The 101,316-nt window shown below is 68.5% G+C and carries 98 protein-coding genes and 1 pseudogene (1 of these 99 only partly in view); 36 read left to right on the top strand and 63 right to left on the bottom strand.

The features are described 5' to 3' along the window. Positions 1–121: 121 nt before the first annotated feature. Positions 122–952 (bottom strand): annotated as a pseudogene (locus ACLARN_RS14495) (DUF222 domain-containing protein); the annotation flags it as partial. Between the two features lie 308 nt (positions 953–1,260). Here ACLARN_RS14495 and ACLARN_RS14490 point away from each other — a divergent pair. Beyond that, on the top strand, positions 1,261–2,292 hold the full coding sequence (locus ACLARN_RS14490) for a fatty acid desaturase family protein (protein ID WP_409491885.1): 1,032 nt from the start codon (positions 1,261–1,263) through the stop codon (positions 2,290–2,292). Here the strand turns inward: ACLARN_RS14490 and hsaB are convergent. From hsaB to ACLARN_RS14465, 5 genes are read right to left on the bottom strand one after another with little or no spacing between them, the layout of a single operon-like run. Beyond that, on the bottom strand, positions 2,258–2,803 hold the full coding sequence (gene hsaB / locus ACLARN_RS14485; RefSeq protein WP_409491884.1) for a 3-hydroxy-9,10-secoandrosta-1,3,5(10)-triene-9,17-dione monooxygenase reductase subunit: 546 nt from the start codon (positions 2,801–2,803) through the stop codon (positions 2,258–2,260). The two genes, ACLARN_RS14490 and hsaB, sit on opposite strands and share 35 nt — an antisense overlap. A gap of 5 nt (positions 2,804–2,808) precedes the next feature. Further along, a complete protein-coding gene (gene hsaC / locus ACLARN_RS14480) occupies positions 2,809–3,723 on the bottom strand; it encodes an iron-dependent extradiol dioxygenase HsaC (protein WP_409491883.1) in 915 nt (304 codons plus the stop codon). After that, the gene (gene hsaD, locus ACLARN_RS14475) at positions 3,723–4,586 is read right to left on the bottom strand and encodes a 4,5:9,10-diseco-3-hydroxy-5,9,17-trioxoandrosta-1(10),2-diene-4-oate hydrolase (RefSeq protein ID WP_409491882.1); all 864 of its coding nucleotides are present in this window, start codon (positions 4,584–4,586) and stop codon (positions 3,723–3,725) included. Before hsaD ends, hsaC begins: the two co-directional genes overlap by 1 nt. Then, on the bottom strand, positions 4,586–5,761 hold the full coding sequence (gene hsaA, locus ACLARN_RS14470) for a 3-hydroxy-9,10-secoandrosta-1,3,5(10)-triene-9,17-dione monooxygenase oxygenase subunit (RefSeq protein ID WP_409491881.1): 1,176 nt from the start codon (positions 5,759–5,761) through the stop codon (positions 4,586–4,588). The genes hsaD and hsaA overlap by 1 nt, the downstream gene beginning before the upstream one ends. Positions 5,762–5,804: 43 nt before the next feature. Continuing rightward, positions 5,805–7,403: an FAD-binding protein gene (locus tag ACLARN_RS14465; RefSeq protein WP_409491880.1), complete on the bottom strand. Its 1,599-nt coding sequence runs from the start codon at positions 7,401–7,403 to the stop codon at positions 5,805–5,807. Between the two features lie 100 nt (positions 7,404–7,503). Here ACLARN_RS14465 and kstD point away from each other — a divergent pair, with 100 nt between their 5' ends. The 7 genes from kstD to ACLARN_RS14430 all read left to right on the top strand — a co-directional run bounded on the left by kstD (position 7,504) and on the right by ACLARN_RS14430 (position 14,005). Continuing rightward, the gene (kstD, locus tag ACLARN_RS14460) at positions 7,504–9,174 is read left to right on the top strand and encodes a 3-oxosteroid 1-dehydrogenase (RefSeq protein ID WP_409491879.1); all 1,671 of its coding nucleotides are present in this window, start codon (positions 7,504–7,506) and stop codon (positions 9,172–9,174) included. Next, positions 9,171–10,310: a Rieske 2Fe-2S domain-containing protein gene (locus tag ACLARN_RS14455; RefSeq protein WP_409491878.1), complete on the top strand. Its 1,140-nt coding sequence runs from the start codon at positions 9,171–9,173 to the stop codon at positions 10,308–10,310. Before kstD ends, ACLARN_RS14455 begins: the two co-directional genes overlap by 4 nt. Next, positions 10,307–10,567, top strand: coding sequence for a hypothetical protein (locus tag ACLARN_RS14450; protein WP_409491877.1), 261 nt, complete (start codon positions 10,307–10,309; stop codon positions 10,565–10,567). The genes ACLARN_RS14455 and ACLARN_RS14450 overlap by 4 nt, the downstream gene beginning before the upstream one ends. Continuing rightward, positions 10,564–11,589, top strand: coding sequence for a 2Fe-2S iron-sulfur cluster-binding protein (locus ACLARN_RS14445; RefSeq protein ID WP_409491876.1), 1,026 nt, complete (start codon positions 10,564–10,566; stop codon positions 11,587–11,589). The genes ACLARN_RS14450 and ACLARN_RS14445 overlap by 4 nt, the downstream gene beginning before the upstream one ends. A 9-nt stretch (positions 11,590–11,598) precedes the next feature. Next, on the top strand, positions 11,599–12,462 hold the full coding sequence (locus tag ACLARN_RS14440) for a MaoC/PaaZ C-terminal domain-containing protein (protein WP_409491875.1): 864 nt from the start codon (positions 11,599–11,601) through the stop codon (positions 12,460–12,462). A gap of 52 nt (positions 12,463–12,514) precedes the next feature. Next, complete coding sequence (locus ACLARN_RS14435; protein WP_409491897.1) at positions 12,515–13,264, top strand: class I SAM-dependent methyltransferase; 750 nt, start codon at positions 12,515–12,517, stop codon at positions 13,262–13,264. Between the two features lie 285 nt (positions 13,265–13,549). Further along, positions 13,550–14,005, top strand: coding sequence for a riboflavin kinase (locus ACLARN_RS14430; RefSeq protein WP_409491896.1), 456 nt, complete (start codon positions 13,550–13,552; stop codon positions 14,003–14,005). 62 nt (positions 14,006–14,067) lie between these two features. On the opposite strand, the gene ACLARN_RS14425 is transcribed toward ACLARN_RS14430, so the two are convergent. The 7 genes from ACLARN_RS14425 to ACLARN_RS14395 all read right to left on the bottom strand — a co-directional run bounded on the left by ACLARN_RS14425 (position 14,068) and on the right by ACLARN_RS14395 (position 20,900). Continuing rightward, positions 14,068–14,637 (bottom strand): DUF5134 domain-containing protein, encoded by a 570-nt coding sequence (locus ACLARN_RS14425; protein WP_409491874.1) that lies wholly within the window; start codon positions 14,635–14,637, stop codon positions 14,068–14,070. A 73-nt stretch (positions 14,638–14,710) separates the two neighbouring features. Then, positions 14,711–15,880: a lipid-transfer protein gene (locus ACLARN_RS14420; RefSeq protein WP_409491873.1), complete on the bottom strand. Its 1,170-nt coding sequence runs from the start codon at positions 15,878–15,880 to the stop codon at positions 14,711–14,713. Next, positions 15,880–16,275: a MaoC family dehydratase gene (locus ACLARN_RS14415; protein ID WP_409491872.1), complete on the bottom strand. Its 396-nt coding sequence runs from the start codon at positions 16,273–16,275 to the stop codon at positions 15,880–15,882. The genes ACLARN_RS14420 and ACLARN_RS14415 overlap by 1 nt, the downstream gene beginning before the upstream one ends. After that, positions 16,272–17,186: a bifunctional MaoC family dehydratase N-terminal/OB-fold nucleic acid binding domain-containing protein gene (locus ACLARN_RS14410; protein ID WP_409491871.1), complete on the bottom strand. Its 915-nt coding sequence runs from the start codon at positions 17,184–17,186 to the stop codon at positions 16,272–16,274. The genes ACLARN_RS14415 and ACLARN_RS14410 overlap by 4 nt, the downstream gene beginning before the upstream one ends. Then, a complete protein-coding gene (locus ACLARN_RS14405; RefSeq protein WP_409491870.1) occupies positions 17,183–18,355 on the bottom strand; it encodes an acyl-CoA dehydrogenase family protein in 1,173 nt (390 codons plus the stop codon). The genes ACLARN_RS14410 and ACLARN_RS14405 overlap by 4 nt, the downstream gene beginning before the upstream one ends. Before the next feature lie 4 nt (positions 18,356–18,359). Then, positions 18,360–19,424, bottom strand: a complete 1,065-nt coding sequence (locus tag ACLARN_RS14400) for an acyl-CoA dehydrogenase family protein (protein WP_409491869.1) — start codon at positions 19,422–19,424, stop codon at positions 18,360–18,362. An 84-nt stretch (positions 19,425–19,508) separates the two neighbouring features. Continuing rightward, positions 19,509–20,900: a WS/DGAT/MGAT family O-acyltransferase gene (locus ACLARN_RS14395; RefSeq protein WP_409491868.1), complete on the bottom strand. Its 1,392-nt coding sequence runs from the start codon at positions 20,898–20,900 to the stop codon at positions 19,509–19,511. Positions 20,901–20,966: 66 nt separating this feature from the next. Between ACLARN_RS14395 and ACLARN_RS14390 the strand changes: the two genes are divergently transcribed. Further along, positions 20,967–22,214, top strand: a complete 1,248-nt coding sequence (locus tag ACLARN_RS14390; protein ID WP_409491867.1) for an alpha/beta hydrolase — start codon at positions 20,967–20,969, stop codon at positions 22,212–22,214. On the opposite strand, the gene ACLARN_RS14385 is transcribed toward ACLARN_RS14390, so the two are convergent. From ACLARN_RS14385 to ACLARN_RS14375, 3 genes are all read right to left on the bottom strand, one after another. Then, positions 22,202–23,386: an SWIM zinc finger family protein gene (locus ACLARN_RS14385; RefSeq protein WP_409491866.1), complete on the bottom strand. Its 1,185-nt coding sequence runs from the start codon at positions 23,384–23,386 to the stop codon at positions 22,202–22,204. The genes ACLARN_RS14390 and ACLARN_RS14385 overlap by 13 nt on opposite strands. Continuing rightward, positions 23,386–26,151 (bottom strand): DEAD/DEAH box helicase, encoded by a 2,766-nt coding sequence (locus ACLARN_RS14380; protein WP_409491865.1) that lies wholly within the window; start codon positions 26,149–26,151, stop codon positions 23,386–23,388. Before ACLARN_RS14380 ends, ACLARN_RS14385 begins: the two co-directional genes overlap by 1 nt. A gap of 116 nt (positions 26,152–26,267) precedes the next feature. After that, complete coding sequence (locus ACLARN_RS14375; protein ID WP_409491864.1) at positions 26,268–28,343, bottom strand: acyl-CoA dehydrogenase family protein; 2,076 nt, start codon at positions 28,341–28,343, stop codon at positions 26,268–26,270. A 169-nt stretch (positions 28,344–28,512) separates the two neighbouring features. Between ACLARN_RS14375 and kstR the strand changes: the two genes are divergently transcribed. Beyond that, entirely contained in the window at positions 28,513–29,160 is a 648-nt protein-coding gene (gene kstR / locus ACLARN_RS14370; protein WP_409491895.1) for a cholesterol catabolism transcriptional regulator KstR, read from the top strand. A 79-nt stretch (positions 29,161–29,239) separates the two neighbouring features. On the opposite strand, the gene ACLARN_RS14365 is transcribed toward kstR, so the two are convergent. Genes ACLARN_RS14365 through icmF form a run of 3 tightly spaced genes read right to left on the bottom strand, consistent with a single transcriptional unit; the run spans position 29,240 to position 34,377 of the window. Next, positions 29,240–30,229 (bottom strand): TIGR03557 family F420-dependent LLM class oxidoreductase, encoded by a 990-nt coding sequence (locus ACLARN_RS14365; protein WP_409491863.1) that lies wholly within the window; start codon positions 30,227–30,229, stop codon positions 29,240–29,242. Next, positions 30,226–31,071 (bottom strand): LLM class F420-dependent oxidoreductase, encoded by an 846-nt coding sequence (locus ACLARN_RS14360; RefSeq protein WP_409491862.1) that lies wholly within the window; start codon positions 31,069–31,071, stop codon positions 30,226–30,228. Before ACLARN_RS14360 ends, ACLARN_RS14365 begins: the two co-directional genes overlap by 4 nt. 42 nt (positions 31,072–31,113) lie before the next feature. Continuing rightward, on the bottom strand, positions 31,114–34,377 hold the full coding sequence (gene icmF / locus ACLARN_RS14355; RefSeq protein WP_409491861.1) for a fused isobutyryl-CoA mutase/GTPase IcmF: 3,264 nt from the start codon (positions 34,375–34,377) through the stop codon (positions 31,114–31,116). Positions 34,378–34,512: 135 nt separating this feature from the next. Here icmF and ACLARN_RS14350 point away from each other — a divergent pair, with 135 nt between their 5' ends. From ACLARN_RS14350 to ACLARN_RS14340, 3 genes are all read left to right on the top strand, one after another. After that, positions 34,513–34,851 carry an ArsR/SmtB family transcription factor gene (locus ACLARN_RS14350; RefSeq protein ID WP_409491860.1) on the top strand — a complete coding sequence of 113 codons (339 nt, stop codon included), beginning with the start codon at positions 34,513–34,515 and terminating at the stop codon, positions 34,849–34,851. Beyond that, on the top strand, positions 34,844–35,497 hold the full coding sequence (locus tag ACLARN_RS14345) for a DUF899 domain-containing protein (RefSeq protein ID WP_409491859.1): 654 nt from the start codon (positions 34,844–34,846) through the stop codon (positions 35,495–35,497). The genes ACLARN_RS14350 and ACLARN_RS14345 overlap by 8 nt, the downstream gene beginning before the upstream one ends. Before the next feature lie 134 nt (positions 35,498–35,631). Continuing rightward, complete coding sequence (locus ACLARN_RS14340; protein ID WP_409491858.1) at positions 35,632–36,189, top strand: dihydrofolate reductase family protein; 558 nt, start codon at positions 35,632–35,634, stop codon at positions 36,187–36,189. A 37-nt stretch (positions 36,190–36,226) separates the two neighbouring features. Here ACLARN_RS14340 and ACLARN_RS14335 read toward each other — a convergent pair whose 3' ends face one another. From ACLARN_RS14335 to ACLARN_RS14320, 4 genes are read right to left on the bottom strand one after another with little or no spacing between them, the layout of a single operon-like run. Further along, positions 36,227–36,790 (bottom strand): GTP-binding protein, encoded by a 564-nt coding sequence (locus ACLARN_RS14335; RefSeq protein WP_020637517.1) that lies wholly within the window; start codon positions 36,788–36,790, stop codon positions 36,227–36,229. Between the two features lie 28 nt (positions 36,791–36,818). Further along, positions 36,819–37,565, bottom strand: a complete 747-nt coding sequence (locus tag ACLARN_RS14330) for a DUF742 domain-containing protein (RefSeq protein WP_409491857.1) — start codon at positions 37,563–37,565, stop codon at positions 36,819–36,821. Between the two features lie 7 nt (positions 37,566–37,572). Continuing rightward, a complete protein-coding gene (locus ACLARN_RS14325; protein WP_005166055.1) occupies positions 37,573–38,025 on the bottom strand; it encodes a roadblock/LC7 domain-containing protein in 453 nt (150 codons plus the stop codon). Continuing rightward, the gene (locus ACLARN_RS14320) at positions 38,022–41,429 is read right to left on the bottom strand and encodes a nitrate- and nitrite sensing domain-containing protein (protein ID WP_409491856.1); all 3,408 of its coding nucleotides are present in this window, start codon (positions 41,427–41,429) and stop codon (positions 38,022–38,024) included. Before ACLARN_RS14320 ends, ACLARN_RS14325 begins: the two co-directional genes overlap by 4 nt. Before the next feature lie 983 nt (positions 41,430–42,412). Here ACLARN_RS14320 and ACLARN_RS14315 point away from each other — a divergent pair. Together ACLARN_RS14315 and ACLARN_RS14310 are read left to right on the top strand one after the other, a co-directional pair. Further along, a complete protein-coding gene (locus ACLARN_RS14315; RefSeq protein ID WP_409491855.1) occupies positions 42,413–42,835 on the top strand; it encodes a DUF485 domain-containing protein in 423 nt (140 codons plus the stop codon). Then, positions 42,832–44,406 carry a cation acetate symporter gene (locus tag ACLARN_RS14310; RefSeq protein WP_409491854.1) on the top strand — a complete coding sequence of 525 codons (1,575 nt, stop codon included), beginning with the start codon at positions 42,832–42,834 and terminating at the stop codon, positions 44,404–44,406. Before ACLARN_RS14315 ends, ACLARN_RS14310 begins: the two co-directional genes overlap by 4 nt. Positions 44,407–44,869: 463 nt before the next feature. Here ACLARN_RS14310 and ACLARN_RS14305 read toward each other — a convergent pair whose 3' ends face one another. Next, entirely contained in the window at positions 44,870–45,439 is a 570-nt protein-coding gene (locus tag ACLARN_RS14305) for a TetR/AcrR family transcriptional regulator (RefSeq protein WP_409491853.1), read from the bottom strand. Positions 45,440–45,576: 137 nt separating this feature from the next. Between ACLARN_RS14305 and ACLARN_RS14300 the strand changes: the two genes are divergently transcribed. After that, entirely contained in the window at positions 45,577–46,998 is a 1,422-nt protein-coding gene (locus ACLARN_RS14300) for an MFS transporter (RefSeq protein WP_409491852.1), read from the top strand. Here the strand turns inward: ACLARN_RS14300 and ACLARN_RS14295 are convergent. The 5 genes from ACLARN_RS14295 to ACLARN_RS14275 form a co-directional block, all read right to left on the bottom strand. Beyond that, entirely contained in the window at positions 46,995–47,348 is a 354-nt protein-coding gene (locus ACLARN_RS14295; protein WP_409491851.1) for a DUF3817 domain-containing protein, read from the bottom strand. The two genes, ACLARN_RS14300 and ACLARN_RS14295, sit on opposite strands and share 4 nt — an antisense overlap. A gap of 23 nt (positions 47,349–47,371) precedes the next feature. Continuing rightward, positions 47,372–47,749, bottom strand: a complete 378-nt coding sequence (locus ACLARN_RS14290; RefSeq protein WP_409491850.1) for a hypothetical protein — start codon at positions 47,747–47,749, stop codon at positions 47,372–47,374. 172 nt (positions 47,750–47,921) lie between these two features. Next, positions 47,922–48,806: a lytic transglycosylase domain-containing protein gene (locus ACLARN_RS14285; RefSeq protein ID WP_409491849.1), complete on the bottom strand. Its 885-nt coding sequence runs from the start codon at positions 48,804–48,806 to the stop codon at positions 47,922–47,924. A 131-nt stretch (positions 48,807–48,937) separates the two neighbouring features. Then, positions 48,938–49,420 (bottom strand): transcriptional regulator, encoded by a 483-nt coding sequence (locus tag ACLARN_RS14280; RefSeq protein ID WP_076154607.1) that lies wholly within the window; start codon positions 49,418–49,420, stop codon positions 48,938–48,940. A gap of 351 nt (positions 49,421–49,771) precedes the next feature. Further along, positions 49,772–49,927, bottom strand: coding sequence for a hypothetical protein (locus tag ACLARN_RS14275; protein WP_162182762.1), 156 nt, complete (start codon positions 49,925–49,927; stop codon positions 49,772–49,774). Positions 49,928–50,060: 133 nt separating this feature from the next. Here ACLARN_RS14275 and ACLARN_RS14270 point away from each other — a divergent pair, with 133 nt between their 5' ends. Both ACLARN_RS14270 and ACLARN_RS14265 read left to right on the top strand, forming a co-directional pair. Beyond that, positions 50,061–50,837, top strand: a complete 777-nt coding sequence (locus tag ACLARN_RS14270) for a crotonase/enoyl-CoA hydratase family protein (RefSeq protein WP_409491848.1) — start codon at positions 50,061–50,063, stop codon at positions 50,835–50,837. A 64-nt stretch (positions 50,838–50,901) separates the two neighbouring features. After that, positions 50,902–51,438, top strand: coding sequence for a GNAT family N-acetyltransferase (locus ACLARN_RS14265; protein WP_409491847.1), 537 nt, complete (start codon positions 50,902–50,904; stop codon positions 51,436–51,438). Here the strand turns inward: ACLARN_RS14265 and ACLARN_RS14260 are convergent. Continuing rightward, positions 51,435–52,577, bottom strand: a complete 1,143-nt coding sequence (locus ACLARN_RS14260; protein ID WP_409491846.1) for a CaiB/BaiF CoA transferase family protein — start codon at positions 52,575–52,577, stop codon at positions 51,435–51,437. The two genes, ACLARN_RS14265 and ACLARN_RS14260, sit on opposite strands and share 4 nt — an antisense overlap. Before the next feature lie 32 nt (positions 52,578–52,609). Next, positions 52,610–53,761 (bottom strand): acyl-CoA dehydrogenase family protein, encoded by a 1,152-nt coding sequence (locus ACLARN_RS14255; RefSeq protein ID WP_409491845.1) that lies wholly within the window; start codon positions 53,759–53,761, stop codon positions 52,610–52,612. A gap of 100 nt (positions 53,762–53,861) precedes the next feature. Between ACLARN_RS14255 and ACLARN_RS14250 the strand changes: the two genes are divergently transcribed. From ACLARN_RS14250 to ACLARN_RS14215, 8 genes are all read left to right on the top strand, one after another. Continuing rightward, on the top strand, positions 53,862–54,476 hold the full coding sequence (locus tag ACLARN_RS14250; protein WP_409491844.1) for a TetR/AcrR family transcriptional regulator: 615 nt from the start codon (positions 53,862–53,864) through the stop codon (positions 54,474–54,476). Positions 54,477–54,603: 127 nt separating this feature from the next. Next, the gene (locus tag ACLARN_RS14245; RefSeq protein WP_409491843.1) at positions 54,604–54,960 is read left to right on the top strand and encodes a YbaB/EbfC family nucleoid-associated protein; all 357 of its coding nucleotides are present in this window, start codon (positions 54,604–54,606) and stop codon (positions 54,958–54,960) included. Further along, positions 54,957–55,223 carry a hypothetical protein gene (locus ACLARN_RS14240; protein WP_409491842.1) on the top strand — a complete coding sequence of 89 codons (267 nt, stop codon included), beginning with the start codon at positions 54,957–54,959 and terminating at the stop codon, positions 55,221–55,223. Before ACLARN_RS14245 ends, ACLARN_RS14240 begins: the two co-directional genes overlap by 4 nt. Next, on the top strand, positions 55,220–55,603 hold the full coding sequence (locus tag ACLARN_RS14235) for a hypothetical protein (RefSeq protein ID WP_409491841.1): 384 nt from the start codon (positions 55,220–55,222) through the stop codon (positions 55,601–55,603). The genes ACLARN_RS14240 and ACLARN_RS14235 overlap by 4 nt, the downstream gene beginning before the upstream one ends. Next, entirely contained in the window at positions 55,600–56,310 is a 711-nt protein-coding gene (locus ACLARN_RS14230) for a hypothetical protein (protein ID WP_409491840.1), read from the top strand. Before ACLARN_RS14235 ends, ACLARN_RS14230 begins: the two co-directional genes overlap by 4 nt. Beyond that, positions 56,307–56,882 carry a DUF3558 family protein gene (locus ACLARN_RS14225; RefSeq protein ID WP_409491839.1) on the top strand — a complete coding sequence of 192 codons (576 nt, stop codon included), beginning with the start codon at positions 56,307–56,309 and terminating at the stop codon, positions 56,880–56,882. The genes ACLARN_RS14230 and ACLARN_RS14225 overlap by 4 nt, the downstream gene beginning before the upstream one ends. A 103-nt stretch (positions 56,883–56,985) precedes the next feature. Then, a complete protein-coding gene (locus ACLARN_RS14220; RefSeq protein WP_409491838.1) occupies positions 56,986–57,798 on the top strand; it encodes a hypothetical protein in 813 nt (270 codons plus the stop codon). 118 nt (positions 57,799–57,916) lie between these two features. Next, entirely contained in the window at positions 57,917–59,539 is a 1,623-nt protein-coding gene (locus ACLARN_RS14215; RefSeq protein WP_409491837.1) for a succinic semialdehyde dehydrogenase, read from the top strand. A gap of 72 nt (positions 59,540–59,611) precedes the next feature. Here the strand turns inward: ACLARN_RS14215 and ACLARN_RS14210 are convergent, their stop codons facing one another. The 8 genes from ACLARN_RS14210 to ACLARN_RS14175 form a co-directional block, all read right to left on the bottom strand. Continuing rightward, complete coding sequence (locus tag ACLARN_RS14210; RefSeq protein WP_409491836.1) at positions 59,612–62,635, bottom strand: helix-turn-helix transcriptional regulator; 3,024 nt, start codon at positions 62,633–62,635, stop codon at positions 59,612–59,614. Positions 62,636–62,698: 63 nt separating this feature from the next. Continuing rightward, positions 62,699–62,911, bottom strand: a complete 213-nt coding sequence (locus ACLARN_RS14205) for a hypothetical protein (protein ID WP_409491835.1) — start codon at positions 62,909–62,911, stop codon at positions 62,699–62,701. A gap of 164 nt (positions 62,912–63,075) precedes the next feature. After that, positions 63,076–63,285, bottom strand: a complete 210-nt coding sequence (locus ACLARN_RS14200; protein ID WP_409491834.1) for a DUF397 domain-containing protein — start codon at positions 63,283–63,285, stop codon at positions 63,076–63,078. A gap of 19 nt (positions 63,286–63,304) precedes the next feature. Continuing rightward, positions 63,305–64,213, bottom strand: coding sequence for a helix-turn-helix domain-containing protein (locus tag ACLARN_RS14195; protein ID WP_409491833.1), 909 nt, complete (start codon positions 64,211–64,213; stop codon positions 63,305–63,307). Between the two features lie 461 nt (positions 64,214–64,674). Beyond that, positions 64,675–65,574: an acyl-CoA thioesterase gene (locus ACLARN_RS14190; RefSeq protein WP_409491832.1), complete on the bottom strand. Its 900-nt coding sequence runs from the start codon at positions 65,572–65,574 to the stop codon at positions 64,675–64,677. 372 nt (positions 65,575–65,946) lie between these two features. Further along, positions 65,947–67,371 (bottom strand): pyruvate kinase, encoded by a 1,425-nt coding sequence (pyk, locus tag ACLARN_RS14185; protein WP_409491831.1) that lies wholly within the window; start codon positions 67,369–67,371, stop codon positions 65,947–65,949. A 110-nt stretch (positions 67,372–67,481) separates the two neighbouring features. After that, a complete protein-coding gene (locus ACLARN_RS14180; protein WP_409491830.1) occupies positions 67,482–68,147 on the bottom strand; it encodes a DUF2461 domain-containing protein in 666 nt (221 codons plus the stop codon). A 69-nt stretch (positions 68,148–68,216) separates the two neighbouring features. Then, a complete protein-coding gene (locus tag ACLARN_RS14175; protein WP_409491829.1) occupies positions 68,217–69,428 on the bottom strand; it encodes a glycoside hydrolase family 18 protein in 1,212 nt (403 codons plus the stop codon). Between the two features lie 165 nt (positions 69,429–69,593). Between ACLARN_RS14175 and ACLARN_RS14170 the strand changes: the two genes are divergently transcribed. Continuing rightward, the gene (locus ACLARN_RS14170) at positions 69,594–69,902 is read left to right on the top strand and encodes an ArsR/SmtB family transcription factor (RefSeq protein ID WP_409491828.1); all 309 of its coding nucleotides are present in this window, start codon (positions 69,594–69,596) and stop codon (positions 69,900–69,902) included. Here ACLARN_RS14170 and ACLARN_RS14165 read toward each other — a convergent pair. Further along, entirely contained in the window at positions 69,896–70,237 is a 342-nt protein-coding gene (locus ACLARN_RS14165; protein WP_409491827.1) for a winged helix-turn-helix transcriptional regulator, read from the bottom strand. The genes ACLARN_RS14170 and ACLARN_RS14165 overlap by 7 nt on opposite strands. A gap of 105 nt (positions 70,238–70,342) precedes the next feature. Here ACLARN_RS14165 and ACLARN_RS14160 point away from each other — a divergent pair, with 105 nt between their 5' ends. The 3 genes from ACLARN_RS14160 to ACLARN_RS14150 all read left to right on the top strand — a co-directional run bounded on the left by ACLARN_RS14160 (position 70,343) and on the right by ACLARN_RS14150 (position 73,051). Then, on the top strand, positions 70,343–70,813 hold the full coding sequence (locus tag ACLARN_RS14160; RefSeq protein ID WP_409491826.1) for a group II truncated hemoglobin: 471 nt from the start codon (positions 70,343–70,345) through the stop codon (positions 70,811–70,813). Positions 70,814–70,851: 38 nt separating this feature from the next. Further along, the gene (locus ACLARN_RS14155; RefSeq protein WP_409491825.1) at positions 70,852–72,294 is read left to right on the top strand and encodes an aromatic amino acid ammonia-lyase; all 1,443 of its coding nucleotides are present in this window, start codon (positions 70,852–70,854) and stop codon (positions 72,292–72,294) included. 319 nt (positions 72,295–72,613) lie between these two features. Next, entirely contained in the window at positions 72,614–73,051 is a 438-nt protein-coding gene (locus ACLARN_RS14150) for a VOC family protein (RefSeq protein WP_409491824.1), read from the top strand. Here ACLARN_RS14150 and ACLARN_RS14145 read toward each other — a convergent pair whose 3' ends face one another. Both ACLARN_RS14145 and ACLARN_RS14140 read right to left on the bottom strand, forming a co-directional pair. Beyond that, entirely contained in the window at positions 73,052–74,566 is a 1,515-nt protein-coding gene (locus ACLARN_RS14145) for an amidohydrolase family protein (RefSeq protein ID WP_409491823.1), read from the bottom strand. A gap of 133 nt (positions 74,567–74,699) precedes the next feature. Continuing rightward, positions 74,700–75,725 (bottom strand): 6-phosphofructokinase, encoded by a 1,026-nt coding sequence (locus ACLARN_RS14140; RefSeq protein ID WP_409491822.1) that lies wholly within the window; start codon positions 75,723–75,725, stop codon positions 74,700–74,702. Positions 75,726–76,008: 283 nt separating this feature from the next. Between ACLARN_RS14140 and ACLARN_RS14135 the strand changes: the two genes are divergently transcribed. Continuing rightward, on the top strand, positions 76,009–77,085 hold the full coding sequence (locus ACLARN_RS14135; protein ID WP_409491821.1) for a 3-deoxy-7-phosphoheptulonate synthase: 1,077 nt from the start codon (positions 76,009–76,011) through the stop codon (positions 77,083–77,085). Positions 77,086–77,197: 112 nt separating this feature from the next. Here the strand turns inward: ACLARN_RS14135 and ACLARN_RS14130 are convergent, their stop codons facing one another. Further along, positions 77,198–77,683 carry a polyadenylate-specific 3'-exoribonuclease AS gene (locus ACLARN_RS14130; RefSeq protein ID WP_093938026.1) on the bottom strand — a complete coding sequence of 162 codons (486 nt, stop codon included), beginning with the start codon at positions 77,681–77,683 and terminating at the stop codon, positions 77,198–77,200. Between the two features lie 20 nt (positions 77,684–77,703). Then, positions 77,704–78,465 (bottom strand): lysophospholipid acyltransferase family protein, encoded by a 762-nt coding sequence (locus ACLARN_RS14125; RefSeq protein WP_076154653.1) that lies wholly within the window; start codon positions 78,463–78,465, stop codon positions 77,704–77,706. A 214-nt stretch (positions 78,466–78,679) separates the two neighbouring features. Here ACLARN_RS14125 and ACLARN_RS14120 point away from each other — a divergent pair, with 214 nt between their 5' ends. From ACLARN_RS14120 to ACLARN_RS14110, 3 genes are read left to right on the top strand one after another with little or no spacing between them, the layout of a single operon-like run. Beyond that, positions 78,680–79,450, top strand: a complete 771-nt coding sequence (locus tag ACLARN_RS14120; RefSeq protein WP_409491820.1) for an alpha/beta hydrolase — start codon at positions 78,680–78,682, stop codon at positions 79,448–79,450. Then, the gene (locus ACLARN_RS14115) at positions 79,447–79,968 is read left to right on the top strand and encodes a hypothetical protein (RefSeq protein ID WP_409491819.1); all 522 of its coding nucleotides are present in this window, start codon (positions 79,447–79,449) and stop codon (positions 79,966–79,968) included. Before ACLARN_RS14120 ends, ACLARN_RS14115 begins: the two co-directional genes overlap by 4 nt. 20 nt (positions 79,969–79,988) lie before the next feature. Beyond that, positions 79,989–81,131, top strand: a complete 1,143-nt coding sequence (locus ACLARN_RS14110) for a glutamate--cysteine ligase (protein ID WP_409491818.1) — start codon at positions 79,989–79,991, stop codon at positions 81,129–81,131. A gap of 57 nt (positions 81,132–81,188) precedes the next feature. On the opposite strand, the gene ACLARN_RS14105 is transcribed toward ACLARN_RS14110, so the two are convergent. Genes ACLARN_RS14105 through ACLARN_RS14075 form a run of 7 tightly spaced genes read right to left on the bottom strand, consistent with a single transcriptional unit; the run spans position 81,189 to position 86,314 of the window. Further along, entirely contained in the window at positions 81,189–82,061 is an 873-nt protein-coding gene (locus ACLARN_RS14105; RefSeq protein WP_409491817.1) for an NUDIX domain-containing protein, read from the bottom strand. 4 nt (positions 82,062–82,065) lie between these two features. Continuing rightward, complete coding sequence (locus tag ACLARN_RS14100; protein WP_409491894.1) at positions 82,066–83,025, bottom strand: ROK family protein; 960 nt, start codon at positions 83,023–83,025, stop codon at positions 82,066–82,068. 15 nt (positions 83,026–83,040) lie between these two features. Continuing rightward, complete coding sequence (locus ACLARN_RS14095) at positions 83,041–83,469, bottom strand: hypothetical protein (RefSeq protein WP_409491816.1); 429 nt, start codon at positions 83,467–83,469, stop codon at positions 83,041–83,043. Further along, on the bottom strand, positions 83,466–84,608 hold the full coding sequence (locus ACLARN_RS14090; RefSeq protein ID WP_409491815.1) for an ArsA family ATPase: 1,143 nt from the start codon (positions 84,606–84,608) through the stop codon (positions 83,466–83,468). The genes ACLARN_RS14095 and ACLARN_RS14090 overlap by 4 nt, the downstream gene beginning before the upstream one ends. 14 nt (positions 84,609–84,622) lie before the next feature. Next, on the bottom strand, positions 84,623–85,063 hold the full coding sequence (locus ACLARN_RS14085; protein WP_409491814.1) for an SRPBCC family protein: 441 nt from the start codon (positions 85,061–85,063) through the stop codon (positions 84,623–84,625). 27 nt (positions 85,064–85,090) lie between these two features. Further along, entirely contained in the window at positions 85,091–85,879 is a 789-nt protein-coding gene (locus ACLARN_RS14080) for a metallophosphoesterase (protein ID WP_409491813.1), read from the bottom strand. Between the two features lie 24 nt (positions 85,880–85,903). Continuing rightward, complete coding sequence (locus ACLARN_RS14075; RefSeq protein WP_409491812.1) at positions 85,904–86,314, bottom strand: polyketide cyclase / dehydrase and lipid transport; 411 nt, start codon at positions 86,312–86,314, stop codon at positions 85,904–85,906. A 126-nt stretch (positions 86,315–86,440) separates the two neighbouring features. Here ACLARN_RS14075 and ACLARN_RS14070 point away from each other — a divergent pair, with 126 nt between their 5' ends. Then, positions 86,441–88,237, top strand: a complete 1,797-nt coding sequence (locus ACLARN_RS14070) for an AMP-dependent synthetase/ligase (RefSeq protein ID WP_409491811.1) — start codon at positions 86,441–86,443, stop codon at positions 88,235–88,237. A 488-nt stretch (positions 88,238–88,725) separates the two neighbouring features. Here ACLARN_RS14070 and ACLARN_RS14065 read toward each other — a convergent pair whose 3' ends face one another. From ACLARN_RS14065 to ACLARN_RS14055, 3 genes are all read right to left on the bottom strand, one after another. Continuing rightward, positions 88,726–89,829 carry an FAD-dependent oxidoreductase gene (locus ACLARN_RS14065; RefSeq protein ID WP_409491810.1) on the bottom strand — a complete coding sequence of 368 codons (1,104 nt, stop codon included), beginning with the start codon at positions 89,827–89,829 and terminating at the stop codon, positions 88,726–88,728. Between the two features lie 63 nt (positions 89,830–89,892). Next, positions 89,893–90,840 (bottom strand): ferritin-like domain-containing protein, encoded by a 948-nt coding sequence (locus ACLARN_RS14060; protein WP_409491809.1) that lies wholly within the window; start codon positions 90,838–90,840, stop codon positions 89,893–89,895. A gap of 87 nt (positions 90,841–90,927) precedes the next feature. Continuing rightward, entirely contained in the window at positions 90,928–92,172 is a 1,245-nt protein-coding gene (locus tag ACLARN_RS14055; protein ID WP_409491808.1) for an aminotransferase class I/II-fold pyridoxal phosphate-dependent enzyme, read from the bottom strand. Between the two features lie 177 nt (positions 92,173–92,349). Here ACLARN_RS14055 and ACLARN_RS14050 point away from each other — a divergent pair, with 177 nt between their 5' ends. Further along, a complete protein-coding gene (locus tag ACLARN_RS14050; protein WP_409491807.1) occupies positions 92,350–92,865 on the top strand; it encodes a hypothetical protein in 516 nt (171 codons plus the stop codon). Here ACLARN_RS14050 and ACLARN_RS14045 read toward each other — a convergent pair whose 3' ends face one another. The 9 genes from ACLARN_RS14045 to ACLARN_RS14005 form a co-directional block, all read right to left on the bottom strand. Continuing rightward, positions 92,866–93,360: a hypothetical protein gene (locus tag ACLARN_RS14045; RefSeq protein ID WP_409491806.1), complete on the bottom strand. Its 495-nt coding sequence runs from the start codon at positions 93,358–93,360 to the stop codon at positions 92,866–92,868. Then, positions 93,357–93,845 carry a hypothetical protein gene (locus ACLARN_RS14040; protein WP_409491805.1) on the bottom strand — a complete coding sequence of 163 codons (489 nt, stop codon included), beginning with the start codon at positions 93,843–93,845 and terminating at the stop codon, positions 93,357–93,359. Before ACLARN_RS14040 ends, ACLARN_RS14045 begins: the two co-directional genes overlap by 4 nt. After that, entirely contained in the window at positions 93,845–95,080 is a 1,236-nt protein-coding gene (locus tag ACLARN_RS14035) for an MCE family protein (protein WP_409491804.1), read from the bottom strand. Before ACLARN_RS14035 ends, ACLARN_RS14040 begins: the two co-directional genes overlap by 1 nt. Next, positions 95,077–96,291, bottom strand: a complete 1,215-nt coding sequence (locus ACLARN_RS14030) for an MCE family protein (RefSeq protein ID WP_409491803.1) — start codon at positions 96,289–96,291, stop codon at positions 95,077–95,079. Before ACLARN_RS14030 ends, ACLARN_RS14035 begins: the two co-directional genes overlap by 4 nt. Further along, positions 96,288–97,478, bottom strand: coding sequence for an MCE family protein (locus ACLARN_RS14025; protein WP_409491802.1), 1,191 nt, complete (start codon positions 97,476–97,478; stop codon positions 96,288–96,290). The genes ACLARN_RS14030 and ACLARN_RS14025 overlap by 4 nt, the downstream gene beginning before the upstream one ends. Continuing rightward, positions 97,475–98,506, bottom strand: a complete 1,032-nt coding sequence (locus ACLARN_RS14020) for an MCE family protein (RefSeq protein WP_409491801.1) — start codon at positions 98,504–98,506, stop codon at positions 97,475–97,477. The genes ACLARN_RS14025 and ACLARN_RS14020 overlap by 4 nt, the downstream gene beginning before the upstream one ends. Continuing rightward, positions 98,503–99,540 (bottom strand): MCE family protein, encoded by a 1,038-nt coding sequence (locus tag ACLARN_RS14015; RefSeq protein ID WP_409491800.1) that lies wholly within the window; start codon positions 99,538–99,540, stop codon positions 98,503–98,505. Before ACLARN_RS14015 ends, ACLARN_RS14020 begins: the two co-directional genes overlap by 4 nt. Before the next feature lie 310 nt (positions 99,541–99,850). Beyond that, positions 99,851–101,167, bottom strand: a complete 1,317-nt coding sequence (locus ACLARN_RS14010) for an MCE family protein (protein WP_409491799.1) — start codon at positions 101,165–101,167, stop codon at positions 99,851–99,853. Beyond that, positions 101,164–101,316, bottom strand: partial view of an MlaE family ABC transporter permease gene (locus ACLARN_RS14005; RefSeq protein ID WP_409491798.1) — the end only. The gene runs 696 nt beyond the window's last position; only the last 153 of its 849 coding nucleotides appear in the window; its start codon lies off the right edge, out of view; it ends in the stop codon at positions 101,164–101,166. The genes ACLARN_RS14010 and ACLARN_RS14005 overlap by 4 nt, the downstream gene beginning before the upstream one ends.

Genomic DNA, 101,316 nt, shown 5'->3' with positions numbered 1-101,316 from the left:
CTGCTCCCGCTTCCCCAGCGTCTCCTGGTTCCGCTGCCCTCAGCTATCACCGCTATGATGCGACATAACAATGGTGCAGGTCTTTCACCTCCACATTGATTGACAGCGCCTCGTGGCGCACGCCGGGATGGGTGCATTCCCGGTCCCGTGCCCTGATCAACCTGGCCAGCGACGCCGGTGACCGATACGTCCCGGCACCGGCCTCAAGAACCTGCCCGGTGGCGGGATCGGTGATCAACCGTGACCAGGTCGAGTCGGGGTCGGAGGCGATCTCGCGGACCAGCCAGTCCGGGACAGGCCCGTACCCGGCCAGGACCGCGGGATCCTCACGCACACCCACCAACGTCAGGAAGTCGACATACACGTGGATATGCGCCCGGGGCTTCCCGCGGCCATCCTCGGCCAGCAGCCGTTCGGCGAAGATATCGGCCCGGTGCTGATCGAGGGTGCGGGAGGTGTCTTTGGCCCGGCGGGCCTGGGCGGCGCGGCCGATCGAGGCATAGGCGGAACTGGCAACTTCGACCGGGAGATAGCCGGACAGAGTGGACATGGTCTCGTCCTCGTGCTTCAACGCGATGTGCTGCGAAGCGCGTTTCCTCACCGCCCGGTCCCGATAACCGGCGGGATCGAACTTCTGCACCGCGTAGTCCACCGAACCACGAATCGCCGAAGGATCACGCCCCGCCAGACGCCCCACCATCCACGCGTCCACGAGTGCGGCGACCTCGTCCGGCACCTCCCGCGTCAACCGGGTGACCTTCGACGCCTTGTACAAGTCGATATCGCCGCGTTCCAGCGCCGCCAACGTGTTCGGCAGACGCGCCACCAGCGCACACGAGGTTTCCACCAGCAGGAACGCCTGATTACGAGAGACCGAGAAGCGCAACGCGACCTCCTCGGTCACCGATCTTCGCGACCCACCGGCAGCACCGAACTCGGCCAACGCACGCACCTGACGCCCCTGCGCCCGACGAAGCAACACCTCCTCATCAAACGCGACATCAAGAACACGAGCAGCCTTCAGATCAAAAGCAAGAGAAGTGGCCATGACCAAGATCATACTCGAACAAGAGTTCGACCGCACGTAATCGGACTTCGACCGAGCAAGAAATATCCAGAGCGGTACGCATCTTGGCGATCCTCGGCTTCCGACGCCGACTCGACCCCACGCCCACCAGCCCCCAGGTAGGGCCAACCCCCGCACCGACCCACCTGCTCACCGCATTCACCCCCACGGCACGTCCGAACTAGACTCACAACGTGACCGCAAACCTCCGCACAGGCAGCGATTTCGCCCGCCTGTCCCGCCGCGTCAGCGAAGCGGGCCTCCTCGACCGCCGTCCCGGCTACTACGTCTTCCGCATCGGACTGGTCGCCACGCTCTTCGTCTCCGGCTGGGTCGCCTTCTTCGCGATCGGCGATTCCTGGTGGCAGCTGGGGATAGCCGTCTTCCAGGCGGTGATGTTCGGCCAGATCGCCTTGCTGTCGCACGATCTCGCGCACCGTCAGGTGTTCCGGACCCGGCGTCCGAGCGAGATCGCCGGTCGTATCGCGGGAAACCTCGGCGTCGGCATGAGCTACGGCTGGTGGATGGACAAGCACACCCGCCACCACGCGAACCCGAACCACGAGGACCTCGATCCCGACGTCGACCCGGACATCCTGGTGTGGTCGAAGGATCAGGCGCGGGCCAGCAAGGGGCTTCCGCGGTTCATCGGCCGCTACCAGGCGTTCCTGTTCTTCCCGCTGCTCACGCTCGAAGGCCTGAACCTGCACGTCTCCGGCATCCGCGCGGTCTCGAAGCCGGGCATCCGGCGACGCGGGATCGAGGCGGCCATGCTGCTGGCACATTTCGCGCTCTACTTCAGCGCCTTGCTCGTCGTCCTCTCCCCCGGCAAGGCGCTCGTCTTCTTCATCGTCCACAAAGCCCTGTGGGGTGTCTACATGGGATCGATCTTCGCCCCCAACCACAAGGGGATGCCGATCCTGTCCGGGGACACCGAACTCGACTTTCTCCGCAAGCAGGTGCTCACGTCGCGCAACGTCCGCGGCGGCAGGGTCGTCGACGTCGCGCTCGGCGGGCTCAACTACCAGATCGAGCACCATCTGTTCCCGAGTATGCCGTCGCCGCATCTTCGCCGCGCCCGGCCCATCGTCCAGGAGTACTGCGCCGAGCTCGGTGTTCCGTACCACGAGACGGGGCTCGCCGAGTCCTACAAGCTCGCGTTGCGCAGCCTGCACGAGGCGGGCGAGCCGATCAGAGCCAATCGTCCGGGCGCGGCCACGGCATGAGTGCCGCGAGTTCGTCCGTCACCGGTTCGGTCACCGTGTACCGCCCGCGGTGGAACAGCAGGGGCCGATCGTCGGAGGGTTCCCCGAGTGCGGTGACCCTGCCGACGACGACGTAATGGTCGCCCGCCTCGTGCACGGTCTCCAATGCACAATCGATCCACGTCAAAGCCCCTGCCAGCAAAGGGGATCCGGACGGGGCGGGGGTCCAGTCGAGCGAGGCGAACTTGTCCGCGCCGCGGGCGCCGAACACCGCGCTGACGTCCTGCTGGTCTTCGGCGAGCACGTTGACGGCGAACCGCCCGGATTCGGCGAGCACCGCCCAAGTGCGCGAAGTCTTGGCCGGGCAGAACAAGACCAGCGGCGGGTCGAGGGAAAGCGCCGCGAACGACTGGCAAGCGAACCCCACCGGCGCCCGGCCGTCGTGGCCGGTCACCACCGCGACGCCGGTGCAGAAGTGCCCGAGCACCGTACGGAAGCGTGCCGGATCGATGTCCGCCCCGATCTCCGTCATCCGGGTCACGACTGACCCGGCGGACGGGCGCCGACTGAAAAGTCGTGTCCCCACAAGGAAACCGCCGTACTCTCTCGGGCGATCCAGCTCTCGTCGTCCACTTGCCTTCCCTCGCAGCCGTATTCGACGTCGAAACCGCCGGGGGTCTTCATGTAGAACGAGAGCATCAGATCGTTGACGTGCCGCCCGAGGGTCGCCGACATCGGCACCTTCCGGCGGATGGCACGATCGAGGCAGAGGCCGACGTCGTCGGTGTTCTCCACTTCGACCATGAGGTGCACGATGCCACTCGGAGTCGGCATCGGGAGGAACGCGAGACTGTGGTGACGCGGGTTGCACCCGAAGAACCGCAGCCACGCCGGAGCCCCGTCCGCGGGCCTGCCGACCATCTGCGGCGGCAGCTTCATCGAATCCCGCAACCGGAAACCGAGGACGTCACGATAGAACCGCAAGGAGGCTTCATCGTCGTGAGTGGACAGTACGACGTGCCCGAGCCCCTGCTCCCCGGTCACGAACTTGTGGCCGTACGGGCTCATCACGCGCCGGTGCTGCAACGCGACACCGTGGAAGACTTCGAGCGTGTTGCCCGAAGGGTCCTCAAAGGACACCAGGCCGTCGACCCGCCGATCGGCCAGCTGGTCGGGCGTTCCTTCCTTGTACGGCACGGAATGCGCGTCGAGCGATGCGCGGATCTCGTCGAGTTCGCCGGCGTTGGCGACTTCCCAGCCCGCCACCGCGAGCCTGTCGTGCTCCCCGGGGAAGACCACCAGCCGCGCCGGGAAGTCGTCCATCCGCAGGTAGAGTGCTTCCGGATTGGTGCCGGAGCCCTCCACCATGCCGAGGACCTTCAGTCCGTATTCGCGCCACGCGGCCATGTCGGTCGCTTCGATGCGGAGGTAGGCGAGCGAACGGATACCCATCAGGAGGCTCCCAGGAAGTCGAGTGCCAGCCGGTTGAATTCGTCGAACTTCTCCAGTTGTGCCCAGTGTCCGCAACCGCCGAACACGTGCAGCTCGGCACGCGGGATCAGCTTGAGTGCGAGCAGGGCACCGTCGAGCGGGTTGACCCGGTCTTCCCGGCCCCAGATGAGCAGTACCCGCTGACGCAGGCGATGTGCCTCGCGCCACAGCATGCCCTCTTCATAGGTGTCCGGCTGGGCGAACGACTTGCCCATCGCCTTCATCGCGGCGAGGGACTCCGGCGCGCTCGCGGCGGCGAACCGCTCGTCGATCAGTTCGTCGGTGATCAAGGACTGGTCGTGCACCATGATCCGCAGGAAGGCTTCGAGCTTTTCCCGGCTCGGCCCCGGCGGGGCACTGAACCGGCCCAGGTTCTTGATGCCCTCGGTGGGATCGGGCGCGAACAGGTTCACGCTCAGCCCGCCCGGTCCCATCAGGACGAGACGGCCCGCGCGTTTCGGGTGGTTCAACGCGAGCCGCACGGACGTCCCGCCACCGAGCGAGTTGCCGACGAAGTGGGCACGTTCGATGCCGAGTTCGTCCATCAGTCCGACGACGGCGTCCGCGCTGTGCCGGAAGTACTGCGGATGCTCGGTCGGTTTGTCCGACCGGCCGAACCCCGGCTGGTCGATCGCCAGTGTGCGGTAGTTCTTCGCGAACACCGGCAGGTTACGGCCGAAGTTACTCCACGCCGACGCGCCGGGGCCACCACCGTGCAGCAGGATGACCGTCTCCGGATGCTCCCCGCCCGCCTCGTGGTAGTGGAGCTTGAGTCCGCCCTCTTGATGACCAGCGCGGACAGTGACGTATTTGCCTTCGGCCATCAGACCATCGCATTCTCGACGGGCAACCCGAAGGCGCCGGTTCCGAACATGACGTAGGCGCGCTCCGCGTCGTTCGCCGCGTGCACGCGGCCCGCGTGAGCGTCGCGCCAGAACCGCTGGATCGGCGTTCCGGCCTTCAGGGCACGGCCGCCGGAGTTCTCGAAAAGCCGGTCGATCGCGAAGATCGCGCGTTCCGTGCCACGGACCTGGTCGCGCCGGACCCGAAGCCGCGTGGGGAACGGGAGCTTCTCCCCCTGGCACGCCAACTGGTACAGCTCGTCGATGTTGTGCGTCAGCTGCAACCACGCCGCGTCGATCTCGCTGGCCGCCTCGGCGATGCGCACCTTGGCGAACGGGTCCTCTTTGGACTGCTCACCCGCGTACGCCGCGCGCACCCGCTTGCCCTGGTACTCGACGTGCGCGTCGTAGGCGCCTTGGGCCATCCCGATGATGGGCGCGGTGATCGTGCTCGGATGCACCGAACCGTACGGGAGTTTGTACAGCGGCCCCGGGTTGATCTCCTGGCCCGGCGTCTTGCACTTCGAAGTCGCGATGAAGCTGAGCGCGCGGTGCTTCGGGACGAAGACGTCGTTCACGATGATGTCGTTGGACCCGGTGCCACGCAGGCCCACGGTGTCCCAGACGTCTTCGATCGTGTAGTCGGTGATCGGCACCAGATAGGTGCAGAAGTCGACCGGTTTGCCGTCCTTGAACACCGGCCCGCCCAGCAGTACCCAGGTCGCGTGATCGCAGCCGGAGGAGAAACTCCAGCGCCCGCTGAGGCGGTATCCGCCGTCGACGACGTCCGCCTTGCCCATCGGCGCGTACGACGAGGAGATCCGGACGTCGGCGTCGTCACCCCAGACGTCCTGCTGCGCCTGCGCCTCGAACAGGCCGAGGTGCCACGGATGGACGCCGAGGATGGAGGCGACCCAGCCCGTGGACCCGCACGCGCTCGCGACGAGTTTGACCGCGGTGTAGAAACTCACCGGGTCGGCTTCGAGACCACCGAACGTCTTCGGCTGCAACAGCTTGAAGAACCCGGTCTCCTGCAGGGACTTGACGGACTCCTCGGGAACGCGCCGGGCGTCCTCCGCCTCCTGCGCCCGTTCCCGCAGGACCGGCAGCAGCTCCCGGATCCCCGCGATCACGTCCTGCGCGGCGTGCTCGCTCATATGCGTTCCCTCTCTCGCCGTACTCCGTGAACCGGATCCAAGACTAGAACACGTTCTCGTTTTTGTCGACAGAACGGTGCTCTCCAGCACAATGCAGTCCAGCACGCCGCCCGGAAAAGACACAGTCGGCCAGCGACAGGCCGCTCACATAGGACCTAGAACAGATTCCCACCGCGGTCCGCCCGGCCGCGTACAGCCCGCGAATCGGAGCACCCGCGGCGGACCGGACCGCACCGGTCTCTTCGTCGACGACCAGGCCGCCCAGCGTCAGCATCGGGCACGGATAGCCGACGTTGGGCCGGATCGAGACGTCGATCAGCGAGTACGGCGCCTGATCCAGCGGACGCGCGAACTCCGCGGGCTTACCCGTCGGGTCGGCGCCGGAGCGTGAAGCCTCGACGCTGGCGACAAGCCCGTCAGGATCGACACCGGCCTTGCGCGCGACGTCTTCGAGCGTCCCGGCGACGACCCGTTGCCGCAGCAGATAGCGCACCTGAAGTGCTTGGAACCATTGGCTTTGCTTCCGCGCGTCACGCCGCACGTCCCGCACGATGGCGTCGTCGACCAGCAGCCAGCCTCGTCCTTCGTGTTCGGTGATCATGCGTTCGCCGACGGCCGCGCCGTACCGGGATTCGTCGATGATCCGCCCACCCGCCTTGCCGACGAGCAGCCCGCCGAGGAACGCCGGCGGCGGGGTGATGAAGCGCCAGGCGGAGACCCGGCCCAGTTCCGCGGTGGCCCCGCCCGCCTCGACCCCCATCCGGATCCCGGACCCGTCGTCGGCCGAGGTCCCCAGCGCCAGGCCACCGCGATACGCGGGCGCGTGTTCGCGCACCATCTCGCGGTTCGCGATGAACCCGCCCGCGGCGAGGACGACCCCGCGCGTGGCGGAAATCCGCAGTTCACGGCCGTATCGACGCTCGATCCGCTCCACCCGCCGGTGCAGTGACTTGCGGAGCGACGGCACGTAGATCCCCGGTTTGGCGGCATACGCGGCCAGCTTCCGATGCGCGGCCCGCACGCGGGCGGGAGCGTCCCGCAGGGTGGACACGACGACGCCGGTCACGGTCCCGTCGGCGTCCACGATCAGATTCCGGGCGGCGGTCTGCGGCAGCACCTGGACACCGCGGCTCCGGACGGCCTCGGCCAGGCGTTTCATCAGCAGTTTCCCCGAGGTGCCCGGCCCTTTGACCCGGTGACCGCGCGGCGCCGGCTTGGCCGCGTCACGGAAGCCTCCCGCCGCCTCACTGCCCGAGTAGTACAAATAGTGCTTGTCGCTCGGGTAGGACGTCTTGTACGGGCACAGGCTCCCCTCGAACGGGACTCCGTTGCCCTCCAGCCAGGTCACCATCTCCGTACTACCCGCGCAGAACCGCCGCAGGGTCTCCTCGGAGACGACGTCGCCGACCTCGAGCCGCAAGTACTCGTACATCGCGTCGACGCTGTCGTCGACGCCCGCGTCCCGCTGCTGAGCCGTCCCGCCACCGGCGTAGACGACACCACCGCTGACAGCGCTCGCGCCACCGCCGGAAAACCGGTCCAGGATCAGCACGCGAGCGCCCGCGTCGGCGGCTTCGATCGCCGCACAGGCGCCCGCCGCGCCGAAGCCCACGATCACCACATCCGCGATGAGGGAGTCCATGACACCCACCCTAGAACTAGAACACGTTCTCGTCTATGGTGACTGGAGCAGCGCGGATGCTGCTACCTGCTTCCTACAACGTGTTTCAGGTGAGGGGCGTATGGAGTACGACGTGATCGTGGCGGGCAGTGGTGCCGCCGGGATGACCGCCGCACTGTCCGCAGCCCACCGGGGACTCGAGGTCCTGGTCGTGGAGAAGGCCGCCCACTTCGGCGGCTCCACCGCGCGCTCCGGTGGCGGTGTCTGGATCCCCGGCAATCACGCCCTGCGCGCGGCCGGGATCGAGGAACCCCCGGAGCGGGCTCGCGAATACCTCCAGTCGATCGTCGGGGACGTCGTCCCGGCCGAACTCCGGTCGGCTTTCCTCGACCGCGGCCCGGAAGTCCTCTCGTTCGTCTGCGACAAGACGCCGTTGCGCTTCCGCTGGGTCCGGGGTTACTCGGACTACCACCCGGAGGCCCCGGGCGGGCGCCCCGGCGGACGCTCGGTCGAACCGGCCGCCCTCGACGGCAACGTCCTCGGACCGGAGCTGGCGAATCTGGAGCCGCCCTACAGCGCTCCCCCGCTGGGCGTCCCGATCACCCAGGCGGACTACCGGTGGCTGAGCCTGCTTGCCCGGCATCCGCGCGGGATCCTCCGCGTTCTCGGTCTCGGCGGCCGCTGGCTGGTCGGCCGGATCCGCCGTCAGCGGCTTCTTTCCATGGGGCAAGCGCTTGCGGCCGGTCTGCGTGAGGGGCTGCGGAGGGCGAATGTCCCCGTCTGGCTGAACACGCCGCTGGTGGATCTCAAGGTCGAGGGCGATCGCGTGATCGGCGTCGTGGTCCGCCATGAGGGTGAGGAGAAGCTGATCCGCGCGCGGCTCGGCGTCGTCCTCGGCGCGGGCGGATTCGAACGCAACGAGGAGATGCGGGTCAAGTACCAGCGGGCGCCCATCGGCACCGACTGGACCGTCGGCGCCGAAGCCAACACCGGCGACGCCATCGACGCTGGGCTCAAACTCGGCGCGGCCACCGACCTGATGGACGACGCCTGGTGGGGTCCGTCCATCCCGCTGACCGGCGGCCCGTGGTTCGCGCTCGCCGAGCGGTCGCGGCCGGGCTGCGTGATGGTGAACGCGCGGGGCGAACGCTTCGTCAACGAATCGGCGCCCTATGTCGAGGCCGTGCACGCGATGTACGGCGAAGGTGACGGCCCCGGCGAGAACTTTCCGACCTGGCTGGTGTTCGACCAGCGCAACCGCAACCGGTACATGTTCACCGGCCTCGGCCCGCGCCAGCCGCTGCCCGGCCGCTGGTTCAAAGCGGGCATCGCGGTCAAAGCGAGCACGATCGCGAAACTCGCCGAGCGGATCGAGGTCCCGGCCGACACGCTGGAGGCCACCATCCAGCGGTTCAACGGGTTCGCGAAGAGCGGCGTGGACGAGGACTTCCACCGCGGGCGCAGCGCGTACGACCACTACTACGGCGACCCGCGGAACAAACCCAATCCGAGCCTGGGGCCGCTGGACGTCGCGCCGTACTACGCGGTGAAGATCGTGCCCGGCGACCTGGGCACCAAGGGCGGTTTGAGGACCGATCCGCACGCGCGCGTCCTGCGTGAGGACGGGTCGGTGATCGACGGACTTTACGCGGCGGGCAACACGAGCGCGGCGGTGATGGGCCGCACCTACGCCGGCCCCGGCGCGACGATCGGCCCGGCGATGGTGTTCGGCTATCTTGCGGCCGAGCACCTCGCGCAGCAAGATCACGGTCAACCGGGAGGCAGCCGATGACGACGGAATCCGTACGGCAGATCGACGCGGGCGCGCCCCCTTCGCGGTTCGCGCGCGGCTGGCACTGTCTCGGCTTGGCCGAGCCGTTCCGGGACGGGAAGCCGCACGCCATCACGGCGTTCGGGACGAAACTGGTGGTGTTCGCCGATTCGTCCGGCAAGCTGAACGTGCTCGACGGGTACTGCCGCCATATGGGCGGCGACCTCACCCAGGGCGAGGTCAAGGGCGACGAGATCGCCTGCCCGTTCCACGACTGGCGCTGGAACGGCAACGGCAAATGCGTCTCGATCCCCTACGCCAAAAGGGTTCCGCTGCGGGCGCGGACGAAGACGTGGCAGGTGCTGGAGGAGAACAAGCAACTGTTCGTCTGGCACGACCCGGAGGGCAACCCGCCGCCCGAGGACGTCGTCATCCCGCGGATCGAGGGCGTGTTCAACGGCGAGTGGAGCAACTGGACCTGGGACTCGGTGCTGATCGAGGGCTCCAACTGCCGCGAGATCATCGACAACATGGTCGACATGGCGCACTTCTTCTACATCCACTACGCCTTCCCGACCTACTTCAAGAACGTGTTCGAGGGGCATGTCGCCACCCAGTACCTGAACACGAAAGGCCGCCCGGACAAGGGAATGGCGTCCAACTACGGCGGCGAGGAGAACCTGCTGCGGTCGGAGGCGTCGTACTTCGGGCCGTCCTACATGATCAACAAGCTGCTCAACACGTACCAGGGTTTCGAGATCGAGAACGTGCTGATCAACTGCCACTACCCGGTCACCGAGAACTCGTTCGTGCTGCAATGGGGCGTGAGCGTGAAGAAGTTCGAGGGCGTCTCGGACGAGCACGCGGACAAGATCGCCGGGAAATTCGCCAAGGGCATCGGCGTCGGCTTCCTCCAGGACGTGGAGATCTGGCGCAACAAGACGCGGATCGACAACCCGTTGCTGTGCGAGGAGGACGGGCCGGTCTACCAGCTGCGCCGCTGGTACGACCAGTTCTATGTGGACGCCGCCGACGTCACCGAGGACATGACACAGCGCTTCGAGTTCGAAGTGGACACCAGCCGCGCCAACGAGGTCTGGGCGGCGGAGGTGGCCGAGAACCTGGCGCGGCGGCAGTCGGAAGAGGCCGGGGTGTGAAGCCCGAGACCGTCGAGTTCCTCACCGCCGGGCTCCAGCCGTTGAGCTGCCGCTCGTGCGGGACCTGTGTGCTGGTCAAGAAGAACAGCGTGCAGCACACCAGTATCCAGTGGGCGAGTGACGCGTCGCGGAGCTGTCCGGTGTTCGCGGAACAGAAGGCGTCGGGAGCGCAGACGGCGTTGCTCGACACCTGCGGCAACCTCAGCGAGAGCATCGACGCCGCGGTGAAGGACGGCCTGCTGGAGGTGCCCGAATGAGCGGTCCCGTCACCGTGACCGTGGCCGAGGTGATCACCGAGACGGCCGACGCGTCGTCGATCGTGTTCGAGATCCCGGCCGAGCACGTCTCCGTTTTCGCTTACACACCAGGGCAGTTCCTCACCGTGCGCGTGCCGAGCGACCGGACCGGGTCGGTGGCCCGCTGCTACTCGCTCTCCAGCGCGCCGCACGAGAACCGGGTCCAGGTCACCGTCAAACGCACCGCGGACGGCTACGGGTCGAACTGGCTCTGCGACAACCTCCAGGCAGGCCAAGAGGTCCAGGTCCTGCCGCCCGCCGGGGTGTTCAGCCCCGCGTCGCTCGACGAGGACTTCCTGCTGCTCGCGGGCGGAAGCGGGATCACGCCGGTGATGTCGATCCTGAAGTCGGCGCTGGAGCAGGGCACCGGCAAGGTCGTGCTGCTCTACGCGAACCGCGACGAGCGATCGGTGATCTTCGCGCGGGAGCTGGCGGACCTCGCCGCCCGGTACGAGGACCGGCTGGTCGTCGTGCACTGGCTGGAAAGCCTGCAAGGGCTGCCGACGGAGGCGCACCTTCGCGCCTTGGTGGCGCCGTACACCGCGCACGAGGCGTTCATCTGCGGTCCCGGGCCGTTCATGGACGCGGCGCGCACGGTGCTCAAGGATCTCGGACTGCCGCGCAAACGGATCCATCTGGAGCGGTTCCTGTCCCTCGGCGGGAATCCGTTCGAGGTGGCCGAACCCGTCGTCGTCGACGAGGCCGAGACTCCGGCGGGAGTCGAAGTCACCCTCGACGGCGAGACCAGGAAGCTCGAATGGCCGCGCCGGACGAAACTGCTGGACCTGTTGCTGGAAAAGGGTTTCGACGCGCCGTACTCCTGCCGTGAGGGCCAGTGCAGCGCGTGCGCTTGCCGGATCACCTCCGGCGAGGTGAAGATGCTGAACAACGAGGTCCTCGACGGCGACGACATCGCCGAAGGCATCGTGCTGGCATGCCAGTCCTTGCCGCTGACCGACGAGGTCACCGTCACCTACGAGTAGGAGTTCTTCGTGCCCATTGACCCCGCAGTCGCGATCGGCGCCGACCTCGGCGAGGTGAGTTTCGCCTGGACCGCGTCCGACGTGCAGCTCTACCACCTGGCGCTGGGCGCGGGCGCGGATCCGATGAGCCCGCGGGAACTGCGTTACACCTACGAGGACGGCCTCCAGGTGCTGCCGACGTTCGCCACCGTGGCGGCGAACCTGCGGGTGTTCGAGCCGCCCGCGGTCTCGTTCCCCGGCGTCGAGGTCGACCTCGGGAAGGTGCTGCACGGCAAGCAGGAGGTGATCGCGCACCGGCCGATCCCGGCGTCGGGCAAGGCGGTGGCCAGGACGCGGATCGTCGACGTCTTCGACAAGGGCAAGGCGGCGGTGATCGTGAACGAGACGGTCGCCACCGACTCCGACGGGACTCCACTGTGGACATTGCGGTCGAGCATCTTCGCCCGTGGCGAAGGAGGTTTCGGCGGCGAGCGCGGACCGTCCGATCGCGTCGAACTCCCGTCTCGGGGGCCGGACGTGGTCATCGACACCCCGACGCTGGCGCAGCAGGCCCTGCTCTACCGGCTCTGCGGCGACCGCAACCCCCTGCACGCCGATCCCGCGTTCGCCGCGGCGGCCGGATTCGACAAGCCGATCCTGCACGGCCTGTGCACCTACGGCGTCATCGCGAAGGCCGTCACGGACGAACTGCTCGAAGGGGACACCTCCCGCGTCGCGTCGTTCTCGGCGAAGTTCGCCGGCGTCGTCTTCCCCGGCGAACCGCTGCGGACCCGCGTCTGGCGCGAGCCCGCCGGGCTGATGATCACGACCACGGCACCGGATCGGGACGAGGCCCCCGTGCTTTCCGACACTTTCTTGACCACGACAGACTGAATCCTCATACCCGCTGGTAAGGGCTCTGGTTAGACTCGGCGAGGTGCGCCCCTTGATCAGCGACCCGTATGCCGAACTCGGCCGGGACTACGCGCGATCGAGACGTCCGGATCCCCGGATCGCGGCCACCGTGACCGCCGCTCTCGGCGACGCGCGCTCGGTGGTCAACGTCGGCGCCGGAGCCGGTTCCTACGAGCCGGAAGATCGCAGTGTGGTCGCGGTCGAACCCTCGCGGCGGATGATCGGGCAGCGCCCGGCCGCCGCCGCCCCCGCCGTCCAGGCGTGCGCGGAAGGGCTGCCCTTCCCCGACAGAGCCTTCGACGTCGGCCTGGCGGTTCTCACCGTGCACCACTGGACGGATGTGACCGCCGGACTGGCCGAATTGCGGCGGGTGTCCCGTCGCCAGGTGATCGTGACCTGGGACCAGGCGGTGTTCGCGCGGTTCTGGCTGGTGCGGGACTACCTGCCGGAGATCGCCGAGCACGAGAGCAGGCTGGCCTGCCTGGACCGGGTCGTCGAGGAGCTGAGCGCGGCTGGCGAGACACCTTCGGTGGCTCCGCTGCCGGTGCCCTCGGACTGCGTCGACGGGTTCCTCGGCGCGTATTGGCGCAGGCCGGAGGCCTACTTGTCCGAGCGTGTGCGCGCGGGGATGTCCGGTGTCGCGCTGCTGGACCAGAACGTCGTCGCGGCGGCGGTCGAGCGGCTGCGCGCCGACCTCGCCGACGGGCACTGGCACCGGCATCACGTCGGCCTGCTGGGGCGGACCGAGCTGGACCTCGGATACCGGCTCGTCACCACGTGATCGGGAGCCAGCTGGCGGAGCTGAGATGTCCCGTGGCAAAGGACACCACGCATGAACCCGCCCCGGCCGAAGGCCCCGCTATCGCGGTGGCAGGGCGCCCCGTACGCCCATCGCGACGTAGATGACCAGGCAGCGTCCTGCCGACGTCGATCGCGGACGCGGGTTCATCCAGGTGATTCAGTACACAGTGGACTCTTAGGACGGCTCTCGCCGCGTGGACGGCGGTCGACCCCGGGCCCGGGTCGTGGTTTCATGGCTTTCGTGACAGCAGGGGACGGGGGCGGCATGACGGCGGAGTACTTCGTGGTCCGTGGCCAGGTGGAGAAGGGCGATCAGCGGGGACGGGAACTGGGGTTCCCGACCGCCAACATCGCGCTGCGCGACCAAGACGGCCAGGTCGGCGACGGAGTGTGGGCGGGCTGGGCCGAACGCGCGGACGGGACGCGGATCGCGGCGGCGGTCTCGGTCGGCAGGCGGCCGACGTACTACGGCGCGGACGGCTACCGGCTCGTCGAGGCGCATCTGCTCGATTTCAGCGGTGACCTCTACGGCGAGGTGCTGACCGTGTGGCTGGGCCACCACCTGCGCGAGCAGGAGGCGTACCCGTCGTCGGAAGCGCTGATCGTCGCGCTGAACAAGGACATCGCGAACGCCGCCAAATGGGCCGCGGACAACCCCGCGGAGGATCTGCCGGACGCGGGTGACGCCGGGGACGGCGTCGTCCGGCGGATCGGCGTCTGACGCGTCGCAATTAGTCACCTACTTGCGCTGCCGATAGGCGCAAGTAGGTGACTAATTGCGGACTAGAGGGCCGCACCCAGCAGCATGTAGCCCATCCCCAGTCCCATGATCACGCGGCACACCCACCGCGACACCTGACCGGAGTCGCCGGTGCCCCGTGCCGCCAGCACCCCGGCGCGCACCGCGTCCACCGCGAAATACGCGGCCACGACACCGAAAACCAGCGACAACCACAGTGCCGAAGCGGCGCCGGGGCCGGACATCACCAGCCACGGCCCGTGGGAGACGTCGCTGTGCGGCATGAAGGTCACCATGAACAGCATCGCCGCGGCGGAGACGGCGTGGTGCCCGCACGCGGCGTGCCCGGACCGCCGCCCCTTCCACCACGAGACCGCGAACCAGCCCGCGGTCAGCGCCAGCACCGCCTGCCAGCCCGCCGCGGGGATCGGGCCGCCCACCGGGGACAGCATCGCGACCATGGCGACGACGAGCAGCAGTTCGGCCAGATCACCGTTGCGGACCGCCGTGCCCAGTCGTCCGTAGTCCAACCGGACGAGTCTGAGCACGCAGGGCAGGACCAGCGCGGCGAACACCGCGGTCAGGGTCCACGCGACGACGATTGGTCCAGACATGGCACCTCCCAGCCGGTATTCCTCTCACCGTGGCAGGTACCGCTCTAGTACACCATCGGGCAATGAGGTGATCTCAGCCCGCGGTCAGGACCAGTCCGCTCGTAGGTACGCCGGTACCGGCGGTCACGAGCACGCGTGAGGCCCCGTCGACCTGGTTGACGGCGTCGCCCCGCACCTGCCGGACCCCTTCGGCGATCCCGTTCATCCCGTGGATGTAGGCCTCTCCCAGCTGTCCGCCGTGTGGGTTGAGCGGCAGCTTCCCGTCGAGTTCCAGTGCACCGCCGCCGATGAAGTCCTTGGCCTCCCCCTTGCCGCAGAAGCCGAGTTCTTCCAGCTGCATCAGGACATAAGGAGTGAAGTGGTCGTACAACACGGCGAGATCCATGTCGCCGGGACCGAGACCGGACTGCTCCCACAGCTGCCGTCCGACGACGCCCATCTCGGGCAACGCCGGGAGGTCGTCACGGTAGTAGCTGGTCATCACGTACTGGTCCGGACCACTTCCCTGCGCGGCCGCCGCGATCACGGCGGGCCGGTGCGGCAGATCGCGCGCGCGCTCGGCGCTGGTGACCACGAGCGCGACACCGCCGTCACTCTCCTGGCAGCAGTCGAGCAGGTGCAACGGTTCGGCGACCCAGCGGGACGCCTGGTGGTCTTCGAGCGTGATCGGCTTGCCGTGGAACCAGGCCTTCGGATTCGTCGCCGCGCGAGCGCGGTCGATGACGGCGATCCTGCCGAAGTCCTCGCTGGTCGCGCCGTACTCGTGCATGTAGCGGCGGGCGAGCATGGCGACGGTCGCGGCCGGCGTCGCGATCCCCATCGGGTAGTGGAACGCGTTGTCGACGCCGGACGAGTTCACCTGCCCCGCCGCGGTCGACGAGACCTGGCCGAACCGCATCCCCGACCGTTCGTTGAAGGCCCGGTACGCGACGACGACGTCCGCGACGCCGGTCGCGACGGCCATCGCGGCCTGCTGCACGGTTGCGGCCGCCGCCCCGCCGCCGTAGTGGATCCGGCTGAAGAACTTGAGCTCGGGGATGCCGAGTTCCCGCGCGACGGCGATCTCGCTGTTGCCGTCCATGGTGAACGAGACCAGTCCGTCCACATCGGACGCTTTGAGGCCCGCGTCGGCCAAAGCCGCTGAAACCGCTTCGGCCGCCAATCGCAGCTCGCTGCGCCCGGAATCCTTGGAGAACTCCGTCGCGCCGATACCGGCGATCGCGGCCCGCCCGGACAAGGTCATCACTCGCCTCCCAGCGTGAGCTCCACGGTCCCGGTCACGTGCTCGCCGAGACTGTCCACACCGGACACCGCGATCACCACGTCGTCACCGGTCCGTTCCGTGACCCGCCCGGTGAAGGTCAGGGTGTCGTAGGCGTAACAGGGCACGCCGAGCCGGATCTTGATCGACCGCACGAACGCCTCCGGTCCCGCCCAATCGGTCACGAACCGCTGCACCAGGCCGGTGTCGGTGAGGATGTTGAGGAAGATGTCCTTCGACCCGCGCTGGACGGCGGCGTCGCGGTCGTGGTGGACGTCCTGGAAATCCCTGGTCGCCACGGCCGTGCTCACCACGAACGTCGGCGTGGCCTCGATGGCCAGCGGCGGCAACTCGGTGCCGACCGAACAGTCCTTCATCGCGCGACCCTCCATGCGGGCAACGTCAGTTCCTCGTCGATCTTCACGAACGTGGCCTCCACCGGGAGTCCGATGTGGACGGTCTCGGGGTCGGCGTCGAGCAGTTCGCCCATCACCCGGACGCCTTCCCCCAGTTCGACGAGCGCCACCACGAACGGCAGGTCCTTGCCCGGAACCTTCGGATGGTGGTGCACCACGTAGCTGTAAACCGTGCCGCGCCCGGACGCGACGACGTAGTCCGGCTTCGCGTCGAGGTCACCGTCCGGTGGCATCGGGCCGGGCGGATGCCGCAGGATTTCGCCCCACCGCTGGATCCGCAGTTCCCCTTCGCGCAGGCCTGCCCAGAAGAACTCGGTGTCCTTGCTGATCACCGGCCGCAGCACCGGAGCGGCCGCCTTAGCCGGTTCGGCGTCCAGCGGGCGGAACTTCAGCACCCGGAACACCATGTCCGCGACGGCCTCGTCGCCGACGTACCACGTGGTCTTCGTCGTCACGAACCAGCCTTCGCCGAGCGCGGTGCGTTTCGGCCCGACGACGCTCTCGAGTTTCGCGGTCGCCGAGACGTGTTCGCCGTGCCGCAGATAGCGGTGGTAGTTCTGCTCGGAGTTGGTGGCGACGACCGAGGTGAACCCGGCTTCGTCGAGTACCTCCATCATCGCGCCGAGCGGGTCGTCCGACGCACGGGTCCCGTGCAGTCCGCCCATCGTCCATACCTGCGCCATCGCGGGCGGTGCGACGAGTCCCTTGTGGACACTCTTCGCGGCGAATTCTTCGTCGACGTACACGGGATTGCGGTCACCGATGGCCTCGACCCAGTTGTTCACCATCGCCTGGTTGACCGCGTCGCGGGCGGCCCTCGGCGCGGATTCCCCTTGTGCGGCGATGTGGGCGGCCGCTTCCTGGATGCTCATCGCGGCACCCTCGGCAAGCCGAGACCGGCGGTGGCGATCAGTTCACGCTGGATCTCGTTGACGCCGCCGCCGAAGGTCAGCACCAGGTTGCGTTTGGCCACCACGTCCAGCCAGCGGGCCAGTTCCGCGGTTTCGGTGTCGGCCTGATCGCCGTGTCGTGCCACGAGCTCCTCCAGTCTCCTGGCCAGCCGCTGGATGCGTTCGGAACCGAAGATCTTGGTGGCGGAAGCGTCGGCCACCGCCACCGGTCCGGTCGCCGACGACGCCGCGACCTGCCAGTTCAGCAGTTCGTTGACCCGGGCGGTCGCGAGCACTTCCGCGAGCACGGCGCGCACGTCGGGCAGATGCAGCAAGGGGGTTCCGTCGGGGGTCTTCCTGGACGCCGCCCAGTCACGGACGCGGTCGTGGAGCCCGCCGATGCGCCCGGCCGGGCCGAGCATGACGCGTTCGTGGTTGAGCTGGGTGGTGATCAGCCGCCAGCCCTCGTTCTCCTTGCCCACCAGCATGTCCGCCGGAACCCGGACGTCCGAGTAGTAGGTGGCGTTCACGTGATGCGCGCCGTCGCAGGTGATGATCGGCGTCCACGAATAGCCCGGATCCCGGGTGTCCATGATGAGGATCGAGATCCCCTTGTGCTTCGGCGCGTCCGGCGCGGTCCGCACGGCGAGCCAGAGGAAGTCGGCGTCGTGCCCGCCGGTGGTGAAGGTCTTCTGGCCGTTGACGACGTATTCGTCGCCCTCACGCACGGCCGTCGTCCGCAGCGACGCGAGGTCCGTGCCCGCGTCCGGTTCGGTGTACCCGATGGCGAAATGCACCTCGCCCGCGAGGATTTTAGGCAGGAACAAGGCCTTCTGCGCCTCGGTGCCGAACGCCTGCAACGTCGGCCCGACGGTCTGCAACGTCACCGACGGCAGCTGGACGTCGGCGCGGGCGGCCTCGTCGACGAAGAGGTGCTGCTCGATCTCGCCGAAACCCCGGCCGCCGTACTGTTCCGGCCAGCCGACGCCGAGCCAGCCGTCGCGGCCCATCCGCCGCACGATCTCGCGGTACACCGGGCCGTGCCGCTCGCGCAGCATCGCGTGCCGCTCCTCGGCACTCACCAGGCCGGCGAAGTACTTTCGCAGTTCCGAGCGCAGTTGGTGTTGCGCCGCGGTCAGTTCGATCAGCATCGGTTCACCCCACCGCCAGTTCGCCCAGTTCGGCCAGCCGATGCGAGGCGCCGCCGAGCGTCCGTCCGAGATCCTTGACCGCCGACGAGAATCGGTGCAGTGGATACGTTTCGTCCACGCCGACCCCGCCGTGCAGGTGGTGGCAGACGGCCAGCGCCTCGGGCGCCTCCTCCGCCAGCCAGTACGCCGCGATGTCGAGCTCCGCTTCGGCGTCGAGCCCCGCCGCGAGCCGCCAGACCGCCGACCGCGCGGCCAGCTGGACGGTTCTCGAAGCCACATAGACGTCCGCGATCTGCTGGGCCACCGCCTGGAACGCCGCCAGCGGGCGCCCGAACTGCTCGCGTTCGCCGACGTGCTTGGTGGTCAGCGCGAGCGCGCCCGCGAGCAGCCCGTCGCCGAACGCCACCGTGCCCGCGAGCGCGAACCGGTGGAGGGTGGCGATCGATTCGCCGGGGCCGTGCCCATTGAGGAGATCGGCGTCGGTGACGGTCACGGAGTCCAGCGTCATCGTGTAATCCGGGGTGCCGGATGAGGTCCTCGTCGGCGTCAGCGTCACGCCGTCCGCGCGCGGGTCGACCAGGAAGACGCCGGTGCCGCCGGGCAACGAGACGGGCGTCAGGATCCGGGTCGCCTCCGCCGCGAACGGCACACCGACCTTGACCCCGCTCAGCCGCCAGTCCCCCGCCGACTCCGCCACGGTCGCGGGCCGGGTGGTGAACGGCGCGGAAGGTTCGTGCAGCGCGGCCGTGAGCACCGATTCGCCCGCCGCGACCGGCGGCAGGAGGGCGGCCAGCTGATCCGGCCCGCCCAGCGCCCCGACCGGCAGGACGCCGAAGGCCAGCGACGCCAGCGCGGGCACCGGCGAGGCGACGCGACCGAGTTCGGTCAGGACCAACGCGACTTCGGCCACGCCGAGGCCGTCACCGCCGAGTTCGGCGGGCAGCGCCAGCGCGAGCAGACCGGAATCGGCGAGCGCGCGCCAGGTGTCGGCGGGTTCACGCTCCTTGCCGAGCACGCGCGCGGTCAGCGCGGTGACCTCGGTCTGCGTCTCGTCGAACTGGAAGTCCACACTGGCTCCTCACCGGGGCGAACGGGCACAATACTGAAACCTGTTCTAGTCTTAACCGGAAGAAGGCCGGACGGCAACCCCTCGCTAAGGAGCGGCCTTGAGGAGTTCCTGGAGAGCATCGGGGAAGTGGTCGGCGAGCGGCCACAGGTCACCGGTGAGTTCGCGGGCGCCGAGCAGGCCCACGTCGACCCGGCCCGCGTTGGACAGCACGGTCACGTTGAGCCCGGCGCCGTGGAAAACCGGACCGAGCGGGTAGAGCCCGGTGATCTCGCAGCCCAGCAGGTACAACGGCATCGGCGGACCGGGCACATTGGACACCACCAGGTTGTGCACCACCGGATGCCGTTCGGCGAGGCGCAGCGCCGAATACGCGCGCACCGCGAGGCCGAACATGGTCGCCGCCGAGAACTGGGCCCAGTCTCCGAGCATGTCGGCGTCGATGTCGTGGTGGTGGTCCTTGGACAGCCGGTTCGACTCCGCCAGCATGAACACGCGCGCGGCGGGATCCTCCAGATGGGTGGGCAGTGCCGCGAAGAACGCCGAGACCTTGTTGCTGCCGTGGTCGCGTTCGGTCCGTTCGTGTACCGACACCGGCACGGTCGCCACCAGTGGGTCGTCCGGCAGCTCACCCCGGTTGCGCAGGAACTGCCGCAGAGCCCCGGAAACGACGGCGAGGACGACGTCGTTCACGGTCACCCCGAAGGCGTTCTTCACCTGCTTGACCTCGTCGAGGTCGAGCGAGGCATAGGCGACGCTGCGGTGCGCGGTGATCGTCCCGTTGAACGAGGTGCGCGGCGCGGTGAACGGAACCGGCATCCCCTTGCCCTGCAACGCTTTCCCGAGCCATTTCGGAACGAGTTCGAGCAGATCCGGCAGCAGCTTCACCAGCTCGACCGGGCCTTTCACGAACGACGTCAGTCCGGCGCCGAGCAACGCCCGCCTGCCCGGTACGTCCGCGTTGCGGCGTTCGTCCCGCGCGATCTCCGGCGGCGGGGCATCCGGTTCGAGACCGGCGAGAGCAGTGATCAGGCTCGCGCCGCTCACACCGTCCACACTGGCGTGGTGCATCTTGAGCAGGACGGCGATCCCGCCGTCTGCCAGGCCTTCGATGACGTGCAACTGCCACAGCGGCTGCGCGCGGTCCAGCCGTTGTCCCGCGATGTGGGCGCAGAGTTCGGCTAGTTCCCGCCGGTCCCCCGGCGCGGGTACGCCGATCCGGTGAACGTGGGCTTCGAGGTCGAAGTCCTCGTCCTCGACCCAGACGGGGTGGGTCAGATTCCAGAGTGGATTGTGCAGCTTGCGCCGGAATGCCGGGATCAGTGCCACCCGTTCGGCCAGTTTCTCTTTGAAGCGCTCGAAATCGTAGCCGCCGGGCATGGTCGAACCGTCGAGAGTGAGCAGCCCGCACACGTGCAGGACCTGGGTGGGTGTCTCCAAGTAGAGGAAACTCGCGTCCAGACCACTCAATCTCTGCATAAGAGTCACCCTAGGCGAACTCTGCAACCGGTTCTAGGCCGTCACCCGGCGGTAGGATCGGTGCCCATGCAGCCGAGTTTCGTCCTCCGCCAGGCACTCCAGCTCGCGCTCACCGCGAACGCGTTGAAGCCGCCGAGAGGCGCGCGGACAGCGGTTCCGGCGTTCTTCGCGGGCTGGCTCACCGGGGAACTCGCCCCACACCTGCTCGCCCTCACCGCGGCCGACGCGGCGGCGCACGTCGCCCGGCACCGGGGCGGATCGAGCAAGGCCGGTCTGGCCCTCGCGGCCGCGTCCGCGGCCGGGCTCGGCACGCTGATCGCCCAGTCCCAGCGAGCGCGCGACGAGATCGAGACCGCGCTCACCGAAGGCATCGGCAAGGCCTACACCGACGAACTCGAGCACCCGCCGAGCCCGACCGACCTCGCGACGCCGTGGGGCCAACTGGCCATGCCGTTCCGCATGCGCGACCCGGAGGTCCGGCGGACGCGCGACATCGCCTACGCCCCCGGCGGGAAGCGGTTCCTGCTCGACGTCTACGCGCCGCGCGAGAAGGTCACCGGCGCGCCGATCCTGCTGCAGGTGCACGGCGGCGCGTGGGTGATCGGCAACAAGGACCAGCAGGGCCTTCCGCTGATGCTGCACATGGCCAAACGCGGCTGGCTCTGCGTCGCGATCAACTACCCGCTCTCCCCCGCCGCCCGGTGGCCAGCGCACATCATCGCGGCGAAACGCGCGCTGGCATGGATCCGGGACAACGCCGAGTCCTACGGTGGCGACCCCTCGTTCGTCGCGGTGACCGGGGGTTCCGCGGGCGGGCATCTCGCGGCGCTGCTGGCACTGACCGCGAACGACCCGGCGTTGCAGCCCGGTTTCACCGAGGCCGACACCAGCATCCAGGCGTGCGCCCCGCACTACGGCGTGTACGACTTCGCCGCGACCAGCGGTCGGCGCTCCAGCCAGACCAGGCTGAAGACGCTGATCGCCCGGCACGTCTTCGAGGCGGACAAGGACCCGGTGAACTTCCTCGACGACTACATCGCGGCGTCACCACTGGACCGGATCACCGAGGACGCGCCGCCGTTCTTCGTCATCCACGGCGTCCACGACTTGCTGGTACCGGTGGGCGAGGCCCGCGAATTCGTGCGGCGCCTGCGGGAGAAGTCCCAGCGTGAAGTCGCCTACGCGGAGATCTCCGGCGCGCAGCACGCCTTCGACGTCTTCCCCTCGATCCGCAGCGCGCATGTGGTCCGCGGGGTGGAACGGTTCCTGGAATGGGCGTATCGCAGCTCCCTCCGCCGACGTCAGGGTGGGTAGATCACGTCCGTCGGCCGGGTGGACGGCGGGCCGTCGACCCGCCAGCCCTCGCCGTCGCGCACGAAGCGGTACCAGCGTTCGTCACGGCCGTAGCGCAGTTGCAGGTCGCCCTGGGTGATCCGGTTCCGCCAGGTCTTCGGCGCTCCCGGCAGCCCTGATTCGGCCAGGTCCGCCCTGGCCTGCGCGAGCGGCGCCTGCCCCGGCCGCCACACCTCCCGGACCACCGCCATCCCGCCCCGGCCCGCCTCACGCCAGGCCTGGGCCCAGACGGCGAGGTCCCGCACCGGCACTCCCGCCGCCTCGGCGAGTTCGGTGACCAGGTCCGGATCACCCGTCGCCGCCCGGCGGGCGAGGTCTTCCTCGAACGACAGCTCCGGTTCGCGTCCGGGCCCCATGACCAGCAGTTCCCAGGCCCGCGCGGCGGCGTCGGCGGCGAGTTCCGCGAACGTGTCGCTGCTCCAGCCCGTGCGGTGCGGCGGATCGAGGTCGAGGACCGCGGGTGGCCCGACCGTGCCCGGGACCGCCAGTCGCGGCGGCAGCGCCGCGATCCGCCGGGTGTAGGCGCGTTTCGGGTCGACGCCGGGTGCGGCGGGGGCACGCACCCGCTTGCCGGACTCGGGCGCGGGTGCCCGGCGGGACCGCAGTTCCGCGAGGACGGCCTCCCTCGGCCTGCCGCGCAGCAGGAACAGCACGAACGGATCGACGTCGACCTCGTCCGCGACCAGGTAGTACACCGCGGCGACATGTTTGCACGGGTTCGCGCTGTCGGGACAAGAGCACTTCGGGCGCAGATCGCCTGGGCCGGGGAGCAGGTCCGCACCGGCGGCCCGTGCGTCCTCGGCCAGCTCGCCGGGCAATTCGCCGTCGAGGAGGGCGGCGACGTGCCCGAGCCGCGAGCCGACCATGCCGAGCAGGCTCTCCCACTGCTCCTCGGTGAACGCCCGCATGTGGATGGTCACCCGGTACGGCACGGCCCGGCTGCCCTGCACCCGGGCCCGCACCTCACCCGTGCCGGCCGTCAGCTCGCTGACCACGCCCTTGCGCGCGTACGTGCGGCCGCGTGGCAGCCGGTTCGGGTCGAGCTTGGCGCGGTCTTCCAGTGCCTCGACCCACGCCTTGCCCCACCACGTGTTGCCGAAGGTGCGCCGTTTCCGCCCGGTCACGCTGGGCATCAGGTGTCGCCGAGCCGGACGAGGTCGGCGAGTTCGTCGTCGGACAGTTCGGTGATCCAGTTCTCGCCCGCGCCGATGACCGCGTCGGCAAGGCCGCGTTTGGTCTCCAGGACCGTGGCGATGCGCTCTTCCAGGGTGCCTTCGGCGATCAGCCGGTGCACCTGGACCGGCCTGTCCTGCCCGATCCGGTACGCGCGGTCGGTGGCCTGGTCCTCGACCGCCGGGTTCCACCAGCGGTCGTAGTGGATCACGTGGGTGGCCTTCGTCAGGTTGAGTCCGACGCCGCCCGCCTTGAGCGACAGCAGGAACACCGGCACCTCGCCCGCCTGGAACCGGGCGACCATGTCCTCGCGGGCCTTGGGTGTGCTCGACCCGGACAGCAGCATCGTCGGCAGTCCGCGTTCGGCAAGGCGTTTCTCCAGCAGGCGGCACAGCTGGACGTACTGGCTGAACACGAGCACGCTGTCACCCTCGTCGAGGATGACGTCGAGCAATTCCTCGAAGGCGGCGAGCTTGCCGGAACGGCCGTGCAGCACGCCGGGTTCCTTGAGGTACTGCGCCGGATGGTTGCAGATCTGCTTGAGTTCGGTGAGCAGTTTGAGTACCTGCCCGGCCCTCGCCATCCCGTCGAGTTCGCGGATCATCGCGAGGTTCTCCCGGACGACGGCCTCGTACAGCGTCGTCTGCTCGGCGGTGAGCGGGACGAACCGGTCGGTCTCGGTCTTGCGCGGGAGTTCGGGGGCGATGTCCGGGTCGGTCTTCTTGCGGCGCAACAGGAACGGCCTCACGGTCGCGGCCAGCCGTTCGGTCGCGGCGGTGTCGCGGTTCCGTTCGATCGGGCGGGCGACCTTGCGCCGGAACCCGTCGAGTGAGCCGAGCAGCCCCGGGGTCGTCCAGTCCACAATGGACCAGAGTTCGGTGAGCCGGTTCTCCATCGGTGTCCCGGTCAGCGCGACCTTCGCTGCCGCCGGGATCTTCCGCAGTTCCTTGGCGGTGACCGAAAGTGGGTTCTTGACGTGCTGCGCCTCGTCGGCGGCGATCATCCCCCAGTCCACTTCGGACAGTGTCTCGCGATCCCGGCGAAGGACGCCGTACGTGGCGAGCACGACCTCGTCCGGCGCGACCTCGTCGAGATGCCGCCCGCCGCCGTGGAACCGGCGCACCGGGACGTCCGGCGCGAATCGGGCGAATTCACGTTCCCAGTTGCCCAGCAACGACGTCGGGCACAGGACGAGCGTGGGACCTTCCTTGAGCGGGCGACGATGCAGGTGCAGGGAGATGAGCTGGATCGTCTTGCCAAGCCCCATGTCGTCGGCCAGGCAGGCGCCGAGACCGAGCCCGGTCATCGTCGCGAGCCACGCCAGGCCCGCCTTCTGGTACGGCCGCAGGGTGGCCCGCAGTTCGGCGGGCTGCTCGATCGGCTCCGCGGCGCTATCACGGATCCGCTGGAGCAGCCCCGTCAAGGCCGACGGCGCGGTGAACTCGACCTTCTCGCCGTCCAGCTCCAGTTCGCCGGTGAGCGCCGCGGCCAGCGCTTCGGCCCCGGACAGTTTCTTCGCGCGGTGAGCGCGCACCTTCGCGATCAGGCGCGCGTCGACCTTGACCCACTTGCCGCGCAGCCGCACCAGCGGCCGTTTCGCCTCGGCGAGCGCGGTGACCTCGGCGTCGGTGAGTTCCTCGTCGCCGACGCTCAGCCGCCAGCGGAACTGCAACAGGCTCTTGAGCGTGAACTCGGGCCCGGTGACACTGCCGGGAGCCTGCGTCGCGCTCGCCTTCGCCTTGAGTTCGCTCGCGAACAGATCCTTCGGCCACTGCACCTCGATACCGGCGCCACCCAGCGCCGCGTCACCGTGGGTCAGCAGGTCGACGACCTCGTCGTACTCCAGCGCCAGTTCGGTCGGCGCGGCCGACCGCAGCATGCGGCCGAGCGGCGACCACGCCCTGGCGCCTCGCCGCAGCCCGAGCAGCAACTGCGTCTCTACCTGCTCGCCCATGCGCTCCAGCACCGCTTCGGGCGCTTCCCACAACGTCGCCGCCTCGACGATCAGGCTCGGGTCGGCGGCGCTCCGCACGGCGAGGACAGCGGCGAAAGTGGCCTCTTCTTCAGGATCCTCAGGTTCGTACACCTCCATGCGCAGGACGAGATGCGCGTCCTGCGCCTGCCTGGCGCTCAACTCCGCGAGCCACGCGGCACCGTCCGGCCCGACCAGCGTCGGCTCGGCCGCCGCGAACGCCGGACCGCCCGCCGTGACACTCGCGGCGGGCGTGCGGACCAGCACGTCCGCCGTCGCGTCCCAGAGCGCGCGGATCAACGACTCCGGCGAATGCAACCGGATCCGTTTCAGCCCTGACAACGGCAACGCGTGCGCCTCGGGCGGCAGCGCGGCGGCGAGCCCGCGCAGCATCTCCTCGTCAGCGACGTCGAGCGGGCCGACCCGCCACGAATCCACCCCACCGGGTGAGGCCGCGGGCAACAGCCTGCCGCGGGCGATGAGGTTCACCCCGGCCTCGGCGGCGGCCGACCACGCGGCGATGGCCGGGCTCAGGTCGCCCTCGGCGGTCAGCAGCCGCGGAATCGCGCGTGACAAGGGAACGAGTGCCGCGTCGACCTTCGTGCGCCGGAAGACCTTTCCCACCGGCAGCACGAGTTCGATCGCGGTGTCACCCGCTACGCCGTCTCCCCAGAGCGCCAGCACGCCCTCCCGAGGGGGATCCGAGGGGACGAAGGTGGCTTGGGTTCCTGTGCCGAACTCCACGACCGGCACGCTAGAGCACGGGACCGACAGGCAGCGGGCGGGACGTGTTATGAACGGTCCGTTCATAACAGGATTTGTTATGAACGGACCGTTCATAACACTCCGCGGAGCCGTGACAGGGACTTTCAGGACCGCGGCAGCCCCAGCAATCGCTCGGCCGTCAGCGTCAGCAGCACCTGTGTCGTGCCGCCCGCGATACTGAGGCAGCGGGTCAGCAGGAACTCGTGTTGCGCGGGGTCACCGGCGACGAGGGCGTTCCCGCCGAGCGCCTCCAGCGCGAACTCCGCCACCGCCTGCCGATGCCGGACGCCCAGCAGCTTGCGCACGCTCGATTCGGCACCCGGATCCTGGCCGTCGAGCCGCCGCAGCGTCGCCCGCAGGTCCAGGACGGAACACGCGCTGCCGTCGGCGATCAACGCGCCCAGCTTCTCCAGGTCGGCGTCTTCGTGAAGAGTGGCGAGCAGGTTTTCGACGCCCTCTCCCACCGCGGATCCACTGCCGAGCGCGACACGTTCGTTGGCCAGCGTCGTCCGCGCGAGCCGCCAGCCGCCGTTCACCTCGCCGACCACCATGTCGTCCGGCACGAAGACGTCGTCGAAAAAGACTTCGTTGAAGACGGCGTCGCCGGTGATCTCGCGCAGCGGGCGGGTGCTGATCCCGCCGGTGGTCATGTCGACGAGGAAGTACGTGATGCCCTTGTGTTTCGGCGCGTCCGGGTCGGTGCGTGCCAGGCAGATCGCCCAATCGGCTTCTCGCGCGAGCGACGTCCACACCTTCTGGCCGTTGAGCAGCCAGCCTCCGTCGACGCGCCGGGCCGTCGTGCGGAGCGACGCGAGGTCGGAGCCGGCTTCGGGTTCACTGAACAGCTGGCACCAGGTGATCTCGCCGCGCAAAGTGGGCGCGGCGAAGCGGTCCCGCTGCTCCTGTGAACCGTGTTCGAGCAGTGTCGGCACCGCCCAGGAACCAATGACCATGTCGGGACGGCGGATACCGGCATCCGCGAGGGCGGCGTCGATCCGCAGTTGCTCGGCGGCCGTGGCGCCCCGGCCGTACGGCGCGGGCCAGTGCGGGGCCAGCAGTCCCGAATCGGCCAGTGCGACACGCCGTCCAGGCTCGGGAAGGGCGGCGATTTCGCTTACCAGGTCACGGAGTTCGGCGTCTTCGCCGACCTCGACACTCAATGTCCGCCGGTCACCGTGAAGCGCGAGTTCAGCGGCACGACGGCGCCAGCGGGCGGATCCGCCGAGCCACTGACGGAGGGCGACGGCGCGGCGCAGGTAGAAGTGCGCGTCATGCTCCCAGGTGAATCCGATGCCGCCGAGGACCTGAATGCAGTCCTTCGCGTTGGCCACGGCCGCGTCGAGGGCGTAGGCCGCCGCCGTCGCGGCCGCGAAAGAATGCTGCGCGGGGTCGTCTGCCGCCCTCGCCGCGTCCCACGCCAGGGCGTCGGTGGCTTCGGCCCGGCAGAGCATTTCCGCGCAAAGATGCTTGATCGCCTGGAAAGACCCGATGGGACGGCCGAACTGCTCTCGCACTTTCGCGTACTCGACGGCGGTCCGGAGACACCATCGTGCGATGCCGGCGGCTTCGGCGGCACCGAGCGTGGCGGCGTAGTCGTCCACGGGCAGCGACTCGAAAACCGCTTCGGGTGTCACGCCGCCGCATCGGACGCGGCCGACCGGACGGGAGACGTCGAACGGGTCGCACTGCTCGATGTCCACTCCGGACGTCCCGGGTGGAATGAGCGCGGAGACGTCACCGGCGGAGACCAGCAACCACGCCGACGGGTGAACGTCGAGTGCCGGTCCCGACTCGCCGTCGACGACCGAACCCGAGACGACGAAACCGGGGCCGAGCACCACCGCCAGTCGTTCGGTCCCCTCCGCGAGACCGGGCAGGATCTCTTTGGCGGCCTGCGGAACCGTCGACAGCAAGGCGCCGCCCAACGCCGTCCCGAGGACAGGACCGGGTACGAGTGCTTCGGCGGCTTCGGCGAGCCCGGCGGCCAGATCGGCGAGCGTGCCACCCGCGCCGCCGACCTCTTCGGGAATCGCGACGCCGAACAAGCCGAGGTCCGCCAGTCCTGGTGGCGGCTCGGTGATCCGGCCACTTCGGACGGCGTCGACGGGCCGGGCGGACGCCGCCCATGCCCGGATCGACGCGGCCAGCGCCGCCTGTTCCTCGGTGAGCGCGATCGACACGGGTGGGACCTCCTCGCCGTGGCCCTGCTCGGACCTACTAGCGAGTGTAGAACGTGTTACAGTTTCTTGCCCAGTGGGTCACGTCTTGAACAGTTCGTCCGCTTAGGTACGCTACGCGGAGAAAGTGGAACAAGTTCCGAAGATCGGTTCGATGAAGGGGGACGTGGCGATGCCAGGGAAGGCCAAGGCACCCACGAGCGCGAAGGCGCGTAGCGGCAACGGTCTCTCCGCGCTGGGCGGCGACGAACTCGGCTCCGCGGCACAACGCGACCGGCGGCGCCGCATCATCGACGCGACCCTCACGCTCGCCGCGAAAGGCGGGTACGACGCGGTCCAGATGCGCGCGGTCGCCGAGAAGGCGGACGTCGCGCTCGGCACGCTGTACCGCTATTTCCCCTCGAAGATCCACCTGCTCGTCTCCGGGCTGGCCAGGGAATTCGAGCGCGCGCAAGAGAAACTCGAACGCTCCGCCATCCCCGGCGACACCGCGAGCGAGCGGCTGATGTTCGTTCTCGGCCGCAACACCCGGCTGATGCAGCGCGATCCGCACCTCACCGAGGCCATGGTCCGCGCGTTCATGTTCGCCGACACCACCGCGGCCGCCGAGGTCGAGCAGGTCGGGCGGCTGATGGAGAACATGTTCGCCAAGGCGATGGGCATCGAGGACCCGACCGAGGCCGATCGCGACATCTTCCACGTCATCGCCGACGTCTGGATGGCGAACCTGGTCGCCTGGGTGACCCGGCGCGCTTCGGCGGCCGACGTCGCGAACCGGCTGGAACTGTCGGTGCACCTGCTGCTGGACAAAAACGCCTGACGCCCTGCCCTCGTGCAATGAAGGACGCTTTCATAGCAAAATTTGCTATGAAAGCGTCCTTCATTGCAGTACCAGAGGCTCAGGCGGTCAGCTTCGGAAGCACGTCCCGCCCAAAGGTCTCGATGAACTCGTCCTGGTTCCGGCCCACGTTGTGGACGTAGATCCGGTTGAACCCGGCGTCGACGTACTTCTGCAAGGCCGCGCGGTGCACGTCCGGGTCGGACGAGACGACCATGCGGCCCTCGAAGTCCTCACGCCGCACCAGTTTCGCCATCTGGGCGAAGTCGAACGGCGAGCGGATGTCGGCCTTCGGGAACTTCATGCCGCCGTTGGGCCACTGGTCCATCGCGTTGGCCCACGCCGTCTCGTCGTCCTCGGCCCACGACAGGTGCACCTGTAGCAGCTTCGGCATCGAGTCCGGGTCCTTGCCCGCCTTGCGCGCACCGGTCCCGAAGTTGTCGAGGATTCCAGCCAGCTTCTCGATCGACGCGCCCGGCGTGATCAGCCCATCCGCGAGCTCACCGGTCTTGCGCGAGGTGTACGGGCCCGCCGACGCGATGTAGATCGGCGGCGGCTCGTCCGGCAGCGTCCACAACCGGGTGGTGTGCAGTTTGAAGAACTCGCCGCTGTGCTTGACGTCCTTGCCGGTGAACAGCTTCCGGATGACCTCGAGCGCCTCGAACATGCGTCGCACGCGCTCGGGCGCTTCGGGCCAGTAGCCGCCGATGATGTGCTCGTTGAGCGCCTCGCCGGAGCCGATGCCGAGCCAGGTCCGGCCCGGGTAGGTCGCCTCCAGCGTCGCCGCGGCCTGCGCGACCATCGACGGGTGCAACCGGAACGACGGACAGGTCACACCCGGCCCGAGGTCCCCGGTGGTGTTCTCCGCCAGCGACGCGAGCACGCTCCACACAAAGGAAGCTTCACCCTGTTGAGGGACCCAAGGCTGGAAGTGGTCGGCGGCCATCTGGCCGGAGAATCCGTGCTGTTCGCCGAGCGCCGCCAGCCGGATCGACTCGCGCGGCGAGAACTGCTCGAGTGCCGCGGCCAAGCCGATTTGAACCTCAGTCACGCCTGTTGCCCCTTCCGAAAGCTCTCGGCGACCTTCGCGTACTGGTCGAGTCGCTCCAGTGTCGCCGCTTCGGGCTCGGTCGGCAGGAAGAGCGTGGCCTCGTCGACGCCGCCTTCGACCAGCTTGGTCAGCGCGTCCTGCTCCGGGGTGGCACCGAAGGCCGAGAACTTGATGTCGCTCCGGCCCTGGTCGGCCAGCCACTGACGCACCCGGCGAAGCTCCTCCGGCGGTGTGTGGGCGTGCGGCAGCCAGCCGTCGCCGTACTTGGCGATCCGCTCCATCGCCTTCTCCCCCGCACCGCCGATGTAGATCGGCGGATGCGGCTTCTGCACCGGCTTCGGCCACGCGAAGATCGGGTCGAAATCGACGTACTTGCCGTGGAACTCGGCCTCGTCCTTGGTCCAGATCTCCTTCAGCGCGGCGAGTTGCTCGTCCACGAGCACGCCCCGCGTCCGCGGATCCGTGCCGTGATTGCGCATTTCCTCCCGGTTCCACCCGACGCCGACGCCGAAGAGGAACCGGCCTCGCGAAACCAGGTCCAGCGAAGCGACCTCTTTCGCCGTGTGGATGACGTCGCGCTGCTGCAACAACGCGACGCCCGTGCCCAGTTTCAGCTTCGAGGTGGCCCCGGCCGCCGCCGTCAGCGCGACGAACGGGTCCAAAGTCCGGTAGTACACGCGCGGCAGGTCGCCGCCGCCCGGGTACGGCGTCTCCCGACTGACCGGGATGTGCGAATGCTCCGCGATGTGGAGCGAGCTGAACCCGCGCTCTTCGGCGGCGGCGGCGAGGACGTCCGGCCTGATGCCTTCATCGGTGATGAAGGTGGCGATTCCGATCTCCATGTTCAGCAACTACCCGAACACGCCCCGCTATATTCCCGGCCGCTAGACGTTGCGCCGGTACTGCCCGCCCACCTCGAAGAACGCCTCGGTGATCTGGCCGAGCGAGCACACCCGCGCCGCGTCCATCAGCACACCGAACAGGTTGCCGCCGCGAGTCGCCGCCTCACGCAGCGTCTTGAGCGCGACCTGCGCCTCGGCGTGGTGCCGGTGCTGGAAGTCCTCCAGCCGGTGCAACTGCGAGACCTTCTCGTCCTCGGTCGCCCGCGCGAGTTCGACCTCGACGTCGTCCTCGCCGGCGTTCGGGTTGCGGAAGGTGTTGACACCGATGATCGGCAGCGTCCCGTCGTGCTTCTGGCGCTCGTAGAGGATCGACTCGTCCTGGATCTTGCCGCGCTGGTAACCGGTCTCCATCGCGCCCAGCACGCCACCGCGTTCGGAGATCCGGTCGAACTCCAGCAGGACGGCCTCTTCGACCAGGTCGGTCAGCTCGTCGATGATGAACGAGCCCTGCAACGGGTTCTCGTTCTTCGACAGGCCCCATTCCTTGTTGATGATCATCTGGATGGCCATCGCACGCCGCACCGAACTCTCCGACGGCGTGGTGATCGCCTCGTCGAAAGCGTTGGTGTGCAAGGAGTTCGCATTATCGTACAGCGCACACAGCGCCTGCAGCGTGGTGCGGATGTCGTTGAAGCTCATCTCCTGCGCGTGCAGCGAACGCCCGGAGGTCTGCACGTGGTACTTGAGCTTCTGCGAGCGCTCGTTGGCGCCGTAGCGCTCCCGCATCGCGACGGCCCAGATCCGGCGCGCGACCCGGCCCAGCACCGAATACTCGGCGTCCATGCCGTTGGAGAAGAAGAACGACAGGTTCGGCGCGAAGTCGTCGATGCTCATCCCCCGCGCGAGGTAGCTCTCGACGTAGGTGAAACCGTTCGACAGGGTGAACGCCAGCTGCGAGATCGGGTTCGCCCCGGCCTCGGCGATGTGATAGCCGGAGATCGACACCGAGTAGAAGTTCCGGACACCGTGCTCGATGAACCATTCCTGGATGTCGGCCATCATCCGCAGGCTGAACTCGGTGGAGAAGATGCAGGTGTTCTGCCCCTGGTCCTCCTTGAGGATGTCCGCCTGCACGGTGCCGCGGACGTTGCGCAGCGCCCATTCGCGCAGTTCGGCGGCCTCGGCTTCGGACGGCTCGCGGTCGTGCTCGGCCTTGAACGCCGCCACGCGCTGGTCGATCGCGGTGTTGAGGAAGAACGCGAGGATCGTCGGCGCCGGCCCGTTGATCGTCATCGACACCGACGTGCTCGGCGACGTCAGATCGAAGCCGTCATAGAGCACCTCCATGTCCTCCAGTGTCGCGATGGAGACGCCGGACGTGCCGACCTTGCCGTAGATGTCGGGACGGGTGTGCGGGTCGTGCCCGTAGAGCGTCACGGAGTCGAAGGCGGTCGAAAGGCGCTTCGCGTCGGAGTCGGCCGAGAGCAGCTTGAACCGCTTGTTGGTGCGGAACGGGTCGCCCTCACCGGCGAACATCCGCGCCGGGTCCTCCCCCTCCCGCTTGAACGGGAAAACGCCAGCGGTGTAAGGGAAGTATCCGGGCAGGTGTTCGCGGCGCAGGAACGACAGCAGTTCGCCGGACTCGGTGTAGCGCGGCAGCGCCACGCGCGGGATCCGGTTGCCGGACAGCGTCTCGCGCCAGAGCTGGGTGTGCAGTTCCTTGTCGCGGATCTTCACGACCAGCTCGTCGGCACGGTAGGACTCGGCGAGTTCATGGAAACGTGCCAGCAGATTTGTCGACTCACCGTCCACATCGGACTCGGCGGCGGCGAGCAGCCCGTCGAGCGCGTCGGTGTTCGCGTCGACGGCGGCCAGCGCTTCCTTGGCGGCGGCGAGGTGTTCGTGCTGGCGCAGCGCGGCGACCTGCTGCTCGGTCTTGGTGTGATAGCCGCGGACGGTGTCGGAGATCTCCGCGAGATAGCGCGTCCGGTTGGCCGGGATGATCGTGCTGGCGTCGGTGGACACCTTGCCCGCGACCTTCGGGAGCACGCCGGGCGAGACGGTCAGGCCGCGTTCGGCGAGGGTGTCGCGCAGGTGCTGGTACAGCGCGGTGACGCCGTCGTCGTTGAACTTCGCGGCACTGGTGCCGTAGACCGGCATGTCTTCGGGCGAGGAACTGAACGCCTCACGGTTGCGGACGAGCTGGCGCGCGACGTCGCGGCGGGCGTCCTCGGCGCCGCGGCGCTCGAACTTGTTGATCGCCACCGCGTCGGCGAAGTCGAGCATGTCGATCTTCTCCAGCTGCGACGCCGCGCCGAACTCCGGCGTCATGACGTACAGCGACTGGTCCACGTAGTCGACGATGCCGGCGTCACCCTGGCCGATACCCGGCGTCTCGACGATCACCAGGTCGAAGCCCGCGGCCTTGCAGGCGAGGATCGACTCCGAAAGGCCGGTGGGGATCTCGCCGCTGGTGGTCCGGGTGGCCAGCGAACGGAAGTAGACGGGGCCTGAATTGCCTCCAGAGCCGGCGGGCTCGCTCCCGAGGCAGTTCATCCGGATCCGGTCGCCGAGCAGCGCTCCGCCGCCCTTACGGCGCGACGGGTCGACGGCCAGGACGGCGATGCGGAGCTTGTCCTCCTGGTCCAGCCGGAACCGGCGGATCAGCTCGTCGGTGAGCGACGACTTGCCGGAACCACCCGTTCCGGTGATACCGAGGACCGGCGTCGTCCGCGCCTTGGCGGCTTCGGCGATCTTGTCGAGCCACTCCTGAGGCAGCGATTCGCGCTGAAGCTGGGTGATGACCCGGGACAGCGCGGGGATGTCACCCGAAAGCAGTTTGTCGAGCGACCCGGGCGACTGCGCGGACAAGTCCGTGTCGCAGGCCTTGATCATCAGGTTGATCATGCCGGGTAGGCCCATCTCGTAGCCGTCCTCCGGCGAGAAGATGCGCGCGACGCCCCGCGAGTGCAGCAGGTCGATCTCCTCGCGGACGATGACACCGCCTCCGCCGCCGAACACCTTGATGTGCCCCGCGCCTCGCTCGTTCAGCAGCTCGACCAGGTAACTGAAGTACTCGACGTGCCCGCCCTGGTAGGCGCTGATGGCCACACCCTGGACGTCCTCGGCGATGGCCGCGGTGGCGACCTCGTCGACCGACCGGTTGTGCCCGAGGTGCACGACCTCCGCGCCCTGCGACTGCAAGATGCGCCGCATGATGTTGATGGACGCGTCATGCCCGTCGAAGAGGCTCGACGCCGTCACGAAGCGAACGGGGTTCACGGGCCGGTGCAGGTCGCTGGTCATCTCTCCAAAATACTAGGACTTCCTACTGTTTTAAACCCGTCTACTCGCGTGACGGCGCTCTCACTCGTCCTTGACAGATCAACTCGCACCAGTATATTCAACCTAAGGGTTAAACAACCGATCGATTGAGCAGCAATGACCACTGATCAGCTCAGCGCCACGTTCGCCGCCTTGGCGGACCCCACCCGGCGGGCGATCCTCGCCCGGCTCTCCACCGGCGAGGCCAGCGTCAACGAACTGGCCGAGCCTTTTCCGGTCAGCCTTCAGGCCATTTCCAAGCATCTGAAGGTCCTCGAGCGCGCGGGTTTGATCAGCCGGACCCGGACGGCGCAATGGCGGCCCTGCCGGCTGGAGGCCGCCCCGCTCGGCGAAATCGCCGACTGGGTCGAGCGCTACCGGCGTTTCTGGGAAGGCAGCTTCGACCGGCTGGAGGACCATCTGGCCGAACTTCAGAAAGGTGATCAGGATGAGTGAGACCGCGGCACTGCCGGAAATCGTCTCGCAGGACAAGTGGCAGGTCGCGCGGGACGCGTTGCTGGCCAAGGAGAAGGAACTCACCCGCGCCGCGGACGCGGTCGCCGCCGAACGGCGACGGCTGCCGATGGTCCGCTACGACGGCAAGTACGAATTCGACGGACCGCAGGGCCGGGTGACACTGCTGGACCTGTTCGAGGGACGGCGACAGCTGATCGTCTACCACTTCATGCTCAACCCCGGGCAGAAGGCGGGCTGCCCCGGCTGTTCGATGGTCGTGGACCACATCGGCCACCTCGCCCACCTGCACGCCCGCGACACCACGCTGTACGTGGTCGCGCCGGCGACACTGCCCGAAATCGAGCGGTACAAGGAGCGGATGGGCTGGACCGTCCCCTGGGTCTCGACCGTCGGCGACTTCAACCCGGACTGCGGCATCGACGGCGGGTTCGGCATCAGCGTCTTCCTGCGCGACGGTGACGAGGTGTTCCGGACCTACTTCACCACCGCTCGCGGCGGGGACCAGCTGGTGGGGACGCTGCGGTACCTGGACCTGACGCCGCTCGGGCGGCAGGAGGCGTGGGAGGAGTCCAGCCGGGGATCGGACGGGCCGGGTCACTGGTGGAAGCGGCACGACGAGTACTGAGTCCCCGCCCCCGGCCACCGCTCCCGCAATTGGTCACCTACTTGCGGTCGGGGCATGTCGAGAACCAGGAACCCGCTCCGACTCCCAGGTGACCGGCGCCCGGAAGGCGGGCGCCACACCGGAGGGATCCAGCCATGCGCAAGCTCGTCTACGCCGTCCACACCTCGCTCGACGGCCGCATCGAAGGCCCGGACGGCGAGTTCGACTGGACCACGATGGGCCCGGAGCTGTCCGCCCACTCCCAGGAACTGGTCGCCCGCGCCGACACTTTCGCCTATGGACGACGGGTCTGGGACATGATGTCGTCGTACTGGCCGCAGGCCGAAGAGATCTCGGACCACCCGCACGACCTCGAGTTCGCGCCGATCTGGCGGAAGACGCCGAAGATCGTCTTCTCCAGGACATTGGAAAACGCGGACTGGGGCACCGAAGTCGTGGCGGGCGACCTCACCGAGCGGGTCACCGAACTCAAAAGCAGGCCCGGTAAGGATCTGCTGCTGATGGGCGGGGCCGAGCTGGCCACCGCGCTGTCGGACCGCGGCCTGATCGACGAGGTCCATGTCGTCGTGCATCCGGTGGTGCTCGGTGGCGGCAAGCAGGTGTTCGCGGGCGGAGTGCGCACGGACCTGCGGCTGACCGGCACCCGGACGATGGACGGGCGCGCGGTACTGCTGACCTACGAAAAGAAGTGAAACCGGGGCGGCAGCCCCTACGCTGCCGCCGCCAGGTTCACCTGGAGTTGCTCGCGCGCAACGCGATCCACTGCCGCATCGCGTATTCGACCAGCGTGATCAGCGTCTGCTTCGTCGACTCCCGTTCCCGGGCGTCGCAGCGGACGATCGGGATGTTGGGGTCGATCGACAGCGCTTCACGCACGTCGTTGATGTCGTGCTCGAGGATGCCGTCGAAGGTGTTGACCCCGACGATGTAGGGCAGGCCCCGGTCCTCGAAGAAGTCGATCGGCGCGAACGAATCGGCCAGCCGTCGCGTGTCGGCCAGCACCACGGCGCCGATCGCGCCGCGGACGAGGTCGTCCCACATGAACCAGAACCGCTGCTGCCCGGGCGTACCGAACAGGTAGAGGATCAGGTCCGCGTCGAGGGAGACCCGGCCGAAGTCCATCGCGACCGTGGTGGTCGATTTGTTGGGCGTCTGGTCGAGGTTGTCGATCCCCCGACTGGCGTCCGTCATCATCGCCTCGGTGGTGAGCGGGACGATCTCCGACACCGAACCGACGAAGGTCGTCTTACCCGCACCGAAGCCACCCGCCACGACGATCTTCGCGGATGTCATGGTCGGGGGCGCGGTTTCCCGCGGTGCCTTAAAGCCGACGGAGTCCACTCAAAACCCTTTCCATCAACACCAGATGTGCCTCGGCGCCGTCATTGCCCGAAATCGTCTTGTGCACGCTGACCAGTCCCGCGTCCGCCGCGTCGCTGATCAGCACGCGTGCCACACCCAGCGGTACACGCAGGGTCGCCGCGATCTCGGCGACCGAACGCGGGGTCCGGCACTCCTCGATGATCGAAATACATTCGATCTGCTCCGCGGCCACCGAGGGGAGGCTACCCGCGGCGACGTGGTCCTTGGTGGAGATGAGCGTCTCCAGCTCAAGAGCGTAGTTCGCCTTGGTCCGGCCGCCCGTGAGGGCATAGGGACGGACGATCGCCGTCTCTTCGAGTGGCGACGGCGCCTGCTCGAAGACGGCGGGCATGATGAACTCGCCGCTGGGCGGGCCCGGGTCGAAAAGACCACCTGGTCTCGGCCCGACGGCACCTGCGCCGCTGTCGGGTGGAGAAGCAAGTGAGGTCACGCGGTCTCCTTGATCGGTCGGCTGCGGGACTGCCGATTCCCCGGCGGCGTGTACTCCGCCAACCTGGGAATCCTCGGACTGCTTGCTCTTCTTGCGCTTCCGACGACCACGGCCCGAATCCAGGGTGAAGCCGTTCAGGACGTCGGCGAAAGTGCCGTCGTCCCGTGAACCGGCAGCATTGGCAGCCCCCGCGCGCGGGGGCTGGTGTTCACCCGTCCCCGGCGGTTCGCCGAAGGATCCGGACCCAGTGCTCATCGAGACATCATCCCACCGGTTCGCCGATCAGCGACCCACCGGCGCCCTGCAATTGTGCGCGAAGTTCCGGCGTGAGGATCTGGCCGACGCGGTCGACGAGCATCGTCATCTCGTAGGCGACCTGTCCGATGTCGCAGTTCGGGGCGGCGAGGATGGCCAGGCAGGAGCCGTCGCTGATGGACATCAGCACCATGATGCCGAGTTCCATTTCGACGACGGTCTCGTTGACCGCGCCCGCTTCGAAGCACCGCGCGGCGCCCTGGGTCAGGCTCACCAGGCCGGACGCGACGGCGGCCAGCTGGTCGGCCCGGTCCAGCGGGAGCCTGCTGGACGCGGTGAGCAGGAGGCCGTCCGCCGACACGACCACGGCGTGCGCCACTCCGGGCACTCGCTCGGCGAAGTCATTCACCAGCCACCCGAACTGGTTCTGCTGGGGCTGGGCCGGGTTCGGCGAGGTCATTCACCCTCCAGGGTTTCGTGGTTGGCTTCGGTCGCCTGGGCTGTGTGGTGCCGTCCGCGCTGGATGCCCTGCTGGAAACTGCTCAGGCGGCCGCGCACGTCGTGCGCGTCTCGCTGTGGTCGGGGCGTGACCGCCGCGGCGGGCGGTCCCGCGCTGCCCGGAAGCAGTTGCTCCCCGCGACGGCGCCGGGGTAATCCTGCCGAAGTCATCTTCGAGGGCGTGGACTGGGACACCGCTTGGGCGGCCTTCCAGCCTTCGTCGGAGCCGAAGTTCCACGCGTCGGTCTCCTCGACGGCCGAGACCGGTTCCGGTTCCGGCGGCGCTGCCTGCGGTTTCTTCTCGGGCTTCCGGCTCGGCAGCGCGGCGGGCGGCGCCACCGGACGCGCGGCCGTCTCCGGTGCCTTCGGAGGCTCGGGCTTCGCTTGCGGCTGGGTGGCGGGAGTGGCTGCCGGTGCCGCCTTGTCCGCCATCTCCTTGCGACCCCGTTTGACGCCCTGCTGGAAGCTGCTCAGCCTGCCGCGCACGTTCACCGGATCACGGACCGGCAGATCCGATTTGGCGGCGGGCTCGGCGGCCGGGACCGACGACGCCGCGCTGCCCGGCAGGAGCTGCTCGCCCTTGCGGCGACGCGGCAACCCGGCCTGGGTGAACGTCGACGGGGTGGTCTGGGAAACCTCCTGGACCGTACGGAAGGCCTTGTCGCTGGCGAAGTCCCAGTTGCGGGCCTCCTGCTCGGCGGTGACCCCGGCCTCCGCGGTGGAATCGGCTTCGGCGGCGGGCTCGGCGACCTTCTTCTCTTCGGGCTCCTTCTTCCCCGGCTTCTCCTTCTTGACCGCGGGTTTGGCCGCGGGCTTTTCGGGAGCGGGGGCGGGCGAACGGAACCACGCCGAGAGCATCTCGTCGAAGATCGGCGTCGTCTCCGACGCGGTGGGCGGCGCCGCCGGGGGCGGTGTGGTCGCCTGGTCCCACCACTCGCTCAGCGTGGTGTTGTTCTTGGCCTCGAACAGTTCCTTTCCGCTGGGCAGTTCGCCTTCCACCGAAGACGGCGTGGGGTCGGCGGCCTTCGGCGCCTCCTTGGCGACCGGCTCGGGCTCGGCGACGGGCTCCGGCTCCGGCGAGCGGGGTTGCGGGGTCGACGGCGGCTGGGCGGGCGGAGGTGTCGCCTGGTCCTTGGGGATCGGGCTGAACAGCGCCGTTCCCGAGATCTCCAGATCCGACGGCGGCCGCGGGTCTTGGGTGTGGGTGTGCCCGTTCAGTCCGGGCTTGGTGTGGCCTGCCAGATCGTTCGCCGACGGCCACCGCTCGCCGCCCTGTGAGGGCACGCTCGGCCGCGACCCGTTCACGGGACGCTGGCGGCGGGGCAAGCCGCCCGGCTGCTGCGGCGGCAGCGGCGCGAGGCGCTGGGTGATCGGACCGGTGGCGGGGCCGGGGTCCCCGCCCGGCGGGACCATCACGAGGTCGGCCGGAACCGAGACGGTGGCCCGCACGCCGACGATGTCCTTACCGCCGTGCAGTGAGACGCCGATGCGGTGCCTGCTGGCCAGTCGCCCGACCACGAACAGGCCCATCCGGCGCGAGGTGGTGAGGTCGATGTTGGGGGCCTCGGTGAGCCGGGCGTTGGCCTCGGCGACCTCGGCCTCGTTCATCCCGATGCCCTTGTCGAGGATGTCGATACCGAACGAACCGTCTTCGACGAGCCTGGTCGCGACGGTCACCTGGGTCTCCGGCGCGGAGAACGCGGTGGCGTTGTCCAGCAGCTCGGCGATCAGGCGCATCAGATCGTTGGCCGCGTACCCGACCAGCCGGACCGGCGGCGGGTTCTGCACGGTGACCCGCTGGTACTGCTCGATCTCGGACACCGCCGCGCGCACCACGTCGGTGGCGGAGACCGGCTGGCCGGACCGCCTGCCCGGCTCGGCGCCGGAGAGGACCATCAGGTTCTCGTTGTTGCGGCGCATGCGGGTGGCGAGGTGGTCGAGCTGGAACAGCGTGGCGAGCTGGTCGGCGTCCTCCTCGTCGCGCTCCAGCCGCTCGATCAGCTGCAACTGCCGCTGCACGAGACTCTGGCTGCGGCGGGAGAGGTTGACGAACACGTTGCTGTACCCGGTCCGCATCGAGGCCTGCTCGGTGGCCAGGCGCAGCGCCTGGTGGTGCACCTTGTCGAAGGCCCTGGCGACCTCGCCGATCTCGTCGTCGCTGCCGACCGGCACCGGCTGTACGTCGGTGCCCTGCGAGCGGCCTTCCTGGATGTTGCGGACCGCGTCGGGCAGTTGCGTCTCGGCGACGTCGAGGGCGCTGGCGCGCAGCACCTTGAGTGAGCGCAGCAGCTGGCGGGTGATGAGGAAGACGACCGCGACGGCGAGCACCATCGCGCCGAAAAGCAGGACCGCGAGCAGGCCCGCGCCGCTGCTGGCGTCGTCGACCAGTTCGGCCGACACCGAACTCGCCTGCGCGCCGAACTTGTTCGCGACCTCGCCCGTCTTGGTGAGCACCGCGTTCGAGGCGTCGTTCCAGCCCTGCGCGGACAGCGTGCGGAACGCCTGTGCGGACGGGGTGCCCTGCTCGCCGAGCGCGGTCTTCGCGAGCCTGTCACGCGTCTCCATCGCGTCGTCGGTGACGGCGGCGCCGAACTCCTGGCGCTGCTGTTCCGAAGCGGCGGCGCGGAAGTCGGTGAAGCGGTCGGACAGCCGCAGTTCGGCGGTGCGCAGCTGGTCGAGCTCGCTCGGCGCGAGGCTCGAGCGGGCGATGCCGAAGGAGACCAGGGCCTGGCTCAGCGAGAGCTGTTCCTTCATCACGACGAGGTCGTGCAACGCGGCGGGTGTGCCGCCGAGGACGTCTTGACTGGCGCCCGCGGACAACGCGGTGTCGACGGCGAGCAGCGCGGTGGTGACGTCGGTGTACTCGCCGATGGCCTGGACGGGGTCGAGCTGCCCGGCGGAGGCCCGCTGCCGGATGTCGGCCAGCCTGTCCAGCTGGACGGCCGCGGCGTCACGCGCCTGGCGGAGCGACGGCTCGTTCTCGACGGCCCGGGAAGCGGCGGCCACATAGAGAGGGATGGCGGTGTCGACGTCGGCGCGGGCGGAGCCGAGTTCGAGGGTGCCGCCGACGGTGCCGGCGGTCAGCCCGGCGGCGGACTGGGTGCGTTCACGTCCGAGCCCGTCGGCGAGCGTGCGGATCTGCCCGCTCAGCGCGACGAGACGGTCCAGCCGCTGGTAACCGTCGGACCGGCCGACCTGGCCCGCGATGGTGGCGATACCCAGTGCGAGCGCGATGAGGATCGGCACCAGCGTCACGGCCGACAGCTTCACCGGCAGGCTCCAGTCCCGCCAGCGCACGAGCGTGCGCCAGCCGGTGGCCCACCGCGATGGCCGGGGAGTGCGGCCCAGCAACTCCCCGACAGGCACTTGGCCTTCTCCTGCAACGGTCACGTAGGTGACTCCCTGTCCGGCGTCCTGGCACGGTCTGAGGCGTCCGTTCCCGCGAGGTACTCACCTGCGGGGAACTCGGCCCCGGCCTGACCACGTGATCGATCGCGACACGTGGGACCCTGTCCGGCGATCCGGGTGTCCCCAGGAACACCGGTCCGCTTCGGGAGGTCTTGCACCTGCACGTGCAGGTCGCAACCTGCGAAGTGCATGGTCGTCGAGATCAACTTTTCTTTGCCAATCGATCACTTCGGGTCAGCCGGGCCAAAGAATCGTACACCAATCCGGGTGCCGTCAATTCTGTTCAGTACACGGGTGCTGACCTGGGAAAAGTGTGTATCCGAACGATGTACAAGGCCCGAAATCCGTCTTCGCGTCACAAACGAGGTAATTCCGGTTACAAGTTGCACGGATGCACAGGATGCGCATGTCACCCGATCAGCCTACGCAGGGTAGCCGCGTCGCCCGGTCGAACTACTTTCCGTGCCCCCAACGGGTGGGTCAAGCCCAAATGTGTGCCCGATGTTGTGGCCTTGCCACTCCGGCCGACTCTTTGATCGACTCTTTGTCGCTCGACGTGGTGATTTCTTTCGAGATGACCGCCGAACCAGGGGATCTTCCCCGGTCCGCGATGGCGGGCACAGTATCGAAGCCCGTCGCGACCCGGAAGCGGAACTACGATCTGTCACCAAAACGAGGGACACAGCGTGGCCACTCTCCACCGTTTGCCGCAGTGGGCCGTTCGGGCGACGACCGCGCGTGACAATCCACCTCACTATTACGAGTGATAAAGCCGGATCATTTCGACCAAAACGAATTCGCGGAACACTATTCCGACTGGAAAACGAATACCGGGTCGTGCGTTCGTGGAAGCGGGGTCGCCTATTCAGAGCGTCCGAAGCCGTAGTTAGTATGTGCGCTCCGCACCGCGCCCGGATGCCAGCAGCCCCCGGAGGACCCCCATGCCCGACGTCGCGCGCCCCTACGCGGCGAGCAACGCCCTCGAGGACACCGGACAGATGCCCGCGCTGTTCGTCCGCGAGCGCCAGACCGCTCCCCCGCCGCCGCGCAGTACCGGCCCGGACTTCGACCGGATCCAGCACGGCAAGGAGTTCGTCGCGCTGCGCAAGACCTTCCGGCGGTTCGTGTTCCCGATGAGCCTGCTGTTCTTCACCTGGTACATGACGTTCGTGCTGCTGGCGGCCTACGCGCACGACTTCATGAGCCGGAAGGTGATCGGCGAGGTCAACGTCGGCATCCTGCTCGGCCTCGGCCAGTTCGCCAGCACGGTCCTGATCACGATCGCCTACCTGCGCTTCGCCAACAAGCGGCTCGACCCCAAGGTCGAGCGGCTGCGGGCCTCGGTCGAGGCGGGTGAGCGATGAGCATCCCCGACAACGACCCGGTCCTGAACATCGCGGTGTTCGCGCTGTTCGTCGCGATCACCCTGTACGTGGTGTACCGCGCCAGCACGCGGAATTCCTCCACTTCGGACTACTACGCGGCGGGCAGCGCCTTCACCGGGCGACAGAACGGCATCGCCCTCTCGGGTGACTTCCTCTCGGCGGCGTCGTTCCTCGGCATCGCCGGGGCGATCGCGATCCACGGCTACGACGGCTTCCTGTACTCGATCGGATTCCTCGTCGCCTGGATGGTCGATCTGCTGCTGATCGCGGAACTGCTGCGCAACACCGGCCGCTTCACCATGGGCGACGTGCTGAGCTTCCGGATGAAGCAGCGCCCGGTCCGTGCCGCGGCCGCGACGTCGACCCTGGTGATCTCCTTCTTCTACATGCTCGCGCAGATGGCGGGCGCAGGCGGGCTGGTGGCGCTGCTGCTGGACATCCACGGCGGCATCGGCCAGGCACTGGTGATCGGCGTCGTCGGCGTCGTCATGGTGCTGTACGTGCTGGTCGGCGGGATGAAGGGCACCACGTGGGTGCAGATCATCAAGGCGACCATCCTGCTGCTGACCGGTGCGCTGATCACCGTGTTCCTGTTCGGCAAGTTCGGCTTCAGCTTCTCGAACCTGCTCGCCGCCGCCGCCGACAAGAGCCCGCTCGGCGACGAGCTGCTCCAGCCTGGCGGCTCGTACGGCAAGAGCGAGATCACGAAACTCGACTTCGTCTCGCTGGCACTCGCGCTGGTCCTCGGCGCCGCCGCGCTCCCGCACGTGCTGATGCGCTTCTACACGGTGCCGAACTCGCGCGAGGCGCGGCGTTCGGTGGTGTGGGCGACCGCGTGCATGACCGTCTTCTATCTCTGCACCCTCGTCATCGGCTTCGGCGCGGCCGCCCTCGTCGGCCCGGAGGCGATCAAGAACGCGCCGGGCGGGGAGAACTCCGCCGCGCCGCTGCTCGCACTGAACATCGGCGGCACCGTCCTGCTCGGCATCGTCTCGGCGGTGGCCTTCGCGACCATCCTCGCCGTCGTCGCCGGACTGACGATCACCGCTTCGGCCTCCTTCGCCCACGACGTCTACGCCAACATCTTCAAGCGTGGTAAGGCGGAACCGGCCGCCGAGGTCCGGGTCGCCCGGCTGACCGCGGTCGCCGTCGGGGCGTTCGCGATCGTCGGCGGCATCCTGGCGAACGGGCAGAACATCGCGTTCCTGGTGGCACTGGCGTTCGCGGTCGCGGCGTCGGCGAACCTTTCGACGCTGCTGTACTCGCTGTTCTGGAAGCGGTTCAACACCACCGGCACGCTGTGGGGCATCTACGGCGGGCTGATCGCGAGCCTGGTGCTCGTGTTCTTCTCGCCGGTGATGTCGGGGTCCGCGGACTCGATCATCAAGAGCGTCGACTTCCACTGGTTCCCGCTCAAGAACCCGGGCCTGGTGTCGATCCCGTTCTCGTTCCTGTGCGGCATCGTCGGCACGTTCGTCGGCCGCACGAAGGCGGACCCGGTCAAGCACGCCGAGATGGAGGTGCGGTCCCTCACCGGGATCGGCTCCTGACCCCCGTCACGCACGCCATGAAAGGTCCTTTCCTTGCGCCTCAGCAGCCCCACCAGTCACAACGATGGCGCGTGAAGGCCCCCTTCCCTCGGCTCAGCCGAAGAAACTCGACCTTCACACCTTCCCCAAGTACATGAAGGACCCCTTCCTTGCGCCTAGGTACATGAAGGGGGCCTTCACGTACTTCAGGACGGGGCGCCGCCGTCACAGCAGTCCCAACGTCACCAGGGACCACATCGGCTGGTAGTGAAGGCCTCCTTCACTACCTTCAGGGTAGGCAAGGAGGCCTTCACGGCCAGGTGAACGCACTGCGGCGGACTCGGCCGACTCCGGCAGCCGCCCGGCAATCAACAGGTACATGAAGGACCCCTTCCTTGCGCCTAGGTACAGCAAGGGGGCCTTCATGTACTTCAAGCGAGCAAACGCGCCGTCGCGAAGGTCTCGAACGTGCCCCGTCCGAAGGTCATCGCACCCGGAGGCCATCCAGCACGATCGCGAGCAGCCGCTCGGCGTCCTCTGGCGACCCCTTGCTCGCGGCCGAACCCACCCCGTGGCCCAGCCGCAGGATGTCGACCCCGGTGACGTCGGCCCGGAGCACGCCCTCCTCCTGTGCCGCCTTCACGATCGCGTCGGACGCGGTCCGCAGCCGTGCCTGGCACCAGCCGAAGACCTCGGACCCGGCGTCGACGGACGCCTTCAGCGTCATCGCCAGCCCGTGCTTCTCGACCACGTAGATGACGTGCGTCGCCAGCCACGTCTCGAGTGCCTTCCCCGGCGGTAGTTCTTCGAGCAGGTCGAAGGCCTGCTGCGCCAGCCCGTCGATCTCGTCGCGGTAGACGGCCTCGATGAGCTTGTCGCGCGTCGGGAAGTGGCGGTACAGCGTGCCGGCGCCGACTCCCGCGCGTTTGGCGATGTCGTCGGCGGGCACGTCCACGCCGTCGGCGGTGAACGCCTTCTTCGCCACGGCCACGATGCGCTCGTAGTTGCGCCGGGCGTCCGCGCGCATGGGGCGGGCCGGATCGGCCGTGACCATCTGCACCTCCTCGGGCGACGAAAACGGAGACGTTCTCCGATTTCACTTGCGTAAGCGGAGACACTCTCCATATCATCGCTCACGACCTCAAGTGGAGAGTCTCTCCGCTTCATCTCGTTACGTCTTTGGAGTATTCCTTGACAGAGCGAACCCTGCGTGCCGAGCCTAGGCCGGAGACGGCCGGGGCCCCACCATCTCCACACCGGCTGGTCCTGCCGATCGTGCTGACCTGCCAGCTCATGCTCATCCTCGACGCGACGGTGATGAACGTCGCGCTCCCCCGCATCCAGTCCGAACTCGGCTTCACCGACACCGGGCTGTCCTGGGTGATGACCGCCTACAGCCTCGTCTTCGGCGGCCTGCTGCTGCTCGGCGGACGAGCGGGCGACCTGTTCGGCCGCCGCCGGATGTTCGTCGTGGGCACGGCCGTGTTCACTGCCGCGTCCCTGCTCGGCGGCCTCGCCGGTTCGGCGGAGATGCTGATCGCGGCGCGGATCGCGCAAGGCGTCGGCGCGGCGCTCGCCGGGCCGAGCACACTGGCGCTGATCACCAGCACGTTCACCGAGGCCAAGGCCAGGGTGCGCGCGCTGGCGCTGTTCTCGGCGATGTCCAGTAGCGGTTTCGCGATCGGCCTGCTGCTCGGCGGGCTGCTGACCGAATGGATCTCGTGGCGCGCGGCGCTGTACATCAACGTCCCGTTCGGGCTCGCGATCGTCCTGCTCACCTCGCGCTACGTCGCCGATCCTCCTCGACGACGCGCGCGGCTGGACCTCCCCGGCGCGATCACCGGCACCTTCGGCGTCGGCTCGCTGGTGTTCGCGTTCACCCACGCCGCGTCGCACGGCTGGGGCGACACCATCACCCTCGTCAGCCTCGCCGCCGGGTTGGCCCTGCTGGCCGCGTTCCTCACGATCGAGACGCGGGTGAGCCAGCCGCTGATCCCGTTGCGACTGTTCGCCGAACGCAACCGCGCCGCGGCCTACGTCAACTTCTTCCTCGGGCCGATGGCGATGATGTCGCTGTTCTTCTTCCTGACCCAGTTCTTGCAGGACATCGCGGGTTTCGCCGCATTGGAGACCGGCTTCGCGTTCCTGCCGATGGCCCTGTGCATGTTCGGGCTCAGCAGGCTGATCCCGCGGCTGCTTCCCCGGTTCGGCCCGAAGCCGCTCGCGCTCACCGGCACGGCACTGATGACCGGCGGCGTCGCCTGGCTGACCACGCTCACCACCGAAAGCGAGTACTTCTCGCACCTGCTCGGGCCGATGGTGCTGATGGGCGTCGGCGCGGGGCTGGCGTTCTCCCCGCTGAGCGTGATCATCATGGCGACGGTGCCCACCGAGGACGCGGGTGCGGCCGGCGGCGTCTTGCAGACTTTGCAGCAGACAGGCGCGACGCTGGGGCTCGCGATCCTGATCACGGTGTTCGGCGCGGTGACGCGGACCCCGTCCGGGAGCCCGGCGCAGACCACGGTCGACGGGATGACCTCGGCCTTCGCCACCGCCGCCGTGGTGACGGCGTTGTCCTTCCTGGTGGCGCTGACCTTCCGGCGCCGGGCTTAGAGTTTGACGCCCGCCTGGACCTTGTGCGTGACCTTGCGCTCCATCACGAAGGAGAAGAACGGGATGCAGCCGGCGATCAGCACGAGGAGGGTGCCCTTCATCGACCAGCGGGCCTTGATCGCGAGGTCGACCGAAAGCAGCAGGTAGATCAGGTAGAGCCCGCCGTGGACCATGGGGATCATCTTCACGAACTGCGGAAGTTCCACGCGGAAGACGTACTGCAGCAGCATCTCGACGACCAGCCCGAGCAGGGCCACACCGGTGGCGTACGCGGCGACGCGGAAGCGGATCAGCGGCCCGCCCAGCGAGACCGAGCGGGCCGGGGCGGCGTCGTCAGTTCGGGTGGTCATAGGGTCTCGAACCTCTCTGGGAACTACTTGTCGCGGGCGTTGAGTTCGCGCAGGTACTTGTTGTACGCGGCGAGCTCGTCGTCTTCGGGAGCGGACGGCGCGGGCTCCGGGGCACGCCTCCGCCGGGGCGCGGGCACTTCGGGGGCGACGGTCTCAGCCGTCTGCTCCGGGGTGTCGGCTTCCGCGGCCTGGCGGCGGAGCTTGCGGATCCGCCAGAACATGAACGCGGGGAACAGCCCGAACAGCGGCCACTGAAGGACGTAGCCGAGGTTCTGGAAGGTCCCGCTCGCCGAGGAGAAGCGCTCCCACTGCCACCAGGCGAGCCCGCAGCACAGCGCCAGGCTCACCAGGCAGACGCCGGCGATGCCGAGGCGGCGCAGGGTGACAGACGATGCGGGCACGCATCGACGCTAGCACTGGCCGCGCGGCGAAAGTTCGGCGACCGGGCCGGTCGGGACCTTGGTCCCGACCGCTCCTCCGGGCCTCGCCGCGTGCCATGAACGGCCCGTTACTTGCAAAATTTGCAAGTAACGGGCCGTTCATGGCACGCGAGAGAGAGGGAAGCGGCGTAGGTCACTTCGCGGTCTGAACGGCCTTCGCGTAGTCGTCCGCCAGCCCGAAGACCTTCCGCGCGTACTCCGTCGAGTTGTTGTACGACAGGATCCCTGCCCACCATCCCGAGGCCGCCGACATGTCCCGGTTGTTCACGCACAGGTAGCGCGCGGCCGCCAGGGTCGCGTCGTCGATCTGCTGCGGGTCGCCAGCGCCGTCGCGGTTGCCGTCGGCGGCGTACCGGCGCCAGGTGCTGGGGATGAACTGCATCGGGCCGACAGCGCGGTCGACGGCCGCGTCGCCGTCGAACTGGCCGCCGTCGGTGTCGCCGATCGCCTTGACGCCGGGCGAACCGTCGAGCGGGACGCCGATGATCGGCTTCGAGGGCCGTCCGTCCTGGCCGAGGACGGCGCCGCCGTACTGGCCGTGGTTCGATTCGATCCGGCCGATGCCCGCCAGGGTGGCCCACGAGATCTTGCAGTTCGGCTGCATCTGGCGCATCGCCAGCTCGGCGTTGCCGTAGGCGAGCAGCGCCCTGGCCGGGATGCCGGTGGCCTGCGCCGCTCGTTCGGTCCAGGCGGCCAGCGGGTCCTTGCCCGGTTTCGGCTGCGCCTGCTGCGGGAGGGTCTGCTGGGCCGCGCCGCCGGCGGGGGTGGCGTTGACCGGGACGACCGTCCCCGGTTTGACGTCCGCCGCCTTGACCTGCAAGGCGGGGATCTCCATCGTCGTCGGGCTCGCGACCGGGGCGGACGCCTTGGTCACCAGCCAGATCCCTCCCCCGGCGAGGCCGAGCACGGCCAGCACGATCACCAGCCTGCCGAGGACGGCGGCGCCCACACCGCGGCGTGGCGGAGTGGGCGTGGCCGGGTCGGCGACGAGCTCGTCGTTTTCGGGGGTGGTGCGCACGAAGCGAGTCCTCCAGCGTGGGCGGCGATCACGACCGATGCTCGCACAACGAGCCCGCGCAGGTTAGCGTTACGCGGTTGCCGAGATCGCCCCTGCCACGCCGGTTCACCCGGGTGTGCGAGAAGTTCTCATCAGGCGGACTTCTGCTGCCTCGCCAGCCTCGCCACGCACCAGGCCGGGGCGCTGCCGCGGCGAAGGTGCTGCAAAACGGTCATGGGGCCGAGACGACGGCTCAGATCGGACGGGGCGAGCCCGGCCGCGCGGTAGTCGAGGGCGCGCTGGTCGAGCGGGCTGATGCCGGCGTCCCACCAGGCTTCGGCCTCGGTGACGCCGCCGACCATCTGCCACCAGCCCGCGGCGGCGACGAGCAGGTCCTGCGGCACGCCGGGAAGACGGCTGCGCATCGCGTCGAGGTAGCCGGGGTCGGTGGCCTCGACCGGCGCCCACCGCGCCTGGCCGGACTGCTGACGCTGGCCGGGGATACCGGGAGCTTGGCGGGGCACGTCGGCCAGCCACGCCGACGCGATCCGGTCGGCCTCCTGCTCCTCGGGGGTCTGCTCGCGCTCGGCGGCCCACTGCCGGATCAACGCATCGACTCCGGGATCTCCGGTCATCCCTGCCTCCTCATGATTCCCCGACTGACAAGTCCTGACTTACTTGCCCGGCTGGAAGTTCCCGCTGCCCTGGGGCTTGCACCTGCGGAAACTTCTCGCCCAGGAGGCCGGCTCCGGCGCCTGGAGGACCAACCGATCACGCAATGTGAGCACCGTAGGGGCGCGGAGGTCTATTCCGCCAGAGCTTCCAGGGCACGAATTCGTCGACCAGCGGGTTTTCGGGGGCAATCCACCCGGATGGTCGAGTCACTCGACCGAAATCCGAGACGGGTGACTCTGAGTGATAACCGCTGGTGGATGCGCACGGTGATCACCGGTGTCACCGAGGACACCGGGGAGAGGCGCTACCGATCAGGAGAAGAGGCTCCGGACGAACGTCACGATGGCTTCGGCACCGGACCGGAGCCAGCCGAGCGCGGTGTGGACGGCGTCGGCGGATTGGGTCGGCCTGCTGATCAGAAAGAAGAGCACGAGCGCGACGACAGCGATCACAACGAATTTCTTCAAGCCGGGCGACATGGCTCCATCCCATCACACCGTAGTGTCCAGACGATGACTCCGCGCGCGCTGCGGACTTTGTCACCACTTTAAGGAGACTCGGGCCCCGTTGCCCACCCGGATCCGCCTCAGGGAGCGATTGATGAGCGAAAACGTTCTCGTCCACCGGGACGGACCGGTGACGACGATCACGCTGAACCGGCCCGACGCCCGCAACGCGGTGGACGGCCCGACCGCGGCCGCGCTGGCGGACGCGTTCCGCGCCTTCGACGGCGACGAGGAGGCCGCGGTCGCCGTTCTCACTGGTTCGGGTGACGCCTTCTGTGCCGGAGCCGATCTGAAGGCCGTCGGCACCGACCGCGGCAACTCGCTCGGCCCGGCGGGCGACGGGCCGATGGGGCCGACGAGGATGGCGTTGTCGAAGCCGGTGATCGCCGCGGTCCGCGGGCACGCCGTCGCGGGCGGACTGGAACTGGCCCTGTGGTGCGATCTGCGGGTCGCCGACAGCACCGCCGTCTTCGGGGTGTTCTGCCGCCGCTGGGGAGTGCCGCTGATCGACGGCGGCACGGTGCGCCTCCCCCGGCTGATCGGGCACTCCAGGGCGATGGACCTGATCCTCACCGGCAGGCCGGTCGACGCCGACGAGGCGCTGGCCATCGGGCTGGCGAACCGGGTCGTGCCCGACGGCGAGGCGCTGAGCGCCGCCCAAGCGCTCGCGCGCGAACTGGCCGCATTCCCGCAGGCGTGCCTGCGCGCGGACCGCAAGTCCGCGTACGGCCAGTACGGGCTCACCGAAGACGAGGCGATGCGGGCCGAGTTCTCGAACGCACTGATCCGCGGCGGACTCGCCGAGGAGGCCGTCGAGGGCGCGGGCCGGTTCAGTGGCGGCGCGGGGCGTCACGGCACCTTCGGCCCCTAGTCCATCCATGCCCCCGCCACCACCCTCAACGGAGAAGCTTCGCTTCCCTGCCTAGCCTCAGGGAATGAACGAAACCGGAGTCGCGCTCAGACCGGTGTCCGAAAACGACCTGCCGATGCTCGAAGCGCTGACGAACGATCCGCAGGCGGCGGGCGCGTTCGAATGGCACGGCTGGCACGACCCGCACTTCCTGCGCCGCCGCTGGGCCGAGACCGGCATGCTCGCGGCGGACAACGGGATGCTGATGATCGTGCTCGACGGGCAGAGGCTCGGCTTCGTGTCCTGGCACAAGACCAGGTCCGGGTCGACGTCGTACTGCTGGAACGCCGGCCTCGTGCTGATTCCCGAGGCACGCGGCCACGGCCACGGGACCGAGGCGCAGCGGCTGCTGGTCCGCTATCTCTTCGCGCACACGCAGATGAACCGCGTCGAGGCGTCGACGGAGGCGGGCAACGTCGCGGAGCAGCGCTCCCTGACGAAGGCAGGCTTCACCAAGGAAGGCGTGCTGCGCGGCTACGGGTTCCGGGACGGGGCCTGGCGCGATCACATCCTCTATTCGATGCTGCGATCCGATCTGGACCCCGGCCCGGAACGTCCTTAAACGATGGTGCCCGCGGCCTTGAGCCGCTCGATCCCGTCGGCGTCCACCCCGAGTTCGGCGAGGACGTCGGCGGTGTCGGCGCCTTTGGGCCGCGGCGGTTCCGGCGTCTCCGCCGGGGTGCGGTCGAACCTCGGCGCGGGCGCGGGCTGCACCACGCCACCGATGTCGACGAACGTCCCGCGAGCGACGTTGTGCGGATGCGACGGCGCCTCCCCCGGCGCGAGCACGGGCGTCAGGCACGCGTCGGTGCCCTCGGCCTTCGCGACGAGTTCGTCCCGGGTGTGCTTCGCGACGGCCTCGGCGACGATCTTGCGCAGCTTCGGCCATTCGTTCTTGTCGACGTGGACCGGGGTCTCCTCGGGATCGAGGCCGAGCACCTTCACCAGGTCGCCCCAGAACCGCATCTCGATCGCGCCGATGGCGACGTACTTGCCGTCGGCGGTCTCGTAGGTGTCGTAGAACGGCGCACCGCCGTCGAGCATGTTCTCGCCGCGCCCGCCCGGCCACAGCCCGGTGTTCAGCAGGCCGTGCAGGCTGGTGGTCAGCAGCGCCGCACCGTCCACCATGGACGCGTCGACCACCTGACCCTTGCCGGACGACTGACGTTCGAACAACGCCGCCAGCACGCCCATCGCGAGCAGGAGGCCACCGCCGCCGAAGTCACCGATGAGGTTGAGCGGCACCACCGGCCGCTGTCCCGCGTGCCCGATGGGTTCGAGCGCGCCGGCGATACCGATGTAGTTGATGTCGTGCCCGGCGACGGTGGCCAGCGGGCCGTCCTGGCCCCAGCCGGTCATCCGCCCGTAGACCAGCCGCGGGTTGCGGGCGTGGACCTGCTCCGGCCCGATGCCCATCCGCTCGGCCACCCCTGGCCGGAAACCCTCGATGAGCACGTCGGCGTCGTCGGCGAGTTTCAGCACCAGCTCGACCCCTTCGGGGGTCTTGGTGTTGATCCCGATCGACCGCCTGCCGCGGGCGAGCGGGTCGTTCGGGAACGCGATGACGTCGTTGCCCGGTGTCGCCCGGTCGATCCGGACGACCTCCGCGCCGAGATCGGCGAGGACCGTGCAGGCGAACGGCGCCGGGGCGAGCCCGGCCAGTTCGACGACCTTGAGGCCGCTCAGTGGCCCAGCCTTCATCGCCACGTCCTTTCCATGTACGGCAACGGTTTTCAGAGGGTGCGGGAGATGATTTCCTTCATGATCTCGCTGGTACCGCCGAAGATACGGGAAATCCGGATGTCGGCCCACGCGCGCGCGATCGGGTACTCGGTCATGTAGCCGTAGCCGCCGAAGAGTTGCAGGCAGTCGTCGACGACCTTGTTGACCCGTTCGGTGGTCCACAGCTTCGCCATCGCCGCGCCCTGCACGTCGAGTTCCTTGCGCAGGTGCCGCTCGATGCACTGGTCGAGGTACGCGCGCGAGACCGCGGCCTCGGTGGCGGCCTCGGCGAGTTTGAACTTCGTGTTCTGGAAGTTGTAGATCGGACGGCCGAACGCCTGGCGGTCCTTGGTGTAGGCGATGGTCTGGTCGATCGCGGCCTCCATCCCGGCGACCGCGGTGACGGCGATGATCAGCCGTTCCTGCGGCAGCTGCTGCATCAGCTGGATGAAGCCGAGGCCTTCCTTCTCACCAAGGAGGTTCGCGACGGGCACGCGGACGTCGTCGAAGTTCAGCTCCGCGGTGTCCTGGCCCTTGAGCCCGATCTTGTCGAGGACACGGCCGCGGCTGAAGCCGGGGGTGTCGGTCTCGACGGCGATCAGGGAGACGCCCTGCGCGCCCGCGTCCGGGTCGGTCTTCACCGCGACGACGACGAGGTCGGCGTGGAAACCGTTGGTGATGAACGTCTTCGCGCCGTTGATGACGTAGTGGTCGCCGTCGCGGACCGCGCGGGTCTTGATGCTCTGCAGATCCGAACCCGTGCCGGGTTCGGTCATCGCGACCGCGCCGACCATCTCACCGGAGGCGAACTTCGGCAGCCACTCCCGCTTCTTCTCTTCGGTGGCGTACTCCAGCAGGTAATGCGCGACAATTCCATTGTGGACGGTGACGCCCCATGCGCTGTCACCGGACCGGGCCTGCTCTTCGTAGAGTACGGCCTCGTGGGCGAACGTGCCGCCGCCACCGCCGTACTCCTCCGGGATGGACAACGCCAGCAGGCCGACCTCGCCCGCCTTCGTCCACAACTCGCGGTCGACCTTCTTGTCGGCCGCCCAGCGCTCCTGGTTCGGCGCGAGTTCCTTCTGGCAGAACGTCCGGGCGAGGTCCCGGAGGTCTTCGAGCTCCGTCGTGCTCCACGAACTCTTATGGATCTGCAAGGGCACGGCCAACGCCTCCTGATCAGGACCTGGAAAACATGACGCTTAGGATGTAAGTTCCAAGCGGAATGTACATCCGTACCGAGCTGCACGTAAAGGGGGTTCGGTGACCGCACTGAGCAGGACCCACCGGACACAGGCCGAACGGCGCGAGCAAACCCGCACCGCCCTGCTCGACGCGACCATCGACTGCCTGGTCGACCTCGGGTACGCGCGCACCTCGGTCCAGGAGATCTGCGCTCGCGCCGGGGTCTCGAAGGGGGCCGTGCAGCACCACTTCTCCGCGAAGGCCGAGCTCATGGCGGCCGCCGTCGAGCATCTGACGAAGAAGCAGCGCGGACAGCTCGCCGCGTCGATCTCCACGCTCCCCGGTGGCGCCTCGGGCGTCGCGGCGGCGATCGACCTGCTGTGGGAGGGCTACTCGGGCACGCTGTCCACGGCCGCGACCGAACTGTGGGTGGCGGCGCGGACCGATCCCGAACTCCGCGAGGCGATCCGCCCGGTCGACCGGGCGCTGGGCCGGTCGACGCTGGAGCACATCACCGCGATCGCCGGGGACCTGCCGAAGGAACGCGCGGAGCTCCTCTTCTGGCTGACCGTGAACCTCACCCGAGGCCTGGCGCTGGACGCCGAACTCGGCGGCGATCCGAAGCGGCGGCGGCACTTGCTCGACGAATGGAAGCGCGTCGCGGTGATGTTGTACGAGGACACCACTCCGTAGCCACCGGAATTGCGAATTCACAAAAGCCTGGGAGCCATGCTTACGAAAGCGTGAGAAAGAAGACAAGCCCCACCTGCGTTTACTACTCTGGACATTCAGGCGGTTACGCAGGGGAGGCGACACCGACGTGTCCTGGAACGCGGACGAACTCAGACACCGGGCCGGGGAACTCGACGCGGAACTCGCGCGCAGCAGGTACCCCGGCCGATCCCATGACGGGCTGGCCTTGGCCGTCGTCAGTGGTCAGGGCAGGTTGGTCGGTCTGTTGCTCGCCGATCACGCGACCGGGATCGCGCATCCGCAACTGGCCGGGCCCGCCGTGGTGGAAGCCGTGCACGCCGCCAGGACAGCGGCGGCCGAAGTGAGCCTGGTCAAAATGCGGGCGGTGCTGGGCGAAGAGGACGACCCGGGCCGAAGATCACCGGAACCCGACGACGACGAGAGTTTCGAGGAAATCGACTTCCTGGACGGGGGTCTCCGGTGAATCACGAAGACGATCTTTATCACCTCGCGAAAGAAATAGACGCCAAGGTCGAGAAAGCGAAAAGCGCCGCTTCGGCGGCGGCGCGAGCACGGCGGACATGGCGGCTCCCCGGCGAGATCGGGACGTTCACGACCACCGGAACGGGCGAACTGGTGGACGTCTCGTTGAACGCCTCGGTGGTGAAGTCCTACTCCGCCGCGAGCCTGTCCCGGAAGCTGCTCGCGGGCATCCAGCGGGCCGAGCGGGACGGAGGGATCGCGTGAGCTATCCGCATCCCTTCGACCCCGGCCCTGGACAGGGTTATCACGTCTACCCGGAGAAACTCCGTGCCGCGGCGGACACCATCGACCAGGCGTCGGATCTCGTCCGCGGCTTCGCGCTCGCGGACCTCGACGACGCCCGGCTCGAGCCGGGCGCCCTGGGGTTGCCGGGCACCCTCGCCGAGCTGATGCGGGGAGTGCGGGGCGCGGGCACCGTCGACGCCTACAACCGGGCGGTGGACCAGATCCGGGAGATCTCCGTGGCCAACTCCGCGGAACTGGGCGAACTGAGCGTGGCGCTCCACCGCGCCGCCGAGTACTACGAGCACCTCGACAGGCAGGCCTACGACGAGATGAAAAGGCTCGAAGGAGGAATCCGATGACCGGCCTGGACAAGTCCGGGTTGCTGTACCCCGAAAAGGCCGATCAGGAGGTCCGCTTCCACGCCGACCTGATCGGCGCGGACGGCATCCTCGAACTTCTGGACAATCTCAAGAACTTCCTGCTCGGCGATCTGCGGAGGCCGCTGGAACTGGCGGACAAGTTCGCTTCGCAGAGCAAACTCAAGTCGGCGTCCAATCTCGTCACGACGACGAAGCTGTCATTGCGCACCGCCTGGCAAGGCGACGGCTTCGACCAGTTCGACGCCTACGCCACCGAAACGACGAAAGCCCTCGACGCGGGTCAGACGTCTTTGGCGAACCTGACGACGGTCGTGGTGAGTATCGCGACGACCGTCATCAACACGTACAAGAACCTGCTCGAGTTGCTGGGCAACTGCGCTTCGACCCTCGCCCAGCTCGGTGGGAAGTTCGGTGTGGTCCTCGGTTCGGCGGTCTTCCCTCCGCTGACCCCGGTCGCGCTCAAGGATCTGATCGACGGCATCAATTCCGCGCTCACCACATTCTGGCGGGACTGCAACGCGAGCCTGACCAAGATGCTCACCGACATGACGACGTTGATCGGGGCCGGGTTCCAGCTCCAGGTCATCGAGGAGACCTTTCCCAAGGTCCCGTCCGTTGGCACGAGCGCGGCGGTGGTCGCCGATCCCCGGCGCTGGCGGATCAAACCCGAAGCGGATCCGGCATGAGGCGCCTGGCGATCGTCCTCCTGACGTTGCTCATCGCCGGATGCGGCGGGACGGCGACCGGTCCGCCGCCGGGTTCGCCTGCTCCGGCGCCGCCCATCCCCGTTCCGCTCGACGGCGCCAGGTTCATCGCCGACCCCTGTAGCGCGATCACGGTGGAGCAGGTCGAAAGCATCGGCTTCACCGGCGGGGTCCGCGACACCGGCGGTGAGGCCCGCTGCGTCCTCGCCTTCGGGCCGATCGTCCGGGTACAGACCTCGTGGCTTAGCCCATTGAGGGAAACCCTCGGCACCCTCTACGCCGACCACGCGAGTGGCAAGGACACCGGCAACCGATGGGAGGAACTGATGATCAAAAGCTATCCGGTGGTGGTGGTCTGGGTCGAGGAGAACATCGCGGGCCGCCAGGACAAGGGACCACTCGCCTGCCGGCTGGCACTCGGACTGGACGAGGAGACCTTGATGTACGTCGGCACCAACATCGACGAACGGGCCGAGGCGGGCCCGTGGCAGTACGACTCTTGCGGCGCGGCGAAGAAGGTGACGGAATTCGTCATCGACAATCTCCGTACCTAGCACGCGCGGGAGCCGCTGACCAGAGCACAGGTGACACTTATCTCCGAGGCCGATCCGTGGTGGAATTCCTTGCTGGACAACAGAACCGGCGGAGGAGCCGACCATGAACGCGCCGCAGCAGCAGCCGTACCAACCGACTGGCCCGTTCGGCGCACCGCAACCCGTCCAACCCCCGGCCGCGCCGCCGCCGTCCGACCTGCGCCTCCCCCGGTTGTTCGCCGCGATGATGGGCGTTTTCGCCGGACTGCTGGTGCTCATCGCGACCTTTCTTCCCCAGTCGACGTACGAACAGGTCTCCGACGGCAAGACCGTGTCGAAATTCGCCGAGACCGGCTGGACCCGGAGTTTCGACATCGAACCGTCGACGGAGGAGAAGGAGTTCTACGACAAGACCCACGTCGCCCGCTACGGCATCCCGCTGTCCGCCACCGCGCTGACGCTGTTCGCCGGGGCCGCGGTGGGCTTCGCGTCGTACCGGCGGAGTTCGGGGTCGCTCGCCGCCACGACGTCGCGGACGCTGCTGGTCGCCGGCGGGGCGGGGACCGCGATCGGCGTCTGGATGTTCGGCATGGACATCTCGGCGAGCCTGAGTTTCGGCCAGGACACCGGCCGCTTCGTCTCGCGCTACGGGACCGGGGGCGGATTCTGGATCCTGCTCGCGGGCGGGCTCGTGGCGTTGCTCACCGTCGGACTGGCGATCGTGGCCAACCGCCGGGAACCCGCGCCACCCCGTCAGACCCCTTACCCGGTCGGCTACGCGCCTTACGCGCCCGGAGTCCCGCAGCAGCAGTATCAGCCGCAACCGCAGGCCTACGAGCCGCCGTCACCCCCGACGCCGCCCGCGGGCTCCGCGTTGCAGCAGCAGGACATCCTGCGCCCGTCGCCCGACAATCCACCCCAGCCCGGCAATATGTGAAACTTATTCACATCAGCGCTGGACAGTCTCCATACCGGCAGTATGCTGTACTCGTCGGTAACACCTGGGCTCTGCGTGGCGCCTTCCGGCTCCACGCGTCGCATGGAACGGAGACGGCATGACGAGCACGACACCGGCGAGCGCGGGCCACCACACCGAAGGCCCGGCCACCATCGGCGATGTCCCCGGCGCCCCGGCCGCGGCCAGGGCGGAACGGCTCGTGCGGCGGGTCGTGGGCGGCAAGAACACCACAGTCTCCGCATCTGTCCAAATGCGCGCCCCGTTCACCGGGCAGCCGATCGCGACGCTCCCCCAGGCCACCGACGCCGACGTCCGAGCCGTGTTCGATCAGGCGCGGGAGGCGCAGCACGCGTGGGCGCAGCGGCCGGTCGAGGACCGCCAGCGCATCCTGATCCGCCTGCACGACCTGGTCCTGAAGCGTCAGGAAGAGGCGCTCGACCTCGTGCAGATCGAGGCGGGCAAGGCGCGGATGGACGCCTTCGACGAAGTCAGCGCCACCGCGCTCGTGGCCGCCTACTACGGCAAGCACAGCGCGAAGTTCCTTTCGCCGCGTCGCGCGGCCGGACTGATCCCGGTACTGACGAAGGTCGGCGAGATCCGGCATCCCAAGGGCGTCGTCGGGATCATCTCGCCGTGGAACTACCCCCTCGCGCTCACCGCGATGGACGTCCTTCCGGCGCTCGCCGCGGGCAACGCCGTCGTGCAGAAGCCGGACAACCAGACCGCGCTCTCGGCGTTGTGGCTACAGGAGATCGCCGAGGAGGCCGGGCTGCCCGCCGGTGTCTGGCAGATCGTGCTCGGCCGCGGCTCGCGGATCGGCGACGCGCTGGTCGAAGAGTCGGACTACCTGTGCTTCACCGGATCCACGCCGACGGGTAAGGGGCTCGCCGCGAAGGTGGCGGAGCGGCTGACGAGCTACTCGCTGGAACTCGGCGGCAAGAACCCGATGATCGTGCTGCCCGACGCGGACATCGCGAAGACCGCTACAGGCGCGGTGACCGCGTGCTTCTCCTCCGCGGGCCAGCTGTGCGTGTCCGTCGAGCGGATCTACGTCCACGAGTCGATCCGCGAGGAGTTCACGCGCGCCTTCGTCGCCAAGACCGCCGCGGTACGGCTCGGCGGCGCGCTCGACTACCAGGCGCAGATGGGTTCGCTGACCTCGGAAGACCAGCTGGCGACGGTGTCGGCGCACGTCGAGGACGCCCGGTCCAAGGGCGCGAAGGTGCTCACCGGCGGCAAGGCCCGGCCCGACCTCGGCCCGCTGTTCTACGAACCGACCGTCCTCACCGACGTCACCGAGGACGTCAAGCTGTTCGCCGAAGAGACCTTCGGGCCGGTCGTGTCGATCTACGGCTACACCGACGTCACCGAGGCGATCGAGCGCGCCAACGACACGCGGTTCGGGCTGAACGCGAGCGTGTGGTCGCGCAACGGCCGCGCGGGATGGGAGGTCGCGGCGCGGCTGAAGGCCGGGACCGTCAACGTCAACGAAGGCTTCGCGGCGACCTTCGGGACCGTGGGACTGCCGATGGGCGGGATGAAGGACTCCGGTGTCGGGCGGCGCAACGGTGCCGAAGGGCTGCTCAAGTACACCGAGGCCCAGGCGATCGCGCTCCAGCGCGGGATGCCGCTGCGCCCCGGCCGCGGGATCCCGCCGAAGCTCTGGGCGCGGGCCCTGAGCGCGAGCCTGAAGGTCCTTCGCCGCCTCCCGCGCCGCTGACCCCTCCCGCGTTTCGTCCTCTAGTTGCGGTAGTTGCGCGTGCAAGGACCGCAACTAGAGGACGAATTGCGGTCAGGAGGAGGTCGGAGCGGCCAGCAGGCCTCGGTCGTAGGCGATCGCGACGGCCTCGGCCCGGCGGCTCGCACCGAGTTTCGCCATCACGCGCGAAAGGTGGACGCTCACCGTCTTCTCGCTGATGTACAGCTCCTCGCCGACCTGCCGGTTGGTCCTGCCGAGCGCGACGCGCTCCAGCACGTCCCGTTCCCGGTCGGTCAGAGGATCGACGACGTCTCGACGCGGGGCCGCGGGCGCCCCGGGAAGCTCGACGCGCGCCCGGTGGCTCAGATCCTGGACGGCCTCGCGCAGCGGGCAGGCACCCAGTTTGTCGGCCACCGCGTGCGCGGCCAGCAGCTCCGACGCGGCGAGCGCGGTGTCGCCGTCCGACGCCAGCAGGGACTTCGCGTGTTGCAGACGGCACATGGCCTGCTCGTACACCGCGCCGTACCCGAACGCCTCGACCGCCTTCGCCCACAACGCCGGATCGCCCGCACCGCGCAGACAGCTGCCCAGCGCTTCGAGCCGGGCGAGCCACGCCAGCGCCTCCGGGCCGAGCGACACCGAACGCGGGATGCCGTGTTCGGCGCACCTGCGGCCGTGGGCGAGCATCTTCTCGCCCGACTCCACCGCGGCGTCCACGGTCGCCTGATCCCCGCGGACCCGGGCTTCGGCGGCCCGCGCGACGGCGGCCGCGAGGCCGTGCACGCTGATCCGGATCCCCCCGAGCACCGCGGGTTCGACCTCTTCGAGCCAGTCGATCAGCTCTTGCGCCTGCCGCACCGCGCCCGCGTGGTCCCCACGCCAGGTCGCGAGCTGGATGGCGGCGTCCCCCGACGCGAGCGCGATCGAGTAGTCCGCGCTCCAATGCCGGTGCAGGCTGGGCAGGATCTTGTCCGCGTCCGCGAACCGGCCCCGCCCGACGACGAACTGCGCCCAGATCCCCAGGAACCGCCCGGCGACGACGCTCGAAACGCCGCGGCCCGCGCGGCCGGCGTCGTCGTCTTCCGGCCAGTCCCCGCTGACGTAGCGCAGCGTGAGGTGCTTGGTCCGCAGCTCGATCCCGAACGAACTCCAGGTCAGCCCGGTTTCCTTGGCCCGCTGGATGCCCTTGGCGTAGTACTTCAGCGCGGAAGGGATCTCCGCCCGGTCGTCGTAGCTCAGCCCGAGGAAGTGCAGTGCCCGCAGTTCGCCGTTGAGCGCGCCGGAATCCCTCGCCTTCCGCTCGGCCTGGCGTAGCCGATCCCGCGCCTCCTCGACGTCGCCCGCCGAATCGGCCAGCGTGCCGAGCGAGACCAGTGCGGCCGCTTCCGCCCCGCCGGCGCCGATGGCCCTGGCGTCGGCGACCGCGGCCAGCGCGCATTGCAGCGCCTCGTCGTGCCTGTCGATCAGCCTCAGGATGCCCGCCCTGGTGGCGAGCACCCAGGCCCGCGCGGAACTCGCCTCGGTGTGTTCGACCAGGCTCCAGGCCTTGTCGATCGCCTCGACGACCTCGTCGAGCGTGCCGTCGACCGAAAGCAGCGCCTCCGCGTGCCGTCGCCAGACCTTGGCGGCCCGCTCGTTGCCGGTGTCCTGGCCGAGCGCCTCGGTCGCGGACCGCGAATACGCGACCGCCCGCTCCGGCTCTCCCGACGTACTCGCGAAGTACGACGCCTCGTGCAGCAGCCGGAGTTCGTCGACGTCCGACGGCCGGTCCGGCGCGGGTACGGCGTCCCAAATGGACAGTGCCTGCTCGACGTGCCGCAACGCGGAACCGGGCGCGCCCAGCTTCTCCGCCTCGTCCATCGCACGCAGCAACGCGGCCAGCGCGCCGACGAAGTCCTTGCTCTCCAGGCTGTGATGCGCGAGCCGCGCGTCCTGGCCTCGGCCCTGCGTCCGGGTGCGGATACGCGACGCGTAGGCCGCGTGCATGCGCACCCGTTCCCCCGGCAGCAGGTCGCCGTAGACCGCTTCCTGCAACAAAGCGTGGCGGAAGGTGTAGAAACCGTTCTCGATCACCAGGACGTGATGTTGCACCGCCTCGCGCAGGGCCTCGTCGAGTTCGAGTTCGTCCAGTCCGGAGATCTCGGCGAGCGCGGCGTGCGCCACCGCGTCCTTGGCGACCGAGACCACGCGCAGCACCCGGCGGGTGACCTGGGAAAGCTGCTCCACCCGGGCGAGGAGCACTTCGGCAAGCCCGGCGGGGAGGTCGCGGCAGTCCTTCGCGGACGCGAGCAGTTCCTCGACGAAGAACGGATTGCCTTCGGACCGGGAGACGATGTCGGCGACCATGTCCTGGCCGATCGGCTCGTCGGCGAGCGCCTCGACGAACGTGCGCGCGTCCTCGGCGCCGAACGGCTTGACCTCGACGCGTTCGACCGCGCCCAGCCGCACCACCTCGGACAGCAGCCCCCGCAGCGGATGCCGCCGGTGGACGTCCTCCTCGCGATAGCTCGCCACCACCAGCAACCGCTGGGTGCGCAGCCTCGTCATCAGGAAGGACAGCAGGTTCCGGGTGGAGCCGTCGGCCCAGTGCAGATCCTCCAGCAGGATCACCACCGGCCGGCGCTGCGCGATGACGGTCAGTATCCCCAGTACCGCGTCGAACAGCTGGAGCTGGCCGAGGTCCTGTTCGGGCCTGAGCCGTTGCGTCGACACCCGTTCGCTCGCGGTGAGCTGACCGTCTTCGATGGCGGGGAAGTCCTCCGCCTGCTGCATCTGCGGGAGCAGCCTGCCCAGCGCCGGCCGGGCCCGGACCGCGGCGGTGACCGCGGGATCGGACGTCGTCGCCAGCGGCGCCAGTGCCTCGGCGAACGGAAGATAAGGAAGACCGCCCTCATGGACGTCGATACAGCGCCCGGTGAGCACCAGGGCGCCCGCGCCGGCGGCGTACTCGCCGAGCGCGGTCAGGAGGCGGGTTTTGCCGACGCCGGCGTCTCCGGAGAGCAGCACCGCGCCCGCCTCTGCCCGTTCTGCACGGGCGAAGGCGGCGCGGAGCTGCCGCATCTCCTGAGTGCGGGCGACGATCGGGATTCCGGAGCCAAGACGGGGCACGAGGTGCATTCTTGCCTACCGGACCGACAACTTCGCCTGGGTTTCCGTCGAGAGCTTCATCGCACTCGACCTCTACCGGGTGATCTCGCCGCTGCGAGCGGGCACCTGCCCTGTCTCCCTGCGCTGCTGGGCGGGCACCTGGACCTCGGCGCGGTTCGCGCGGATCCGCTTGCTCACCCGGCGTGCCCTGTCGACCCATACGCTGCGGCCTGCCCGCTGCAACTCTTCTCGTCGGTACTCGACCTCGGCCAGTACTCCGGTGAGCAGAGCGTCGTTGGTGTTCATCACTGTTTCCCCTTAGGAACTCACTACCTGGTTTGGTAGTGACCAGATTCGTCCTGAGGGGTGCCTCGCGGCATCGGGTGATCACCTACACCCGGACGTGATTCGACCCCTTACTCCCGCCCATCCCCTGCTCGGGAGTCGTAAGGGGTCGAATTCCAGCGTCTCTAGGCGTGGTCCTGGCCACTCGGGCGCACGGCGCCGAGCAGCCCCCGCCAAGCGTCCGGCGAGAGGCGGAAGGCACCTCCCTCGGGGTCCTTGGAGTCCCTCAGTGCGGCGCCGGAACCGGTGAAGGCGACCTCGACGCAGTCGTTGCCGCCACCACTGTGGCTGCTCTTGCGCCACCGGGCCTGGGAAAGATCATCGTTGGGCGTCATGCTCCCCACTCCTTACTCGTTACGGGGACTTCGGCATGCCTAGGTCCCGATAGTGCGGTTTCTCCGGCAGGGCCGCCTGTTCGGCGAACCTTCCGGCGGCCTCGGCTATCACCTCGACCGAGTCGTCCGGCTTCAACGCGGCGGCACGGAGATGGTCGAACATCAACGCGTATCGCCGGACGTCCGGGGGTTCCTCCAGGTAGAGCCCGCTGGAGGTGCTGTCGACGTAGACCACGTCGGTGTCGGCCAGTTCGGGGAAGCCCATGATGAGGAACGGACCCTCCATCCCGGGATGGGCACCCGCGCCGAACGGCACGACCTGGACGGTCACGTTCGCCCTCGCCGCCATCGTGACCATCCGGTACAGCTGTTCCGCCATCACCTCGGCGCTGTCGATCGTGCGGTGCAGGACAGCCTCGTCGATCACGGCCCAGTACTCCGGCGGCGAAGGGTCCGTCAGCAGTTCCTGCCGCGCCATCCTCGCCGCCACCCGGCGCCTGATCTCGGCTTCCTCGGCGTCGGGCCGCATCGCCCTGATCACGGCCCTGGCATAGCGCTCGGTCTGCAACAGGCCCGGCACCAGCAGCGCCTGGAACGCCCGCAGCGAACTCGCGTCCGCCTCCAAACCGACGAAAGTGCCGGTGAACACCTCGTTATACGCATGCCACCAGCCACGTTTGCGGGCTTCCCTGGCCAGCTGGACGAGTGCTTCCTGCTCGTCACCGGCGATGCCGTACAGCTCCAGCATGTCGCGCGCGTCGCGCGGGGTGACGCCGACGTGCCCGGTTTCGATGCGGCTGACCTTCGACGCCGAGCATTCGAGCTTCTCGCTCACCTCGTCGATGGTGAGGTCCGCGGCCTCGCGCAACCGCCTCAATTCACTCGCCAGTCTCCGGCGGCGCACGGTGGGTCCCTGACCCCTCGTCATCACGGCACCTCCACAGGCTGTCCGAGCAACACCGGTCGCGACGCGGCAAGGAGAACAGTGTTCGCCGAACCTCGCTCGAAGCACATCTAACCAGCCCCGGACACATTCGGTGAGATGGTCACCCGACCATTTTCCGACACGTCCGGATTTTCATCCTGCAATTTGCAGATTGCCGTTGTAGGTTGAGCATTGTGCAACGCGGTACGCCCGCCTTCATCGGCGATGGCGGATCCGCTCGCGGCACAGGCGCGGGGCCGCGAGCTGCACCGATGGGCTTTCGCAAGGATACCCGTCGAAGCCGGATTCACCCCCGGTGCAGGGCCGGAGCCGTCCCCCGATCGGTTCCGGCCCTCCCTTATGCCCGGGGGCATTGCGTAATGCTTTGGCTCCAGATGTTAATGCATTTCGCTATTCCCTCTAAAGGGCGGACAAGGCGTCCCGCCGATGCGGAACGTCACCGTTCACACCACCCGGAGAAGGCCTTCTTGCACGACGGTCGCAATGTGCGTTCCATCCGCGGCGAAGAACCGGCCGGTGGCCAGACCACGAGCGCCCGACGCGGTCGGCGACGCGCTGTCGTAGAGGAACCACTCGTCGGCCCGGAACGGGCGGTGGAACCAGAGCGCGTGGTCGAGACTCGCGCCGATCACCTTGTCGAGGTCCCAGTAGACGCCGTGGCGAGCGAGGACCGAGTCCAGGAGCGTCATGTCGGAGGCGTAGGTCAGCACGCAGACGTGCAACAGTTGCTGGTCCGGAAGCTTGCCGTCGGCCCGCATCCACACCTGGTTCCTGGCGGGGCGCTCACCCGACTTCCGGGTCACCCACGGCGGATCGTTGACGTACCGCAGGTCGATCGGGCGCGGCCGGTCGTGGTGGCCGATGAAGTAGCCCTCGGCCCGCTCCTGCAACGTCGGGAGCGACTCGGGATCCGGGACGTCCGGCATACCCTCGGAGTGCTCGATGCCGCCCTCGTCCTTCTGGAACGACGCGGACAGCGAGAAGATCGCCTTGCCGTGCTGGATGCCGACGACGCGGCGGGTGGTGAACGAACGGCCGTCGCGGATACGGTCGACCTCGTAGACGATCGGGACGCTCGGGTCGCCGCCGCGGATGAAGTACGCGTGCAGCGAGTGGACCTTCCGCTCCTCGGGCACGGTGCGGCCGGCGGCGACCAGCGCCTGCCCCGCGACCTGCCCGCCGAACACCCGCACCGGCGAATGGGCCGGTGAGACCCCGCGGAAGATGTTCTCTTCGATCTTCTCCAAGTCCAGCAGCGCGACCAGCCGGTCGAGCACCGGCTGACCGCCGACGCCCCCGGTGCTGTCGAATCCGGCCGCGGCCTCCCTGGCCATCTCAGTCATATGCGAAGCCTAGGTGGTGGGGCGCGACGGGCCTCTGCGAGGCGGGACGTTTGTCGCGAAGGCCACCTTCGGGACGTCTCGGATCGCGGCTCGCGCTTACCTGCGGGCTGAAGGGGACTTTCCCCGCATGGCATGTGGGGAAAGCGCCCTTCGCCGCATAGGACGCGGGGAAGGCCACCATCACTGCGCTAGACGCAAGGAAGGGGACCTTCATGTACTTCAGGCGACGGCGACCAAAGTGCCGAACCGAACTGACCGCGAAGGCCACCTTCGGGCCGCCTCAAGACGCAATGAAGGGGCCTTTCATAGCAAAATTTGCTATGAAAGGCCCCTTCATTGCACAGTCGAGCGGCCCAGGCGAGGTGACCGGCGTCAGGCGTGGTCGTCCTCGCCGAGGCGGTGCACCCGGATGAGGTTGGTCGAGCCGACGGTTCCCGGCGGGGAGCCGGCGACGATGACCACGAGGTCACCCTTCGCGTACTTGCCCATTTCGAGCATCGCGTGGTCGACCTGCTGGATCATCTGGTCGGTGGAGTCGACCTTCGGCACGATCCGCGTCGTGGTGCCCCAGGTCATCGCGAGCTGGCTGCGGACACTCTCCTCCGGAGTGAAGGCCAGCAGCGGCAGCCGCGTGTGCAGCCGCGCGAGCCGCCGGACGGTGTCACCGGACTGGGTGAAGGCGACCAGCGCCTTGGCGTTCAGTCGCTCGCCGATGTCGCGGGCCGCGTAGGAGATGACACCGCGCTTGGTGCGCGGGACGTGCGACAGCGGCGGCACGACCGGGGAGTCGGTCTCGACGGCTTCGATGATCCGGCCCATGGTCTGGACGACCTCGATGGCGTAGCGGCCGACGCTGGTCTCACCCGACAGCATGAGGGCGTCCGCGCCGTCGAGCACCGCGTTGGCGACGTCCGAGGCCTCCGCGCGGGTCGGGCGGGAGCTGTTGATCATCGACTCGAGCATCTGCGTCGCGACGATGACCGGCTTCGCGTTCTCGCGGGCGATCTGGATGGTGCGCTTCTGCACCAGCGGGACCTGCTCCAGCGGGAGTTCCACGCCGAGGTCGCCGCGGGCGATCATCACCGCGTCGAAGGCGAGCACGATGGCTTCGAGGTTGTAGACCGCTTCGGGCTTCTCGATCTTCGCGACCACCGGGAGGCGGCCCTTGCCGACGCGGTCCATCACCTGGTGGACCAGGTCGATGTCGGCGGGCGAGCGGACGAACGACAGCGCGATGAAGTCCACGCCGAGTTCGAGCGCGAACTCGAGGTCCTCGATGTCCTTTTCGGACAGCGCCGGAACGGAGACGTCCATACCCGGCAGGGAAACGCCCTTGTTGTTGCTGACGGGGCCGCCTTCGGTGACCTCGCATACGACGTCCGGGCCCTCGACCTCCTTGACCACGAGGCCGACCTTGCCGTCGTCCACGAGGAGACGGTCGCCGGGCTTCGCGTCGTCGGCGAGTCCCTTGTAGGTGGTCGAGACACGGTCGTGAGTGCCCGCGACGTCCTCGACGGTGATCCGCACGATATCGCCGTTGTGCCACTCGACCGGCCCGCCCGCGAAGGTGCCGAGACGGATCTTCGGCCCCTGGAGGTCGGCGAGGATGCCCACCGCGCGGCCGGATTCGGCGGCGGCGGTGCGGATGAGGTCGTAGACCTGCTTGTGGTCGCTGTGCGTCCCGTGGCTGAAGTTCATCCTCGCGACGTCCATCCCGGCGTCGACGAGTTGCCGCATCTTCTCCGGCGTAGCGGTCGCGGGGCCAAGGGTACAAACGATCTTCGCGCGTCGGCTCACGTTCGCACAGCGTAGTCCCTCATCGAAGCTACGTCTTTACCGATACCGAAAGTTCAAGAAAAGTGTCAGTTCACCTGGGCGGTGGACACCCACCGAACCGGGTTCGGTGGTTATCGACGCGGCTTCTCGCTCGCCCCGACCCGGTCCCGCGCCCACTCGTTGAACACCCGGACCTGCCGCCACGCCTTCCGCACCCGGTCGAGCGCGCCCCGTTCGTGCAGGACGTCGTCCGGCTCCCAGCCCCGGACCGCGTACACCGAGCGATACCTCAGCAGGTCGATGCGGGGGTGGTCTTCCGCGAAGCCGCGCGGCTTGGACTTGAGCCTGTCGCCCTTGACCTCCCAGCCGGACTTCTCCAGCTTCGCGAGGACCTTGGCCAGCTCGGTCCCGTGCACCTCGGTGTCTACGGCCCGGCGGAAGCGGGCGAGCTGATCGGACTCGAAGTGGAAACAGCCGCCGCCGACACGCAGCCCGGCCGGGCCGACTTCGACGTAGTAGGCGCCACCGCCGCGGCCCTGCTCGATCACCGCGCCGCAGTGGGTCTTGTACGGCGTCTTGTCCTTGGCGAACCGGACGTCGCGATACGGCCGGAAGACCTTCCCCTCGCCGAAGCCGTCGCCGAACTCCGGGACCAGTTCCGCGAGCAGCGCTTCCATCGGCGCGCGGACGTCGGCCTTGTAGGTGGCGAGGTTCGCGTCCCAGTAGGACTTGGAGTTGTCGGCCTCGAGACCGTCGTAGAAGTCGATGGCGTACTCACCGAAACCCTCGAAACCCATGCGGTGACGTTAATCCCCGCCACCGACAGACCCGCGTGAAGGGGGCCTTCACGCGGGTCCGGGAGAGGCTTACTTGGCCAGAGCGGTGATCAGCTCGCCGTCGGTGGTGTCACCGGACAACTCCCAGAAGAAGGCGCCGCCGAGACCCTCGTTCTTGGCGTAGGCGACCTTCCCGCCGATGGTCGCCGGGGTGTCGTAGCTCCACCAGTCGCTGCCGCACTTCGCGTACGCCGTGCCCGCGACGGTGCCGGTGGGCGGGCAGGTGGTCTTCAGGACCTTGTAGTCCTGGATGCCCGGTTCGGTGCCCGCCGCCGGGCCGGTCGCGGTGCCGCCGGGGGCGTCCTGGGTGACGCCGGTCCAGCCACGGCCGTAGAAGCCGATGCCCAGCAGCAGTTTGTTCGCCGGGACGCCCTTACTCTTGAGCTTCTGGATGGCGGCGTCGGAGTGGAAACCGGCCGTTGGGATGCCCGCGTAGTCGTCCAGCGGCGAGTGCGGGGCGGTCGGGCCCTGTGCGGCCCAGGCGCCGAAGTAGTCGTAGGTCATGACGTTGTACCAGTCGAAGTACTGCGACGCGCCGCCGTAATCCGCAGCGTCGATTTTGCCGCCGTCGGTGCCGTCCGCGGTGATCGCCGCGGTGACCAGCTTCGAGCCGAACTTCGCCCGCAGCGCCTGCGCCAGATCCTTGATCGCGGCCGCGCCGCTGGTGTCACACGAAAGCCCGCAGGCGTTCGGGTACTCCCAGTCGATGTCGATGCCGTCGAAGACACCGGCCCACCGAGGGTCGTTGACCAGGTTGTAGCAGGACTCGGCGAACTTGGCGGGGTTCTTCGCCGCCTCGCCGAAGCCACCGGACCAGGTCCAGCCACCGAAGGACCACAGCACCTTGAGGTTCGGGTGCTTGGCCTTGAGCTTCTTCAGCTGGTTGAAGTTCCCGCGCAGGGCGCCGTTGTCCCAGGAGTCCGCGACACCGTCCACACTGGAGGCCGCGTCGTAGAACTTGCTCGTCGCCGCTTCGGCGTCACCGAGGGCGCAGCCGCCGCCGGTCACGTTGCCGAACGAGTAGTTGATATGCGTCAGCTTGCTCGCCGAACCCGACGTGTCGATGTTCTTCACATGGTAGTTCCGCTGGTAGACGCCCCATTCGGCGAAATATCCGAGCACCTTGCCCACCGAGGCGTCCTGCGCGGCGGTCGCCTGCCGCGCCGGTGCCGCGACGGCTAGCGCGCCCAGCGCGACGGCCACGGCACCCACGATCGCGGCGAGCCTGATCGAACGGGACATGCGTTCTCCCTTCACGGTCACCGGCGGTGACGAGAGGACTGCGGCGGGACACGCACGAAGTTAAGTGGACTAGACCACTCCGTCAATGGTTCAGACCGAGACTTTCGGATGGACATTTTCGAACATTCCTTGACGGAAATATGCCGTACAAGGCACATTTCCTGGATGATGCCGACTTTCGAGATCCTCGCCGAACCGCGACGGCGGACCATCCTCGATCTCCTGCGAGACGGCGAGCGGTCGGTCAACGAGCTCGTCGAGGTCCTCGAATTGAGCCAACCGGCCGTATCGAAGCACCTGCGCGTACTACGCGAGGCAGGTCTGGTCACCGTCCGCGTCGCCGCCCAGCGCCGGTGCTACCGGCTCCGCCCGGAGCCGCTCGCGGAGGTCGACGCCTGGCTCGCGCCGTACCGCCACTTCTGGGAGGGACGGATCGACGCGCTGGAACAACACCTGGACGAAGACAGTCAGTGAATAGGTAACGGCTCGAACGTGATGCCGGTGTCCGCCGCGCGCCGCGTCCCCCAGTCGTAGAGCGCCTGGAGTGCGGGGCGTAACCGCTCCCCCTCCTCAGTGAGCCGGTACTCGACGTGCGGCACGCGGCCCTCCCGGCTCTCGCGGAGCACGAGGCCGTCCGCCTCGAGTTCGCGCAGATGCTGGGTCAGCATCTTCTCGCTGACGCCCGGCATCCGGCGCCGCAGTTCGCCGTACCGGTGCACGCCTTCCTTCAAATGCGACAGGATCACCGGCTTCCATTTGCCGCCGATGACATCGACGGCGAGTTCGACCGCGCAGTGGTACCGCTTCATCGTCCGCTCCCGTTGGCACGCACCGAAAAGTAAGCGGTTGCCCCCGGCGGTTCGCGGTGGTTGCCTTGCCGGACCGGAAGATCATCGCCGCTGGGAGGACCCTACGTGACCGAGACGCCGACGTTGTACGAATGGGCCGGCGGGCTGGACGCCCTGCGACGACTGACCGCGGTCTTCTACGGCCACGTGCTGAAGGACCCGTTGCTGGAGCCGGTCTTCCGCGACATGGATCCCGGCCATCCCGAGCACGTCGCGGTCTGGCTCGCCGAGGTGTTCGGCGGCCCGGAGACCTACAGCCACGACCACGGCGGGCACCGGCACATGGTCGGACGGCACCTCGGCAGGGCGATCACCGAAGAGCAGCGCCGCCGCTGGGTGAACCTGCTCTTCGACGCCGCCGACGAGGCCGGGCTCCCCGCCGACCCCGAATTCCGGTCGGCGTTCGCCGCCTACGTGGAATGGGGCAGCCGTCTCGCGGTGATGTTCTCCCAGCCCGGCCGCGAGGTCACCGTCCCCGAGCCGATGCCGAAGTGGGACTGGGGCAACCGCCCGCCCTGGCAGCCGCCGTCGGACTGAGTGCGTTCATAGTGAGGCGGTCTGGAAAGGAGGCCGCCGTGATCCGGGTCGACGGCCGGACCCTGCGCTGCGCGGACGTCGTGACCGCCGCGGGCACCGAGGGACCGCTGAACATTGACGTGTCGATCGCCGCGCTGCGCGGCGCCGAAAGCGCGTGGAAACTCGCCGAGGAGCTGAGCACGCGCAGGATCGTCTACGGCCGCACCACCGGTGTCGGGGCCAACAAGGAGGACCCGGTCGGCGAGGGCGAGTCGCCTGATCACGGCCTGCGGCTGCTGCGCAGTCACGCCGGCGGCAGCGGTGACGTCATGTCCGCCGGCCAGACCAGGGCGATGATGCTGATCCGGCTCAACCAGCTGCTGGCCGGACGCGCCGGGCTCAGCCCCGAGCTGATCGGGGCACTGGCCGACGCGGTGCGGACCGGGTCGCTGCCGCTGGTGCACCGGCTCGGCGCGATCGGCACCGGCGACCTCGCGCCGCTCGCGGAGACCGCGCTCGCCCTCACCGGAGAACGGCCGTGGCTCTCGGGCGGCGTGCCGCCAGTGCCGGTGCAGGCGGGTGACGCGCTCGCGTTCATGAGCAGCAACGCCGCGACGCTCGCCGAAGCGACTCTCGCGGCGATGCGGCTCGACACGCTGACGCGGGCGAGCCACGTCGTCGCGGCGCTGACGTACATCGCGCTCGACGGGAACCCGGAGGCGTACGCGACGCCAGTGCACGAAGCGCGTCCGCACGCCGGGCAGGTCGCGTGCGCCGCGGAGATGCGGCGGCTGCTCGGGATGGAAGGAACGCCCAAACCAGGGCGGCGGATCCAGGACCCGTTCGGGCTCCGCGCGTTCCCGCAGGTGCAGGGCCCCGCGCTGGACGCGATCCACTACCTGCGCGACGTGCTCGCGGTGGAGATCAACGCCAGCACCGAGAATCCGATGATCTCGACGGTGCACCAGGACGCCTACCACCACGCGCACTTCCACACCGCGTACGTGTCGACCGCGCTCGACCAGGTGCGCGCGACGATCCACCAGGTCGCCGAGCTGTCGGTGGCCCGGCTGGGTGACCTGGTCGAGCCGGAGTTCACCGGGCTGCGGCCGTTCCTCGCGGCCGGACCGTCGGGCAGTTCGGGCGTGATGATCCTGGAGTACGTCGCGCACGACGCGCTCACCGAACTGCGGCAGGCCGCGCTCCCGGCGACGCTGGGCACCGCCGTCGTCTCACGCGGGATCGAGGACCACGCGAGCTTCTCCACGCAGGCCGCGCGGGCGGCGACCGCGGCCGGGACGGCGTACCGGCAGGTGCTGGCGTGCGAGCTGGTCGCGGCCGTCCGGGCTCTGCGGATGCGGAAGGCCGAACTCGTCGCCCTGCCCGCGCGGGACGCCTACGAGGCCGCCTCGGCCGTGCTCGACCCGAGCCTCGAGGACCGGCCGCTCACCGAGGACATCGCGCGCGCCGTGTCCGTCCTGGACACCCTCGCGCTCATCTGACCCCCGCGTTTCGGCACCTACTTGCGGTAGTTGGCAGCACGAACCACCGCAAGTAGGTGCCGAGTTGCGGGGGCGTGGGGCACCTTCGGGAGGGTTCGGATGTCCCCAATGTGGCATTGGAGGCGCTCAGTGACACCAATGAGGCATTGGGGACATCCGCACCCGGCTGGTCGCGCCCCAGAGACCGCGTTTCGGCACCTACTTGCGGTAGTTGCGCGTCCCAAGGACCGCAGCCAGAGGACGAATTGCGGAGAGGATGTCGAGATCGGCGAAGCGGCGTCGTCCCTGGGCCGGCACACACCACAGCGAGGAGACCAGCATGAGCATCCAGCGGATGGACCACGTCGGCGTCATCGTCAGCGACCTCACCGCCGCCGTCGCGTTCTTCGTCGACTTCGGCCTCGAACTCGACGGCAAGATGACGATGGAGAGCGACCTGGCGGACCGCATCACCGCCGTCGACAAGGCCAAGTCGGAGATCGCGATGGTGCGCGTCCCCGGCGCTCAGGGCTGCCTCGAACTCATCCAGTACCTCACGCCCGAGTCCCACCCCGGCGACTCGTACGCTCCGGCCAACACGCTGGGCCTGCGCCACCTCGCCTTCCAGGTCGACGACGTCGAGACCGTCCTCGACCGCGTACGGCCGCACGGCGCCGAACTCGTCGGCGAGGTCGTGAACTACGAGAACAGCTTCCGGCTCTGCTACCTGCGCGGACCCGACGGGATCATCCTCGAACTCGCCGAGAAGCTCGGCTGATCAGCAACAGCAGCCCCGGCGAGCCAGTGACTGAAGCCGGGCGGTGGTCGAGGGCGGCCGGTTCGCGGCGACTTCGACGGCCTCGAGCATCCGCCGCCGCGCCGTCTTGTCCAGGACGCGGCCGCGCGTGATCACCAGGTCGATCTTCGCGACATTGCGGATGTCGGCGGCCGGGTTCGCGTCCAGCAGCACGAGATCCGCCTCCTTCCCCACCTCGACCGTGCCCGAAGTCCGTTCCCTGCCGAGGAATTCCGCCGCGTCGCCGGTGACCGTCTTCAGCGCCCGCACCGGCGAGAGTCCGGCCTCGACCAGGAAGGCGAGTTCCTCGTGCAGCCCGCTGCCGGGGAAGGTGTACGGGTTGAGGCAGTCGGTGCCGCCGATGATCCCGACGCCGGCGTCGTGCGCGACCCCCACCAGCCGCAGCGTCTCCTGGTAGTACCGCTCCTGCAAGGCGATCTCCGCCGGTGTCTTCGGCGCGAACCGCTCGATGCCCACGGCCCAGCTCTCGCGGATGTCGGCTGGGACGTACTTCAGCCGCGGGTCCTGCTTGTGGGTTTCCGCGGGCTGCGTGACGATCCGGTTGATCGTCAGCGTCGGCGAATGCCAGGTGCCGTTGCGCCGCAACCTGCTGAAGTAGCTCCACGCCGTGTGGGGGCTGTATGTGGAGACCGACTCGAATTCCAGTTGCCGCGCCACGTTGAAGAAGGCGCGCGGCGCCGCCGGGTCGTAAGGCATCGCCCTCAGCCGGGCGAGGATCTCGTCGCGCCGGGACGAGCAATGGATGGACACCCCGAAGAAGTGCTCGAAACTGTGCTGGCCGAGATCGCTCGCCTCGGACTGGGACACCTTGTACGGCCAGTGCCCGGCGAATCGCAGCCCCTGCTCCCGGACCTCGTCCGCGACCGCGCGCAGCGCCTCGGGACCGAGATAGGAATAGACCTTGACGAACTCGGCGCCCGCCGCCGCCTCCGCGCGGACCGCCGCCCGCGCCTCGGCATCGGTCGACACCTGGAGCACCGGTGGGCCCAGCAGCGTGACCGGCCCGTCGACGATCCCGCTGCCCACCACCATGCGCGGGCCGAGCAGCTCACCGCGTTCGATCTTGTCCCGGGACGCGCGGTTCTCCGCGTAACCCCACATCTCGCGGGCGCCCGTGACGCCGTGGGCCAGGTGCAGCGGCGGGACGATCTCTTCGAGGTCCGCGCCGTGGGTGTGCATGTCCCACAGGCCCGGGATGAGGTACTTTCCTCGGCCGTCGATCACCCGCGCGGCACCGGTTTCCGGGAGCTGCTCCGAGCCGCCGACCCAAGCGATCCGGTCGCCGACGAGGACGACGGAGACGTCACGCCGCGGAGCCGAACCCGTGCCGTCGATCAGCGTGACCCTGCTGATGACGACGATCTCGCCCGTCGCCGCCGCGGCCGTGCCGGGCAGCAGCCCGGCGAGCGCCACCCCGGTCCCGCTCACGGCCAGCCATCTCAGGAACTCGCGCCTGCTGGAACCCGTTCCGGCCATGAGAACCCCCGCCTTCCACCCAGATCCCCCCGGGTGGCCGATTCAACTCGCCGTGAGGGCGGGGCCGCAAGGAAAGCGAAGGCCCCTTACCCGAGCACAGCACAAAGTAAGGGGCCTTCTCCTGTAACACAGCTCAGCCGAAGAAGACCTCGGCCTCTTCGTACCGCTCGGCCGGGACGGTCTTCAGTTCGGCAGTCGCTTCGGAGAGCTTGACGCGGACGATGTCCGTGCCGCGCAGCGCGACCATCACGCCGAAGTCGCCGTCGGCGACGGCGTCGACGGCGTTGAGGCCGAACCGGGTGGCGAGCACGCGGTCGTACGCCGTCGGGGTGCCGCCGCGCTGGACGTGCCCGAGCACGACCGCACGGGACTCTTTGCCGGTGCGGGCGGCGATCTCGTCGGCGAGCCAGGTGCCGATCCCGCCGAGCCGGACGTGCCCGAAGGCGTCCTTCTCACCGGTGAGAAGCCTTTCCTCGCCACCTTCGGGCAGCGCGCCCTCGGCGACGACGATGATCGGCGCGTATTCCTTCTCGAACCGGCGCTCGACCCACGAGACGACCTGGTCGACGCTGAAGTGCCGCTCCGGCACCAGGATCACGCTCGCGCCGCCGGCGAGTCCGGAGTGCAGCGCGATCCAGCCCGCGTGCCGCCCCATGACCTCGACGACCAGGGCGCGGTGGTGCGACTCGGCCGTGGTGTGCAGCCGGTCGATGGCCTCGGTGGCGATCGAGACGGCCGTATCGAAACCGAAGGTGTAGTCGGTCGCGCCGAGGTCGTTGTCGATCGTCTTGGGCACGCCGACAACGCCGATGCCGTCGTCCGTGAGCCGCTTCGCGACGCCGAGGGTGTCCTCGCCGCCGATCGCGATCAGCGCGTCGACCTGCTGCTCGGCGAGTACGGACCTGATCTTGTCGACGCCGCCGTCGACCTTGTACGGGTTGGTCCGCGAGGAGCGCAGGATCGTGCCGCCGCGGGTGAGGATGTCCTCGACGTCGTTCAGGCCGAGCGGGCGGCTGTCCCCGGTGAGGGGACCGTTCCAGCCGTTGCGGAACCCGACGATGTCCCAGCCGTGCACCTCGATGCCCTTGCGCACCACAGCGCGGATCACCGCGTTGAGCCCCGGGCAGTCGCCACCGCCGGTCAGCACACCGACACGCATCAGAAGCCTCCGTCTTGTGTTCCGTAGAGATGACAGTCACATGTCCCGCCGCCAGCGTAGCGGCAGTTCTCTGGATCGGTGCAGGGCGGACCACCTCGGCAATCGGTACACGACGGCGGATGTGCTAGCTTGGCGTCGTGCAGCGCTATTTCTGGTTTACGAAGCCGGCCCCGGGTGGGCACGGCGGCGTCGACCTGCGCTGACTTCCACCCCGAGCCGGAATCACACCGGCTCGGCGAGTTCCCGCGGGTCGGTATCCCTTTCGAAAGGAACCAGACCCGCGATGTCTCCCTCCGCTGACACCCTGATCGCCCTCGACGGGCACCGCACGGCGGCCATCAACCCACTGCTGTCGCCCGCGATGCTGCGGCACGAACATCCGATGACGGCGGAAACCGCCGATACCGTCCTAGCCGGGCGGGCCTCGGCCGTCGACATCCTCGACGGCCGGGACGACCGGCTCCTCGTCGTCGTCGGGCCCTGCTCGGTGCACGACGCGGACGCCGCGCTCGACTACGCCCGCCGCCTCGCCATCAAGGCCGAAGAACACCGTCGCGACCTGCACATCGTCATGCGCGTCTACTTCGAGAAGCCGCGGACCACGCTCGGCTGGAAGGGCCTGATCAACGATCCCGGCCTCGACGGCACCTACGAGGTCAACCAAGGCCTGCGGATGGCGCGCAAACTGCTGCTCGACATCTCCGCGCTCGGCCTGCCGGTCGGCTGCGAATTCCTCGACCCGATCACCCCGCAGTTCATCTCCGACACCGTGACCTGGGGATCCATCGGCGCACGGACCGCGGCGAGCCAGGTACACCGGCAGCTGTGCAGCGCGCTTTCGATGCCCGTGGGGATCAAGAACTCGACCGAGGGCGACGTCCAGGTCGCCGTCGACGCCACTCGCGCGGCCGCCGCGAGCCACGTGTTCGCGGGTATCAACCCCGACGGTCTCGCCGCGCTGATCACCACCGCCGGGAACGAGGACTGTCACGTGATCCTGCGCGGCAGCTCGGCCGGTCCGAACTACGACCCCGTGACGGTGGCCGACACGCTGGCGCGGCTGGCGAAGTCGGGGCTGCCGGAGCGCGTGATCATCGACGCGAGCCACGGCAACAGCGCGAAGGACCACGTGCGCCAGGCTTCGGTCGTCCGCGAACTCGCCGGGCGGATCAGCGCCGGTGAGCGGGGCATCGCGGGGCTGATGCTGGAGAGCTTCCTGGTGGCCGGGCGGCAGGACCTGACGCTGGGGTCGGCTTCGTCGCTGACCTACGGGCAGTCGATCACGGACGCCTGCCTGGGGTGGGAGACGACGGCCGAGCTGCTGGACACGCTGGCGGAGGCCGTCGACTCGCGGCGTTGAGCGCCTGGGCGCTCCCCTGCGCATGTCGCGAAAGCCACTTTCGGGACATCAGATGTCCCGAAAGTGGCTTTCGCGACAGGTCACGGGAGGGCGCACGCTGGGCGAGGCTCGCCTACCGGTGCCAGTAGGACTCGATGATCCCCCACCGCTGGAAGTTGTGCCGCGCGTCGGCGAGCGCGTCGTGCTGGTCGTCCGGGGCCGCGGGGAGCTTCGGCTTGCCCGCGTCCTCCCAGCGTTGCCGCAGGTCACGGGTGAACCGCGGCAGCTGACGCGGCAGTGCGGGCATCGGACCCCACAGTTGCGCCAGCGCGACGTGGTCGTAGGCGGCGAACCAGGCCCACAGTTCGATCCCGCCGGGCGGCTTGCCGAAGAACTCGAGCAGGTCCGTACGGATCTTCTCGCGGCTGCGCCACGCCGGGTCGGCGGGCGACGGGAGTTTCGGGAGCACGTTGTCGCGGACCCAGGGGCCCGCCTTGCCGGGGTCGAAATCGGTCGAGACCGCGTAGAACTCGCGGCCTCTTTCGTCCACGACACCGATCGACACCAGGTCGATCGTCACGCCGTCCTCAATGAATTCGGTGTCGTAGAAAAAGCGCACCGGAGAACCCTAGTGGGCGCTCAGCCGACCTTGGTGTCCGGGATGCGGGCGACGTCCTGCGCGGACGGCTGGGCGGGCACCTTCGGGCGGATCCCGGCCTCTTCGGCGGCGAGCAGTTCCTTCGCCTTGGCGGCGTAGATGTCGACGTATTCCTGGCCGGAGAGCTCCATGAGCGCGTACATGATCTCGTCGGTGATGGACCGCTCGATGAAGCGGTCACCGGCGAGGCCCTCGTAGCGCGAGAAGTCGAGTGGCTTGCCGAAGCGGATTTCGAGGCGGCGCGGCCACCACATCTTCGAGCCGATCGGGTTGACCTTGTCGGTGCCGACCATGGCCACCGGGACCACCAGGCCGCCGGAGTCGAGCGCGATCCGGGCGACGCCGGTCTTGCCCTTGTACAGGCGGCCGTCCGGGGAGCGGGTGCCTTCGGGGTAGATGCCGAGGAGGTGGCCCTCGCGGACCAGGCGGGTCGCGGTGTCGAGCGCGGCCTGCGCCGCGTTGCCGCCGGAGCGGTCGATCGGGAACTGGCCGACGCCGGTGAAGAACCACTTCTTCAGCAGGCCCTTGAGGCCCTTCTCGGTGAAGTACTCCGATTTGGCCGGGAAGGTCACCTTGCGCTTGACCCGGAGCGGCATGAAGAAGGAATCCGCCACCGCCAGGTGGTTGCCCGCGAGGATCACGCCACCGTCGTCGGGGATGTTCTCCGCGCCGACGACCTTGGTGGGCCACAGCGCCTTGAGCAGTGGCCCGATAAACACGTGTTTCATGAGCCAGTACAGCACTGCGAAAACTCCTCCTAGCAGCTCAACCCCTGCGCCCGATGGTCAAGACTACGAATCGCGAACCCCCGGCACAACGAAGTCCACCCGGTTACCCGTACCCAGCGACGGATCTCACACCCGATCCGGCCCGATTCCGACAGCGGCCAGTGGCCCACAAGCAGCTCCGCTCGTGCGAACATAGGAGACCTACCCAGCTCTCACGGAAGGCGATCGCATGGCCGTCCTCGCCGGCGCGGAACCGTTCGCTCACACCGGTTCGACCGAAGCAGGGTTCCTGCTGTGCCACGGCTTCACCGGCACCCCCGCGAGTATGCGGGCTTGGGGCGATCATCTGGCCGAGGCCGGTTACACCGTGCGCTGCCCCTTGCTTCCCGGGCACGGCACCCGGTGGCAGGACATGAACCGGACAGGCTGGGAGGACTGGTACGGCGCGGTCCGTGAAGAACTCCTGGCACTTCTCTCCACGTGCGACTCGGTGTTCGTCGCCGGGTTGTCGATGGGTGGGACGCTGACCCTGCGGCTGGCCGAGGAGTTCGGCGACCGGATCGCCGGGGTCGTGCTCGTGAACCCCTCGATCATGCGCCGAGGGCTGGACACGAAGCTGCTGCCGCTCCTGGCGAACATGGTGCCGTCGGTGAAGGCGATCGCGAACGACATCGCGAAGCCGGGCGAGACCGAGCTGGCCTATCCCCGCACCCCGGTGCGCGCGGCCGCGAGCCTGGCGAGGCTGTGGGCCGTCGTCCGGCCGGAGCTGTCGAAGGTGACGCAGCCGGTGCTGCTGCTGCATTCGGCCGTCGACCACGTGGTGGAGCCGCTGAACTCGCGGATCATCCTCGACGGGATCGGCAGCGAGGACGTCACCGAGGTGGTGCTGGAAAACAGCTTCCACGTCGCCACCCAAGACCACGACGCGGGCCTGATCTTCACGCGTACGGTGGACTTCGCCCGGTCCGTGTGCCGGGAGGGACAGGTGGACGCCGGATGAGCAGAGGCAAGGACGGGCCGGAGGACGTCGACGCGACGTTCGCCGAGATCGTGGCCGACCTCCGTGCGGAGGGCGTCGGTCTGTTCCCGGAGGACGAACTCGAAAAACCCGCCGGGAAGGCCACCGAAAAGGCCGAGAAGGCTGAGAAGCCGTCGGAGAAGACACCGCGGCCCGAGACCTCGGAAGCCGAACCCGAACCGGGCTGGCGCGGCGGCGGCACCAGCTGGGACAAGACCCTCTTCGAGGACGCCCCGGCCGGGTCGAGCGACGACGAGGGCCATTTCGTGCCGCCCGAGCCGCCACCCCTGCCGCGTCCGCGCAAGGGCGCGTTCATCGTCCTGCTGTTCTTCCTGCTCGGCCTGCTGCTCCTGATCGCGCCCACCCTGATCGGCATGGGCACGCGGCTCGGCACGCCGCTCGGCATCCTCGCGCTGGCGACCGCGATCGCGCTGCTCCTGCTGCGGGTCCGCCAGGGGCCGCCGCCCGGCGCGGACCCGCACAACGGCGCCCAGGTCTGAGCTGTCGGACAATTCCGGACATGAAGATCGACTTCACTCCCTCGCGCCGGTCGACGGTCGGCGCGGAATGGGAACTCGCCCTCGTCGACCGGCGGACCGGTGAACTCTCCTCGGTCGCGGAGAAGGTGCTCGACGCCGTCCGGCCCGACGGCGAGGAGGAGCACCCCAAGATCAAGCAGGAGCTGCTGCTCAACACCATCGAGGTGATCAGCGGGATCTGCGACACGATCGCCGAGGTCAAGGCCGATCTGAACGAGTCGCTGGACGTCGTGCACTCGGTACTCGACCCGCTGGGTGTCGAGCTGTTCTCGGCCGGGTCGCATCCGTTCTCGACCTGGTACCGGCAGAAGGTCACCGACAAGGAGCGGTACGCCAAGCTCATCGACCGGACCCAGTGGTGGGGACGGCAGATGCTGATCTACGGCGTCCACGTGCACGTCGGCCTCGACCACCGCGACAAGGCCCTGCCGATCCTGGACGCGTTGCTCAACTACGCGCCGCACCTGCAAGCGCTTTCGGCGTCTTCGCCGTACTGGGGCGCGGAGGACACCGGGTACGCGTCGAACCGCGCGCTGATGTTCCAGCAGCTGCCGACCGCGGGCCTGCCGTTCCAGTTCCGGAAGTGGACCGAGCTGGAGAGCTACGTCGACGACATGTTCACCACGGGTGTGATCGACCACTTCTCCGAGATCCGCTGGGACGTCCGGCCCGCCCCGCATTTCGGGACGATCGAGATGCGGGTGTGTGACGGGCTGCCGACGCTGGAGGAGGTCGGCGCGATCTCGGCGCTGACCCAATGCCTGGTCGACGACTTCAGTGCGCGCCTCGACGACGGCGAGATCCTGCCGACGCTGCCACCGTGGCACGTCCAGGAGAACAAGTGGCGTGCGGCGCGCTACGGCGTCGACGCGATCGTCATCCTCGACGCCGCGGGCAACGAACGGCTCGTCACCGAAGACACCCTCGACCTGCTGAACCGGCTCGAACCGGTGGCCCGGCGGCTGGACTGCGTCGAGGAACTGCGGGGTGTGGAGACGATCCTGCGCTACGGGCCGAGCTACCTTCGTCAGCGCGCGGTGGCGCAGCAGCACAACGGGAGCCTTCGCGCCGTCGTCGCTTCGCTCATCTCGGAGATGCGAGAGGGAACGATCGCCCACCCCTAGCCCGCGTTTCGTCCTCTAGTTGCGGTAGTTCGACGTCGGAGTACCGCAACTAGAGGACTAGTTGCGGGGATCCAGGTGACCCAAAAGGGTGCCGGGGCCGAAGGTGGACGCGCCCAGGGCCTCGACGCGGGAGCGGAGTTCGCGGTCGGCGGTCACCACGACGACGTGGTCCTCCGGTCCCTCAGAACGGGCAGACCGGGCGACCGCGACGATCTGGGAGTCCCCGTCCGTCTCGGCGTCGACGACCTCGACACCGGGCACCGCCGCGACACCCCGCGCCTTGCCCTCGACGACCAGCACCACCTTCGGCCACCACGACCATTCCCCGCCGCCGGGCAGCGCCGGATCGGCGAACCCGGTCTCGGCCAGCGTCGCGAGCTTGTCTCGCAACCGTTCCGCCGCGCCGCGCCGGTCACGCCACCAGCCGTCCGGCCTCGACCCGACGACGTTCGCGCCGTCGACCACCAGTACCAGCCTGCGATCCAAGTGTTCCCTCAATCCCGGCCACGCCACCGCGAAGTCGCGGTGCAGCCGGAAATCCGCGACCTCGTCCGGGCGAACCCACCGCAGTTCCGCGCTCTCCGCGTTCTTCACCCTTGCCGAAAGCGTGCCGATCGGCGCGGCCAGGATCGTGGTGTAGCGCCAATTCCCGTGATCGACCCGTGACGCCGACAACGGCCGGACCCGGGCTGGCGGGACGTCGGCCTCCTCGTGTGCTTCGCGGGTGGCGGCCTCACGCGGGCTCTCCCCCGCCTCCACCGCTCCCCCTGGCAACGCCCACGTGCGCCCGTGATGCACCCACCACGCCCGGCGTTGCAGCAGGACACCGCGCGCGGGATCGGACAGCAGCAACCCGGCGGCACCGTTCAAACCCCAGTGGAGATGCCCGAAGTCGCATTTCACGAAGCCGTTGCCGTCCAGACGGGTCACGGCTTCAGCCTGTCACACCGACCTCGGCGCCGGGAGCCTTCGCCGCGTCGACGGCGAGTGCCGCGGCGCCGACGATGGCCGTGTCATCCCCGTGCTGGGCGGCGCGGATCCGGGCCAGCGGCCGGTGCCCGGCGCCGGTGATCTTGCCCGCGTAGTGCTCGCGCGCCTCGTCGAGGAACAGCGGCGCCGATTCGGACACCCCACCGCCGATCACGATGATCTCGGGATCGAAGACGTCCGCGACCAGCGCCAGCCCCTCGGCAAGCCACTTCGCCAATTCGGTCATCGCGCGCTGGGCGATCGGGTCACCGTCGCGGGCGGCACCGGCGACCCGGCGCCCGGTGACCGAGCCGGGGTCTCCCCTGGTCTCGCGCGCCAGCACGGTCGAGCGGCCAGGATGCCGCGCGAGCAGTTCCACCGCCGTCGCGGCCAAGGCCGTCCCGCTGCAATACCGCTCCCAGCAGCCGTACTTCCCGCACGGGCAGGCCCGTCCGCCGGGGACGACGGTCAGGTGCCCGAGTTCCGGCGCGACACCGTACGCGCCCCGGTAGATCTTGCCGTCGAGCAGCAGGCCCGCGCCGATCCCGGTACCGAGCGCGATCAGCGCGGCGACATGGGCGCCTCGCGCGGCGCCGAAGCGGTACTCGCCGATCGCGGCGGCGTTCACGTCGTGCTCGAGGGTGACGGGAAGGCCGACGCGCTTCTCGATCCGCTCCGCGACCGGCGCGGCCCGCCACGACAGATGCGGCGCGAACATCACCGTCCGCCGGTCGTTGGCGACGAACCCGGCGACCGCGAGCCCGACACCGGAGACCTCGTGCCGGTTGCGGAGGTCTTCGACGACCCCGGCGATGGCGTCTTCGAGCGCGTTCTCCTCGCCGGGCGTGCCGACCCTGGCGGTGTCCATCAGCGAGCCGTGCTCGTCCACCACGCCGGCGCGCACACTCGTGCCCCCGACGTCCACCCCTACCGTCAGCACTCAGTTCTCCCGGTCCGGCTGCCAAGCGTCGCGCCTGGTCACGGCGATGTGCTGGACCCGCGAAGCTCCCACCGGCGCATCTTCCCGCGCGGGCTCCTTCCGCGCTGGCTGGAACCCCGGCATATGCACCCCGCCCTCGGGTTCCCAGCGGTCCGCGAGCACCGCCCGCAGCAGCGCGACGAGTTGCGCGGCCTGCTCCATCAGCCGCGCCACGAACTCGGGCCGCTCACCGCGGAAGACCTCCACGATGGCGCAGAGCGGGCACCAGCCGGTGTCCCCACCGGACTCGTGTTCGGTACAGCCGTGCCCGGCGGAGATCAGACCCTCCAGCCAAGGCGCGGCGTGCTCGACGACCAGTTCGACCAGCAGCCGGATCTCTTCGGCCAGCTTCAGGCCGTCGGTCCGTGTGTGTTCGTCGTTCTCGCTCACCCGGGTCCCCGGTTCCCGGCCAGGCTCACGACCAGGCCGTGCGCGTCGGATTCCGCACCGGTGATCCGGCACGGGCGCAACATCTCCGGCAGCGCGATCAGCCGCCGGAAACCGTCCACGGTGACGGCGAGATCATCGTCCACTCTGGCCAGGTCCACTTCGGAATCCCGGTGCAACGGCACCGCGATCCGCAGCTGATAGCCACTGTCCGATTCGGACACTTCGAGCAGCGGGGTGACCCCTTTCCCGTTGCCGGTCAAGGGATCCAGGCCTTGGTAAAGCTCATACGCGATTTCCTGCAACGCCGCCAGCCCGACCGGCTCGACGGCGCGGTGCTCGACCGGTTTTACCGCTTCGGGCCCGAATCCGGCGTCGGCGAGTTCGGCGAGGACGATGTTCTGCTGCGTGCGGCGGGTCCGCATCCACGAGGCCGCGGCACCGCGCCAGAACCCGGGGGCGGGCATCAACCGGTTGACGATCAGGCCGTCGACCAGGATCCCGCGCAGGGCAAGGGAACTGAGCGTGCGGCGGGCTTCGGCGACGACGACGCGTTCCGGCGTCAGCACGAGCCGGACGGTGGTCGTCGCGGGATCGGTGAGCAGCGCGCGCAGCGACTCCAGATGCGCGCCGAGCCGCCGCACCGCGGCCGCCGTCCGCCGCGCGCCCGGTTTGAACATCCTCGTCAGGTACCCGGAAACCGCTTCGGGCAAGGCCAGCAGGCGCAGCGTTTCCGCGGTCGGGCCGCAGTCGACGACGACCGTCTCCCAGGGACCGTGCTCGGCGAGGCGCTGGACTTCGGTGAGGGCGAGGAGTTCGTCCACGCCGGGGACCACGGTCAGCTCTTCGGCGTCGAGTGAGTCGAGACCCGCCCCCGCGAGCGCGGTCTGGAGTTCCTGCCGGAGTTCGCGCCAAGTGCTGTCGACGAGACTGCGGGAATCGATCTGGGCGGCGTGGAGAAGCGTGTCCACTTCGGACGGTTCGACACCGAGCGTGCGGCCGAAGGCGTCGCCGAGGGAATGCGCGGGATCGGTCGAGACCACGAGCGTCTTCCTGCCCCGGCCCGCCAGTGCGGCGGCCGTCGCGGCGGCCAGCGTGGTCTTGCCGACACCCCCCTTGCCGGTGAAAAGCAGGATCCGCATGCCTACCCTTCGACTCAGGACGCTTCAGCGCGCTTCTTGAGCTCCTTGAGCGCGGTGTCCATGACCATCTTCTCGGCCTTGCGGCGCAGCAGCCCGATCATCGGCAGCGCCAGCTCGACGGACAGCGTATACGTCACCTTGGTGCGGCCGGCGGCCAGCGCTTCGAGGGCGTAGCGGCCGTTCTGGGCCTTCTGCATCTGCCCCTTGACCAGGTGCCAGCTGACTCCCTGGCCGTCGGCGTCCCAGTCGTACTCAAGGGTGTAGACGTCCTTGATGGGTCCGGCGTCGAGGGTGAGTTTCACCTGCTTGGCGCGGCCCTTGTCGTCCTCGCCGAGCACCTCGGTCTCCCGGACGGCCTTGGCCCATTCCGGGTACGCGGGAAAGTCGGCGATGACGGCCATGACCCGCTCGGGCTCGGCGTCGACCTCGATGGATTGCGTGGACTGCTCGGCCATGGTCCAAACTGTAGCCGCAGCCGAGGGTCACCAGCGCAGCACGTACGGCTGTGCCGTCTCCTTGAAGTGACCGACGTTACGGCATTCGGTCCTGCCGAGCCTCGTCCGCGCGGTCAGCGGCTGGTGGACGTGCCCGAAGACCGACCAGCGCGGCCGCTGCTCGCGGATGAGGTCCACCAGGGCCGCCGACCCGATCTCGGACCGCCGCGCGATCACGTCGTAGGTCAGTTCCGGGATGGCAGGCGGGATGTGGGTGCACAGGACGTCGACGTTCTCCAGCGCGCTCACCGCGACGTCGTACTCCTCGCGGGTGCGCAGGTACGGCCGCCAGAAGCCGTTGCGGCGCGGGACCACGTTCGGCGGGAGCAGCGCGCCACCGACGAACCCGAAGCGCAAGCCGCCGAACTCGGCGACCTCGCCGTCGAGGACCTGGATGCCGTCGCCGGCGAATTCGGGCCACAACGACGGGTCGTCGACGTTGCCGGGGGTCGCGAACGTCGGCGCGGTGAGGGCGCCGAACAGGATGGCGTACTGGTCTTGGATCGCGTCGCCGACGGCGGCCGCCGGATCGGCCAAAGTGGCCCACAACGATCGCGAGAAGGCAACGGTCTCATCACGAGTGCCCTCACGCCGCAGCCGTGCGAACTCGCCGACCTTCTCCGCGCCGAACAGCGCGCCCATGATGCCTTTGTCGTGCTCGCGGTAGTCGACGAAGTCCAGCAGGTCGCCGAGGACGATCAACGCGTCGGCGCCGTCACCCGCGCGTTTGAGCGCGTCGGCGTTGCCGTGCACGTCCGACACCACGTGAACCCGCATGCTCTCCCCTGTGTTCGCCAGCGACTAGTCGGCGTGCGGCCCTACTCCAGGTTCGCGCCCGTCCTCCAGGACTTCCTTGAGCCCGAGCGCGATCGCCTTGGCGGCACGGGCCCTGCGGTCGAACTCCCGCCGCAGGTCCCGGGGTTCCAGCGCACGCGGTTCCCCGTCCGGACCGGCGGGAGTGGCACGCAGGAAGTAGTGCAGCAAAGTGCCGTCGAGCACCGGCTCGAGCCAGACCTCCATGGTACCGATCAAGGCGCCTCGCACGGTCCAGCGCAGTCCTTGGTCCCCGCGGTCGGTGTAGACCTCGAGAACGAGGTCCGGCCAGTAACGTGACCAAGATCGCGGATCGGCGAAGGCGGCGGCCACCGTGGAGGGCGGGACCACGAGGAAGGTCTCGTCAACGATGTCGAGAGCTGGCGGAGCCTGGTTCACACGCGGCAGAATGTCATGCCCTGGGTATGGCCGATTCGTCAGCATGGTCTTAAGGTGCACGGCACGCTAAGTTGACTGGCGGGTAACACCGGTCACACCACTTGCACGCGAACACGGAGGTTCCTCGTGCGCGAATACAGCGCCCCCGCCGCCAATCCGGTGACCGACGACGAGAATCTCGCCGACGTCGTCTGGGCGAACGCGGAGCGGTTCTCCGATGTCGTGAGTTTCCGCCGCCAGGTCGACGGTACCTGGTTGGACATCACCGCCAAAGACTTCGCCGCCCAGGTTCTCGCCGTCGCCAAGGGAATGGCACAGGCGGGCATCGCACCGGGCGACCGGATCGGGCTCATGTCCAAGACCCGCTACGAATGGACCCTGATCGACTTCGCGATCTGGGCCGCCGGCGCGGTCACCGTCCCGATCTACGACACCTCCTCGGCCGAGCAGGTCCACTGGATCCTTTCGGACTCGGCGGCGAAGGGCGTGTTCGTCGAGACGGACGAACACCTCGCGACGCTGGAAAGCGTCAAGGGACGCCTCGACACGCTGGAGCACACCTGGCAGATCGAGGCCGCCACTCCCGCCGTCGACGACCTCACCGCCCAGGGCGCCGAGCTGAGCGACGACGACCTCCACGAGCGCCGCCGCACGGTGAAGGCGGGCGACCTGGCCACGATCGTGTACACGTCGGGCACGACCGGCCGTCCCAAGGGCGTCGAGCTGACCCACCGGAACCTCTTGGCCGAGATCCGCGCCGACATCGCCGCGTTCCCTCAGCTGATGGAGCAGGGCAACTCGCTGCTGGTGTTCTTGCCGCTCGCGCACGTTCTCGCCCGCGCCATCGCGGTGACGGCGCTCAGCGCGCGCGTGACCCTCGGGCACACCTCGGACGTCAAGAACCTCGTCGCCGACCTCGGCACCTTCCGGCCGACCTTCGTCGTCGCCGTGCCGCGCGTGTTCGAAAAGGTCTACAACGGTGCGAAGCAGAAGGCCCACGGTGACGGCAAGGGCAAGATCTTCGACGCCGCCGAAGCCACCGCGGTCGCCTACAGCCAGGCTCAGGACACCGGCGGCGCCGGGCTGGGCCTGAAGATCAAGCACGCGCTGTTCGACAAGCTCGTCTTCAGCAAGCTGCGCGCGGCGCTGGGCGGCCGGTGTGTCGCGGCGGTGTCCGGCGGTGCCCCGCTCGGGGTGCGGCTGGCGCACTTCTTCCGCGGCATCGGCGTCCCGGTGTTCGAGGGCTACGGCCTGACCGAGACGTCCGCGGCGGCCTGCGTCGGCACCCAGGACGGGTTCCGCGTCGGCACCGTCGGACGGCCGGTCGCCGGTACCTCGGTGCGGATCGCCGACGACGGCGAGATCCTGCTGAAGGGTGACGTCGTGTTCGGGGGGTACTTCAACAACCCCGAGGCGACCGCGGAGTCGCTGGAGGACGGCTGGTTCCACACCGGCGACCTCGGCGAACTCGACCGCGACGGGTTCCTGAAGATCACCGGGCGCAAGAAGGAGATCATCGTGACCGCGGGCGGCAAGAACGTCGCCCCGTCCGGTCTCGAGGACACCATCAAGGCCAGCCCGCTGGTCAGCCAGGCGATGGTCGTCGGCGACCAGCGGCCGTTCATCGGCGCGCTGATCACCATCGACGAGGAGTACTTCCCGTCGTGGAAGTCGCAGCACAACAAGCCCGCCGATGCCTCCGTATCCGATCTGGCCGATGACGCCGAACTGCGCGCCGAGGTCCAGCAGGCCGTCGATCAGGCCAACAGCGCGGTTTCGCAGGCCGAGGCGATCAAGAAGTTCACGATCCTCACGAGGGACTTCACCGAGGCAGGCGGCGAGATCACGCCGAGCCTCAAACTGAAGCGCAACATCGTGAACAAGAACTACGCGAACGACATCGAAGCCCTGTACAAGAAGTAGCTTCGTCAGTACGTGAAGGCCTCCTTCCCTACCTTCAGAGTAGGGGGCCCCGGCAAAGTCGAGATCTTGCAGGTCAGGCGACTATTCGCCGCCTGCGTGAGGCTGACGATGAAGGAATTGGGACGTTGAATGTCCCCATTCCTTCACCGTCACGGGTCACACCGGTTGCGGAGCCCCCTGAGCGGGGAGGATTCCGGACGTTCAACGTCCGGAATCCTCCCCGCTCGACCCTTGCGGGCACTAGCGATATCAAGCCCGGATCACCAAGAGCAGCGCTGACCAGCAACTCTGCGACTTTGCCGGGACCCTGCGTCTAGCGCAAGGACGGGGGCCATCACGTACTTGAGAGTGCAGTGAGCGGGCAGGCCGCGCCGCTGACTGCGTGTTCCCAAGGTCGCATTTGAGACGCTCAGCGACCCAAATGCGACATTGGGAACATCGAGGTGAGCCGCGGGAGGGGGCCTTCACGCGCGATCGCAAGTAGGTGACTAATTGCGGGGGATCTTGGCGTCCCACTCGATGTGGTGCTGGTAAAGCCAGTTCCGCCTCTCGTCCGACGTCGTCCCCGACGACACCGCGGCGCTGCTGGCCACCAGCTTCTCCACCCGCGCCCGCCGCAACCGCTCGTAGGCCGCGAAAGCCGTTGGCGCGTCAGGAAGATCCCGTAAACACTGCGCCAGCACGACACTGTCCTCCAGCGCCATCGACGCCCCCTGCCCGGCCGCGGGCGAAGCCGCGTGTGCCGCGTCCCCGACGAGCACCATCGACGACGTGAACCACACCGGCGTCGAAGGTACGTCGTAAGAGTGACCGCCGAAGACGTCGTCGCCGGTCGATTGGATGATCTCCGCGGCAGGCAACGGTTCCCCGTCGAAAGCGGCGAAGGCCGCCGAGCGCCACTCAGCCGCCGACAGGCCGCTCCGCACACCTTCAGCGGTGGGAAGCCGCGCGAACCAGTACGTCGAGCCGTCCGGGGCGCTCGTGTAGCCGAAGAAGGCGTGCAGGCTCTGGATCATCCGATAGAGCGACGGCGCCTGCGGGACGCTCGTGTCGGTCGTGTAGCCGTAGACGACGTCCAGTCCCGTCGAGCGCGGCGGCGGGCACGAAGGGTCGATGAGGTTCCGGACCACCGACCGCAGGCCGTCGGCACCGATCAGGATGTCACCTTCGGCGACAGACCCGTCCTCGAACCGCGCGGTGACACCCGGCGACGCCGAAACCAGCCGCTTCCCTCGTTCGAAGGTGATCCCCCGCGAGATCGCTTCCTCTTGCAGCACGCGATAAAACGCCGCACGAGTCAAGGTGCGCGGTCCGGCGAGGCCGTCGAGGTCGAACGAACGCCGCTCGACGGTCCGGCCGTCCGGCGTCACCAGTTCCAGGCCGTCGGCGGCGAACGAGTTCTCGACGACCGGCCCTTCGGCATCGATGGCGCGCAGGGCGTCCATGCCGTTGTGCATGATCGTCAGGAACGCGCCCGCGTCCTCACCGCCGGTCGGGTACGCCTCGTGGACACTCGCCTCGATTCCGGCCCGCTGCAACGCCATCGCGGTCACCGTGCCCGAGATGCCGCCGCCGATGATCACAGCCTTCACCGCGAACCCCCTGTCGTGTCGCCGTCACCCGACGGTACCGGCAACGGCGACACGACAGCAGGGTCACGCGCCGCCGCTGGCGACGATGTCGCCGTTCACTCCCTTGGGGAAGAACCCGCCCTCCTTCACCGACCCTGGGTTCAGGTAGACGACGTTCAGCACCCTGTCGGCGCTCCGGCCGAAGCAGATGCCGTTGTTGTCGGTGGGCACGATGTTGGCCTGGTTGCCCAGCACGATGCCCTGATCGTCGTCGCCCGGACCGTCGAGGGCGTCGCGGGCGTTGGAGATCTTGGCGGCCGCGTCGCCGAGGTCCCGGTCGAACAGTGACGTCCGGATGGTGGCGGCGTGGTAGGCCTCGGCGGCCAGGATGCCCGCGGCCGCGTCCAGGAACGTCTTGTTGGTGATCAACGGCGCGGCGCCCTTGTAGGCCGTCACGCCGACGTCCTCGAACAGGAACGCCGCGAGCAGGAAGTTCTTCTCGTTGGCGAAGGGGTCGAACTGCTGGTACTCGCTGATCAACCCGGCCGCCCGCGCGGCCGCGGTGAAGCTGTCCTTGAGGTCGATCTCCGGCCTCGACACCGCGGCCTCGCCCAAGGCACCACGCAGGAACTTGACGTGCGCGACCTCGTCGCCCGCGATCTCCTTCGCGAACTGGTGCAGGGCCTTGTCGTGGAACATCACCTTCTTGCCACCCGCCACCCCGCCCTGGGTGCCGGCGCCGCCGGTGAGGTCGTCCGGCAGCCCGCGGCCGTAGACGGCGAAGGAGTAGAACTCGGCTTCGAGATACTCCAGGTTGAGCGCGAAGTTGAGCACGGCCGCGTCACTGGGAGCGGCGGCTTCGGCGGCCGCTTCACCGGTGGCCGAAGCGCTCGAGGTGGCCTGCACCCCGAGGTAGGTCGCGCCGACGACACCGAGCCCCGCCGCGCCGGCGGCCTTCAAGAACCGGCGGCGATCCGTGCGGTTCTCGGCACTACGCGAAATCAGGGTACGAACGAACGGCTTTCCGAACACGAGTGGTTCCTCTCGTCCTTGCGGTGTACACCCACCCACTCGGACGTTCGGAACCACCCGTGACCCGGATTGGAAAAGATCTCGAATTTATTTCTTCGTCGCCGCGGCAAGGCGAACGCAGACGGCGAGACCGCGGATCGCCTCTTCGACCTCGGCCAGCTCAGGGTACGTCGGCGCGATGCGGATGACGGCGTCTTCAGGGTCGTCGCCGTAGGGGTGCGTCGCACCGGCCGGGGTCAGGGCGACACCGGCCTCCTTGGCCAGCCGCACGACCTCCTTGGCGGTCCCGGCGGGCACGGTCAGCGAGACGAAGTACCCGCCGGTCGGCTTGGTCCAGGACGCGAGGCCCGATTCGCCCAGTTCCTTGGTGAGGATCTCGTCGACGGCCGCGAACTTCGGGCCGATGAGCTCCGCGTGCTTGCGCATGTGCTCGCGGACGCCGTCCTCGTCACGCAGGAACAGCGCGTGCCGGAGCTGGTTGACCTTGTCCGGGCCGATGGTCCGCTTGCCGATGAGGCCGGTCCACCAGGCCAGGTTGGCCTCGGACGCGCCGAGGAAGCCGACACCGCCACCGGCGTAGGTCACCTTCGAGGTGGAACCGAACACGAGCACGCGGTCGGCGTTGCCCGCCTCGGCGCAGAGAGCGAACACGTCGGCCAGCGGCGCCTCGACCTCGGTGAGGTGGTGCACGGCGTAGGCGTTGTCCCAGAAGATCCGGAAGTCCGGGGCGGCCGTGGTCATCGTGGCGAGGCGGCGCACGGTGTCGTCGCTGTAGGTGACGCCGGTCGGGTTGCTGTACTTCGGCACGCACCAGATGCCCTTGACCGCGGCGTCCTCGGCGACGAGGCGCTCGACGACGTCCATGTCCGGGCCGGTCTCGGTGAGCGGCACCTGGACCAGCTCGATGCCGAAGCGCTCGGCCAGCGCGAAGTGGCGGTCGTAACCCGGGACCGGGCACAGGAAGACGACCCGCTCCTCGTCGGCCCAGCGGCGCTCGGCGCCCGGGATCTTGCTGAGGTAGGCCTGCACGATGGCGTCGTGCATCAGCTCCAGACTGGAGTTGCCCGCGGCGAGCAGCTGCTCGGCCGGGACCTGAAGCGGCCCGGCGAAGATGCGGCGGAGCTCGGGCAGGCCCTTGAGGCCTCCGTAGTTGCGGACGTCCGTGCCGTCCTCGGCCTTACGCGTGTCTCCGGGGAGGGCGAGCAGCCCGTCGGCGAGGTCCAGCTGGCGGGGGGACGGCTTGCCGCGGGTGATGTCCAGGGAGAGGCCACGGTCGACGAGGGCCGCGTAGTCGCGGTGGGCGCTCTCGACATCGACAGGTGCAGTGGTCATGCCTAACGCTAAACCCGGCGGCCGATCGGCGTGAGACGAGGGTGCCCGACACCTCCGGCAGGCAAGATCCCATAACGGTTGCGGTGCGTTTTCCAGTATTCGTAACGAGGACAAGTCCTCTAGTGACGAGGCCCCTCTTTCCCGCATTGTCGGTATCACCAGGAAAAGGGGAGAAAAATGAAGGTGCAGAAATGGGCGACGGTGACTTTGCTGGCCGCGGGGACACTCGCCGCGTGCGCGGTCCCGAATCAGGGCACGGCGACGCCCGTCGTCGCACTGGCCGCTCCCACGAGCACGATCGTGGTGCAGCCACCGGTGGTCGCGGCCCCGCCACAGACGGTTTATGCCGCGCCGCCGACGACGCGGACGATCTATCCCGCACCCGCGCAAGTACCCGCGATTCCGGTGGCGCAGACGGTGATCGCCTACTACGAGGCGATCAACCGGGGTGATTTCTCCACCGCGTGGAACCTCGGCGGCCAAAAGCTGGCCAAAGGCGGCACTCTTGCTTCCTACGCCAAGGGATACGCGACGACTTCGTGGGTCGCTCTCACCGTGACGAGCGTGCGAGGGAACACTGTTTACGTCGATCTTTCCGCTCGTCAGACCGATGGTTCCCTGCGTGCTTTCTCCGGTTCCTACACCGTTTCCGGCGGCGCCATCACCTCGGCGAACATGAAGCGACTTTCGTGATCAGAGCGGGGTGAGCTGTGAGATCTTCCAGCGGCCGTCGATCCGGACAGCGGTCACCGAAAGCTGGGAAACCGACGATTGCGGGGCGGCGCCACCGGGGGTGAGCGTCTGCTGGTCGAGGAACAACAGCACTTCGGCCTGGTCGCCGCGCAAGGACCGGACGCCGAGCGAACGGACCGTCGTGGTGCGCACCAGCTTCTGTTCCTCGGCCCGTTTCCGTGCCGACGTGAACTGGTCCCGGTACTGTCCGGTCGCTTCGCCGGTCAGTACGTCGGCCGCGGCCCGTTCGGTCCGCGCGAGGTTGCTGTAGTCGTAGGAGAAGACGGCCTTCACGCCGGCGCCGACCTGGTCCGAGACCTCGGCGGTCGCGGCCTGGTCCACCAGCGCCGCGTTGCCGTCGGAGCCCAGCGACGACGCCTCCAGCCCGAACCACACCGCGCAGCCGGTGGCCAGCACGATGACCGCGATCAGGATCCGCGGTAGCCGAGTGGTCATGAGCCCGCCGCCTGCACCGCGCTGACCTTCCAGCCGTCCTCGGCGCGCTGGTAGTCCACGGTCAGCCTGCTCACCTTGGGGGCGGCCGGTCCGCCGCCGGTGCTGACCTCCACGTCCAGCACGGCCATCAGCCGGGCAGTCCCGGCGGCGGCGTCGAGTTCGGTGACCGCGGCCTGCTTGAGTTTCGCGGTCGCGACGGTCTTGCCGGTGTTCGCCCGGTCGATCTGGATCTGCCGGTCGCCGGTGAGGTCCTTCCCGAGCCGTCCGGTGGTGACGCCGAGCCAGCGGTCGACGTCCTTGGCGCCGGTGCGGTAGTCGATCGTGTTGAGCACTTCCAGCTGGCCGGACGCGGCGGTGAGGACGGCTTCCCGTTCCCGTCCGCGCGCGAGGCCGTCGTCCTGGGCGGCGCTCCACCACGACCAGCCGAACCAGGCGGCCACGAGGACCGCCAGCGCGGCGACGACGGTGAGCGAGCGGGTGAGCACTACTTGCCGCCCAGCAACGAGCCCAGCCCGCCGGGACCGGAGCCGGTGAGCAGGCTCAGCACGCCCGGCAGCTGCGCGGATTCCGCCGCCTGCGGGGTCTGCTTCGGCCGCTCCGGGATCGCCGGAGGTTTCCCTGCGTACGGGGCGTTCTGCGAGCCTCGCACGCCAGTGGGGCTTCCCGGCGGCTCGGCGCAGTACGCCTGGGTGTTCACCGGCGCTTCGGTGAGGTCGTTGGCGGGACGCTGTTTCGTGCCCTCGTAGCCCTTGGTGCACGAGGCCGGGTCGAAGAAGTTGAACACGACACCGAGGTGCCCCGTGCCGTCCGGCGACGTCGACCGCGAGAACGCCGAGATGATCGGGTACGCGACAAGGAGTTCTTCGATCGCGTCGGTGCGGGCTGAGGTGATCTGGGCGGTGGTGAGCGTGTTCGCGAACAGCACTCCGAGGTCAGTCCCGGAAACCGCCAGCACGTCACTGATCTGACGGCTCAGCTTCGGCGCTTCGTCGATCACCCGCCGCAGGTCCGGGTCGGACGTCTTCAGCTGCGCGGCGATCGTCTTGAGGCCGCTGGAGAACTTCGTGATGTTGTCCGCCTGCCGCCGCTGGGTATCCAGCACCGTCCGCGAATTGGCCAGCAGGCCTTGGGTGTCGGGCAGGTACTGCGTCGCCGTCGCGGTGAGGGATCCGGTGCTGTCCAGCAGTTGCCGCAGATCCGGGCCGGCGTTGGCGAACGCCTCGTAGGTCTCGTCGACGACGGTCTTCAGCGACTCCGGTTTCACACTCGACACCAGTTTGTCCAAATTGGACAGTACGGTGTCCGGCGCGAGCGGGATCGAGGTCTTGTCGCGGGCGATGACCGAACCTTGGGCGAGGTACGGCCCGTTTTCGTGCATGGGCAGCAGATCGACGTACTGCTCGCCCACCGCCGACCGGTTCGCGACCGCGGCCTTCGTGTCCGCCGGGATCTTCGGCGCCCCCGAATCGATGTCGAGGCCGAGGTCGATGCCGTGCTCGGTGAGCGTCATCGACGCGACCTTGCCGACCGCGACCCCGCGATAGGAGACCTCGGCGTTGACGAAGATCCCGCCGGAGTCCACGAGTTGCGCCGTGACGAGGTAGCCGCGGGTGCCGAACAGCCGGTCCAGCCCGGCGTACTTGCCGCCCGCGTAGACGACCGAAACCACCGCGATGACGATGAACGCCGCCATCTGGATCTTGGTCTTGCGGGTGATCACCGGCCACCTCCCAGGATCGGCCCGAGGAGCCCGCCGAGGACGCCGCCCAGGACGTCCCCGCCTTGTCCTTGCGGAGTCTGGGGTGCCTGCGGAAGGTCGCCGGTGGGCAGCGGCAGTATCGGTGGCGCGGCGCCATTGTTGAACGGGATCGCGCCGGGCGCGCCGGTGCCCTTGTTCCCCGGCAGCTGGATGATCGGCTGCGACGAGTTGTTCATGTTCTCCAGGAACGTGTCCAGGTTCAGGTCGATCTTGGCTTCCACGTTCGCGTAGTCACCCTTGATCACGTTGCCCGCGTAGTCCGGGAACGGGTACGTGAGCAGGATCCGCAGCGCGGTCGGCAGATCCTGGCCCGCCTCGGTCAGCTTCTTCAGCGTCGGCTGTAACGCGCGAAGGTTCGCCACCAGCGAGTCCTTGCTGGCTTTGATCGTGTCGGTCGCGACGCCGGACAGCGTGTTCAGCGACTGCAACATGCCGACGAGCTGATCCCGTTGCTCGGTCACGATCTTGAGCCCGGGCGAGAGGTTGTCGAGCGCGTTCGTCAGGTTCTGCGTCTGGCCGACCAGGGTTTTCGACAGCTTGTCGAGACCGTCGATGGCTCGCAGGATCTCGCCCTTGTGCCCGTCGAGTTCGGTCGCCAGTTTGTCCACTTGGGACAGCAGCGAGCGGACCTCGGCCTCGTTGCCGGTGAGCGCGTCGTTCAGTTCGTGGCTGATCTTCTGGATCTGCTCGACCCCGCCACCGTTGAGCAGCAGGGAAAGCGCGCCGAGTACCTCTTCGACCTCGGGGTTGCGGTTCGTCCGGTCCAGCGGGATCTTCGCGCCCTCGGCGAGCGCGCCTTCGGGTTTGTCCGGCGCGTGCAGGTCGACGAACTTCTCCCCCAGCAGACTCGACTGCCGGAGTTCGGCACGCGCGTTCGCGGGCAGCGCGATGTCACCGTTGACGACCATGCTCACCCACGCCGAGCGCGTGTCCGGCGCGAGGTCGATCTTCTCGACCCGGCCGACCGGGACGTCGTTGACCTTCACACTCGCCTGCGGCACGAGGTCGAGGACGTCGGAGAACTGCGCGGACAGCCGGTACGGGCGGTCGCCGAGATCGGCACCGCCTGGCAAGGGAGTGTTGTACAGTCCCGAAAAGCCGCCGTCACTGCATCCGGCCAGCACCAGGACGCCCGCCATCACGCCCGCGATCTTCTGCCGTTGCCGCCTCATTTCGGGAGCCCCTTGCTCATGACGTCGATCAGCGGGAGCGGCAGCGGCGGGAGTTCGCCGCTCTGCAACGAGGCCAGCACTTGCGGGACCGAAGGCAGTTTCAGCGTGCCGTCGAGGACGGGCGCGAGCTGCTTGCAGATGTTGCCCAGCGCGTCCGGGATCGGCTTGGGCGTACTCGCGCTGATCAGGCGGCAGACGGTCAGGATCGGCGGATGGGTCAGCTCGTTGAGGTTGTCCCGCACGGCGATCGTGCCGGAGGCGGCGTCGTAGGAGTTGATGAAGTTGGTGGCCCCGGTCGGCGCGATGTCGATCACTTCGGCGAGTGAGGCCCGCTGGTCCACGAGCACCTTCGTCAGCCCGGCCAGTTTGTCCACATTGGACGAAAGCAGGTCCTTGTTCTCCGCGACGAACTTCTCGACGTCACCCATCGCCGTCGCGAGTGAACTCAGCGCGGCGCCCACGTCGGCGGAGTCCGCGGCGAGGAAACCGCTGACGTCGGCGGCGCGGCGGTAGAACTCGTTGAGCTGCTGGTCGCTTTCGGCCAAGGCGCCGGTGAACGAGTTCAGGTTCCGCACCGTCGTGAACAGGTCGCCCTTGGAGCCGTCCAGCGTTTTGGCCAGTTCGGACAACCGGGTCACCGTGGTGTTGAGGTTCTTCCCGTTGCCGCCGAGGTTCGCCGCGGCGGTGTCGAGTACGTCGGACAACGCGCCGTTCTTGTTGGCGCCGTTGGGACCGAGGCTCGTCGAGAGCTTGTCGAGACTCGTGTAGAGATCGTCGAGTTCCGCCGGGGTCGCCGTCTTCTCCTTGGCGATCACCGCGTCCGTGGCCATCTCGGGGCCGCTCTCGTACGCCGGGGTCAGCTGCACGTACCGGTCGCTCACCAGGCTCGGCGAGACGACGACAGCGCCCGCGTCGGCCGGGATCGGGGTGTCGTCGTCGATCCGCATGTCGACCCGGACGGCCTCGCCCTGCGGTGTCACGCCGGTGATCTCGCCGACCTTCACCCCGAGCACCCGCACCGACGAACCGGCGTAGAGCCCGACGGTCTTCCCGAAGTACGCGCTGATCCGCGTCCCGCCGGGTTCCTTGAACACGAGCCAAAGCCCGGCGGTCACGACCAGCACGAGGACGCAGGCGAAAGCGACCCACGTGTAGAGCGTGCGCCCGGTGCGTGTGTGGATGGTCATCGTCCCCCCACTCCCTGGTTCGGCGCGGCGATCGGTGGCGTGCAGCCCTCCGGGTTGACCTGGAAGGCGCCCGCGATGATCGTCGGCGGCAGCAGCCCGCACAGGTAACCCTCGAACCAGCGCCCGTTCCCGGTCGCGTTGGCGCCGACCCTGGCGAACGGCGCCATCAGCGCGAGGCTGCGGCTGAGGTTGTCCTGGTTGCGTTGCAGGATGTCGGTGACCTTGCCGAGTTTCTCCAGCGTCGGCTTGAGCTGCGTCCGGTTGTCGGCGACGAGCCCGGACAGTTGCGCCGAAACCTGTTGCGTGCCCTTGAGCAACGTGCTGATCGCGTCCTTCCGGTTCTGCAGTTCGGCGAGCAGGAGGTTGCCGTCGTCGAGGATCCGTTTCAGCTGGGCGTTGCGGTCGGACAGCGTCTTGGACACGGTGCTCGTGTTGGCCAGCAACGTCTTCAGGTCACTGTCGCGCGAGGAAACCGTCTTGGACAAGGAAGAAAGCCCGCCCAGCGCGTCCTTGAGGTACTGCGGGCTGTCCTTGAGCGCGTCGGAGAGGACGGTGAAGCTCGTCGCCAGCTGCGCGGTGTCGATTTCGCCGACCGTGCCCGACAGCTGCTGGAACGCGTCCTGCAGTTCGAACGGCGTCCGCGTGCGGTCGAGTCCGATGGTGGTGTTCGGATCCTGGCTCGCCTTGCCTTTCGGTGTCAGCGCCAGCAGTTTCTCGCCCAGCAGCGTCTTGATCTCGATCGACGCGGCCGTCGCGTCGCCGACGCGGGCATCCTTGACCCGGAACTTCACCAGCACCTTCTTGCCCGCGAGTTCCACCGAGGTGACTTGGCCGACCTTGACCCCGGCGATCTGGACCTCGTTGTCCGGCGCCAATCCGGCCGATTCGCCGAAGTACGCGGAGTACGTCGTCCCACTGCCGAACAAGGGGATCCGGTCGGAGAAGTACGTCGTCGCGGTGATCAGCACGATCAGGATGAGCGTCACCGCACCGACCGCGGCCTGGTTGCGTTCCTTCAATGGCTTCACGGCCCGCACCTCTCCGGTCGCTGCGTGCCGGGCAGCGGCGTGATCGGCAGTTCGATGTTGAGCGACTTGATGCCGATGCTGCCGGAGATCCCGCACAGGTAGTAGTTGAACCAGCTGCCGTAACTCAGCGTCCTGGTGAACTTCTGCAGGTTGCCCGGCAGCACCTGCAAGAGATGGTCGATCAGCTGCTCCGAATCGCCGAGGTTCTGCGACAGCGCACCGAGTTGCACGACGTCGTCCTTGAGCGCGGGGCGCGCGTCGGCGAGCAGGCCCGTCGTGGCGACGGTGAGGTCGCCGAGCGCCTTGACCGCCTCCCCGATCGGCTGCCGCTGTTCGGCAAGCCCGGTGACCAGCCGCTGGGTCTGGTCGATCAGCTCGCCCAGCTGCGGCGAGCGCTTCTCGACCGTGCCGAGCACGGTGTTGAGGTTCGCGATGACGTCGCCGATGATCTTGTCCTTGCCCGCGATGGCCGACGTGACCGACGCGGTGTGCGCGAGCAGGCTGGTGATCGTGCCGCCCTCGCCCTGGAAGACCTGGATGATCTCGTAGGAGAGCTTGTTGACGTCCTCGGGGTTCAGTGCGCGGAAGAGCGGCTTGAACCCGTTGAAGAGCACCGTGAGGTTCAGCGCTGGTTTGGTGCGCTCGGGCGGGATGACCCCGCCGTGCGGCAACGACTTCTCGTCGCCGATGTCCGTGCCGAGCGAGAGGTACCGCTGCCCGACGAGGTTGCGGTACTTGATGGTCGCGGTCACCGACGCCGGCAGCCGGTGCGTGGTCTGGATGTCGAAGTGGACCTGGGCGAAGTTCCGTTCGCCCTCTTCGATCTCGATCTCGCCGACCTGCCCGACCTTCACCCCGACGATACGGACGTCGTCGCCCTCCTTGAGGCCGGACGCGTCGGTGAACTTGGCCGTGTAGCCCGAGGTTTCGCCGAAGTTGGTGTTGGCGATGGTGGCGCCGAGGATCGCGGTGAGCAGCACGGTGACGACCGCGAAGATGAGGATCTTGACCAGGTCGGGAACGAAGGACCTCATCGGAGTTCCACCTCCCTCGCGGATCCGGGGCTGAAGAACGCTTTCACCACATCGGACGCGGTGAAAGCTCCCTTCGCCGCGTCGCATGCGGTGAAGTGCCCCTTCAGCCCGCCGTGGCCCGATGTCCCCAATGCCGCATTGGGGACACTGAGCGTCTCAAATGCGACATTGGGAACCTGGCTAACTCCCGAATCACCACCGGCACCTACCACGAGCGTGTCGCGAAAGCCACTTTCGGGACACCTGATGTCCCGAAAGTGGCTTTCGCGACATGGCCGGAACCCGGCGCCCGGTGAGCTCGGCTGAGTTCTCATCGGAGTTCCACCTCGGCTCCGCGGTACAGCGGCCCGACCAGCAGGCTGCCCCAGTTCGGCACCTGATCCGGCGTCGTGCCCATGGCGGGCGACACGAGCAGGTCGATCAGCCGCTGTTCGTCCGGGCTGTTCACCACCGAACCACCCGCGCTCCCACCGGCGGGCAACTTGCCGTCCGGGTCGCGCGGCGGCGCGGGTTTGGACGAACCGTCGTCGATCGCGCCGTCCGGCGGGTACTGCGGCCAGCGTCCCGGCGGCGGCACCTCCGGATAGCACCGAGGGCCGCGTTTGTCGTTGTACTTCGGCTCGTCGACGCCGGGCAGGTACTTGCCGCGGCTCGGCGTGAACTCGATGGTCACCCGGCTGACCTCGGGATGCGCGGTGCCCTTGCCGAACGCGAGTTCCGCGCGCGGCACCGAACCGGCCAGCTGTTTGAGCAGGCACGGGTACTCCGGCGCGTATTTCGCGAGGACGTCCAACGTGGGCTGAAGGTTGGTGGTGAGGCGGATCAGGTTGTCCTGGTTCACTTTCAGGAAGCTCGTCAGGTCGATCGAGGCCGCGGTCACCGTCGAGTAGACGTCGGCGAGCCCGCGCTGGCTCTCGACCAGGGTCTTGCTCGTGGTGGTCAGATCCGACAGCGCGGCCAGCAGATCCGGCGCGGCCTTGTCGTAGATCGCGGCGGCGTCGGCCAGTCCGGTGATGTCGGCCTTGAGATCGGGCAGCGACGGGTTCACTTTCCCGAGGTAGTCCGAAAGCCCGGCCAGCGTCGTGCCGAGTTGCTTGCCCTGACCGTCCAAAGCGGACGCGACGGCGTTGAGTGTGCTCGCCATCTTCTCCGGCTGCACGGCCTGCAACAACGGCATCACGTTGCCGAGGACGGTTTCCAGTTCGATCGCGCTGCTGCTGCGGTCCTGCGGGATGACGTCGCCTTCACCGATGTGGCGTTCCGGCTTTCCGGGAATCTGAAGGGCGACGTACCGCTCACCGAACAACGTCTTCGGCAGCAGCCGCGCGGACACGTTCGACGGGATGACCTTGGTCTTGTCCGGTTGCAGCGCCAGGTCCATCGTCGCGCGGTCGCCGTGTGCCTGGATCGACCGCACCTCGCCGACGACCATCCCGCGCACCTTGACGTCCGCGCCCTCGCGCATCTGGTTGCCGATGCGGTCGGTCTCCAGTTTCACCAGGGTCACCGTGGTGAAGGCCTTCTGGTAGAACGCGATGGTGGTGACGAAGAACAGCACGACCACCACGAGGAAGACCAGCCCCAGCACCTGGTGCCGGAGCCGTTTCAGCAGTATCCCCCTGTTCACCCGGAAATCCTCACCGTCGTCGTGGCGCCCCAGATCGCGAGGCTGAGGAAGAAGTCGAGCACCGAGATCAGCACGATCGACGTCCGCACCGCGCGGCCGACGGCGATGCCGACCCCGGCGGGCCCACCGCTGGCTGTGTAGCCGTAGTA

The organism is Amycolatopsis sp. cmx-11-12, from assembly GCF_046269425.1.
In the GTDB taxonomy this organism is placed as follows: domain Bacteria; phylum Actinomycetota; class Actinomycetes; order Mycobacteriales; family Pseudonocardiaceae; genus Amycolatopsis.
The sequence above is the reverse complement of the archived record's forward strand: the minus strand, read 5'-3'. Positions and strand labels throughout refer to the sequence as shown.

Bases quoted from the DNA above. Each gene is read 5' to 3' on its own strand.
- hsaB (WP_409491884.1), bottom strand. From the start codon at position 2,803: ATGACGGAGATCGGGGCGGACATCGATCCGGCACGCTTCCGTACGGTG.
- hsaC (WP_409491883.1), bottom strand. From the start codon at position 3,723: ATGGGTATCCGTTCGCTCGCCTACCTCCGCATCGAAGCGACCGACATG.
- hsaD (WP_409491882.1), bottom strand. From the start codon at position 4,586: ATGGCCGAAGGCAAATACGTCACTGTCCGCGCTGGTCATCAAGAGGGC.
- hsaA (WP_409491881.1), bottom strand. From the start codon at position 5,761: ATGAGCGAGCACGCCGCGCAGGACGTGATCGCGGGGATCCGGGAGCTG.
- ACLARN_RS14465 (WP_409491880.1), bottom strand. From the start codon at position 7,403: ATGGACTCCCTCATCGCGGATGTGGTGATCGTGGGCTTCGGCGCGGCG.
- kstD (WP_409491879.1), top strand. From the start codon at position 7,504: ATGGAGTACGACGTGATCGTGGCGGGCAGTGGTGCCGCCGGGATGACC.
- ACLARN_RS14455 (WP_409491878.1), top strand. From the start codon at position 9,171: ATGACGACGGAATCCGTACGGCAGATCGACGCGGGCGCGCCCCCTTCG.
- ACLARN_RS14445 (WP_409491876.1), top strand. From the start codon at position 10,564: ATGAGCGGTCCCGTCACCGTGACCGTGGCCGAGGTGATCACCGAGACG.
- ACLARN_RS14430 (WP_409491896.1), top strand. From the start codon at position 13,550: ATGACGGCGGAGTACTTCGTGGTCCGTGGCCAGGTGGAGAAGGGCGAT.
- ACLARN_RS14425 (WP_409491874.1), bottom strand. From the start codon at position 14,637: ATGTCTGGACCAATCGTCGTCGCGTGGACCCTGACCGCGGTGTTCGCC.
- ACLARN_RS14420 (WP_409491873.1), bottom strand. From the start codon at position 15,880: ATGACCTTGTCCGGGCGGGCCGCGATCGCCGGTATCGGCGCGACGGAG.
- ACLARN_RS14415 (WP_409491872.1), bottom strand. From the start codon at position 16,275: ATGAAGGACTGTTCGGTCGGCACCGAGTTGCCGCCGCTGGCCATCGAG.
- ACLARN_RS14410 (WP_409491871.1), bottom strand. From the start codon at position 17,186: ATGAGCATCCAGGAAGCGGCCGCCCACATCGCCGCACAAGGGGAATCC.
- ACLARN_RS14405 (WP_409491870.1), bottom strand. From the start codon at position 18,355: ATGCTGATCGAACTGACCGCGGCGCAACACCAACTGCGCTCGGAACTG.
- ACLARN_RS14395 (WP_409491868.1), bottom strand. From the start codon at position 20,900: ATGCAGAGATTGAGTGGTCTGGACGCGAGTTTCCTCTACTTGGAGACA.
- ACLARN_RS14390 (WP_409491867.1), top strand. From the start codon at position 20,967: ATGCAGCCGAGTTTCGTCCTCCGCCAGGCACTCCAGCTCGCGCTCACC.
- ACLARN_RS14385 (WP_409491866.1), bottom strand. From the start codon at position 23,386: ATGCCCAGCGTGACCGGGCGGAAACGGCGCACCTTCGGCAACACGTGG.
- kstR (WP_409491895.1), top strand. From the start codon at position 28,513: ATGCCAGGGAAGGCCAAGGCACCCACGAGCGCGAAGGCGCGTAGCGGC.
- ACLARN_RS14360 (WP_409491862.1), bottom strand. From the start codon at position 31,071: ATGGAGATCGGAATCGCCACCTTCATCACCGATGAAGGCATCAGGCCG.
- icmF (WP_409491861.1), bottom strand. From the start codon at position 34,377: ATGACCAGCGACCTGCACCGGCCCGTGAACCCCGTTCGCTTCGTGACG.
- ACLARN_RS14350 (WP_409491860.1), top strand. From the start codon at position 34,513: ATGACCACTGATCAGCTCAGCGCCACGTTCGCCGCCTTGGCGGACCCC.
- ACLARN_RS14345 (WP_409491859.1), top strand. From the start codon at position 34,844: ATGAGTGAGACCGCGGCACTGCCGGAAATCGTCTCGCAGGACAAGTGG.
- ACLARN_RS14340 (WP_409491858.1), top strand. From the start codon at position 35,632: ATGCGCAAGCTCGTCTACGCCGTCCACACCTCGCTCGACGGCCGCATC.
- ACLARN_RS14335 (WP_020637517.1), bottom strand. From the start codon at position 36,790: ATGACATCCGCGAAGATCGTCGTGGCGGGTGGCTTCGGTGCGGGTAAG.
- ACLARN_RS14330 (WP_409491857.1), bottom strand. From the start codon at position 37,565: ATGAGCACTGGGTCCGGATCCTTCGGCGAACCGCCGGGGACGGGTGAA.
- ACLARN_RS14325 (WP_005166055.1), bottom strand. From the start codon at position 38,025: ATGACCTCGCCGAACCCGGCCCAGCCCCAGCAGAACCAGTTCGGGTGG.
- ACLARN_RS14315 (WP_409491855.1), top strand. From the start codon at position 42,413: ATGCCCGACGTCGCGCGCCCCTACGCGGCGAGCAACGCCCTCGAGGAC.
- ACLARN_RS14310 (WP_409491854.1), top strand. From the start codon at position 42,832: ATGAGCATCCCCGACAACGACCCGGTCCTGAACATCGCGGTGTTCGCG.
- ACLARN_RS14305 (WP_409491853.1), bottom strand. From the start codon at position 45,439: ATGGTCACGGCCGATCCGGCCCGCCCCATGCGCGCGGACGCCCGGCGC.
- ACLARN_RS14295 (WP_409491851.1), bottom strand. From the start codon at position 47,348: ATGACCACCCGAACTGACGACGCCGCCCCGGCCCGCTCGGTCTCGCTG.
- ACLARN_RS14280 (WP_076154607.1), bottom strand. From the start codon at position 49,420: ATGACCGGAGATCCCGGAGTCGATGCGTTGATCCGGCAGTGGGCCGCC.
- ACLARN_RS14270 (WP_409491848.1), top strand. From the start codon at position 50,061: ATGAGCGAAAACGTTCTCGTCCACCGGGACGGACCGGTGACGACGATC.
- ACLARN_RS14265 (WP_409491847.1), top strand. From the start codon at position 50,902: ATGAACGAAACCGGAGTCGCGCTCAGACCGGTGTCCGAAAACGACCTG.
- ACLARN_RS14260 (WP_409491846.1), bottom strand. From the start codon at position 52,577: ATGAAGGCTGGGCCACTGAGCGGCCTCAAGGTCGTCGAACTGGCCGGG.
- ACLARN_RS14230 (WP_409491840.1), top strand. From the start codon at position 55,600: ATGACCGGCCTGGACAAGTCCGGGTTGCTGTACCCCGAAAAGGCCGAT.
- ACLARN_RS14225 (WP_409491839.1), top strand. From the start codon at position 56,307: ATGAGGCGCCTGGCGATCGTCCTCCTGACGTTGCTCATCGCCGGATGC.
- ACLARN_RS14220 (WP_409491838.1), top strand. From the start codon at position 56,986: ATGAACGCGCCGCAGCAGCAGCCGTACCAACCGACTGGCCCGTTCGGC.
- ACLARN_RS14215 (WP_409491837.1), top strand. From the start codon at position 57,917: ATGACGAGCACGACACCGGCGAGCGCGGGCCACCACACCGAAGGCCCG.
- ACLARN_RS14210 (WP_409491836.1), bottom strand. From the start codon at position 62,635: ATGCACCTCGTGCCCCGTCTTGGCTCCGGAATCCCGATCGTCGCCCGC.
- ACLARN_RS14205 (WP_409491835.1), bottom strand. From the start codon at position 62,911: ATGAACACCAACGACGCTCTGCTCACCGGAGTACTGGCCGAGGTCGAG.
- ACLARN_RS14200 (WP_409491834.1), bottom strand. From the start codon at position 63,285: ATGACGCCCAACGATGATCTTTCCCAGGCCCGGTGGCGCAAGAGCAGC.
- ACLARN_RS14195 (WP_409491833.1), bottom strand. From the start codon at position 64,213: ATGACGAGGGGTCAGGGACCCACCGTGCGCCGCCGGAGACTGGCGAGT.
- ACLARN_RS14190 (WP_409491832.1), bottom strand. From the start codon at position 65,574: ATGACTGAGATGGCCAGGGAGGCCGCGGCCGGATTCGACAGCACCGGG.
- ACLARN_RS14180 (WP_409491830.1), bottom strand. From the start codon at position 68,147: ATGGGTTTCGAGGGTTTCGGTGAGTACGCCATCGACTTCTACGACGGT.
- ACLARN_RS14175 (WP_409491829.1), bottom strand. From the start codon at position 69,428: ATGTCCCGTTCGATCAGGCTCGCCGCGATCGTGGGTGCCGTGGCCGTC.
- ACLARN_RS14170 (WP_409491828.1), top strand. From the start codon at position 69,594: ATGATGCCGACTTTCGAGATCCTCGCCGAACCGCGACGGCGGACCATC.
- ACLARN_RS14165 (WP_409491827.1), bottom strand. From the start codon at position 70,237: ATGAAGCGGTACCACTGCGCGGTCGAACTCGCCGTCGATGTCATCGGC.
- ACLARN_RS14150 (WP_409491824.1), top strand. From the start codon at position 72,614: ATGAGCATCCAGCGGATGGACCACGTCGGCGTCATCGTCAGCGACCTC.
- ACLARN_RS14145 (WP_409491823.1), bottom strand. From the start codon at position 74,566: ATGGCCGGAACGGGTTCCAGCAGGCGCGAGTTCCTGAGATGGCTGGCC.
- ACLARN_RS14140 (WP_409491822.1), bottom strand. From the start codon at position 75,725: ATGCGTGTCGGTGTGCTGACCGGCGGTGGCGACTGCCCGGGGCTCAAC.
- ACLARN_RS14135 (WP_409491821.1), top strand. From the start codon at position 76,009: ATGTCTCCCTCCGCTGACACCCTGATCGCCCTCGACGGGCACCGCACG.
- ACLARN_RS14120 (WP_409491820.1), top strand. From the start codon at position 78,680: ATGGCCGTCCTCGCCGGCGCGGAACCGTTCGCTCACACCGGTTCGACC.
- ACLARN_RS14115 (WP_409491819.1), top strand. From the start codon at position 79,447: ATGAGCAGAGGCAAGGACGGGCCGGAGGACGTCGACGCGACGTTCGCC.
- ACLARN_RS14110 (WP_409491818.1), top strand. From the start codon at position 79,989: ATGAAGATCGACTTCACTCCCTCGCGCCGGTCGACGGTCGGCGCGGAA.
- ACLARN_RS14090 (WP_409491815.1), bottom strand. From the start codon at position 84,608: ATGCGGATCCTGCTTTTCACCGGCAAGGGGGGTGTCGGCAAGACCACG.
- ACLARN_RS14085 (WP_409491814.1), bottom strand. From the start codon at position 85,063: ATGGCCGAGCAGTCCACGCAATCCATCGAGGTCGACGCCGAGCCCGAG.
- ACLARN_RS14080 (WP_409491813.1), bottom strand. From the start codon at position 85,879: ATGCGGGTTCACGTGGTGTCGGACGTGCACGGCAACGCCGACGCGCTC.
- ACLARN_RS14055 (WP_409491808.1), bottom strand. From the start codon at position 92,172: ATGACCACTGCACCTGTCGATGTCGAGAGCGCCCACCGCGACTACGCG.
- ACLARN_RS14050 (WP_409491807.1), top strand. From the start codon at position 92,350: ATGAAGGTGCAGAAATGGGCGACGGTGACTTTGCTGGCCGCGGGGACA.
- ACLARN_RS14045 (WP_409491806.1), bottom strand. From the start codon at position 93,360: ATGACCACTCGGCTACCGCGGATCCTGATCGCGGTCATCGTGCTGGCC.
- ACLARN_RS14030 (WP_409491803.1), bottom strand. From the start codon at position 96,291: ATGAGGCGGCAACGGCAGAAGATCGCGGGCGTGATGGCGGGCGTCCTG.
- ACLARN_RS14025 (WP_409491802.1), bottom strand. From the start codon at position 97,478: ATGACCATCCACACACGCACCGGGCGCACGCTCTACACGTGGGTCGCT.
- ACLARN_RS14015 (WP_409491800.1), bottom strand. From the start codon at position 99,540: ATGAGGTCCTTCGTTCCCGACCTGGTCAAGATCCTCATCTTCGCGGTC.